Source organism: Streptomyces sp. NPDC001401 (assembly GCF_042895385.1).
Lineage (GTDB): Bacteria > Actinomycetota > Actinomycetes > Streptomycetales > Streptomycetaceae > Streptomyces.
Genome location: NZ_JBIAWI010000003.1, coordinates 566,948 through 682,290, shown reverse-complemented (window position 1 = coordinate 682,290; position 115,343 = coordinate 566,948). Strand labels below are relative to the sequence as shown.

The following is a 115,343-nucleotide window of genomic DNA, read 5'->3' as shown; positions in this document are numbered from 1 at the left end:
GTCCGGTCACCCAGCTTGAACGAGGCCGGTTGGGTGTTCGCCCCTGACCAGCTCCCCGTGAAGCCGAAGTCCACGGACGAACCGGCCGCCACCGTGCCGTTCCAGCTCACGTTCTTCGCCGTCACCGCCGTGCCCGACTGGGTGTAGTCGGCGTTCCACAGCTGGGTGACCTTCTGGCCGTCCGCGAAGGTCCAGCCGAGTGACCAGCTGCTCCAGGCGGTCGAGCCCGTATTGGTGAGCTGTACGTCGGCCTGGAAGCCGCCCGACCACTGGTTGGTGACCTTGTAGGTGACCGTGCAGGCACCGTTCGGCGTCGGGTCCGTGCCGCCGCCGCCGCCGTTGCCGCCACCTCCGCCAGTGTCGGAGGTGTCGCCGTAGACGACACCCCGGCCGTTGGTGGAGACGTACACCCGTCCGTAGACACGCGGGTCACCGGTGATCGCCCCGCCCGTCCAGCCCCACTGGTGGGCGTCGTCGTTGATGCGGGTCCAGGTCGCTCCCTTGTCGGTCGAGCGGAAGATGCCGCGTACGCCGCCGATCTTCGCGCTGGTGTAGAGGGTCTGGTAGGAGGCCCCCGTCGCCGCCTTGCCGAAGCCGATGGTGTCGGCCTGCTCGACGCCGGACAGCTTGGTGAAGCTCGCCCCGCTGTCGGTGGAGTGCCACAGGCCGTACGCTCCGTCGGAAGCGCCGCCCGCGAGCCAGACGTCACCCTTCGCGCCGGGCAGCGCCTTGAAGCGCACGCTGTCGCCGCCGGGGAGGCCGGTGGCCGAGGACGCGGTGAAGGTCGCGCCGCCGTCCGAACTGACGTAGAACTTCCCGGACTTGAAGCCGTAGAAGGTCTTCGCGTCGACGCGGTCGGCCTCGACCGTCGCGCCCGCCGGGATACCGCTCGACGCGGACCAGGAAGTCCCGAAGCCGGTCGTGTACTGCACGCCGGTGCCCGCCGGGCTCCACACGAACCGGCTGCCGTCCGAGGCCGCGGCCACCGTCCCGCCGCCCGACACACCCGAAGGGTCCGTCCCCGCGAACCAGTTGGCCCCGTTGTCCGTCGAGAACGCGATGTGCGGACCCGAGTCGAGGTTGCCGACCCGCACGACCGTGTTCGGGTCGGCCTCCGCGAAGTCCAGACCGGTCGTCGTGGTGAAGGTAGGCGAGGTGAACATCATCGAGGGGACCTTGGTCAGGTCCGTGTGCCGGAAGCCGCCGATGTCACCGAGGGCGCTGAACAGCTGGGCGCCGCCCGACGGGGGAGCGGCGAGGTCGTTGACGGCCGTCTCCTCCAGCCCCTGCACCATGGGCTTGACGGTGAACTGGCCTCCGCTGTCCCACTTGGTGAGGTCCTCGCTGCCGTAGAGCGTCGCCCCCGTCCCGTACATCATGCGGTCCGAGTTGAACGGGTCGATCTCCAGCGACTCCGTCATCCAGCCCAGTTTCGGGGCCTGTTCGGGCGGGGACGGGTTCGCGCCGAAGGTCAGCCAGGGAGAGGACGAGACGTCCATCGTGTAGCGGTTCGAGCGGTTGGGGTACGAGGTGTAGTCCCACGCCTTCGTCCAGCTGCCGCCGCTGTCCGTGGACCGGAAGATCTGCGTGTCCGGCCACCAGGAGCTGTAGGCGGTGGTCATGACCGTGCCGGGGTGCTGTCGGTCGACGGTCAGGCCGCTGAAGCCGTAGTACGTGTCGGCCTCCGTAACCGGGCTGATGTTCGTCCAGGTGCCGGTCGCCGTCGCATACCGCCACAGCTGCCCCTTGCCGCCGTCGTACGGGCCGCCCTTGTCGCTGTAGGCGAGGTAGAGGTAGCCGTTCTTGGCGTCGAGCACGCTCTGGTGGGCGAGGTAGCCGGTCGGTTGCCCGGCCAGGCGCGTCCAGGTGGCCCCCGCGTCCGTGGACCGATACACCGGGTTGTCCTTGTCGGCGACCCCGACGTAGATGGTCTTCGTGGCGCTCCCCGAGGTGCCGGTGGACTCGTCGAAGGTGACCCAGACGATCCCCTGGTTGTCGCTCGCGTACCCGCTCGTGTCGCTTGAATCCTGAACGTAGTTACCGGCGTTGGGGAAGTTCGTCACCTGCGACCAGGTCACGCCGGAGTCCGTCGACCGCCACAGCCCCTTGCCGCTCGGCGCACCCAGATACAGCACGCTGTCCTTGTTCGGGTCGATCGCGAGCCGCTCGCCCATGCCCCGCCCCGGCATGTTGCCGCCGAGCTTGAAGGGGAGATCCGCCTTCTGCCAGCCGGCGCCGCGGTCGGAGGACCGCAGCACGGCACCGTTCGTCGGGTCCCAGCTGTTGGTGTACGTCCCTACGGCCGCGTACACCTTGTTCGGATCCACGGAGTCGGAGGCCAGACTGACGACACCGGTGTGCCCCCACTCGTCCCAGCCGACCGAGTCCAGCAGCGGCGTCCAGGTCTTCGTCGCCTCCTGCCAGCGATAGGCGCCGCCGATGTCGGTGCGGGCGTAGGCCAGATTCTTCTCGCTCCGGTTGAAGACGATCCCGGGAACGAATCCACCGCCGTCGATCCGGGCGTTCTTCCAGGTGTACGTGTCCGCGGCGAGCGCGACCTTGGGTGCGCCCGCGGCGAGCGCGGGCGGACTGCCCACGAGCAGGCCGGCCGCGAGGGCCAGCACAGCCGTGAGAATGCGGGTTCTTCGCACGGTGGGGTCCTTCCTCGAGGGAAACGCGCGAGCACCGGGCGGCCCCCAGTGCGGGTGGGGACCGCCCGGCGGTCGGCCCCGACGTCAGGTGCCGGGACCTACGTACGCAGAGCCATCAAGCGGTTCCGAGGAGCCGGGCGGTGCGGTAGCGCCCCTTCAGGGGCGCGGGGAACTGCGCGAGCAACGACAACGGACCCGCAGCCAAACACCGCCCGACCCGCGGAGCGCTTCGCGGGGACTATTCGAGAAGCTCCGCATACGAGCCCATGGCCAAGGCAATGTCCGCCTGAGCCCAGAACCGGTGATACGTGAAGGACGGCGCCGCCCCACCCGCCAGATAGCTCTGGATCTTCGACCAGGCCGGATCGTTCTTGTAGAACGATCGCAGCGAGGCAAAGGTGGACGACGAGTTGATCACGTCACCGTTCGGCATCTTGCCGCTCCACCCGCTCGGGACGTACACACTGTCGCCGAAGCGGTTGTAGTCGGCGCGGGTCTCCGGCACGGCGATGCCCAGGCTGTCCTGGTAGTTGTTCCACATGCCGTCGAGGAGTGCCTTCGCCGTCGACTTGGCCGTCGAGTCACCGGACTTGGCGCCGTAGTACGTCAGCGTCTTGGCGAATGCGGCCGCCACTCCGACGTCGTTCGTGTAGTCGGCGACGGTGACGTGAAGTCCGCTGTTGGAGCCGGGACTTGAGGCGTTCCAGGTGTCGGGCTGCCCCGACCACTGGAGTGTCGACGGGATCAGATAGGTGCCGTCCGGGTTGATGGTGGTCTTGGACAGCGCCCACTTGACCCACTTGTCGAGGATCGCCTTGGCGGTCGTGTTCCCCGTCTGCTGGTAGTACTCGGCGACCCGCTCCATCGACCACGCCTGGAAGCCGAACCACTGGTTGGACGGCGGGTCGTGGTAGACGGGCTGCTGGTCGTAGTACATGCCGTAGAAGGTGGAGGTCCCGGACGGCGGGGTGGCGTAGCGCCCCGCCCAGCTGTTCGTGGCACCGCCCGCGATGGCGCCCTCGTTGGACTGCAGCCAGCGGTAGAACTCCAGCTGCCGGGTGAGGGAGGTGCCCCAATCCGCCGCTCCCGTCGAGGACTTGGGCTTCAGGTCGGTGTACGAGCTGAGCGCGTACGCGGCCAGCGGGTTCTGGTAGCCGCCGTGTACGTGGCTCGAGCCGATCCGCCAGGCCCAGCCCGCGTTGGTGTCTGTCGCGCCGCCCCATGCGTAGTACCAGGACAGCAGATAGGACGAGGCGTCCTTGCCGGTGCCGGCCGCACACGTGGACGGCCCGACGCAGTTGCCGATCTTCTTGAAGTACTTGTCGTACATCGAGTAGCGCAGGTAGTCGCCCATCTTCGCGGCCTTGCCGACGGTCGCGGAGACGTCACTGCCCTTGCCCTGCTGCTTCGCCCACACGTCGGCCCAGTACGCGGCCTGCACCGCACGTGCGTCGGCGTCCGGGGCGTCCGTGTACTTCCACTGCTTGGCGTAGGACGAGTCACCGGTGAACAGGTCCAAGTACCCGTTCGTTCCACCGTACTTGAAGGCGTCGCAGGTCGGCTGTGGCACCGTCTCCCACACCGACTCCTGCGCGCCGCGCTGGAAGGTGTTGATGTACGACGGTCCGGTGGCCGTCGGTCCGGCCTCGCACTTGCCGGGCTCGTTGCCGTACCCGTAGACGTTGTCGACGTCCTGCAGCCAGTGCATGCCGTACACGTCGTCCGTGCCGTAGGCGCTCTTGAGCTCCGAAGCGATCGGATCGGACCCGACCGGGACCGACGTGTCGAGCTTCGCCGGGTACTCGTTCGGGGTGTCCAGCTCGGGCGCGTACGTCGCCGGCTTCGAGGCGTTGTAGAAGGAGTTGGTCGGCTGGTCGGCGTGGGCCGGGATCATGTACTTCTCCATGAGAGCCCAGGCGCCGTTGAACTTGGACCAGTCACCGGTGACCTTGCCGTACATCGCCTGCAGCCAGAGAAGGTAGCTGTAGGCCTCCGACGTGGTCTCATGGCCCTGGTCCGGGGCCTCGACGATCAGCGTCTCGACCGAGTGGTAGGGGATGCCCTCGGGTGAGAAGTAGCCGTTCGCCGGGTTGGTGATCTTGCCGTAGAGGTCCAGGAAGCGGGCGTCGTACGCCTTCGAGGCCGCCAGCTCGGTGACGGTGACCGCCGCCTTGGTGAAGCCCGTCGCCGTCGACTCGAAGGAGGCCGCGCCGGTCCCGGAGGAGTCGGCCGTGATGGTCACCGTCTGGGCCGTGCTCCAGTTGGACGGTGTGAAGGTGAGCGAGGCGCCGCCTGTCACCGACAGCCCGGAGTTGCCGCTCGCGCGGGCCGTCGTCACGGTCACGTTCGCCGAAGGCTGGGTGGACAGCTTCACCGCGTACGTGCCCGTCTTGCCCTGCTGGACGCCCAGTTGGGTTGGCGAGGCCACCACGGCGGGACCCGATGCGACCGTGATGCCGACGGGCGTCGACTCCGCGGACGCGCCCAGGCTGTCGTAGGCCTTCGCCACCAGCGAATGACTGCCCACGGTCAAACCGGAGGATGAGAGCGTGTAGGGCGCGCTGGTGTCCGTGCCCAGCAGGGTGGTGTCGTCGTAGAACTCGACCTTGCTGATCGTCGCGTTGTCGGCCGCGGCGGCGGTGGCCGCGAGCGGGACCGCGTCGCCCTGTGTGTAGACCGCGCCCGCGGTGGGGCTGGTCAGCACGGTGACCGGCGGCTGGTGGGCGCCGGCGCAGGTGGTGCCGTTGATCGCGAAGCCGGTGGGGGAGGCGTTGGTGCCGCTGTAGGTGAACTGCGCGCCGGTGGAGACCGCGGCGCCCGCGGCGATCTTCGCGTTGTAGCCGGCGTCCTTCACGGTGATCGCCGTGCCGGACTGCGACCAGGTACCGTTCCAGCCGTTCGTGAGCTTCTGGTTGCCGCTGTAGGCGTAGGTCAGGGTCCAGCCGTCGATGGCGTCCGTGCCGCGGTTGGTGAGGGTCAGGTCCGCGGTGAAGCCGGAGCCCCAGTCGTTCGTCTTGTAGTCGACGCTGCACTGAAGTGCCGCCGCATGGGCGGGAGTTGTGCCCGTGCCGAGCATGGTGAACGGGAGCGCGAGGGCCGCCACGACGGCGGTCCACAGTCGCCGCGTCCTACGGCGTCTGCGTCTTGGTTCCATGGTGCTGGTTCCTCCTTGCGGCTCGAGCGAAGGTGGGGGAGGAGCAACAAGCCTTGAACCAGTGGGAGCGCTCCCATAGTGGGGACGGGGGTGAGGGCGGTCAAGGTGCTTGAAGAGTCGAAAAGATTCGACGGGTTTTAGTTGAGGGAAAGTCAGCGAAACTCTGTGACTCCCCTGTCCTTTGCTGTCACTTGGCGCTAGCTTCGTTGACACCAGTGGGAGCGATTCCATCAGTCGACGCGTCCGTCACGACGCGCCTGAGCTGCAAGGAGTCGCTCATGCGACACCCCCCGCGTTCAGTACTTTTAGTTGTCGCCGGGGCGGTCGGCCTTGTCGGGGCCATGACCGTGCCGGTCTTCACGGCACAGGGAGCCGCGCCCGCCTGCTCGGTGGAGTACTCGGTCACCAGCCAGTGGGACACGGGCTTCCAGGGTGCCGTGAGGATCACCAACAACACGGCGGCCGTGAGCAGTTGGAGCATCAGCTTCGACTTCGGAGACGGCCAGAAGGTCAGTCAGGGCTGGAACGCCAAATGGTCCCAGTCCGGTACGACGGTGACCGCGGCCAACGAGAGCTACAACGGCTCGCTCGCCACCGGCGCGAGCGTCAGCGCCGGGTTCCTCGCGTCCTGGTCGGGGACCAATGCCGTACCGACGTCGTTCAAGCTCAACGGGACCACGTGCAACGTCGATTCGGAGCCGTCACCGACGCCGACCGAGCCGCCCGCCAGTAGTACGGCACCCGCCCTGCATGTCTCCGGGAACAAGCTCGTGGACGCCGACGGCAGGAACCGCCGGCTGCTCGGCGTCAACCGTTCCGGCGGCGAGTTCATGTGCGTGCAGGGCTACGGCATCTGGGACGGCCCGGTCGACGACACCGCGGTCAAGGCGATCGCCGACTGGAAGGCGAACGCCGTCCGCATCCCGCTCAACGAGGAGTGCTGGCTGGGCCTTTCCGACATCAAGCCCGAGTACGCGGGCGCCAACTACATAGCCGCCGTCAAGGACTTGGTGGCCAAGGTGGAGGCGCACGGCATGACGCCGATCGTCGAACTGCACTGGACCTACGGCCAGTACACCGGCAACTCGGCGGGCTGCTCCGACGTGCACGCCACCTGCCAGAAGCCGATGCCCGACATGCAGTACACGCCCTCGTTCTGGTCGTCGGTGGCCAGCACCTTCAAGGCCGACCCGGCGGTCGTGTTCGACCTGTTCAACGAGCCGTATCCGGACCGGGCGACCTCCACCTCCACCCAGGCGTGGCAGTGCTGGAAGGACGGCGGCAGTTGCCCCGGCATCGGCTACGAGGTCGCCGGGATGCAGGACATGGTCGACGCGGTACGCGGCACCGGCGCCAAGAACGTCGTCATGGCCGGCGGTCTGGCGTACTCCAACGACCTCGGCCAGTGGCTGACGTACAGGCCCACCGACCCGACGGGCAATCTCGTCGCCGCCTACCACGTCTACAACTTCAACACCTGCGCGAGCGAGAGCTGCTGGAACTCCACCCTCGCGCCGGTGGCGGCCCAAGTGCCGCTGGTGGCCGGGGAGATCGGCGAGAACACCTGCTCGCACTCCTTCGTCGACCAGGTCATGAAGTGGTTCGACGACCGGGGCCTGTCCTACCTCGGCTGGACCTGGAACACCTGGGACTGCTCCTCCGGCCCCTCGCTCATCTCCAACTACGACGGAACCCCCACGTCGTACGGCATCGGGCTGCGCGATCACCTGCGCGCCATCAACCCGTAATTCCCGCATCGGAGAAGGAAACCCGCACTCATGAGTCGTACCAGAACAGCGATACTCGCCGCCCTGGCGCTGGTCGCCTCGGCCGCCGGGACCGCGACCGCCGTCGTCCCCTCGGACGTCGCAGCGGCCGCCGTCCCCTGCACCGTCGACTACAAGGTGCAGAACGACTGGGGCTCCGGCTTCACCGCCGCCGTGACAGTCACCAACAACAGTGCTGCGAAAAGCAGTTGGTCGGTGAAGTGGTCGTACGCCGGAAACCAGAAGGTCACCAACTACTGGAACACCAAGCTCACCCAGAGCGGGACCGCCGTCACCGCCGGCAACGAGACGTACAACGGGAGCCTGGCGACCGGCGGTTCGGTCAGCTTCGGATTCCAGGCCTCCTACAGCGGCACCAATGCGATTCCGGCCGCGTTCACGCTCGACGGTGTGACCTGCAACGTCGATGACGGGAGCAGCGGTGGCGGCGGTGGGGGCGGCGGTGGCGGTACGGGCAGTCGCGTCGACAACCCGTACACCGGCGCCAAGGTGTATGTGAACCCCGAGTGGTCGGCGCATGCCGCCGCCGAGCCGGGCGGCAGCCGCGTCTCCAACCAGCCCACCGGCGTCTGGCTCGACCGTATCGCCGCGATCAACGGCGTGAACGGCGGGATGGGCCTGCGCGACCACCTCGACGCTGCCCTGCAGCAGAAGGGCAGCGGCGAGGAGGTCGTCCAGCTGGTGATCTACGACCTTCCCGGACGTGACTGCTCGGCCCTCGCCTCCAACGGCGAGCTCGGCCCGACGGAGATCGACAAGTACAAGACGCAGTTCATCGACCCGATCGCGGCGATCCTCGCCGACAGCAAGTACAGCTCGCTACGGATCGTCACCACCGTCGAGCTCGACTCGCTGCCCAACCTGGTCACCAACACCGGCAGCCGGGCCACCGCCACGGCCGCGTGCGACACCATGCTCGCCAACGGCAACTACGTGAAGGGCGTCGGCTACGCGTTGGCCAAGCTCGGCGCGATCCCCAACGTCTACAACTACATCGACGCCGGCCACCATGGCTGGCTCGGCTGGGACGACAACTTCGCGCCCTCGGCCAACGTGCTCAAGCAGGCGGCGACCAGTGAGGGCGCGACCGTCGACGACGTGCAGGGCTTCATCACCAACACGGCGAACTACAGCGCCCTGAAGGAGAACAACTTCACCATCAACGACACGGTGAACGGCACGTCCGTGCGCCAGTCCAAGTGGGTCGACTGGAACCGCTACGTCGACGAGCTGTCGTACGCCCAGGCCTTCCGCAACGAGCTGGTCTCGGTCGGTTTCAACTCCGGCATCGGCATGCTGATCGACACCTCCCGCAACGGCTGGGGCGGCACCGCCCGTCCCACCGGTCCGGGTGCCACCACCAGCGTGGACACCTACGTCGACGGCGGCCGCTACGACCGTCGTATCCACGTCGGCAACTGGTGCAACCAGTCCGGGGCCGGTCTCGGTGAGCGTCCGCAGGCCAGCCCGGCGACCGGGATCGACGCGTATGTGTGGATGAAGCCGCCGGGCGAATCCGACGGCTCGAGCTCTGCCATCCCGAACGACGAGAACAAGGGCTTCGACCGCATGTGCGACCCGACGTACACGGGCAACGCCCGCAACGGCAACAGCATGTCGGGCGCGCTGCCGAACGCTCCGCTGTCCGGGCACTGGTTCTCTGCGCAGTTCCAGCAGCTGATGCAGAATGCGTATCCGCCGCTCTAGGCTCCGCCGGTTGCGCTGAGATCTAAAACTGCCGGCCGTTTGTGGCTGGTCGCGCCCACGCGGCGGTAGCCGCAAATAGATACAGCCCCGCGCCCCTAAAAGAGGGGCGCGGGGGTCAGCCCTGGTTGGTCAGGGCCCGGCGGATTGCGAACTCCACCGCTGAGTAGTCGCCGTCCGGGCGGTTCAGTTCGTAGGGGACTGCCGGCATCAGGGGTGGCTGGGCCATGAAGCGGGGGCGGGTGCCGTGGTGGGGCTGGGCCGCGTGGACCAGGAACGGGTGGCATAGGTAGACGTCGCCGGGGCGGCCGGTGGCGTGCGCGAGTGGGCGGTGCGCGGAGGCTGCCGCGACCTTCGGGCCGAGCTCCATGAAGGAGGCGCCCTCGTCGCCGTACGGCTCCAGCACCGCAGGAACGTCGAGATGCGAGCCGACCCGGATGCGGGTCGGGGCGTCGGCCTCGGTGACCTCGCTGAACAGGAAGAGCATCAGCAGGGCGCGCTCGCGTGAGCGCAGGTTCGTATGCCACAGCGTGGCGCCCTCGGGGAGGTAGCTTCCCTCTATGTGCCAGCCCGCGTCGTCCGGTTCCTCCTCGTGCGGGAACCGCAGCGGGAAGGTGCCCAGTCCGTAGCGCGGCTGCCAGCGGCCCTCGCCCACCAGCAGGTCGAACGCCTCATGCAGGGCGGGGGAGTTGGCGGCCGCGGCGAACGGTCCCTGCCCCATGCCGGGTACCCAGACCACCGGGTCCTTCCAGGTGCCGGGGTCGTCGGGGTCGTAACCCGTCTCCTTCCACAGCAGCCGTGCGCAGTCCTCGGCGACCCGCGGCGGGAACGCCCCCTCGATCTTCACGAAGCCGTCCGTGAGGAAGCTCTCCACCAGTTCGCTGTCCATGGGGCCATCGTGGGTGACCCGGTCGGCGGCGCGCACCTGATTTTTGCCGCCGGTTTTTGCCATGACGGCAACAGTGCTGGCCCTCTCGCGGTGCGTCGTCGCACGCTGGCCGCACCCGGACGAGAGGCTGACCACCATGGCGCACGGACACCACCACGGACACCAGGACCACGGCCACGGACACCACGACCACACCGACATCGACTGGGCCGAGATGGCCCCGCTGCTGGAATCGCAGGCGGAGCTGTTCACGTCGCTGTACGAGCGGGCCATGTCCTGGCTGACCGACAAGCAGACCGAACCGGGGCTGATCGTCGACGCGGGCAGCGGGCCCGGCGTGGTCGCCTGTCTGCTCGCCGAGGCCTTTCCGGGGGCCCGGGTCGTCGCGGTCGACGGCTCGGAGCCGCTGCTGGAGCGGGCCCGTGCCCGGGCCGACCGCCTGGGTGTCGGCGATCGCTTCGGTACGCTCGCCGGTGAACTGCCCGGCGTACTGGACGAGTTGGACTACCCCGCCGATCTGCTGTGGGCCAGCCGCAGCCTGCACCACATCGGCGACCAGCGGGCCGCCCTCGCCGCCTTCGCCGCGCGGCTCGCACCTGGCGGCACACTCGCGATCATGGAGGGTGGTCTGCCCGCGCGTTTTCTGCCGCGCGACATCGGGATCGGCCGTCCCGGTCTGCAGGCGCGCCTCGATGTGCTGGAGGAGGAGTGGTTCGCCGAGATGCGGTCGAGCCTGCCCGGTGCGGTCGCCGAGGCCGAGGACTGGCCGGCGCTGATGGCCGCCGCGGGCCTGCGGCCCACCGGCACCCGCACCTTCCTGCTCGACCTGCCCGCCCCGGCCAAGGACCGCGCCCGCGCCTACGTCGCCGCCTCCCTCTCCCGCCTTCGCGACGCCCTCGGCGACCATCTCGACGCCACCGACCGCGCCACCCTGGACCGGCTGCTCGACCCCGACGACAAGGCGAGCGTCCATCACCGCCCGGACGTGTTCGTACTGGCGGCACACACGGTGCACACGGCTGTCCACGGGATGTGAGGGGCAGTCCAACTGGCCGCTGTCAAAGGCCAGTTGGGCTGTTCTGGAGCATGTTTCCCCCGGATCCTCAGTTGTTCTGCAGGAACTTCTTCGCCAGCTGATCCCCCAGCGAGACCGCCGCGCTGTGGCTCTCGATGGGGGATACCTGCGAGTTCTTGAACAGGATGTAGGTCACGCCGGAGTCGGTGCCGCCGGTCTCGGGGTTGGAATCGATGCCGAGGGCCTGGGCGGTGGCGTACGAGGCCTCGCCGATGATCTTCGTGGGGCCGGTGTCGCCGACGACGGCGTACTCGACCTTGTTGTTGTAGATCACGGCGACCACGCCGCCGCCCTTGATGCCGGCGCCGGAGTAGTTCCAGATGCTGCTGGAGCTGGGCACGACGACGTACGGCAGTGAATCGGCCTTGAGCGGCTTGCCGTTGGACTGGTGGAACGCCGTGTCGTCCTGGTACCAGGGGTCGGTGTTCTCGTTGCACTTCGAGGTGCGCTGTCCGTCGCAGTCGATGTCCATGTCGGCCTTCCAGAACACGGCACCGTTCTTGCCGCACACCGGGATCGTGGCCGAGGTCTCGTCGTCGGTCTTGTACTTGCCGTTGGAGATCTGGGAACAGGACGTCACCTTGGCGAGCAGGTCGGCCGCGCTGACCGAGCCCTCCCGGGTGGACGCCGGTCCTGCCGTGCCGGAGGCGTTCGCAGGGAGCACTCCGGCGGCGAGCAGTGCGGCCCCGGAGGCCGCGGCGAGGGTCAGTGTTCGTATGCGCACTGTGGGGGACCCTTCTGTTAGGAAAGTTTCCTTACTCGGGTGCCGTACAAGGTGGCCCCCTCTGCATGCTCCCGTCAACCCCTTGGTCTGGACTTCCGCGCTACGACGGCGTATACGGCCCTGATTGCAGCGGTTTGCCCGGAGGAGAAGACTGGAGAGACGGAATAGCCAGATATGCGCCCGACTTCTGGGAGGCGAGGCGTCATGTTCGTTCGCACGGTGTATGCGACCGGGGATCCGGCGAAGGTCGACACGGCCATCAGGGCACTGAACTCACAGGGGCGGGATCTGCTGGAGGAGCGTCCGGGCTACCGCGGGGCCGGCATCTTCGTGGACCGGGAACTCGGCAAGCTGCTGGCCGTGAGCTGGTGGGAGTCCGAGGAGGCCCGGCGCAACAGCGACGAGGTCATGCGCGAGCGGCGCGGCGCGCTGCTGGAACCGTTCGCAGCGACGACCGCGGTCGAGAACTACGAGGCGGTGGTCGTCCACCAGGTACGGCAGCCGGAGGCGGGCGGCGGACTGCGGCTCACCAGGCTGGAGTTCGACCCGATGGACGCGGATCTGCTCACCGAGACCTTCCGCGCGTCGGTGGTGCCCAGGCTCGAGACCCTGTCCGGGCTGGCCAGGACGTCCCTGCTCGTCGACCGGGAGCGCGGACGCGGTCTGGTCGGCGCGCTGTTCACGGACCACGGCTCCCTCGTCGCGTCCCGCGGGCCCCAGGCGGCGGCCCGGCACGAGGGTGTGGCCAAGGCGCATGTGACCGTGATCGGACTGGAGGAGTTCGAGGTCGTCTATGCGGAAGTGCGGGGCGACTGACGCGTCCCGTACGGGAGTTGGCCGGACTGCGGCTCCGGGCAGACGTCGGCCCCCGCTGTCCGGCGGGGGCCGACGTGGGTACCGGGGCGGCCGTCAGGCCATGTTGAACGTCGACGGGTCCGGCCCCAGGCGCCGGTCCTCGTTGAGCGCGCTGATCGCCGCAAGGTCCTCGGTGTCCAGACTGAAGTCGAAGACCTCGATGTTCTCCTTGATCCGGGACGGCGTCACGGACTTGGGGATCACGACGTTGCCCAGCTGCAGATGCCAGCGCAGCACGACCTGGGCCGGGGTGCGGCCGTGCTTCTGGGCGATGGCGACGATCGCCGGGACCTCCAGCAGGCCCTTGCCCGAACCGAGCGGCGACCAGGCCTCGGTGGCGATGCCCTGCTCCGCGTGGTATTCGCGGGCCGCGTGCTGCTGCAGGTGCGGGTGCAGCTCGATCTGGTCGACCGCCGGGATGACCGACGTCTCGGCGATCAGCCGCTGAAGGTGGTCGGGCTCGAAGTTGGAGACGCCGATCGCCCGGATACGGCCGTCGGCGTGCAGCTTCTCGAACGCCTTGTACGAGTCGACGTACTTGTCCCGGGCCGGGGTCGGCCAGTGGATCAGGTACAGGTCGACGTACTCCACGCCGAGCTTGTCCAGCGACGCGTCGAAGGCGCGCAGCGTGGAGTCGTAGCCCTGGTCGCGGTTCCAGAGCTTGGTGGTGAGGAAGATGTCCTCGCGGGGGATGCCGGAGGCGGCGATCGCCTTGCCGGTGCCCGCCTCGTTGCCGTAGATCGCCGCTGTGTCGATGCTGCGGTACCCGGCCTCCAACGCGGTGGCGACAGCCTGCTCCGCCTCGTCGTCCGGCACCTGCCAGACGCCGAAGCCCAGCTGGGGCATCTCGACGCCGTTGTTGAGGATGATCGGGGGGACCTTGCTGCTCACGAGCTCTTGATCCTTACGGTTGTCGTCAGGTGGCACTCCTATCGTCAACGATCACGGGCGGTCATGCATTCCTGACGGGATAATCCGTCCGAACTGACCGATGAGTCAGTTGATGGATCCGGGGATTGTCCGGAAATGCATCCGACGTCTTCGGTCCGGACCATTGACGGCGGCCCTTCCTCCCGCAACTCTGGATCGCGCCACCGAACGAGTTCATGAACTCGGTGCATGCATGTGAACACCTAGCGCCTGTCTGGGCCTCCCCTACCCCCCACCCCTCAGGAAAGCAGGTACAGCCGCATGAACGAGACGGTCCAGCACGCCCTCCGGACGGAACAGCCCCTCCAGGAGACGCGTGAGACATCCGATGAAAACGTCTGGCAAAGCCCTGGCTATGCGGTGGTGGAGACCGCTCTCGAAGTGACCGCCTACGCCCTCGGCGACCGCTGACCGGCCGCACGGCGACCGCACCGTGACCGCGACACCCCTTCGTGCCGACGGCGCCACCGTCTTGGGAACCGCCGAGTTCACCGAGCGGCTGCGCGCCGTCGCCGCGAAGCGCTACCACGACCGCCACCCCTTCAACCTGCGGATGCACCGCGGCGAACTGAGCCCGCCGGAGCTGCGCCGCTGGATCGCCAACCGCTTCCACTACCAGCGCCACATCCCCGTCAAGGACGCCCTGATCCTCGCCCAGCTGGACCGGCCCGAGCTGCGCAGGTCCTGGCTGCGCCGTATCCAGGACCACGACGGCACGGCCGACGGGGAGGGCGGGATCGAGCGCTGGCTGCGCCTCGGCGAGGCGGCCGGCCTGCACCGCGACGAACTGTGGGACGGCTCCCGGGTGCTGCCCGGCGTGCGCCTGGCGGTCGACGGATACGTCAACTTCTGCCGCCTGCACCCCGCGCTGGACGCGATCGCCGCATCGCTGACGGAGCTGTCCGCACCCGGCCTGATGCGCACCCGTATCGCCGCCTTCGAGCGGCACTACCCCTGGATCGACCCCGACGGCCTCGCCTACTTCCGCACCCGTATCGGCCAGGGCGGCCGGGACGGGGCCGAGGCTCTCACCCTGGTCCTCGACCTCGCCCGCACCCGCGAACAGCAGCAACGCGCGCTGGCCGCACTGGAGTTCAAGTGCGACGTGCTGTGGTCGCTGCTGGACGCGGTGGACGGGGCGGGCGCGGCGGACGGGAGCGGGACATGAGCTGGCGTCCGGCTCTCTCCCGCGGTGTCGTCCTGCGCCACGACCGGGTGCGGGACACCGATCTGCTGCTGCTCCCGGAGCGGGTGGTCGTGCTGCGGGGCAGCGCGGGCCCCGTCCTCCGCCTCTGCGACGGCACGCGCCCGGTGGACGACATCGTCGCCGAGCTCGGCGCACGGTATCCCGGCGCGCCCGTCGCCGACGAAGTCCCCGACTTCCTCGCCACGTTACGGAAGGAGGGCTGGCTCAGATGACCGTGGACGCCCCCTGGGCGCTGCTCGCCGAACTCACCCACGGCTGTCCGCTGCGCTGCGGATACTGCTCCAATCCCGTCGAACTGGTCGGTCGGTCAAGGGAGTTGGATGCCCAGCAGTGGTCCGATGTGTTCCGGCAGGCCGCCGACCTGGGTGTCGTGCAGACACACCTCTCCGGCGGCGAACCCCTGCTCAGACGCGATCTGCCCCGTATCGTCGAGGCCGCGGACACCGCAGGCCTCTACACCCAGCTGGTCACCAGCGGGGTGGGCCTGAGCGAGCGGCGCATGGCGGAACTCGCCGCGGCCGGGCTGCGCAGCGTGCAGCTCTCGGTGCAGCACGCCGATCCACGGGCCTCCGAGCGCATCGCGGGCGCCCGCTCCTTCGCGGCCAAGGAGCGCGCCGCCCGGCTGATCCGCGCCTCCGGTCTCCCCTTCGGCCTCAACATCGTGCTCCACCGCGCCAACCTCGGCGCCCTCGACGACCTGATCTCCCTCGGTCTGTCGTGGGGCGCCGACCGCATCGAACTCGCACACACGCAGTTCCACGGCTGGGCCCTGCACAACCGCGCGGCCCTGCTGCCCACCCGCGAACAGGTCGAACAGGCCCGCGCCTCGATCTCCCGCTGGCGTGAACTCCTCGATGGAGCAGTGGAGTTGGTGTGGGTCGCCCCGGACTGGGTGGACGCCACCGCGAAACCCTGCATGGGCGGGTGGGGTGCGCTCTCGCTCACCGTCGCCCCGGACGGCACGGTCCTGCCCTGCCCGGCCGCGGCCGCCCTCCCGGACCTCGACCCGCCGAACGTGCGCGAGCGTCGACTGGCCTGGATCTGGCGGGAGTCGAAGACCTTCAACGCCTACCGCGGCGAGTCCTGGATGCCCGAGCCCTGCCGCGGCTGCGCGCTGCGTGACACCGACCACGGCGGCTGCCGCTGCCAGGCGTACGCCCTCACCGGCGACGCCGGCCGCACCGACCCGGCCTGCCGGCACGCCCCCGACCACCACCTCGTACGCGATCTCGTGCAGGGGCCGCGCGGCGACCTCGCGTACGTCTACCGAAAGGGAGGAACATGAGCCCCAGACGTCTGCGGACGGCACTGACGACCCTCGCCCTCGTCACCGCCGGCCTGGTCACCCTGCCGGCGGCGACACCGCCTCCGACCGCCGCTCCCGCGTCCGCGCCCGCACACCGTCCGGCCGCCGCCCCCGACTGGTCCGTGGCCGTCGTCGACTCCACCACGGCCCGCTACACCCCGAGCACCATCGGCGGCTGGTCCTACCCGGTCGGCCTCTACCTCTACGGCCAGTACCTCACCTACAGGCGCACGCACGACGCCCGCTACCTCACGTACATCAAGAACTACGTCGACCGCTTCGTGAAGAGCGACGGCTCCATCGACCAGTCCTTCAACAACCTGGACAGCATGCAGGCCGGCCGGCTGCTGGTGATCCTGCACCACGAGACCGGCCAGGACCGCTACCGCAAGGCCGCGAAGAAGATCCTCGACCGTCTGGCCACCTACCCGCGCACCGCCGACGGCGGCTTCTGGCACGCGGACACCTCCAGCCGCGCCCACCAACTCTGGTCGGACGGCGTCTACATGGTGAACCCGTTCCTCGTCGAGTACGGCAAGGAGTTCGGCGACAGCGCGTACACCGACGACGAGGCGGCAAAGCAGCTCTACGTCTACGGCAGCCATCTCCAGGTGGCGAACGGTCTGCTCAGGCACGCCTACGACGAGTCGAAGAGCGCGAGCTGGGCCGACCCGCAGACCGGGCTCGCCCCGGAGCACTGGTGCCGCGCGGTCGGCTGGTACTCCATGGCGGTCGTCAACGTCCTGGACGCGATCCCCGCGAACCATCCGCGCCGGGCCCAACTCCTCGGCATCTTCCGGAAGTTGGCGGCGGGCCTGGAGAGGTACCAGGACCCGGCGACCGGACGCTGGTTCCAGGTGATCGACAAGGGCGGCCGGAGCGACAACTGGACCGAGACGTCCTGCTCCAGCATGTTCACCTACGCCCTGTCGCGCGGAGCCCAGCAGCACTACCTCGACCCGCACTACGCGGACGTCGCCCGCCGCGGCTACCAGGGCGTGCTGGCCAAGCTCTCGATCGGCCCGGACGGCCGCACGAACCTTGCCGACATCTCCATCGGCACGAACGTCGGCGACTACGCGTACTACGTCGCCCGCACCCGGGCCACCAACGACTTCCACGGCCTGGGCGCCTTCCTGATCATGAACGAACAACTGCGAGGTGATTAGTGTCATGAGCACATCCAGAAGGGTGGTGCTGGGCGCGGCTCTGGGCGGCGCAGCCACGGCCGCGGTCGGCCTCCCGGCCACCACCGCTCACGCCGCCTCCTGGCAGCAGAAGTGGGCACCGACCGCGAGCGGCGACGGCCTCGGCGCCTTCGAGACGGTCGAGGACGACCGCGCCGACTCGCACCCCGCCGGTCATCCGCACATCTTCGCCACCGGCAACAACTGGCGCTTCAACATGCACACGGTCGACCGCGACACTTCGACGGACCGCCAGCGCCAGGAGGTCACCGGCCTGCGCAACGGCAGCGGCAGCAACTACCTCAAGTGGACCGAGGGCCAGACCTGGCGGGTCACGTACTCGATGTACATTCCGAGCTCGCTGAAGGCGACCACCACCTTCACCCACATCATGCAGATGAAGCAGCCCGGCAACGGCACCTCGCCGATCGTCGTGCAGTCGCTGCGCCGGGTGAACGGCAAGCAGACCATCGAGCTCAAACTCGCCATCGACGACATCCTCGTCGGCCGCACCGACCTGGACCCGCTGCACGACAAATGGACGGACGTCGACTTCCAGATCAAGGTCGGCAACGGCTCGGCGGGCTCGGTCCGCTGGATCCTCAAGTCCGGCGGCTCGACCGTCGTCGACGCCTCGAAGACCGGCGTCGACACCTTCCTGGACGACCGCGTGCGCCCGAAGTGGGGCATCTACCGCTCCCTGGGCGACACCTCCGGGTCCCTGCAGGACACCTACCTGCTGCTCACCAACCTCCGCGGCTACCAACTCGTCTGAGAGAGCATCACATGAGACCCCCCACCGCACAGCGGCAGGGGGCGGCGGCGATCGTGTTCTTCGTCATCGCCGTCGTCCTCGGACTCGCCCACCCCGCCGCGCTCGCGGCCCCGAAGACCACCCCACGCGCCGCCGCCGTCTACGACGTCCGTGACTACGGAGCCAAGGCGGACGGCTCCGCCAACGACACCCCGGCCATCAACAAGGCCATCACGGCGGCGAGTTCGGCCAGTGGCGGCGGCATCGTCCGCTTCCCCGCCGGCGCCTACAAGTCCAAGAACACCATCCACATGAAGAGCCATGTGACGCTCCAGCTCGACAAGGGCGCCACGCTCCAGGGTTCCGGCGCGGACACCTACGACAAGGCTGAGTCCAACCCGTACGACGCCTACCAGGACTACGGGCACAGCCATTTCCGCGACGCGATGATCTACGGCGACAGGCTGACCGACATCGGCTTCGTCGGCCAGGGCGCCATCGACGGCATGGGCAACCTGATCACCGGCAACCCGAAGTCCGGCGAGGCCGACAAGATCATCTCGCTGACGCGCTGCGACGGACTCCGCATCGGTGACGGCCTCACGCTGCGCCGCGGCGGTCACTTCGCCGCGCTGATCAACGGCTGCAAGAACGTCACCTCGGACCATCTGACCATCGACACCGCGAGCGACCGCGACGGCTGGAACATCATCTCCACGACCGACGTCACGGTGACGAACGCGAACATCAAGGCCAACGACGACGCGCTCGTCTTCAAGAGCGACTACGCCCTCGGCGCCAAGCTCGCCAACGGCCACGTCCGCGTCAACGACTCCTCTCTGTCGGCCCGTTGCTGCAACGCCCTGATGTTCGGCTCCGAGACCTGCGGAGACTTCTCGGACTACCAGTTCGAGAAGATCCGGATCGACGGCGCCGACAAGTCCGGCCTAGGCATGGTGTCGATGGACGGCGCGAAGATCTCCGACGTCCACTACCGCGACATCACGATGGCGAACGTCCACTCGCCGATCATGGAGAAGCTCGGCACCCGGAAGCGATGCGGCAACAGTCCCGGTGTCGGATCGATCAGCGACGTCACGTACGACAACATCACGGCCACCGGCAACAGCCCGTCCTTCAGCCCGACCCTGTGGGGCGAGACCGGCCACCGGATCGAAGGCGTCACCTTCAACAACGTCAACATCACCGTGCCCGGCGGCAACGGCACCATGTCCACCGGAGTTCCGAGCAACGACCCCAAGGACTACAACCCGAAGGCCATCGGTACCCGGCCGGCCTACGGCTGGTACCTGCACAACGCCGACAACGTCCAATTCACCCACAGCTCGGTGAAGTTCGCCGCAGATGACGGCCGCCCCGCGGTCATCGCCAACGCGGCGAGCGGCCTCCGCTTCACCGACTTCACCGCCCAGCACGGCTCCGACTCGCCGTACGACATGGGCTTCCAGAACGTGGACGGGTACTGCCTGACCGGGGTGACGCTGCGCGTGTCGAGCAGTGGATCCACCGAGAACTGCGCGAGCGCCGTACGGCCCCTCGACCTGGAGAACCCCCGCCAGGACTTCCTCCGAGCCTCCGTCGGCGGGCTCTTCCTGCACTGGGGCCTGCGCACCGCACCCGCCCACACCAGCTGCACCGCCTGGGAGAACGACGTCACCAACGGCGGCTGGACACCGGACTACTGGGTGAAGGAGGCGCAGAAGCTGCACACCCAGTACCTCGTCCTCGCCACCTTCCACAGCCGCCTCGGCTACGCCCGCCCCTGGCCGTCCAAGATCCCCGGCTCCTGCTCCACCGAACGGGACTTCCTCGGCGAGCTGATCACCGCCGCCAAGGCCAAGGGCCTGAAGGTCATCCTCTACATGACCGACGACCCCAAGTGGCACGACGAGGGCGGCCACGAGTGGCTCGACTCGGCCGCCTACTCCGCCTACAAGGGCAAGAACGTCGACCTGACCACCCGCGACGGCTTCGGGCAGTTCAGCTACGACAACTTCTTCGAGGTCATGGACCGCTACCCCGACCTCGGCGGCTTCTGGATCGACAACGACAACGCGTACTGGGAGAGCCACGACCTCTACCGGCAGATCTACCAGAAGCGCCCCAACTACACGCTCAGCAACAACAACGAAGACACGCCGATCATGGACATGATCAGCAACGAGCAGAAGACGGGCATGACCCCGTCGTACGACTACCCGCAGGCGATCTACACCGCCCAACCCCGCCTGACCGAGGCCGACTTCAAACTGCCCTCGACCGGCGCCTGGTGGTACGACGGCTCCGACCCGGCCGTCGACAAGAAGCTCACCCTGGGCCGGCTGATCACCAACGCCGGCTCCTCGGTCAAGGCCCTGATGGCCGAAACCGCCCAGGTCAACGGCAAGTTCCCGGCCAACCAGGCAGCCTTCAACAACTTCGCCGACTCCTACCTCGCGCCCATCTGGGGGTCCCTGCACGGCACCGAGGGCGGCGGCTACATGTACGGCGGCCTCAAGCCCGGCTTCTGGAACGACGGGGCGCACGGTGTCACGACGGTCAGCAAGAGCGACCCGAACCTGCAGTACGTCCATGTCCTGACCCCGCCCAGCACCAGCACCCTGCGCATCCGCGACAACGGCTACCGCATCGCCTCCGTCACCAACCTCCGTACGGGAAAGGCGGTTTCGTGGTCGCAGTCCGGCGGAGTGCTGACCCTGACCGGGCTCGGCGACTGGGACCCGTACGACACCGTCTTCAAGGTCACCACCGCCGGCCGCCAGGGCATCCTCACCGGCGTCAAGGTGACCGCGAGTGCCTCCGCGAGCGAACATGCCGGGGCGGCCGCGGGCGACGGCGACTACCTCACCTACTGGGACAACAACAAGACCCTGCCCGTCAACCTCACCTTCGACCTCGGCTCGGCCAGGAAGGTCCAGTACATCGGGCTCAACCAGCGCGAGGACTCCGTCGCCTACGCCCGCTCGGACACCGAGCAGTCGGCGCGGATCAAGGACTACAAGGTGTATGTCAGCAACGACGGCTCGAACTGGGGGAGTGCGGTCAAGACCGGGCAGTTGCCAAGTCGCCGTGGAATCCAGGGCATTGACCTGACCGCGGCCAACGCCCGCTATGTGCGCCTAGAAGTCGACTCGACCTGGGCCGCCTCCACCGACACGACACGTTACAAGCGGCTGCGCGTCGACGAGGCGTGGATCGGCACGTCCTACGCGACGCCCGCGAACGGGGGACAGTCATGAACCGGTTCAGATCACTCACGGCCGCGGTGGCCGGCCTGCTCACCGCCGCGGCGGTGCCGCTCGTGGGCACCGCCCACCCCGCGGCCGCATCGGACAACGGCCAGTCCGTCCGGCCCGCCATGGGCTGGAGCAGTTGGAGCTTCGTGCGCCGGCAGCCGACCGAAGCGAAGATCAAGGCGCAGGCCGACGCGCTCGTCGCCGGCGGCCTGAAGGACCACGGCTTCGTCTACGTCAACCTCGACGACTTCTGGCAGAAGTGCGACTCCAACGGCTTCGCCGTCGACTCCTACGGGCGGTGGGCCGTCGACACGGCCAAATTCCCGTCCGGCATCAAGGCGCTCGCCGACTACGTCCACTCCAAGGGCCTGAAGTTCGGCTTCTACGTCACGCCGGGCATCGCGAAGAACGCGGTACTGAAGAACACGCCGATCGAAGGGACCTCGTATCACGCGAAGGACATCGCGGACACCTCGAAGACCGAGAAGAACTACAACTGCAAGAACATGTACTACATCGACTACTCCAAGCCGGGCGCGCAGGAGTTCGTGAACTCGTGGGCCAAGCAGTTCGCCTCCTGGGGAGTCGACTACCTGAAGATCGACGGTGTGGGCAGCCAGGACGTCCCCGACGTCCGGGCCTGGGACAAGGCGCTCCGGGCGAGCGGACGGCCCATCAACTTCGCGCTCTCCAACAACCTCCCGATCGCCGACGCGTCCACCTGGCGCAAGCTGGCGAACAGTTGGCGCACCCAGGGCGACGTCGAGTGCTACTGCGGGCCCGGCTCCAACGGCAGCGGCTATCCGCTCACCGACTGGTCGCACGTCTCGGCCCGCTTCAACACGGCCGCGTCCTGGCAGCCGTACGCAGGGCCCGGCGGCTGGAACGACCTGGACTCGCTGGAGATCGGCAACGGCGACCAGGCGGGCCTGACGGCCGACCAGCGGCGCTCGCACTTCACCCTGTGGGCGATGGCAGCCTCCCCGCTGCTGCTCGGCACCGACCTCACCCACCTCGACTCCGTCGACAAGGCGATGCTCACCAACGACCGGCTGATCGGCGTGGACCAGGACGGGGTCGCGGCGAAACGCGTTGTGAACAGTGGTGTCAAGCAGGTCTGGAGCAAACGCGAAAACAGCGGCGCCTATGTGGTCGCGCTGTTCAACACCGGTACGTCCGGCAGCACGTCGGTCGCTGTGAACTGGTCGCAGGTGGGTTTCACCGGCTCCGGTGATGTCACGGACCTCTGGTCCGGCTCGCACAAGGGCGTGATCGCGGACTCGTACAGCGCGACGCTGCGGCCGGGCGAAACACGGCTGATCCGTGTGAACCCTGTCAACGCCCTCAGGACGGCCGCCGCCTCACCCGGCTTCGCCGTCGCCCCCTACGAGTACCTCGGCTGGGGCAACCCGCCCAGCCCCACCTCGGTGATGTCGGCGACCGGCGTCAAGTGGTTCACGATGGCGTTCATCCTCTCCGACGGCACCTGCAACCCCAAGTGGGACGGCTCGCGCCCGCTGACCGGCGGCAACGACCAGTCCAAGATCAACGCGATCAGAGGGGCCGGCGGTGACGTGATCGTCTCCGTCGGCGGCTGGAGCGGGGCCAAGCTCGGCGAGAAGTGCACCAGCGCCTCCGCGCTGGCGGGGGCCTACCAGAAGGTGATCAACGCCTACAAGCTGAAGGCCCTCGACATCGACATCGAGAACACCGAGTGGTCGAACGCCACCGTGCGACAGCGCGTCGTCGACGCGCTGAAGAAGGTGAAGGCCGACAACCCCGGCCTCAAGACCGTCATCACCTTCGGCACGACGACGTCCGGCCCCGACTCCACCGGCGTCGACATGATCAAGCGGGCCGCGAACTCCGGCCTCGCGAACGACGTCTGGTGCATCATGCCGTTCGACTTCGGCGGCGGCTCCACCAACATGGGCACCCTGACCACCCAGGCCATGGAGGGCCTCAAGGCACGGGTCAAGTCCGCGTACGGCTACAACGACGCCACCGCGTACGCCCACATCGGCCTGTCGTCCATGAACGGCAAGACCGACGACTCCGGTGAGCGCGTCCGCGTCGCCGACTTCAAGACCATGCTCGCCTACGCCCAGCAGCACCACATCGGGCGCCTCACCTACTGGTCCGTGAACCGCGACCGGCCCTGCGGCTCAGGCACCGACGGCGACTCGTGCAGCGGTCTGTCGCAGCAGCCGTACGACTACCTCAAGGTCTTCGCCCAGTACACGGGCTGAGGGGAACATCCATGAATCTCAAGAGAGTTCTGCCGTACGGCCTCACCGTGGCCCTCGCGTTGCCCCTCGCCGGCCTGAGCCAGGGCACCGCGCTCGCCGCCACTGACTACCAGGCCGAGGACGCGACGGTCGCACAGGGCACCGTGGCCACCAACCACACCGGCTACACGGGCACCGGCTTCGTCGACTACACCAACGTCAAGGGCTCCTATGTGGAGTTCACGGTCAGCGCGGCCTCCGCGGGCACCGCCTCGGTCACCCTGCGGTACGCCAACGGCACCGCCACCGACCGCCCGATGGACATCTCCGTCGGCGGCACGGTGGTCGCCTCCGGCGTCTCCTTCCCGGCCACCGCCGACTGGAACACCTGGGCCACCAAGAGCGTCAACGTCCCGCTGGCCGCGGGCACCAACAAGATCCGCGCGACCGCCACGACTGCCAACGGCGGCCCGAACCTCGACCGCATCAGCATCGGCACGGCCGCCGACACCCAGGCCCCCACCCGTCCCGGACAGCCCAGTTGCTCCGACATCGGCGAGGACGGCCTCACCCTGGCCTGGGGCGCCTCCACCGACAACGTGAGCGTGACGGCGTACGACATCTACGAGCACGGCAACAAGATCGATGAGGCGCCCGGCAGTTCGACGAGCAAGGCACTCACCGGCCTTGCGCCCAACACCACTTACAACCTCACCGTCATCGCCCGCGACGCGGCAGGCAACACCTCGTCCGCCAGCCCCGTCGTCGACTGCACCACCAAGCCCAGCTCCGACACCACCCCGCCGACGAAGCCGGGCACGCTCTCGGCCGCCAACGTGACCGCGAACAGCGCCGAGTTGACCTGGGGCGCCTCGACGGACGACCGGGCGGTCGTCGCGTACGACGTGCGCAGTGACACCACCGTCTACAAGTCCGTCACGAGCGGTACGTCGACCACGCTCACCGGGCTCGCCTGCAACAGCCCGTACTCGCTGAACGTCGTCGCCCGTGACGCGGCCGGCAACGTCTCCCCGGAGAGCAACACCGTCACCTTCACCACCAAGGCCTGCGCCACCGACGGCGGCGTCCCGTCCTCCATCTCCACCCTGTCCTCGGGCTGGACGATCCCCTGGGGGACGTACTGGATGCCCGACGGCCAGACCGCACTGATCACCGAGCGGGACGACTTCCGCGTCTGGAAGGTCACGAAGGCAGGGGCGAGGACACAGGTCGGTACCGTGCCCAACGCGGTCACCACCAACGGCGAGGGCGGTCTCCTCGGCGTCGCCGTCGACCCCAAGTGGGAGACCAACCACTACGTCTACTTCATGCACACCGCGTCCGAGGGCAACCGCGTGGTGCGCATGACGTACGACGGCACCCAGCTCAGCGACTACAAGATCCTCCTCCAGGGCATCAAGAAGAACCGCTACCACAATGGCGGCCGCCTCGCCTTCGGTCCCGACGGCTACCTCTACGTCTCCACCGGCGAGGCCCAGACACCCGACCTCGCACAGGACAAGAACTCCCTCAACGGCAAGATCCTGCGCATGACGACGGACGGCAAGCCGGCCCCCGGCAACCCGTTCGGCAATTACGTCTACAGCCTCGGCCACCGCAATCCGCAGGGCCTCGCCTTCGACCGCAACGGCCGCCTGTGGGAAGCCGAGTTCGGCAACAGCTCCAAGGACGAACTCAACCTCATCAAGCCGGGCGCCAACTACGGCTGGCCGATCTGCGAGGGCAGCTGCAGCACCGCCGGCATGACCAACCCGAAGGCCACCTGGAACGTCTCCGAGGCCTCGCCCAGCGGCATCGCGATCGTCCGCAACGTCGTCTACATGGCGTCCCTGCGCGGCGAGCGGCTGTGGCGGATTCCGATCAACGGGGACAACGAGAGCGTCGGCACACCGACCGCGTACTACGTCGGCACCTACGGCCGCCTGCGTACGGTCACCAAGGTGCCGGGCGCCGACCAGCTGTGGCTGTCGACCACCAACTGCGACAACAACGGCAACCAGCCGGACGGATCGGACAAGCTCTTCCGCATCAACATCAGTTGACGGACCGTCAGGACCGGCTCAGGCCCGGTAGAGCGCCTCGACCTCGTTGGCGTAGGCGTTCTCGATGGCCTTCCGCTTCAGCTTGAGGGACGGGGTCAGCAGACCGTGTTCCTCGGTGAACGGCTGGGCCAGTATCCGGAAGGTGCGGATCGACTCGGCCTGCGAGACGAGGGTGTTGGCGGCGACGACCGAGCGCCGCACCTCCGTCTCCAGGTCGGCGTCCCGCACCAGCTCGGCCGGCGACATCTGCGGCTTGCCACGCATCGTCAGCCAGTGCTCGACGGCCTCCTGGTCGAGGGTGACCAGGGCGGCGATGTAGGGGCGGTCGTTGCCGACCACGATGCACTGGTTGACCAGCGGATGGTCGCGGACGCGCTCCTCCAGCAGGCCGGGGGAGACGCTCTTGCCGCCGGAGGTCACGAGGATCTCCTTCTTGCGGCCGGTGATGGTGAGGTAGCCGTCCTCGTCGAGGGAGCCCAGGTCGCCGGTGGCGAGCCAGCCGTCGTGCAGGGTCTCGTCGGTGGCCTTCTGGTTGTTGAGGTAGCCCTGGAAGATGTTCGGGCCGTTCAGCCAGATCTCGCCGTCGTCCGCGATGTGCACGGTCATGCCCGGGATGGGCTGGCCCACCGTGCCGTAGCGGGTGCGCCCGGGAGGGTTGGCGGTCGCGGCCGCCGTCGACTCGGTGAGGCCGTAACCCTCGTAGATCTGCACGCCCGCGCCCGCGAAGAACAGTCCGAGCCGCCGGTCCATGGCGGAGCCGCCCGTGATGGCGTTGCGGATGCGGCCGCCCATCGCGGCCCGCACTTTGGAGTAGACGAGCTTGTCGAACAGCTGGTGCTGTACGCGCAGCCCAGCCGAGGGGCCGGGACCGATGCCCCAGGCCTTCGCCTCGACGGCGTCCGCGTATTTCACGGCGATCTCGACGGCCTTTTCGAACGGCCCGGCCTTGCCTTCCTTCTCGGCCTTGCGGCGTGAGGCGTTGAAGACCTTCTCGAAGATGTACGGCACCCCGAGGATGAACGTCGGCTTGAACGCCTGCAGATCGGGCAGCAGGGCGGCCGCGTTCAGCTGCGGCTGGTGACCGAAGCGCACCCCGCCGCGGATGGCGGCGACCTCCACCATTCGCCCGAAGACGTGCGCGAGCGGCAGGAACAGCAGGGTCGACGCCTCGTCACCCTTCTTGGAGTGGAAGACCGGATCCCAGCGCTCGGCGACCGTGTCCGCCTCGTACATGAAGCTGCCGTGCGGGATGACGCAGCCCTTGGGGCGGCCCGTGGTGCCCGAGGTGTAGATGATCGTCGCGGTCGACTCGGGGGTGACCGCCTGGCGATGTCGGTGCACCACGTCGTCGTCGATGTACGCGCCCGCGTCGTACAGCTCCTGCACGGCGTTGTTGTCCAGCTGCCACAGCTGGTGCAGCTGCGGCAGCCGGTCGATGACGGTGGCGATCGTCATCGCGTGGTCCTCGTGCTCCACGATCGCCGCCGAACACTCGGCGTCGTAGAGCATCCAGAAGCACTGCTCCGCGGACGAGGTGGGGTAGATCGGCACCACCTGGGCGCCGATCGTCCACAACGCGAAGTCGAACAGCGTCCACTCGTAGCGGGTACGGGACATGATCGCGACGCGGTCGCCGAAGCGGATGCCCCGGGCCAGCAGCCCCTTGGCGAGGGCCAGCACCTCGTCCCGGAACTCCGCCGAGGTCACATCACGCCACTGCCCTTGGTCGTCCTTGCGGCCGAGGCTGATGTGCAACGGGTCTTCCTGGGCACGCTCGAAGACGACGTCGGCCAGGCCGCCCACCGGCGGTGACAACGTCAACGGAGGGTTGGTGAACTCGCGCAAACCCCGCTCCCCGCTCCTCAGTGCCCGATTTAGTGCTACTCCGCACAGGGCGTGAAAGCTACCCCACACGGCGACAGGGCGGGAGGGGGGCCGAATCCGAGCAGTGTTCAGGTACACGCTGGTCACGGCCGGAAAATGCGCTCACATCCGGAAGGGTCGGACAGAAAACTGACGGTTGAGTAAGTTTCGGTCCCGTAATCTCCACCGAATCTGTACGACCTGTTTCCCGGCCCAGACGCACGTCAGCGGCCTCGTCCGAGGGGCACCGTCCTCTCCTCTGTCAGCGTCGGAGCGGAGGATTCCGTTACTTCCGTCCGGTTCGGGCGCACCGTCCTGACCAGGACGATCACCAGCGCTCCGGCGGCCGTCGCGGTCAGCCCCGCCACCACCGCCGCCGTGTTGAGCCCCGAGGCGAACGCCGACCGCAGCGCATGCTCGGAGAAAGGCCTACGCAGGGCACCGGCCGCGCCGCCCGCCAGGGCGTGGGCCGCGTCGTGCGGCAGCGTGCTTTGCATGCCTGACGTCAGCACGGTGCCGTAGACGGCGATGCCCAGCGCGTACCCCAGCTGCCGGAAGGTGTTGACGGCGCCGCCCGCCATCCCGGCCCGCTCCGGCGGTACGGCGGCCAGCGCAGCGCCCGCGATACCGGGCGCCACCAGCCCCGTACCGACACCGATCAGCACCAGCCCCGGCATCAGCACGGACGCCGTCGACCCCGCGTCCAGCCCCGTCGTGCAGAACTGTCCCGAGCCGACCAGCAGCAGACCGCCCCCGACGGTGATCCGCGTCGGCACCCCGTGCAGCAGCCGCCCGCCGGCCGCCGCCACCACGAACGCCGACAGCGACATCCACAGGAACACCGCACCGCCGCGCACCGGGCTCATCCCGAGCAGCGACTGCATCCATATCGAGTCGTACGCCATGAGACTGAACGCCCCCGCGTTGAAGGCGAGCGCGCCCACCATCACGACGGAGAACCGGGGGTTCAGGAAGAGCCGCGGATCCAGCAGCGGGTCGGCGCCGCGCCGCTCCACGGCGACGAAGCAGACCAGCGCCACCACGGCCGCCGCGAACGTGGCGAGGGTGCCCGTCTCGCCCCAGCCGTGCTCCCCGGCCCGCACCGCGCCGTAAGTCAGCCCGCCCGCGAAGGCCGCGAACGTCACCGTGCCCGCCCAGTCGATGCGCCGATCACGCGAGCCGTGCGACTCCGGTACGACCTTCAGCGTCAGCCACACCGCGGCCACGCTCACCGGCAGATTGACGTAGAAGATCCACCGCCAGCCCGGCCCGTCCGTCAGCACCCCGCCGAGCACCGGTCCCACCGCGGCCGCCGCGCCGCTGACCGCGCCCCACACGCCGAGCGCCACCGAACGCTGTTTGCCCTGATAGACGGAGCCCAGCAGCGGCAGTGTGGTCGCGAGCATCGCGGCGCCGCCGAGGCCCTGCAGTGCGCGCGAGGCGACCAGCATCCCCGGCCCGCTCGCCAGCCCGCACAGCAGCGAGGCCGTCGCGAACACCACGACACCCACGACGTGCACCCGCCGCCGGCCCAGAACGTCGGCCGCGGCGCCCGTCCCCAGCAGCAGTGCGGCCAGCGCCAGCGCGTAGCCGTCCATCACCCACTGCAGATCGCTCAGCGACGCGTGCAGCGACCCGGCCATGTCCGGCAACGCGACCACCGCGATGGTCACGTCCAGCAACAACATGAACGTGCTCAGGCACACCGCCGTGAGCGGCCCCCATGTACGCATGTCCTCAACTCCCTGTGCTTCGTGTACGTCGGACGCGTATGTCTCCGTACGATGGGGGGTGCGCGGCAGATCGCAACGGAAGTCAGGCACCCTGCGACGGAATCCGACGGGAGTGGGCCGGATGGAGATGGAATCCGATGTCTTCGACAAGCTCGACCTACAGCTGCTGAGCGCGCTGGAGGTCAATGGCAGGGCCTCCTTCAGCCGGATCGGCGCCGTGCTCGGCGTCTCCGACCAGACCGTCGCGCGCCGCTACCGGCGGCTGTGCGCCGAGGGCGGCCTGCGGGTCGTCGCGGTCCTGGACAGCGACGCGCTCGCCCTGGACCACTGGACGCTGCGGCTGCGCTGCGTCCCGGACAGCGCCGAGACCATCGCGGAGGCGCTCGCCAAACGGCCCGACACCAGCTGGATCGGGCTGGCCTCCGGCGGCACCGAGATCGTGCTCGGCACCCGGCCGCGCAACGCGGGCGACCGCGACGACCTGCTGCTGGGCAAGCTCCCGCGCACCCCGCGGCTGCTGGAGATCCGCGCGTACCAGAAGCTGCACCGCTTCTTCGGCGGCCCGCAGGGCTGGTTGGCGAAGTTCTCGGCGCTCGCCCCGGACCAGATCGAGGCCCTCACCCCCGATCCCGTGCCCGACCCGGGTCCCGCCCGGATCGACCCGGAGGACGAGCCGCTGCTCGCCGTACTCGAGCGCGACGGGCGCGCCACCTACCCCGAGCTCCAGCGCGCCACCGGCCGCTCGGAGTCCGCCGTCAAGCGACGCCTGGCCACTCTGATCGCCTCCGGGGCGATCTACATCGACTGCGAGTACCACCCCGAGACCGTCGGCCACCCCTTGATGGCGGCCCTCTGGCTCACCGTCGCCCCCGCCGCTCTCCACTCCGTGGGCGAGGCCCTCGCCACCCACGCCCCGATCGCCCATGTCTCCGCGACCGCGGGCCCCACCAACGTCACGGCGACCGCGGTCGTCAGAAGCACCTCCGACCTGTACGCCTACCTCAGCGGCCCCCTCGGCCAGCTGGAAGGTGTCCAGCACGTCGAGGCGACGCCGTACCTGCGCAACGTCAAGCAGCTGACGTACCGGCCCAGGCCCCGCTAACCACTGCGCCTGCGCTGCAACCGGTCCCCGCCCGCCAGGATCGTCGCCGCCAGTGCGTCCGCCGCGGTCTGGGCCGAGGTGCGGCGGGTGCCGTGGACCAGGACGAAGTCGACGCGGCCGAGTTCGGGGAGGCCGAAGCGGTCGGGGACGCGGACCAGGCCCGGCGGGATCAGGCCGCGGGAGTGCGCCATGACGCCGAGGCCGGCCCGGGCCGCCGCGATCAGGGCGCTCAGGCTGCCGCTGGTGCAGGCGATGCGCCACGGCCGGCCCTGCCGCTCCAGCGACTCGAAGGCGAGGGCGCGTGTGATGCCCGGCGGCGGGAACACGATCAGCGGCACCGGCCGGTCGGCGTCCAGGCGCAGCCGCTCCGCACCGATCCACACCAGCTCGTCGTGCCAGACCAGCTCGCCCCGCGGGTCCTCCGGGCGCCGCTTGGCCAGCACCAGGTCCAGCTTCCCGGCGGCCAGTTGCTCGTGCAGGGTGCCCGACAGCTCGACCGTCAGCTCCAGGTCGACCTCGGGATGGTCGTGCCGGAAGCCCTCCAGGATCTCCGGCAGGCGGGTCAGCACGAAGTCCTCCGAGGCGCCGAAGCGCAGCCGGCCGCGCAGCCGTGTGCCGGTGAAGAACGCCGACGCCTGCTCCTGCACCTCCAGGATCCGTCGCGCGAACCCGAGCATCGCCTCTCCGTCCTCCGTCAGCTCCACGGAGTGGGTGTCCCGGGAGAACAGCTGGCGCCCGGTGGCGTCCTCCAGGCGGCGAACGTGCTGGCTGACGGTGGACTGCCGCAGCCCGAGCCGCCGGGCGGCCTGCGTGAAGCTCAAGGTCTGGGCGACCGCCAGGAAGGTGCGCAGGTGGGACGGGTCGTACATGGAGACAACGGTAGCTGCTTATCGCGGATCGCGATGGCAGTCAGAGCGGTATGACGGATTCCCGATCGACCTCCGGAGGAGGACAATGAACGGGGGCCCTCCGGCCCTCGACCGATACCGGGCAGACCCCGGACCGCCGACAGCGACAAGCAAGTGGAGCACCGTGAAACGCCTGCAATGGCCGAGTTGGATGCCGATCGACCCGTACATCCTGCTGCTGCTCGGGACGGTGGGCCTGGCGGCCCTCTTCCCGGCGCGCGGGGCGGCGGCCGATGTGGCCTCCGGTGCCTCCACGGCGGCGATCGCCTTCCTCTTCTTCCTGTACGGCGTCCGGCTGTCCACGCGTGAGGCGCTGGACGGTCTCAAGCACTGGCGGCTCCACGTCACGGTCCTGGCCTGTACGTTCGTCGTCTTCCCGCTGCTGGGCCTGGCCGCCCGCGGGCTCGTCCCGGTCCTCCTGACGCACCCGCTCTACCAGGGCCTGCTGTTCCTCACGCTCGTCCCGTCGACCATCCAGTCGTCGATAGCGTTCACGTCGATCGCCCGCGGCAATGTGCCCGCCGCGATCTGCGCGGGCTCCTTCTCCTCCCTGGTCGGCATCGTCATCACTCCGCTCCTCGCGGCCGCCGTCCTCGGCAGCAGCGCCGGGGGGTTCTCGGCCGACTCGCTCGTCCAGATCGTGCTGCAGCTGCTGGTGCCGTTCCTCGCCGGGCAGGTCCTGCGCCGCTGGATTGGGGGGTTCGTCACCCGGCACAAGAAGGTCCTCGGCCTGGTCGACCGCGGCTCGATACTCCTCGTCGTCTACACCGCGTTCAGCGAGGGCATGGTCCAGGGCATCTGGCACCAGGTGAGCCCGCTGCGGCTGGGCGGCCTGCTGGTCGTCGAGGCCGTGCTGCTCGCCGTGATGCTGGCCCTGACCTGGTACGGCGCCAAGGCGCTGCGCTTCGGCCGCGAGGACCGCATCGCCATCCAGTTCGCCGGCTCCAAGAAGTCCCTCGCCTCCGGACTGCCCATGGCGAGCGTCCTGTTCGGCGCACACGCCTCGCTGGCCGTACTGCCGCTGATGCTCTTCCACCAGATGCAGCTGATGGTGTGCGCGGTGATCGCCAAGCGCCGCTCGCACGACGCCCTGGCGGACGCCGGCGAGGTCACCGTGCCCGCACCAGCCGCACCGTCACGAACCGCGGTCGGTACAGGGTCACGTTCGCGTTGATGCTCGCCGAAGCGCCGGTCGTCTCCAGCCAGTTGACGTCGTAGCTCAGCACCAGCCGCCCGTCGCCGCTCAGTTCCGGATGCACCTGCGGGTTGTACGCGGCGACGCCTGCCGTCGGCAGGGAGGGGCTGAAGTTCCTCGTCGGGCCGTGCCACGGCCCGCTGGGGGAGCAGGCCCAGTACGAGGTCACGGTGGTCAGCCCCGCCGTCCCCGCGGCCATCGTGAACAGCACATACGTCCCGCCCACCCGCACCACCGAGAACGCGCTGCCCACCTTCGCCCCGCTCACCGGTCTCGGCCGGACACCCCACCCCGAGCCGTCCCAGTACCGCCAGGCGGCCGCGTCCACGAGCCGTCCCTCGGGCACCCGCGCCACATACGCCGACGAGGCCGGCCGGGACGCGGCCTGCCCGTCGTCGCCGCCGAAGACGTACGTCCAACCACCCCTGTCCACCAGCGTCGTACCGAACAGGATCCGACGCGACGGATCGGGCACCAGGCTCTGGTCGAGCACCTTCACGACCGACTCGACCCGCAGATCGGGCAGGGAGAGCGTGGCGACCTCGGTCGCGGTGGGCATCCCGTAGATCCACGGGGACTGCCCGGCCGCCCGCACCCACAGCAGCACCCGGACGACCTTTTCGGACGAGCCGGGGGAACGGGGCTCGACCCGGGCCGCGACCGGCCAGCGCCACTGGTTCGGGGCGGGGTCGGGGAAGAGCGGGGTGGGGAGAGTGCTCTGCAGGCGGCCCTTGCCGTCCATCACCACGGCCGAGTTGCGCACCAGCGGGGCCGTCGTGTCCCGCCAGGCGTACGACTCGCCGACCGGGTTGGGCGGACGGTGCACCTGCCCGAGATAGGTGTCCGAGAACAGCCACAGCACCCGCCCGTCCGGCAGCCGCACCGAATGGGTGCCGTCGCCGCCGGTCCAGTCGTCGGTACGGGTCGCGTCGTCGCCGTAGCGGGCGAACTCACCGGTCAGACGCTTGTCGGCCGACCACGAGGCGACCGTGTGCGGTGTACAGGCGCCGCCCTCCCGTTGACCGCGGTCCGGGAGGGCGGTGAGCAGCACGGCCCCGAGAACCAGGGCCAGCAGCAGGCCGAGGCCGGTTCCCGTCCGCTGTCGTGCTCGTGGGTCGTCGGGCACCCACGGGACGTTAGTGGCTGCCGCTCACATGGTCCATGGGCAGCCAGAGCACGGTGTCCTTCACGGAGGTGTCGCGGCCGGCGAGTTCCTCGTCGCTCAGCGCCCGGTCCCACACATGGACGTCGTCGATCGCGCCGGTGAAGAAGGCCCGGCTGTCCATGCGCTGCCCGATGTGTACACCGAACGGCGAGTTGCGGCTGACCGAACCGGGCACGTCTGCGGTGCTGAGCTCCGTACCGTCGATGAACAGCGTGAGCCGACCGCCGCCGCGCCGCAGCGCCAGATGGTGCCACTGCCCGTCGTTGTAGGCGCCGGTCGTGCGGACATACGCGGACTGCGGGGCAGCCGCGCCGTTGCGCACGGTGATCAGGCCCTGGATGCGGTTGCTCGCGGGCTCGCCCCGCAGCCAGACCTGGGGCTGGGTGGTGCCGATCCCGCCCATCCACAGCAGCGGCTGCTCCCCGGTCGTGGCCGTGTACCGGAACCAGAGCGAGGCCGTGAAGTCCTTTGTCCCGAGCGGGAGTTCGTCGCGATACGGCAGGCGTACGGCGTCGTCGGCGCCGTCGAACTCCAGCGCCCCGGCGAACACCCCGTCCGTCTCCTCGGCGCCGCCGAGCACGGCCGCGGGCCTGGCGTACGGGGCCCGGTCGACGGTGGTCGGGTCCGGGCCGCGGCGCGGCTGCAGCCAGTCCTCGGTGAAGCGGGCGAAGCGGATCTCGTCGCGTGCGTCGACGGCACCGCCCTCGTACATCAGCCCCACGGTGTCGTGGTCGATCCGCGCCATGTCGGAGTAGCCCGACCAGTCCGTCGTCACGACCGTGCCGCGGTCCACGCTGTCCCAGGTGCGGCCGCCGTCGTACGAGGAGCGGATCATCATGGTCCGGCGGCGGTCCGGATCACCCGGGCAGGCCAGCAGGATGCGGTCGCCAAGGCGCAGCATCGAGCCCTGGACCTGGGGCGTGTAGAGGTCGGGCAGGTCACGGAAGGGGGCGGTGAAGCTGTCGCCGCCGTCCCGGCTGACCGCCTGGGTGCGGTGGCCGAGGTCGGTGCCGTCCTGTTCGCGGCCGCTGACCAGGACCGAGCCGTCGGTGCGCTCGGTGAGCGTGACCTCGGAGGGCTTCTGCCGGAAGGTGCCGTCGTCGGCGATCGGCCAGGAGTCGGTGGCACCGATCCGCCAGTTCTCGCCGCCGTCGTCGCTCACGATCAGCGCCGCATGGTTGGCGGTGACCCGACTGCCCTTCCACGTCTCGGTGTTGACGCCGAAGACCAGCCGCCCGGCATGCCTGCCGCGGGTGAGCTGGATGCCGTGCACGGGCCCGGTGGCGTACCAGGAGTTCCAGTCCGCGGGCAGGATCTCGGAGCTGAGGTCACGCGGCTCGGACCACGTCAGCCCGTCGTCGTCGCTGTACTGCAGATGCGGGGTCCGGTCGCAGGGCACCGAACAACTGGAGCCGTCCGCACGGCCCGTGTTGTACGTCTCGGCCAGCAGGATGCGGCCCGTTGTGTGGTCCACGACCGGCGCCGGGTTGCCGTGCGTGTCGCCGCCGCCCTCGGTGACGACCTGGAGCGGGCCCCAGGTGCGGCCGCCGTCCGTGGAGCGCTTGAGGACGATGTCGATGTCGCCGGCGTCCCCGCAGTTGCGGACGCGCCCCTCGGCGAACGCCAGCAGTGTGCCGTCGGCGCTCTTCACGATCGCCGGTATGCGGAAGCAGGCGTAGCCGGGGTCCTGGGCGGCCTTGAAGATGACCTGCTGGTCGAACTCGGGGGTTGCGGTGGGGGGTTGGGCGTGCGCGGGATTCGGTGACACGGCCAGTGCGGCCGTGACGGCGACTGCTGCGATGACGGTTCTCAGACGTGCGCGAAGACGTGACGGCATGGTGCGAACCTGCCCTTCAGAGGTCTGGACATCTGGACATCCCACGTCCAATGTCCGTGCCACAGAGGCTAGTTGGGGCCTCCGGAGCCTCACAAGGACCGTGCAGCTACTCGCCGGGATCGCGGCGGCGCAGAACCGGGAGGACCGGGAGTACGGCCGCGGGACCGGGACTCGGCGCCGGAGCGGCCGCGCCCGCCTTGCGGCAGACCAGGGCGTCCGGGTCGGTGGCGGGGACCTGGAGGGTGTAGCCGTCGGGGCAGGCGGGGCCCGGCGGGCCCTGGGGGCCGGGGTCGCCCTTCTCGCCCTTCGGGCCCTGAATGCCCTGGGAGCCCTGGGTGCCGTCGACGCCCGAGCGGCCCTCGGGACCGGCGGCTCCGTCGGGCCCCGTGGCACCGGGATCGCCGGGCGGACCGGACGGACCCGGGGAGCCCTCCGGCCCCTCGGGTCCCGGTGGCCCCGACGGGCCGGGCTCGCCGCGCGGTCCGCTTGCGCCGGCCGCGCCGCCGGCACCCGTGGCTCCGCGCTCGCCCTTCGCGCCACGCGCGCCGGGCAGCGCCGCCGGCACCCGGATCCGGTCGAGCAGGTCGTGGACCGCCTCGGACGGGTCGGGTGCGGCCGGGGTGCCGCCACCGGCCCGGACCTGGGCGCGCAGGGCGCGGACATCCGCGGCGAGCGTGGACACGGCCTTGCCGCGGCGGTCGGCCTCGGCCTGCATCTGGTCGGCGCGGCGGTCCCCGGCGTCGATGCGCGCCCACAGGATCACGGCGACGCCGGACAGGGCGATCAGGACGCAGACGAGGAAGACGCTGCGCCAGCGGGGCGCGAGCAGCCGCTCGAAACGGGACTTCACGGCGCACCTCCGAGGCGGTGGATGTCGAGCCGTAGCCGTGCGATCTCCGACTGGTCGGCCGCGTGCATGGTGGACAACTCGCTGATGCGCGTGTCCCGTTCGGCGACCTGACGTTCCAGGCGGTCGCGCTCGGTCTGCAGCTTGTCGGTCAGGCTGGAGTAGCCGCTCAGCGCGTTCTCCCCGCGCTTGCCCAGATACGCCACGGCGGCTGCCCCGAGCACGCCCGTGGCCGCCAGTAACGAGCCGAGCAGGGTGGTGCCGGCATCCAAGTGACTGCCTCCTACTTGGATCTCCTACTTGCGGATCTCCTATTTGGACGACGGGCCGCACCGGCCGCGACCCTTTGAACTCACCGGACACAACGAGCCAGTCGCCGCCGGGGGTCTGCCATGGCCGCCGACTACGCCGGATGGGTGGTGACGGAGCGTCAGGGCTGACGCATAGATGCAGATTTCAGGGCGCAGCCGCAGATTTCAGGGGCGCAGGACCACCTTGCCCAGGTTGCTCCGCGACTCGATCACCGCATGCGCCTTCGCCGCGTCCTCCAGCGCGAACTCCCCGTGCACGGCAGGCTTCAACGCGCCCTCCGTGAACAGCTGCCACAGCTCCTGACGCAGGCGCTCGTACAATTCCGGCTTCCCGCGGGCGATCCGCGCCATCTGGAAGCCGATCACGGACTTGGCGCCGACGAGAAGGTCGTACGCCTGGATCGTCCCGCCGCCCGAGCTGTACGCCACCAGCCGCCCGCCCGGAGCGAGGGCGGCGACGGCCGGGGTGAGGAGTTCGCCGCCGACCGCGTCCAAGACGTAGTCGACGGGAGCTCCCCAGCTGTCGTCGTCGTACACGACGACGTCGTCGGCGCCGAGGGAACGCACGAAGTCGGCCTTGCCCGGATCGGACACCGCGCCCGCCACCCGGGCCGCACCCCGCACCCTCGCCAGCTGCACGGCCAGGTGGCCGACCCCGCTCGCGGCGGCCGTGACCAGCGCCGTCTCGCCCGGTTCGGGGCGCGCGGACTCCAGGGCGCCGAGGGCGACGAGGCCGCTGCGGACGAGGGCGACCGCGTCGACGGCCGACGCGGTGTCCGGCACGGGGGAGGCCATGGCCTCGTGCAGGAGCGCGAAATCGGCGTAGCCGTGCCCGAAGCACAGCCCGGTCACGCGGTCGCCCGCGCGGAATCGGGTGACGCCCTCGCCGACTGCCACGACCTCGCCCGCGATCTCACCGCCCAGCGGGATCGGCTCGGCGGCCTCGGTGACCTTGCGGACGACGGGGAGCGTGACGCCCACGGCCTCGCAGCGGACGAGGAGTTCGCCGGGGCCGGGCTCGGGGACCGGGGCTTCCTCCACAAGCAAAGGGCCGCCGGTGGACTCGTAGCGGACGCGGCGCATCACACCTCCAGGCATCGTTGGGACTCCCAACGGATTCATTGGGCGTCCCAACGGTAGCCCGAGAGTCATTGGGAAGTCCAATGATTCTTCGCTAGGGTGTCGGCATGCCCGAAGCCCCCCTCGCCGCGATCCGCTCCCTGCCCAGCTGGCTGCTCGGCCGTGCCGCCGCGCGCGGCCGGGCCCTGGTGGCCGAGGCGCTGGCCGCGGAAGGGCTGAAGATGTGGCACCACGTGGTGCTCTCCGCCGTCCGTGACCTCGGCCCCGTCGCCCAGGCCGACCTCGGGCGCAGCGTGCAGCTCGACCCGAAGGACCTGGTCGGTGTCCTCAACGACCTGCAGTCCGCGGGCCTCGTCGTACGGGAACCGGACCCCAAGGACCGGCGCAAGAACGCGGTGTCGCTCACCGGGCAGGGCGCACGGCTGCTGAAGCGCTGCGAGCGCGCGGCGCGCACGGCCAACGACGAGCTGCTCGCGCCGCTGTCGGCGGCCGAACGCGACCGGTTCATGGGCCTGTTGATCCGGATTTCCGGTACGGAGAGCTGACGGCGGATAACGTTCCGTCATGGCCGTATCCCTCGCCCTCGATCCCGCGCGCAGCGCCCTTGTCCTCGTCGATCTGATGGACCGGATCGTCGCGCTGCCCCTGGAGCCCCGCAAGGGCACCGAAGTCCTGTCCGCCGCCGAGGAGTTGGCGACCGCGTTCCGCTCGGCGGGCGCCACCGTCGTCCTCGTCCGCGTCGAACGCCCCGCCGTCGCCGAACAGCCGCCCGGCAGCGGGCTGGTGCCCGGCCTGGCCCGGGACGGCGACCTGGAGGTCGTGAAGCGGACCATCGGCGGCTTCCAGGGCACGGGACTGGACGATCTCCTGCGCGGCCGCGGCGTCAACACACTCGTCTTCGGCGGTATCGCCACCAACCTCGGCGTCGAGTCCACCGCCCGGGCCGCCGGAGACCTCGGCTACGACCTGGTCTTCGTCGAGGACGCCATGGCCGCACTCACGGCCGCCGAGCACGAGGCGTCGGTGCGGCTGGACTTCCCGCGGCTGGGCACCGTGGTGGCGGCGGCCGAGGTGCGGTTCGTGGCCTGAGCCGCACCCCTCGGCGCAGGCCTCAGACGAGCGTTCCGCCGCCGTCCACCGTGACGACCGAGCCGGTGCTGTAGCCGCCGCGCATCAGATAGAGGTACGCCTCGGCGACGTCGGCAGGCTCGCCGACCCGGCCCACGGGGAGCGAGCCGGCGGCGGACGCGTACAGGCCCTCGCGCTCCGCCTCGGGCAGGTCGCGCCACAGCTCGGTGCGGATCACGCCGGGCGAGACGACGTTGACCCGGACCGGGGCGAGCTCCAGGGCCAGTGCGCGGGTGAGCGACTCCATCGCCCCGCACAGGCTCGCCGCGACCGTCGTGCCCGGCATCGGACGCCGGCCGGCGGTGCCGGTCGTCAGGACCACGGAACCGCCGGGCCGGACGGACGCGGCGCCGTGCTTGACGGCCGTGTACGCGCCCCACAGCCGGGTGTCCAGGAAGCGCCGGGCCCGCCCCAGGTCGGACTCGGCGAGGCCCTCCATCAGGATGGAGTCACCGGCCGTGTAGACGAGGTGGTCGAAGTCGCCGACCCGGTCGAAGAAGGCGTGTACGGCCTCCTCGTCGGTCGCGTCCAGGGTGTGCCCCTCGGCGCCGGCCGGCAGCCGCTTCAGCGCGGCGTCCACGCTCTCCTGCCGGCGCGAGGCGACCACCACGTCCGCACCCTCCCGGGCGGCGCCCTTCGCGACCGCCAGTCCGATCCCCGCCGTACCGCCGATGACGACGATCCGCTGTCGTTGCAGGCTCATGCCGCTCCCCTTGTGTCGTGGGTTTCCGTCGTGGGTTCGCGATCCAGCATGCGACCGCCCCCGACCAGGCGTCCAAGACCTCTTCGAGCAGTGGCGATACCCTGAAGGCATCGCGGACGGAAGGGGCACTCATGGACCTCGACCTGCGGAAGGTCCGCTACTTCGTGGCGGTGGCCGAGCTGCTGCACTTCGGGCGGGCCGCCGAGGAGCTGCACATCGCGCAGCCTGTGCTGAGCCGTCAGATCAAGGCTCTGGAGAAGGACTTGGGCGCCGTGCTGTTCGAACGCAACAGCCACGGCGTGACCTTGACGGCTGCGGGGCGCCAACTCCTCGACGACGCAGTTCAGTTGCTCGCCGCCGCCGATGCGACCCGGCGCAGGGTGCGGCGGACCGCCCGGGGCCCGCGCCGGCTCGTCGTGGGGTTTCGCGCGGGCGTCGTCGTCACGCAGGCTCTGCGTGCCTTCGGTGCCGCGCACCCGGACGTCGACGTCCAGGCCCGCCGCGTCGAGTGGGACGATCAGGAGCGACTGATCCTCGACGGGACCGTCGACCTCGCGTATGTGCGCAGGCCCATCGACGAGCGCGGCCTCAGGCTGCTCCCGCTGTTCACCGAGGCCCGGGTGGCGATGCTGCCCGCGGACCACCGGCTCGCCGGAAAGCAGGAGCTGGCCCTGTCCGACCTGGACGGCGAGACCTGGCTGCGCTACTCCGACCCCGGGCCCGACGACGTGCCGATCCGCACGGTCGAGGAGAAGTTCGAGCGGGTGGCGGCGGGCACGGGCATCACGCTCGTACCGGTGTCGATCGCCGAGCAGTACTCCCGCCCCGACATCATCTACGTGCCCGTGCCGGACGCCGAAGCCGACCAGGTGTTCCTCGCCTGGGAGACGGACCGCCGCTCACCCCTGGTCGCGGCCTTCGTCGAAGCGGCACGGGCCCTGGGGCCTGCCTGACAATTCCCGCCTGTTGCGCGGCGTCCGGCACCATCCTCGCGGCGTTGCCGAACCGCCCACGCGGCTCTTCCCCCGCTCGCCTGGCGGACAACGGAAATTGTCAGGCAGGCCCTGGTCTGAGGCGGGGCCCCTCCGGCGCAGGGGGCGCTCCCCGCCGGGCGGGGCCCCGCCGCCGTGTCGCGGAGAGCCGGTCACCCCTGGGCGGCCGCGGTCCGCAAGGCGATGCGGTTCTCGCCCGCGTACACGTTCATGGAGCTGCCCCGCAGGAAGCCCACCAGGGTCAGACCCGTCTCCGCGGCCAGGTCGACGGCGAGGGAGGAGGGCGCCGAGACCGCCGCCAGGACCGGGATCCCGGCCATGACCGCCTTCTGCGCCAGCTCGAACGAGGCGCGGCCCGAGACCAGCAGGATCGTGCGGGACAGCGGCAGGTCGCCGTTCTGCAGGGCGCGCCCCACCAGCTTGTCGACCGCGTTGTGCCGGCCCACGTCCTCCCGTATGTCCAGCAGCTCGCCGTCCTCCGTGAACAGGGCCGCCGCGTGCAGACCCCCGGTCCGGTCGAAGACCCGCTGGGCCGCGCGCAGCCGGTCGGGGAGGCTCGCGAGCAGCTCGGGTTCGACGCGGACCGGGGGAGTGTCGGCTATCGGCCAGCGGGCCGTCGTACGGACCGCGTCCAGGCTCGCCTTGCCGCACAGCCCGCAGGACGAGGTGGTGTACACGTTCCGCTCGAGCGTGATGTCGGGGATCGCGACGCCCGGCGCGGTCCGCACGTCCACCACGTTGTACGTGTTCGAGCCGTCGACCGTGGCCCCCGCGCAGTACACGATGTTCTGCAGATCGTCCTGCTCCGCGAGCACGCCCTCGCTGACCAGGAAGCCCGCGGCCAGCGCGAAGTCGTCGCCCGGGGTGCGCATGGTGATCGCGAGCGGCTTGCCGTTCAGCCGGATCTCCAGCGGTTCCTCGGCGACGAGCGTGTCCGGGCGGGCGGAGACGGCCCCGTCCCGGATGCGGATCACCTTGCGTCGTTCCGTGACTCGTCCCATGTCGTGTCTCAGTCCCGGTTCTGTACGTGCTGGTAGCCGAAGCGGCCCTTGATGCAGAGGTTGCCGTGGGTCACCGGGTTGTCGTGCGGTGAGGTGACCTTCACGATTTCATTGTCCTGCACGTGGAGAGTGAGGTTGCAGCCCACTCCGCAGTACGCGCACACCGTCGTCGTCTCCGTCTGCGCCGACCGGTCCCACGTACCTGCCGCGCGCATGTCGAACTCCGACTTGAACGACAGCGCCCCCGTCGGGCACACCTCGATGCAGTTCCCGCAGTACACGCACGCCGAGTCGGTGAGCGGCGCGTCGTGCTCGACGGCGATCCGGGCGTCGAAGCCGCGGCCGGAGACCGAGATGGCGAAGGTGTTCTGCCACTGGTCGCCGCAGGCGTCCACGCACTTGTAGCAGAGGATGCACTTGTCGTAGTCGCGTACGTACAGATCGTTGTCGACCTTGGGCTCCTCGCCCAGGCGGGCCGCGTCCGGGCCGAAACGGTCCGGCTTCGCCTCGTACTCCTTGATCCAATCAGCGACTTGTGGCGTCGTCGACAAGTCGACCGACGAGGCGAGCAGTTCGAGGACGATCTTGCGGCTGTGGCGGGCCCGTTCCGTGTCGGTGCGGACCTCCATACCGGGCTCTGCCCGGCGGGAGCAGGCGGGGACCAGGGTGCGGGAGCCCTCGACCTCGACGACGCAGACGCGGCAGGCGTTCTTGGGCCGCAGCGTGTCGCCCTGGCAGAGGGTCGGGACGTCCTTCCCGGCCGCCCGGCAGGCGTCGAGGATCGTCGAGCCCTCGGGCGCCCGGACCGCCTGGCCGTCGATGGTGAACTCCAGCAGCCGACGCGGGATCCCCAGCGGTGTCACGGTCATTCGTACGCCCCCAGACGGTCGATGGCGGATTCCACGGCGTTCCACGCGGTCTGTCCCAGACCGCAGATCGAGGCGTCCCGCATCGCGCGGCCGACCTCCCTGAGCAGGGCGATGTCGTCGGCGGCCGCCGCCCCCGTGCGCTCGGCGATCCGGTGCAGCGCCTCCTCCTGGCGCACGGTCCCGACCCGGCAGGGCACGCACTGGCCGCAGGACTCGTCGCGGAAGAACTCGGCGATGCGCAGCAGTAGCCGGGGGAGCGGCACGGTGTCGTCGAAGGCCATGACGACCCCCGAGCCGAGTGTCGTGCCCGCCTCCCGCGTGCCTTCGAAGGTGAGCGGGATGTCCAGTTCGTCCGGCCTTACGAAGCCGCCCGCCGCGCCGCCGAGCAGCACCGCCCGCAGCCGCTCGCGCACACCTGCCCGCTCGAGCAGGTCGCCGAGGGTGGCGCCGAAGGGCAGCTCGTAGATGCCGGGCCGGTCCACGCTGCCTGAGACGCAGAACAGCTTCGGCCCGGTGGACCTCCCGGTGCCGATCGCCGCGTAGGCCGGGGCGCCCATCGTCAGGATCGGCAGCACGTTGATCAGCGTCTCGACATTGTTCTCCACGGTCGGTTTGCCGAACAGACCCTTCTCCACCGGGAAGGGCGGCTTCGAGCGCGGCTCGCCCCGGTAGCCCTCGATGGAGTTGAACAGGGCCGTCTCCTCGCCGCAGATGTAGGCGCCCGCGCCCCGCCGGATCTCGATGTCGAAGGCGTAGCCCTGGCCGAGGACGTCGTCGCCGAGGAAGCCACGCGCGCGTGCCTGCACGATGGCGTGCTCCAGGCGGTGCAGGGCGCGCGGGTACTCGCCGCGCAGGTAGAGGTGGCCCCGGTGGGCGCCGGTCGCGTACGCCGCGATCGTCATCGCTTCGACCAGTGCGTACGGGTCGCCCTCCATGATCACGCGGTCCTTGAAGGTGCCCGGCTCGGACTCGTCGGCATTGCACACCAGGTAGTGCGGGTGGTCGGGCTGCGACGCCGTGGCCTGCCATTTGCGGCCGGTGGGGAAGGCGGCGCCGCCGCGCCCGACCAGTCCGGAGTCGGTGACCTCGCGGATGACCCCGGCGGGGCCGAGCTCGAAGGCCCGGCGCAGGGCGGTGTAGCCGCCGTGGGAGCGATAGTCGTCGAGGCTTTCCGGGTCCACCACACCGACCCGCCGAAGGAGGACCAGGCCGTCCTGTCCCGCCTGGGGCACCGCCATCGCCGCCGGCGGTTCCTCCGGCGCCGAGTCGGGTGCACTCGCGGCGAGTACGGCCGCCTCGACCGTCGCCGGCGCCGACACGGCCGTACGCACCGGGTCCCCGGCCTTGACCGCGAGTGCCGCCGGGGCCCGCTCGCACAGGCCGAGGCAGGGGCTGCGCTCGACGTGGACGCCACTGCCGAGCCCGAGCCGTGCTTTGACTCCGGCGCACAGCTCGGACGCCCCGGCCGCCGCGCAGGCCAGGTCCGTGCACACGTGGAGCACGGTCGCGGGGCGGGGCCCGACCGAGAACATGGCGTAGAAGGTGGCGACGCCGTACGCCTCCGCCGGCGGCACGGTCAGCCGCCGGCACAGGTAGTCCAGGGCGCCCTCGCTGATCCAGCCGATCCGGTCGTTGATCGCATGCAGCCCCGGCAACAGCAGGTCGCGCCTCTCCCGGGCCTCGCGGCCGCCGCGGGCCCACCTCAGGTCGGCGTCGGAACGGTCCGCCCCCTCCCACGAGGACTCCGGAGGGCCCAACAGGGCGTCCACGGCGGCCCGTTCGTCGTCCGTCGGCTTGCTGTCGCCGAAGTGCAGGTCCACCACATCACCTCACGATGGTCGCAACCGGAAGCTTCTCGATCCGGATCGCCGACGCCTTGAACTCCGCCGTCCCCGCGATCGGGCAGTTCGCCTCGATCGTCAGCTGGTTGGTGTCCACCTCGTCGGGAAAGTGCATGGTCATGAAGGCGAGCCCGGGGCGAAGAGCCGTGTCGACCCATACGGGCGCCACGACCGAACCCCGCCGCGAGGACACCTGGACCTCCTCGCCGACCACGACCCCGTAGCGCTCGGCGTCCTCCGGGCACAGCTCGATGTACTCGCCGCGGCGCAGCGGGGAGGAGAAACCGCCGCTCTGCACACCGGTGTTGTAGGAGTCGAGGCGCCGCCCGGTCGTCAGCCGGACGGGGTAGTCCTCGTCGGTGAGGTCGACGGGCGGATCGTGCTGGACGATTCCGAAGGGCGCGGGCATCCCGCGCCTGGCCGGGTCCTTCTCCCACAACCGTCCGTGCAGATAGGTCGGTTCGAGCCCGTCGGTGCTCGGGCACGGCCACTGGATGCCCTGCTGCTCCTCCAGGCGCTCGTACGTCATCCCGTAGTGGTCCGGAGAGACCGAGCGCAGCTCGTTCCAGACGGCCTCGGCGTCGGCGTACTTCCAGTCGTGGCCGAGGCGTGCCGCCAGCTCGCACATGATGTCGATGTCCTCGCGGGCCTCGCCGGGCGGGGCGACCGCACGCCGCACCCGCTGAACTCGCCGCTCGCTGTTGGTGGTTGTGCCGTCGGTCTCGGCCCAGCCGGCGGTCGCGGGCAGGACAACGTCCGCCAGCTCGGCCGTCTTGGTGAGGAAGATGTCCTGCACGACGAGGAAGTCGAGCTGCCGCATCCGGCGTACGGCCTGCTCGCTGTCGGCCTCCGACTGTGCCGGGTTCTCACCGATGCAGTAGACGGCCCTGAGCGTGCCCTCCTCCATCGCCTCGAACATCTCCGTGAGATTCAGCCCGTAGTGGGGCTGGATGACGGTGTCCCAGGCCGACTCGAACTTCAGTCGGGAGTCCGGGTCGAGGATGTCCTGGAAGCCGGGCAGGCGGTTGGGGATGGCGCCCATGTCGCCGCCGCCCTGCACGTTGTTCTGGCCGCGCAGGGGCTGCAACCCGGCGCCGTACCGGCCCACTTGGCCGGTCAGCAGCGACAGGTTGATCAGCGCGCGGACGTTGTCCGTGCCGTTGTGGTGCTCTGTGATGCCGAGGGTCCAGCACAGCTGTGCACGCTCGGCGCGGGCGTAGGCATGCGCCAACTCCCTTATGGCGCGGGCCGGTACGCCCGTCACCTTCTCGGCGAGGGACAGCGTCCACGGTTCGACGAGCTTCCTGTACTCCTCGAAGCCGGAGGTGGCCCGCTCGATGAACGCCTCGTTCGCCAGCCCCGCGTGGATGATTTCGCGGCCGATCGCGTGCGCCATCGGGATGTCGGTGCCGACGTTGAGGCCGAGCCAGCTCTCAGCCCACTCGGCCGTCGACGTGCGGCGCGGGTCCACGGCGTACATCCGGGCGCCGTTCCTGATCCCCTTCAGGACGTGCTGGAAGAAGATCGGGTGCGCGAAGCGGGCGTTGGAGCCCCACATCACGATGACGTCGGTGTGCTCTATCTCCTCGTACGAGGAGGTGCCGCCGCCTGAGCCGAACGCGGCGGAGAGACCGGCGACGCTCGGGGCGTGGCACGTGCGGTTGCAGGAGTCGACGTTGTTGGTGCCCATGACGACCCGCGCGAACTTCTGGGCCACGTAGTTCATCTCGTTCGTGGCGCGGGCACAGGAGAACATCCCGAAGGCGCTTCGGTTGCGCTCCAGGCCGCGGGCCGCGCGGTCCAGGGCATCCTCCCAACTCGCCTGTCGGAACGGCTCGTTGCGGGAGTCGCGGACGAGGGGGTGGGTCAATCGGGTGTAGGTCTTCGGTTGCCGTTTCCTCATGCGGCGCTCCTCAGCGCGAGCAGGTCCGAGATGGCGTGCACGGTGCGCAGCGTGGGCACCTCCACGCCGGTGATCCCCGCCAACTCGACGACGGCCGCGAGGAGTACGTCGAGTTCGAGCGGTTTGCCGCGCTCCAGGTCCTGGAGCGTGGAGGTGCGGTGGTCGCCGACGCGTTCGGCGCCGGCCAGGCGGCGTTCGATGGAGACGCCGACCTCGCAGCCGAGCGCCTCGGCGACTGCAAGGGTCTCGGCCATCATGGTCTCGATGACCTTGCGGGTGCCGCCGTGCAGACACATCTGCCGCATGGTGGCGCGGGCCAGCGCGCTGATCGGGTTGAAGGAGATGTTGCCGAGCAGCTTGAGCCAGATGTCGTTGCGCAGATCGGGCTCGACGGGGCACTTCAGGCCACCGGCCTGCATTGCCTCGCTGAAGGCCAGACAGCGCTTGGACACGCTGCGGTCGGGCTCGCCGATGGAGAACCGGGTGCCTTCCAAGTGCCGTACGACACCTGGTCCTTCGAGCTCGGTGGCCGCGTAGACGACACACCCGACGGCCCGCTTTGGCGCGAGCACCGCACTGACCGCGCCGTCCGGGTCCACGCTCTCGACGCGGTGGCCGTCGTGGGGGCCGCCGTGCCGGTGGAAGTACCACCAGGGGATGCCGTTCTGGGCGGCCACGACCGCCGTGGTCCCGTGCAGAAGGGGCTCGATCAGCGGCCCGCACGCCGCGTACGAGTTGGCCTTCAGGCCCAGGAGGACGTAGTCGACCGGGCCGATCTCGGCCGGGTCGTCGGTGGCGTGGGCGTGCGCGGTGAAATCGCCGCGCGGGCTGAGCACCCGGACTCCGTGCTGCCTCATGGCCGCCAAGTGCGGTCCACGGGCGACGAGATGCACATCGGCGCCGGCGCGATGGAGCGCGGCACCGACGTAGGCGCCGATCGCACCGGCGCCCAGAACTGCGACTTTCATGACGAGGGAGCTCCGTTCGGTCGAGGGATACCGCGGAGATGGCCGCACTGCCGAACTCTGTCGACTGAATATTGTCTACAGTATGGGGGTGGGGGCGACAAGGGTTCGCGCACGGTTCGGAAAACCGGTCGGTACGACCGCTCGGCGCGTCCCGCATACCGTTCATCGCATACGGTCGACGTGCCGCCTTCTCAACTCCCTTGCTGTTCCCTTACGTTCGGGATCATGAGTCCCCCTGTCGCACCGGCCGGCTGGAGCCGCTGGCTGGTTCCCCCCGCCGCTCTCTCCGTCCATCTCTCCATCGGCCAGGCCTACGCCTGGAGCGTTTTCAAGCCGCCCCTGGAGTCCTCGCTCGGCCTCAGCGGCACGCAGAGCGCGCTGCCCTTCCAGCTCGCCATCGTCATGCTCGGCCTGTCCGCGGCGTTCGGCGGCACGCTGGTGGAGCGCAACGGGCCGCGCTGGGCGATGACCGTCGCCCTGGTCTGCTTCTCGTCCGGCTTCCTGATCTCCGCGCTCGGCGCGGCCACCGAGCAGTACTGGCTGATCGTCCTCGGCTACGGCTTCGTCGGTGGCATCGGCCTCGGCATCGGTTACATCTCGCCCGTCTCCACGCTGATCAAGTGGTTCCCGGACCGGCCCGGCATGGCCACCGGCATCGCCATCATGGGCTTCGGCGGCGGCGCGCTCATCGCCTCGCCTTGGTCCACGCAGATGCTGGAGTCGTTCGGCACCGACAGCTCGGGGATCGCGCTCGCGTTCCTCGTGCACGGGTTGTCGTACGCCGTGTTCATGGCGCTGGGCGTGCTGCTGGTGCGGGTGCCGCGGACCGAGACGCCGGTCGAGGGCGCACCGAGCGCCTTCCAGGGGCCGCAGGTCTCCGCCAAGACGGCCATCCGCACCCCGCAGTTCTGGTGTCTGTGGGTCGTGCTCTGCATGAACGTGACCGCCGGCATCGGCATCCTGGAGAAGGCCGCTCCGATGATCCAGGACTTCTTCAAGAACACGTCGACCCCGGTCTCCATCTCGGCCTCGGCCGGTTTCGTGGCGCTGCTCTCCGCCGCCAACATGGCGGGCCGCATCGGCTGGTCGTCCACCTCCGACCTGATCGGACGCAAGAACATCTACCGCGTCTATCTGGGCTTCGGCGCGGTGATGTACGGGCTGATCGCCCTGTTCGGCGACTCCTCGAAGCCGCTGTTCATCCTGTGCGCGATGGTGATCCTGTCCTTCTACGGCGGTGGGTTCGCGACCATTCCGGCCTATCTGAAGGATCTCTTTGGAACGTATCAAGTCGGTGCGATCCACGGCCGGTTGCTCACCGCCTGGTCCACGGCCGGCGTCCTCGGACCGCTGATCGTGAACTGGATCGCCGACCACCAGAAGAGCGCCGGCAAGAGCGGCGCGTCCCTGTACGAGCTCTCCTTCATCATCATGATCGGCCTGCTCGTCGTCGGCTTCGTCGCCAACGAACTCGTCCGGCCCGTCCACGCCCGCCACCACATTCCCGCTCCCAGGGAGGAGACCGTCGATGTCGAACGACAGCAGCCAGAGTCCGCCTGACCGGCGCCCGCTGATCGCCTTCGCCTGGCTGTGGGTGGGGGCACCGCTCGCCTACGGGGTGTACGAGCTCGTACAGAAGGCGACGAAGCTGTTCACCGGGTGACTGCGGGTAACTGTTTCGGGAAGTGTCGGGGCGTCCCCCTCTGCCCCTTGGGGGATGACAGAATCCGACAACCCGGGCGCCCGAATCCTGTCGTCTCGGCTGCCGTCGTACCCGTGAGTCACTGATCAGACTGGTGGATCCCGCTACCCAAGGCAACGAGGGGGACCACCCAATGAACGGCTCGCGCATCGCCGCCGTCGGCCACTACCAGCCCGCCAAGGTACTCACCAACGAGGACCTGGCGGGTCTGGTCGACACCAGTGACGAGTGGATCACGTCCCGGGTGGGCATCCGCACACGCCACATCGCCGGGCCCGACGAGCCGGTCGACGAGCTGGCCGCCCACGCCGCCGCCAAGGCGCTCGCGGCGGCGGGTCTCGGGCCCGGCGACATCGACCTGGTGCTGGTCGCCACGTCCACCGCGGTCGACCGTTCGCCCAACATGGCCGCCCGGGTCGCCGCCCGCCTCGGCATCCCCTCGCCCGCCGCGATGGACGTCAACGTCGTGTGCGCCGGGTTCACCCACGCCCTGGCCACCGCCGACCACGCGGTCCGGGCGGGCGCCTCGACCCGTGCGCTGGTCATCGGCGCCGACAAGATGTCCGACGTGACCGACTGGAGCGACCGCACCACCTGCGTGCTCGTCGGCGACGGAGCGGGGGCCGCCGTCGTGGAAGCCTCGGACGAGTCCCGCATCGGGCCCGTGCTGTGGGGCTCCGTGCCCGAAATGGGGCACGCGGTGCGCATCGAGGGCACGCCCGCGCGGTTCGCGCAGGAGGGGCAGAGCGTCTACCGCTGGGCCACCACGCAGCTGCCGCCCATCGCACGCAAGGCCTGCGAGCGCGCCGGGCTCGCGCCCGAGGACCTCGCCGGAGTCGTGCTGCACCAGGCGAACCTGCGCATCATCGAGCCCCTCGCCGAGAAACTGGGTGCAGTCAACGCCGTCGTCGCCCGGGATGTCGCCGAGTCCGGGAACACCTCGGCGGCGAGCATCCCGCTCGCGTTCTCCAAGCTCGTCGAGCAGGGCGCCGTCTCGACCGGGGATCCGGTGCTGCTGTTCGGCTTCGGCGGGAACCTGTCGTACGCCGGACAGGTCGTCCGCTGCCCGTGACCTGCGCGTACGGCCCGATGTGACGCACTCGACCCCCCGTACCACTGGCCACTGTGCGCCGTAGACTGTAGACGAAAGACAATCCATACTGGCTTTCCGGCTGCAGTTGCTCCGCGCTGCTCAGGAGGGGGACCGACCGATGTTGTCGACAGGACTGCCGCAGGGCGCGGTACCCAAGCTCGAACGGCCCGGCCCGCTGCGCGACCGCGTTTACGAGGCACTCCTCGAACTCATCACCACGCGCGCCCTGCAGCCGGGCCAGCACCTCGTCGAGAGCGAACTCGCAGGCCACCTCGGTGTGTCGCGCCAGCCGGTGCGCGAGGCGCTGCAGCGGCTGAACACCGAGGGGTGGGTCGATCTGCGGCCCGCCCAGGGCGCGTTCGTGCACGAGCCGACGGAGGAGGAGGCCGACCAGCTCCTGACGGTCCGTACGCTCCTGGAGGCCGAGGCGGCGAGACTGGCCGCGGCGAACGCGGGCAGCGCCGGGATCTCGGTGCTGGAGGAGCTGTGCGCCGAGGGCGAGAAGGCGGTCGCGGCGGACGACGTGGACGCGGCCGTCGCCATGAACGCCCGCTTCCACGCGAAGATCATGGAGCTGGCGGGGAACGCGGTCCTCGCGGAGCTGGCGGCCCAGGTGGACCGCCGGGTGCGCTGGTACTACACGCCCATCGCCCGGCAGCGGGGCCGGCAGTCCTGGATCGAGCATCGGGCGCTGATCGCCGCGATCTCGGACCGGGACGAACAGCGGGCCACCCAGCTGATGCGCGAACACACCGAGCACACACGGCGGTCGTATCACGAGCGGGCGAAGGACTGAGCTTCCCTCGCGCTGCCGCAGGAACGGGCTTCGACCATCAGCATGACCACCAACACCCCCACCAGGGCGAGGAGTTCGGCGACCGCTGAGACACGGACGCCGAGCAGTGTGGTGGCCAGGGCCACCGGCGCTGCGGTCGCCCGGAAGCGCACCGGGTACAGGCGCAGGACCGCACGGAACGCCGCGTCCCCCGCGAGGAACAGCGCGACACCGCCCGCCAGGGCCAGCGCCGGGGCCGTGTGCAGGTGTTCCGTGAGATGGCCCAGCGTCTTCTTCACGCCCGTCGCCAGGTAGGCGATGCCGAGCAGCATCGGCAGGAAGGCGTAGTAGTACGCGTTCATCGCCAGGCGCCAGCGGTCCGGCGCCGGCGTCGCATGGAACGCCGCCTCGGCGCCCTCCTCGTCGCGCACGAAGTACGTCCACCACAGCGCGACAGCGAGCGCCAACGAGAGGAACGCCCCGCCGAACAGGCCCGGTGTGAGCGGCAGTTGGCCGATGCCGGTGCCGATCGCGATGACGGACTCGCCGAACGCGACGATCAGCAGCAGGCCATGGCGCTCCACGAAGTGCGCCGGGTCCAGGCTGCCCAGCTGGACGCGCATGACGTCGGCCGACCGCTGTCCGTCGGCCCTGCCCGGCCCGTGCTCGGCGAGGAACGGCGTCACGAACTGGAGGAGGATCGCGAGCAGCCAGAGGCCGTCCGCCGCGAGCCCGTCGAAGAGGCCTGCCGCCGTGACGGACACGGCGGCCAGTGCGTTCGGGACGCCGTACCAGACGGAGTCCCGGCCGTGGCTGCGGGTGTAGAGCGCGGTGTGCACGACGACGACGGCCAGGAAGCCGAGTCCGAAGACCACGCCGGTGTCGTCGAAGACACGGGGGATGGCGAGGGCGCAGACCAGGAATGCACCCATGCCCAGCATCAGCAGCAGGCGGCGTGCGGGGCGGTCCGGCGGCACCTGGTTGGTGAGGTACGCGTAGGCGCCGTACATCCAGAACAGCACCACGAAGATCAGCGCGACCCGGCCCGCCGTGACGAACGTCAGGTCGCCGGCGAGCAGAACGGTGAGCTGGGTGAGGGTGAAGACGAAGACGAGGTCGAAGAAGAGCTCGAGAGTGGTGACCCTGCGACCCGGCACTTTCTCCGTCGCGCTGTTCATGTGTGTTCCCCCTGGACCGATGTTGACCAGATCGTATGGGGCGGCCGGGCACGGGGCGTGCGAGTTTCGTTTGTCCTGAGAGTGGAGAAAGTCGACGGCAATTCGTGCACAGCTTCTTCTCAGGTTCGCGGTTCGCTGCTACGTTCCCCTCGAAAGCCCGAACAACTGGTGGCCGATTGAGGCGGGGAGGGGCTCGTGAGACGCATGACGGCACGACCCGCGAACGCCCATCAGGCCAAGCTGCTCAAGCTGTTGCGCGACGGAGGCCCCAACTCCCGTGCGCAGCTGGGCGATCAGGTCGACCTCTCGCGGTCCAAGCTGGCCGTGGAGGTGGACCGGCTGCTGGAGACGGGCCTGGTCGTGGCCGACGGACTCGCCGCCTCGCGCGGCGGGCGCCGCTCGCACAACGTCCGGCTCAACCCGGAACTGCGCTTCCTCGGCGTGGACATCGGCGCGACCTCGGTCGACGTCGCCGTCACCAACGCCGAACTGGAGATCCTCGGCCACCTCAACCAGCCCATGGACGTACGCGAGGGCCCCGTCGCGGTCTTCGAGCAAGTCCTGTCCATGGCAGCGAAGTTGAAGGCCTCGGGGCTCGCGGAGGGTTTCGACGGCGCCGGCATCGGCGTCCCGGGGCCGGTCCGCTTCCCCGAGGGCGTACCGGTGGCTCCGCCGATCATGCCGGGCTGGGACGGCTTCCCCGTACGGGAGGCGCTCAGCCAGGAACTCGGCTGCCCGGTCATGGTCGACAACGACGTGAACCTGATGGCGATGGGGGAACAGCACGCGGGCGTCGCACGCTCCGTGGGTGACTTCCTCTGCGTCAAGATCGGCACCGGCATCGGATGCGGCATCGTCGCCGGCGGTGAGGTTCACCGCGGGGTGACGGGCAGCGCGGGCGACATCGGGCACATCCAGGCCGTGCCCGACGGACGACCGTGCGCCTGCGGCAACCGGGGCTGCCTGGAAGCCCACTTCAGCGGCGCGGCCCTCGCCCGGGACGCCGTGGAGGCGGCCCAGCAGGGGCGGTCGGAGGAACTCGCCTCGCGGCTGGAGGCGAACGGCACCCTCACCGCCGTCGACGTCGCCGCCGCGGCCGCCGCGGGCGACGCCACCGCCCTCGACCTGATCCGCGAGGGCGGCAACCGCACCGGCCAGGTCATCGCCGGACTGGTCTCCTTCTTCAACCCCGGCCTGGTGGTGATCGGCGGCGGGGTGACCGGCCTCGGCCACACCCTGCTCGCCGCCATCCGCACCCAGGTCTACCGTCAGTCGCTGCCCCTCGCGACGGGCAACCTGCCCATCGTGCTTGGGGAGTTGGGCCCCACCGCCGGAGTGATCGGCGCGGCCCGGCTCATCAGCGACCATCTCTTCTCGCCCGCGTAAACCGCACCCTCGCCCGCGCAACCGCACCTCGGAACACGAGATCACCCGTACCGCGCCCGGCTGCGCCCTGCCCTGAACACGCCTGCCCGAAAACGCCCTGAAACCGGCCCGCACGCCCGCCAAGGGGACCCTCATGGCACCAGAACCACCGCTGCTCAGCATGTCCGGCATCACCAAGTCGTTCCCCGGAGTCCGGGCCCTCGACGGCGTCGACCTCGACGTCCAGGCCGGTGAAGTGCACTGTCTGCTCGGTCAGAACGGGGCCGGGAAGTCCACCCTCATCAAGGTCCTGGCGGGCGCCCACCAGCCCGACACCGGCACCATCCGCTGGCGCGGCGACGAGGTCACTCTTCGCTCGCCGATCGTCGCCATGCGCCGCGGCATCGCCACCATCTACCAGGAACTCGACCTGGTGGAACACCTGTCAGTGGCGGAGAACGTCCACCTGGGCCACGAGCCGACGGCGGCTGGATTCGTCGTACGGAGAAAGTCCGCGCGAGCGTCAACAGCCCAACTTCTCAAGCGACTTGGGCACCCGGAGATCAGCCCGGCGCGGCTGGTCGGGGAGTTGTCCGCAGCCCAGCAGCAGATCGTGTCGATGGCCCGGGCGCTCTCCCACGACGTACGCCTCATCGTCATGGACGAGCCGTCCGCCGCCCTCGACCCGGACGAGGTCGACAACCTCTTCCGCATCGTCGGCGACCTGACCGCCGACGGGGTCGCCGTCGTCTACATCTCCCACCGCCTGGAGGAGATCCGGCGGATCGGCGACCGGGTGACCGTGCTGAAGGACGGGCGCGCGGTGGCCGGCGGACTGCCCGCGAAATCGACGCCGACGCGTGAGGTGGTCGCGCTGATGACCGGACGGAACGTCGAGTACGTCTTTCCGGAGCGGCCCGAGTCCGGGGCGGACGCAGCGCCCGTGCTGGAGGTGCAAGGGCTGTCCAGGGAGGGGGAGTTCGCACCCCTCGATCTGGAGGTACGGCCCGGCGAGATCGTCGGTCTGGCCGGACTCGTCGGCTCGGGGCGCTCCGAGATCCTGGAGACGATCTACGGCGCCCGCAAGCCCACCACCGGCCAGGTCCGGGTCGACGGGCGGGCGTTGCGGCCGGGGAGTGTGCGGGCCGCGGTCCGCGCCGGGCTCGGGCTGGCTCCCGAGGAACGCAAGGCGCAGGCCCTGCTGATGCTAGAGTCCGTCACCCGGAATGTCTCGGTCTCCTCCATGTCCCGCTTCGCACGCGGGGGTTGGATCGACCGGGGCGCCGAACTGGGCGCCGCACGGGCCGCCACCCGCGAGCTGTCGCTCCGCCCCGACAACCCCTCCGTGCCGGTCCGCACCCTCTCCGGCGGCAACCAGCAGAAGGCCGTCCTGGCCCGCTGGCTGCTGCGCGGCTGCCGCGTCCTGCTGCTCGACGAGCCGACCCGCGGTGTCGACGTCGGCGCCCGCGCCGAGCTGTACGCGGTCGTCCGCCGGCTCGCCGACGAGGGCCTCGCCGTCCTGCTGGTCTCCAGCGAAGTCCCCGAGGTGCTCGGCCTCGCCGACCGTGTGCTGGTGCTCCGCGAGGGCCGCGTCGTCCACACGGCGCCCGCCCGCGAACTCGACGAACACCGCGTACTCGACCTGGTCATGGAAGGAAGCCCGGCGTCATGACACAGCATGCCTCCCCGCCCCGGGACAACACCGACAAGGTGCCGTCGGTCGGCCAACCACCCATGTGGCGCGGCCTGTTGGCCCGAGCCGACGTCCGTACCCTCTCCCTGCTGGGCGTCCTCGCCGCGCTGATCCTCATCGGCGGGATCACCAAGCCCGACGAGTTCCTCGACACCCGCAACCTCCAACTCGTCCTCACCCAGGCCTCGGTCATCGGTGTCGTCACCGTCGGCATGACCTTCGTCATCACCTCCGGCGGCATCGACCTGTCGGTCGGCGCGATCGTCGCGCTCTCCTCCGTGTGGGCGACGACGGTCGCCACCCAGGATTACGGCTTCGCGGGCATCCTCTTCACCGCGGTGATCGTCGGCCTCGGGTGCGGCCTGGTCAACGGGGTGCTCATCGCATACGGCGGAATGGTCCCGTTCATCGCCACGCTCGCCATGCTGGCCTCGGCGCGTGGCCTGGCGCTGCAGATCACCGACGGCAAGACGCAGATCGTCACCGTCAGCAGCATCCTCGACCTGGGCGAGCGTGATGCCTATGTGCTGGGCGTCCCCCCGCTCGTCATCGTCTTCGCGGTCGTGACGATCATCGGCTGGCTGATCCTCAACCGCACCACCTTCGGCCGCCGCACGGTCGCCGTCGGCGGCAACGCCGAGGCGGCCCGGCTCGCCGGCATCGACGTACGCCGACAGCGGCTGTACCTGTACCTGCTGTCCGGGCTGTGCTGCGGCATCGCCGCCTTCCTGCTGATCATCCTGTCCGGCTCAGGCCAGAACACCAACGGCAACCTCTACGAGCTCGACGCCATCGCGGCCGCGATCATCGGCGGCACGCTGCTCAGCGGAGGGCGGGGGACGATCACCGGCTCCGTGCTCGGCGTCCTGATCTTCACGACGATCACCAACATCTTCGCCCTGAACAACCTGCAGAGCGACGTCCAGCAGATCGCCAAGGGCGCGATCATCGTGGCCGCCGTGCTGGTTCAGCGCCGTACCGCGAGCACGACCTGAGGAAAGGGTCAGTACTATGTCACATTCCACAAGTGCTGTGTCGCGCAGTGCTATGTCACATACCACCAGCCGCAGAGGACTCCTCTTCGGGACCGCAGCCGTATCCGCCACCGCCTTCCTCGCCGGTTGCACGAGTAACGAGACCAAGGACGAGAGCCCGGCCGCGTCGGGCCAGTCGGCCGCCGACGACAAGCCCGGCAAGCACGTCACCATCGGCTTCGCAGGACCGCAGGCCGACCACGGCTGGCTCAACGCCATCAATGACAATGCCAAGAACCGCGCCAAGAAGTACTCCGACGTCACCCTGGAGATCACCGAGGGCTCGAACGACACGGCCGCACAGATCGGCCAGATCGAGACCCTGATCAACAAGAAGGTCGACGTCCTGGTGGTGCTGCCCGCCGACGGCAAGGCGCTCACCCAGGTCGGGCTCAAGGCGATGCGCGCGGGCATCCCGGTGGTCAACCTCGACCGGGTCTTCAACTCCCCGCAGGCGTACCGCTGTTGGATCGGCGGCGACAACTACGGCATGGGCCTCAACGCAGGCACCTACATCGGCGAGAAGCTCAAGGGGAAGTCGAACGCCAAGGTCATCGAACTGGCCGGCCTGGACAACCTGGAGCTGACCAAGCAGCGCACCCAGGGCTTCGACGACGCACTGAAGAACTACCCCAATATCAAGAAGGTGGCCCGTCAGGCCGCCGAGTTCACGGTCGAGTCCGGGCAGGCCAAGATGGCCCAACTCCTGCAGGCTCAGCCCAAGTTCGACGCCCTGTGGAACCACGACGACGACCAGGGCGTGGGTGCCCTGCGCGCCATCGAGCAGGCCGGCCGCGAGGACTTCCTGATGGTCGGCGGCGCGGGCGCGCTGTCCGCCTTCCAGGCCATCAAGCAGGACAACGGCGTCCTGAAGGCGACCGTCCTGTACCCGCCGACGATGGCCGCGTCCGCGATCGACCTGGCCCGCGCGCTCGGCCAGGGCAAGGGGGTCGGCGGTCTCGCCGAGTTCGAGATCCCGGCCTCGCTGACGCTCTACTCGGCCGTCGTCGACAAGGACAACGTCGACCAGTACATGCCCACGGGCTTCCGCTGACCGCTCCGCCCCGCACCCCCCACGGCGCAATCACCACGAGGACGAGGAGGACATCCGTATGGGACAGCCCCAGCAGCCGGACGGACCGGAGGGCGCGAAGCCGCCGCTGCGCGTCGGTATGGTCGGCTACGCGTTCATGGGCGCCGCCCACTCCCAGGGCTGGCGCACCGTGGGCCGCGTCTTCGACCTGCCCCGCCGCCCGGTCCTGGCCGCGATCTGCGGACGCGACGCGGATGCCGTGCGCGCCGCGGCCGACCGGCACGGCTGGGCGTCGGCCGAGACCGACTGGCGGGCCCTGGTCGCCCGGGACGACATCGACCTCGTGGACATCTGCACCCCCGGCGACAGCCACGCCGAGATCGCCCTGGCCGCCCTCGCCGCCGGCAAACACGTGTTGTGCGAGAAGCCCCTCGCGAACACCGTCGAGGAGGCCGAGACGATGACGCAGGCGGCCGAAGTGGCTTACCAGCGCGGCCAGTTGGCGATGGTCGGCTTCAACTACCGCCGTGTGCCGGCCACCGCGCTCGCCCGGAGCATGGTCGCCGAGGGCCGGCTGGGCGCCCTGCGGCACCTGCGGGTGACGTACCTTCAGGACTGGCTCGTGGACCCGGAGTTCCCGCTCACCTGGCGGCTGCGCAAGGAACTGGCCGGCTCGGGCGCGCTCGGCGACCTGGGTGCGCACGTCGTCGACCTCGCGCAGTACCTGGCGGGGGAGCAGCTGGCGGGCGTCTCCGCTCTCACGGAGACCTTCGTGCGGGAGCGGCCGTTGCCCGCCGGTGCAAGCAGCGGCCTGTCCTCGGTCGCCTCCGCCGGCACGGGACAGGTCACCGTCGACGACGCCGCCCTGTTCACCGGCCGCTTCAACTCCGGAGCGCTCGCCTCCTTCGAGGCCACCCGGTACGCAACCGGCCGCAAGAACGCCCTGCGCATCGAACTCAACGGCGAGCGCGGCTCGTTGGCCTTCGACCTGGAGCGCCTCAACGAGCTGTCGTACCACGACGGTACGGAGCCCGCCGCGCACGCCGGCTTCCGCCGCATCCTCGTCACCGAACCCGACCACCCCTACCTGGACGCCTGGTGGCCGCCGGGCCACGGCCTCGGCTACGAGCACACCTTCGTCCACCAGGCCCGCGACCTCGTCCACGCGATCGCCGAGGGTCGGCAGCCCGAACCCTCCTTCGCCGACGGCCTGCAGGTGCAGCGCGTGCTGGCGGCGGTGGAGGAGAGCGCCGAGAAGAACTCCGTCTACACGCTCATAGCCGCCCGAGGCTGAGGAGGGTTCAGGGAAATGCCGCGTCAGTTCACGCTCTTCACCGGCCAGTGGGCCGACCTGCCGCTCGAGGAGGTCTGCCGCCTCGCCCGCGACTTCGGCTACGACGGCCTCGAACTCGCCTGCTGGGGCGACCACTTCGAGGTCGACAAAGCGCTGGCCGATCCGTCGTACGTCGACTCTCGCCACCAGCTGCTCGACAAGTACGGCCTCAAGTGCTGGGCCATCTCCAACCACCTGGTCGGCCAGGCCGTCTGCGACGCCATCATCGACGAACGCCACCAGGCCATCCTGCCGTCCGAGGTGTGGGGCGACGGGGACCCGGAAGGGGTACGGCGGCGCGCGGCCGACCGCATCAAGGACACCGCGCGGGCGGCGGCCGCCTTCGGTGTCGACACCGTCATCGGCTTCACCGGCTCCGCCATCTGGCACCTGGTCGCCATGTTCCCGCCCGCGCCGGAGTCGATGATCGAGCGCGGCTACGAGGACTTCGCCGAACGCTGGAACCCGATCCTCGACGTCTTCGACCAGGAGGGCGTGCGGTTCGCGCACGAGGTCCATCCGAGCGAGATCGCCTACGACTACTGGACAACTCGGCGCGCTCTGGAGGCAGTCGACGGCCGATCCGCCTTCGGCCTGAACTTCGACCCGTCGCACTTCGTCTGGCAGGACCTCGACCCGGTCGGCTTCCTGTGGGACTTCCGCGACCGGATATACCACGTCGACTGCAAGGAGGCCCGCAAACGCCTCGACGGCCGCAACGGACGCCTCGGCTCCCATCTGCCCTGGGGCGACCCGCGCCGCGGCTGGGACTTCGTGTCGGCCGGCCACGGCGACGTGCCCTGGGAGGACGTCTTCCGGATGCTGCGCTCCATCGACTACCAGGGACCGATCTCCGTCGAGTGGGAGGACGCCGGCATGGACCGGCTCCAGGGCGCACCCGAGGCGCTGAAGAGCCTCAAGGCCTACGACTTCGAGCCGCCGTCGGCCTCCTTCGACGCCGCGTTCGGCAACTGACCTCCACCCAGCAGAAACTGACAAACCATCAGCTCTCCGGGATGACGGCGCATCCCGGCGTTCGCACCCGCCCGTACAACCGGCCCCACTCTGGAGGCACCCGTGCACGGGAACGACCGCACCACCAGCACCGACAGAATCGAGACCCACAGACGACGCCCGTCCTTCCGCAAGGCAGCCGCCCTGCTCGGTGGGGTGCTGCTGGCGGGCGCGTCACTGACCCTCACCGCTCCCCGGGCCGGCGCAGCCGTCGCCGACCCGGGGGCGGCCCCCGCGGCGTCCGCCGCGGAGGACTTCCAGCAGGTCACCCTCGCCAAGGGCGAACCGGAGGTCGGCGAGCCCATGTCCCTCGCGGTCCTGCCGGACCGCTCGGTCGTGCACACCTCGCGCGACGGCGAACTCCGCATCACCGACGCGGCGGGCAACACCCACCTCGCAGGCAAACTCAACGTGTACTCGCACGACGAGGAAGGCCTCCAAGGCGTCGGCGTGGACCCGGACTTCACCACCAACCGCTTCATCTACCTCTACTACGCACCCCCGTTGAACACGCCGACGGGCGACGCCCCCGAAACCGGCACCGCCGCGGACTTCGCGCCCTTCGACGGCGTCAACCGCCTCTCCCGCTTCGTCCTGAAGACCGACGGCACCCTCGACACGGCCAGCGAGACGAAGATCCTCGACATCCCGGCCTCCCGCGGCCTGTGCTGCCACGTCGGCGGCGACATCGACTTCGACGCGGCCGGCAACCTGTACCTGTCGACGGGCGACGACACCAACCCCTTCCAGTCCGACGGCTACACCCCCATCGACGAGCGCGCCGACCGCAACCCGGCCTTCGACGCCCAGCGTTCGGCCGGGAACACCAACGACCTGCGCGGCAAGATCCTGCGCATCAAGGTCAACGCCGACGGCTCGTACTCGGTCCCGAACGGCAACCTCTTCGCTCCCGGCACGGACAAGACGCGCCCCGAGATCTACGCCATGGGCTTCCGCAACCCGTTCCGCTTCAGCGTCGACAAGAAGACCGGCATCCTCTACGTCGGCGACTACGGCCCCGACGCGGGCGCAGCAGACCCGGCCCGCGGCCCCGCCGGCCAGGTCGAGTTCGCGCGGGTGACCGGCCCCGGCAACTTCGGCTGGCCGTACTGCACCGGCGCCAACGACGCCTACGTGGACTACGACTTCGCGACCAAGACGTCCGGCGCGTCCTTCGACTGCAGCGCCCCCAAGAACAACTCCCCGCACAACACCGGCCTCACCGACCTGCCCCCGGCCCAGCCCGCCTGGATCCCGTACAACGGCCCGTCCGTGCCGGAGTTCGGCGACGGCTCCGAGTCCCCGATGGGCGGCCCGGTCTACCACTACGACGCCTCGCTCGACTCGCCCGTGAAGTTCCCTCAGGCGTACGACGGGAACTTCTTCGCCGGGGAGTTCGGCCGCCGCTGGATCAAGCGGATCGTCAGCGACGGCAGCGGAACCGTGCAGTCGATCAACGCCTTCCCGTGGACCGGAACCCAGGTGATGGACATGGCGTTCGGCCCCGACGGCGCGCTCTACGTCCTCGACTACGGCACCGCCTGGTTCGGCGGCGACGAGAACTCGGCCCTGTACCGCATCGAGAACGCGACGGGCGGCCACTCGCCGGTTCCGCAGGCGGCGGCGAGCAGGACCTCCGGACAGGCGCCGCTGAAGGTGCAGTTCTCCTCCGCGGGCACGTCCGACCAGGACGGCGACGCCCTCACGTACAGCTGGGACTTCGGCGACGGCGGCACGTCGACGGCGGCGAACCCGGCGTACAAGTACAAGAAGAACGGCACCTACACCGCGACCCTGACCGCCAAGGACCCGACCGGCCGCACCGGCAGCGCGAGCGTGCAGATCGTCGTCGGCAACACCGCGCCCAAGGTGACGCTCGAACTCCCCCAGGACGGGCAGCTGTTCAGCTTCGGTGACGCGATCCCGTTCAAGGTGAAGGTCACCGACCCGGAGGACGGGACCGCCGTCGACTGCTCGAAGGTCAAGGTCAACTTCATCCTCGGTCACGACACCCACGGCCACCCGCAGACCTCTGCCAACGGGTGCACCGGCACCATCCGGACCAGCGCCGACGGCGGCCACGACGAGGACGCCAACATCTTCGGGGTCCTCGACGCCGAGTACACCGACGGCGGAGGCGGCGGCCAGGCCCCGCTCACCTCGCACGACCAGAGCGTCCTGCAGCCCCGGCACCGCCAGGCCGAGCACTTCGGCAACGCCTCCGGCGTCTCCGTCATCACCAAGGACACCGCGCACGGCGGCAAGACGGTCGGCGACATCGACAACGGCGACTGGATCTCGTTCAAGCCGTACGTCCTGAGCAACGCCAAGAAGATCACGGCGCGGATCGCGTCAGGAGGTGCCGGCGGAACGCTGGAGGTCCGCGCGGGCTCTTCGACCGGCACGCTGCTCGGCCGGGCGACCGTGCCGGTGACCGGCGGCTGGGAGACCTTCCAGGACGTCAGCGCCGACCTGTCCCGTGCACCCAGGGGCACGACCACGCTCTACCTGGTCTTCAAGGGCGGATCGGGTGCTCTGTTCGACGTCGACGACTTCACCTTCACGACCGGCTGAGAGGAGGACACGTGATGCGCTCAACAGGCCGACTGGCAACCGCTGTTGTGGGTGCCGCACTGCTCCTCGGCTGCGTCTCGGGTCCGGCCGCCTCGCACTCCGGGCAGGACGCGAAGCGGGTGCTGGTCTTCTCCAAGACGGCCGGCTTCCGGCACGACTCCATCCCCGACGGCGTGGCGGCGGTGAAGCAGCTCGGCGAGAGCGGCGGCTTCACGGTCGACGCGACCGAGGACGCGGGGGCGTTCACCGCGCAGAACCTGGGGCGCTACGACGCGGTCGTGTTCCTGTCGACGACCGGGGACGTGCTCGACGGGGCTCAGCAGAGCGCCTTCGAGGGCTACATCCGGCACGGCGGGGGCTACGTCGGCATCCACGCCGCCGCCGACACCGAGTACGACTGGGCGTTCTACGGCGGCCTGGTCGGCGCCTACTTCCAGTCCCACCCGGCGATCCAGCCCGCAACGGTGAACGTCGAGGACCGCGCCCACCCGGCCACTTCGGGACTGGCGCAGACCTGGGACCGTAGGGACGAGTGGTACAACTACCGCTCCAATCCCCGGGACCGCGTCCATGTCCTGGCCTCGCTCGACGAGTCCTCGTACACCGGCGGCACCATGAACGGCGACCATCCGATCGCCTGGTGCCAGAACTACCGGGGCGGCCGCGCCTTCTACACGGGCGGCGGCCACACCAAGGAGTCGTACACCGAACCCGCATTCCGACAGCACCTGCTCGGCGGCATCCGCTGGGCCATCGGCGACGCACAGGCCGACTGCCGCACGGAGAACGGCTACCGCCCGCTCTTCGACGGTACGGCCGCGTCGCTGGAGAACTGGAAACAGGCAGGCCCGGGCACCTTCGCCCGCGACGACGACGGCACGCTGACGTCGTCGGGCGGCATGGGCCTGCTCTGGTACGCCACGTCGGGCTTCTCCTCGTACTCACTGAAGCTCGACTGGAAGATGGCCGGTGCGGACGGTGACGACAACTCCGGTGTGTTCGTGGGCTTCCCGCCCTCGGACGACCCGTGGTCGGCCGTGAACAACGGCTACGAGATCCAGATCGACGCCACGGACGTGCCCGAGAAGACGACGGGGTCCGTCTACGGCTTCCAGTCCGCCGACCTGAAGAAGCGCGACCGCGCGCTGAATCCGCCGGGGGAGTGGAACACGTACGAGATCCGCGTGGAGGGCGAACACCTCCGTGTCTGGCTCAACGGCGTGAAGATCAACGATTTCACCAACACCGATCCGGCTCGGAGCCTCGTCGACGGACACATCGGCATCCAGAACCACGGAGCCGACGACCAGGTGTCCTTCCGCGACATCCGGATCAAGGAACTGCCCGTCAAGGGCAGCAAGGAACTGCCCGTCAAGGGCAATTGAGCGGCGGCGGGCGGGGGACGCCGGACCTCCGCCCGCCGTCTTCCGACACCTCGTACCGGGGGTCGCGCACGACGCGTTCGACAAGGAGGCTGCCCATGTCCGCGTCCGATTCCGTTTCTCTCTCCCAACAGCGCGTCGGCGTATGGCTGATCGGCGCCCGCGGCTCCGTCGCCACCACCGTCGTCGCGGGCTGCGCCGCCGTGACCGCGGGCCTGCACGCTCCGACGGGCCTGGTCACCGAGACCCCTGTGTTCGCGGACAGCGGCCTGCCGGCGCTGTCCTCCCTCGTCTTCGGCGGACACGACACCCTGGACTGCCCGCTGCCCAAACGCGCCGAGGCCCTCGCGGCCGGAGGCGTCCTCCCACCAGGCCTCCCCACAGCAGTTGCCGCCGAACTGGCGGCCGCCGACCGGGAGATCAGACCGGGCGGCCCGGTGCCGGGTGACGCAAGGACCGAGGAGGAGCTGATCGCCTCCTTCGCCGAGGACATGCGCGACTTCGTACGGCGAAAGCGCCTCGACCGGGCGGTGGTGGTCAGCGTGGCCTCCACCGAGCCTCCCGCGACGGGCCGGTCCCTCCCACCCAGCTCCCTCTACGCCGCGGCGGCCCTGCGCGCGGGCTGCCCGTACGTCAACTTCACCCCCTCTACGGGCCTGCATCACCCGGAACTTGCGGCAGCGGCGGCATCCAGCGGACTGCCGTACGCGGGCCGCGACGGCAAGACCGGCCAGACGCTGCTGCGCTCCGTCCTCGGCCCGATGTTCACGCAGCGCGCCCTGGCGGTGCGTGCCTGGTCCGGCACCAATCTGCTCGGCGGAGGCGACGGCGCCGCCCTCGCCGACCCGGCCGCCGCCGCGGCGAAGAACGCAGGCAAGGAGAGGGTGTTGGCCGACACCCTCGGCACGACCCCCGAGGGCGAGGTCCACATCGACGACGTCCCCGCGCTCGGCGACTGGAAGACCGCCTGGGACCACATCGCCTTCGACGGCTTCCTCGGCACCCGCATGATCCTCCAGACCATCTGGCAGGGCTGCGACTCGGCGCTGGCCGCCCCCCTGGTACTCGACCTGACGCGGCTGGTCGCACGCGCTCACGAGGCGGGTCTGTCCGGTCCGCTCGGGGAACTCGGCTTCTACTTCAAGGATCCGGTGGGGGAAGGGCCTTCAGCGCTGGCGGAGCAGTACGCGGCGCTGACGGGGCTTGCGGAGCGGTTGGCGGGCGCGCGGGCCGGCGAGTCCGCGGGGGACCGGGGCGGGACGGGTGACGGCTCCGGCCGTTCCGGTCGTGCCGATGGTTCCGGCCGACTGGGGGAGTTGCGGTGAGCGGGGGCGCTGTGACGACGCGGCGGGTCTCCGAAGCAGACATGGCAACCCCGGCGGGCGGGGCACCGAGCCCGCAGCGGAGAAGCACCCACCCCCCGAACCGCAGGCTCGCCTGGGCCGAACTGCTGCGCCTCCCCGCCCTGTTCACGGTTCCGGGCGACGCCCTCGCCGGCGCGGCAGCGGTCGCCGCGGCCCCGAACTCCCGCACCCTGCTCGCCATCGGTTCCTCCCTCTGCCTCTACGAAGCCGGCATGGCCCTCAACGACTGGGCGGACCGCGAGGAGGACGCCGCCGAACGCCCCCACCGCCCCCTCCCCTCCGGCCGCATCCACCCGACCGCCGCCCTGTCCACGGCCTGCGCCCTCACCGGGGCCGGCCTCGCCCTCGCCGCCCGCGCAGGCCGCCCCGCCCTCGCGGTCGCCGCGCCCCTCGCGGCCACGGTCTGGGCATACGACCTCGCCCTGAAGCACACCCCGGCAGGACCGGTCGCCATGGCCGCGGCCCGCGGACTGGACCTGCTCCTCGGCGCCGCTGCCACAACCGGCCGCACCCGTCAGGCGTTGGGTTCCGCGGCGCTGCTCGGCACACACACCCTCGCGGTGACAGCCGTGTCCCGCCAGGAGACGAGAGGCGGCTCACCCCTGGCCCCCTTGGCCGCCCTTGCCGCCACCGGCCTGCTGACCCGGCTGCTCACCCCCCGACCCCCGGCAGGCCGACGGGAAGCAGCCGCCCGCGGCCTGCCGGGCACCCACGCGGACGGCATCGCAACCGGCACGCCTCGACACCGGCGGAGCGGGCGCGGCTGCGTGGAGTTGGACGCAGCGGCGCCTGGTGTGCCGGGCACTCCGGTCGTGCCTGGCGGCGCTGATCGCGGCCCCGTGGCGCCGCGGGCAACTGCGCACCCTGTGCCGGGCACTCCGGGCACTCCGGGCACTCCGGGCACTCCGGCCGTGCCCGGCGCCACCGATGCCCTGGCGGCCGTGGCCACTTGGCGTCGGCCGACGGCGCAGTTCGTCTTCGGGGCACGCGAAGCCGCCTCGGCTCCGCCCGGCGCCCCAGCCACGCGCCGCGCAGGTCGCCTCGCATCCGCTGTCGGCCCACGGAGTCGGTCAGCGTATGGCTCCGCGCCGCAACCGACCGCCGCAGCTCTGGGCCTGGCCCTTGCCGCAGCCTACGCAGCCACCGCCGCCCGCCCCTACTTCCACGCCGCTCTCAACCCGTCACCCCCACTCACCCAACGAGCCGTCGCCGGCGGCATCCGCGCCACGATTCCCCTCCAGGCCTCGCTCACCGCACGCTCCGGCTCCTGCGCCACCGCCCTGCTCGTCGCCGCTCTCGCCCCGCTCGCCAGGAGGTTCGGGAGGAAGGTGAGCGTCACATGACCCCCGGAACCCGGCGCTCTGGAGGCAGCGGGGCACATGACCGACCCCGACGCACCCACCCCGCCTCCTCCCTCCGCTTCGGCTACGGCACCAACGGGCTCGCCGACCTCCGTCTCGACGACGCCCTCGCCCTGCTCTCCGACCTCGGCTACGACGGCGTCGGGCTGACCCTCGACCACATGCACCTCGATCCGCTGGCGCCCGACCTCGCCGCCCGCACCCACCGGCTCGCCGGGCGGCTGGACGAGCTCGGGCTGGACGTCACCGTGGAGACGGGCGCCCGCTATGTGCTCGACCCGCGGCGCAAGCACGGCCCTTCGCTGCTCGACCCGGATCCCGACGACCGGGCCCGACGCATCGGCCTGCTGATCCGCGCGGTCCAGGTCGCCGCCGATCTCGGTGCCCACGCCGTGCACTGCTTCAGCGGGCTCACACCGACGGGGACGGACACCGACACGGCGTGGAAACGCCTGGCCGAGGCGCTCACCCCCGTCCTTGACGCCGCCACCACCGCCGGCGTGCCCCTCGCCGTCGAGCCCGAACCGGGCCACCTCCTGGCCACCCTCGCCGACTTCCACCGGCTCCGCCGCATCCTCGGCGACCCGGAAGGCCTCGGTCTGACCCTCGACATCGGTCACTGCCAGTGCCTCGAACCCCTCTCTCCAGCCGACTGCGTACGCGCCGCCGCCCCCTGGCTGCGGCACGTCCAGATCGAGGACATGCGCCGCGGCATCCACGAACACCTCCCCTTCGGAGACGGGGAGATCGACTTCCCGCCCGTCCTCGCGGCCCTGGCCGCGACCGGCTACCAGGGTCTGACCGTCGTCGAACTGCCCCGCCACTCCCACGCGGGCCCCCATTTCGCCGGGCACTCCCTCCCGTTCCTCCGCCGCGCGGCCGAAACGGCCGTCGCCCCGTCCCACCCCGCCCCACCGCACGGCGATCCCTCCGCCACCCCCGAAGGGAGCAGCACCTCATGACACACCCGCACACCGCCTGGGACACCCCCGCGGCAGACCTCAGGGGCACCACCCCCGCCCTCGCCTCGCCGGCCGAGCTGCACGGCCACCTCACCACCCACCTCGGCGGAGCCGCCCGCGCCTGGCTGGACCAGGCCCTCAACGAGGCCGCCGCCCAGCCCGGCATCCACGGGCCCATCTCCGTATGGGAGTTGCGCCTCGCCGAAGCCGGACGCCGATGCGGTCCTGAACACGCCGACGCCGCCCGCGTGCTGATCCTGCACACCGCCCGCGCCGGCACGGACGCCCTCACCCGCGTCTACTTCCAGGCACCGCCGCCGAACGCCGCGCCGTCCTCCACGCCCTGCCCCACCTCGTCACAGGCCCCGAAGCCCTCCCGCTCGTCGAGGACGCCCTGCGCACCAACGACACCAGGCTCCTCGCCGCCGCCGTCGGCCCGTACGCCGCCCGGCACCTCGCCCCCCACCCCTGGCGCCATGCCGTCCTGAAATGCCTGTTCACCGGCGTGTCCGTCGACGAGGTCACCGACCTGCACCGGCGCGCCCACGCCGACTCGGAACTCGCCCGCATGCTGGGCGACTACGCCGCCGAACGCACCGCCGCGGGCCGTCCCGTGCCCGAAGACCTGTACCGCGTCCTGACCCTGACCGACCCCACGGCCACCCCACCCGCGCAGACCGCCCCACAAGGCGCACGCGGCAGCGACGGCAAGGAGTCCTGATGCGAATCTTCGACCCCCACATCCACATGACGTCACGGACCACCGACGACTACCAGGCCATGCACGCCGCCGGCGTCCGCGCCGTCGTCGAACCCGCCTTCTGGCTCGGCCAGCCCCGTACCTCACCCGCCTCCTTCTTCGACTACTTCGACTCCCTTCTGGGCTGGGAACCCTTCCGCGCCGCCCAGTACGGCATCGCCCACCACTGCACGCTCGCCCTCAACCCCAAGGAGGCGAACGACCCGCGCTGCGTGCCCGTCCTCGACGAACTGCCCCGCTATCTCGTCAAGGACCAGGTCGTCGCCGTCGGCGAGATCGGCTACGACTCGATGACCCCCGCCGAGGACACCGCCCTCACCGCCCAGCTCCAGCTCGCCGCCGACCACGAACTGCCCGCGCTCGTCCACACCCCGCACCGCGACAAGCTCGCCGGCCTGCGCCGCACCCTCGACGTCGTACGGGAGTCCGCACTGGCCACTGACCGCGTGCTGGTCGACCACCTCAACGAGACCACCGTCAAGGAGGCCAAGGACAGCGGCTGCTGGCTCGGCTTCTCCGTCTATCCCGACACCAAGATGGACGAGGAGCGGATGGTCGCGATCCTGCGCGCGTACGGGACCGAGCAGGTGCTGGTGAACTCCGCGGCCGACTGGGGCCGCAGCGATCCCCTCAAGACCCGCAGGGTCGGCGACCTGATGCTGGCCGAGGGTTTCACCGAGGACGAGGTCGACCGGGTGCTGTGGCGCAACCCCGTCGCTTTCTACGGGCTCAGCGGCCGCCTGAACCTCGACATCACGGCCACGGAAGCCACCCACGAGGGCAACTCGATCCTGCGCGGCGGGGCGTGAGCCATGCGCTTCCGCCACCCCGACGGCTCCACCGTCCACCTCGCCTACTGCACCAACGTCCACCCGGCCGAAACCCTCGACGGCGTCCTCGCACAGCTCCGCGAGCACTGCGAACCCGTCCGTCGCCGCCTCGGCCGCGACCGTCTCGGCATCGGCCTGTGGCTCGCCAAGGACGCCGCGCACGCCCTCGTCACCGACCCGTCCGCGCTGCGCGGCCTGCGCAACGAGCTCGACCGGCGCGGCCTCGAAGTCGTCACCCTCAACGGCTTCCCCTATGAGGGCTTCGGCGCCGAGGAGGTCAAGTACCGCGTGTACAGGCCGGACTGGGCCGACCCGGAACGCCTCGACCACACCACCGCCCTGGCCCGAGTCCTCGCCGGGCTCCTCCCCGACGACATCACCGAGGGCACCATCTCGACGCTGCCGCTCGCCTGGCGCACCGTCTATGACGACGCGCGCGCAGAGAAGGCCCATGCCGCCCTCCTCACTCTCGGCGAACGCCTCGACGCCCTCGCCGAGCTGACCGGCCGCTCCATCCGCGTCGGCCTCGAGCCCGAACCCGGCTGCGTCGTCGAGACCACCGGCGACGCCCTCGCCCCGCTCACCGCGATCGCCCACCACCGCATCGGCATCTGCGTCGACACCTGCCACCTCGCCACCTCCTTCGAAGACCCGCACACCGCCCTGGACGCGCTCGCCACGGCCCGCGTCCCCATCGTCAAGTCCCAGCTCTCAGCCGCCCTGCACGCCGAGCACCCCCACCGACCCGAGGTCCGCGCAGCCCTCGCCGCCTTCGACGAACCCCGTTTCCTGCACCAGACCCGCACCACCACTCCCGCCGACCTGCGCGGCACCGACGACCTCGGCGAGGCCCTCGAAGCCGGCACCCTGCCCGACGCGGCACCCTGGCGCGCCCACTTCCACGTCCCGCTGCACGCGGCCCCCGCCGCGCCCCTCACCTCCACGCTCCCTGTGCTGAAGGCCGCGCTGGCCCGGCTTGTCGGCGGCCCGCACCCGCTCACCCGCCACCTCGAGGTGGAGACCTACACCTGGCAGGCCCTGCCCCCCGACCTGCGGCCCCGCGGCCGAGCCCAGCTCGCCGACGGCATCGCCGCCGAACTCACCCTGGCGCGCGACCTGTTGACCGACCTCGGCCTGAAGGAACTCCCATGAGCACCCATCGGGCCGGTCCGGACCCCACTCCCCTCCTCGTCCTCGACGTCGTCGGCCTCACCCCGCGTCTCCTCGACCACATGCCCCATCTCAAGGCGCTCGCCCGGTCCGGTTCCCGGGCGGCGCTCGGCACCGTCCTGCCCGCCGTCACCTGCGCCGCTCAGTCCACCTTCCTCACCGGCACCCACCCGTCCGAGCACGGCATCGTCGGCAACGGCTGGTACTTCCGCGAGCTCGGCGACGTACTCCTGTGGCGGCAGCACAACGGACTCGTCGCCGGAGACAAACTCTGGGACGCCGCCCGCCGCGCGCACCCCGGCTACACGGTCGCCAATATCTGCTGGTGGTACGCCATGGGCGCCGACACCGACATCACCGTCACCCCCCGTCCGGTCTACTACGCCGACGGCCGCAAGGAACCCGACTGCTACACCCGGCCCCCGGCCCTGCACGACGAACTCACCGACAGACTCGGCACCTTCCCCCTCTTCCACTTCTGGGGCCCCGGCGCGGACCTGGTCTCCAGCCAGTGGATCATCGACGCCACCCGCCACATCATGGACACCCGGCACCCCGACCTGACGCTCTGCTACCTCCCTCACCTCGACTACGACCTGCAGCGCTTCGGCCCCGACGACCCGCGCTCCTTGAAAGCGGCCGCCGACCTGGACGCCGCCATGGCCCCGCTCCTGGACGACGCGCGCGCCGAGGGCCGTACCGTCGTGGCGCTGTCCGAGTACGGCATCACCCGCGCGGACCACCCCGTCGACATCAACCGGGCCCTGCGCCGCGCCGGACTGCTGGAAGTGCACACGCAGGACGGCATGGAGTACCTCGACCCGATGGCGTCCCGCGCGTTCGCGGTCGCCGACCACCAGATCGCCCACGTCTATGTGCGCCGGCCCGAGGACCTCGACGCCACCCGCGCGGCACTGGCCGACCTGCCCGGCATCGAGCAACTCCTCGACGACGAGGGCAAGAAGACCCACCACCTCGACCATCCGCGCTCGGGCGAACTGGTCGCCGTCGCGGAGCCGGACGCCTGGTTCACGTACTACTACTGGCTCGACGACGACCGCGCGCCCGACTTCGCACAGCTCGTCGAGATCCACCGCAAACCCGGCTACGACCCGGTCGAGTTGTTCATGGATCCGCTCGACCCCTACGTCAAGGTCAAGGCGGCAACGGCGCTTGCCCGCAAGAAGCTGGGCCTGCGCTACCGGATGGCGGTCGTACCCCTCGACCCGTCACCTATTCGAGGCAGCCACGGCCGCCTTCCTGCGAGCGACGACGACGGTCCGCTCCTCATCTGCTCCACCCCCCGCGCTGTCGGCGACCGCGTCGCGGCCACCGATGTGAAGTCACTGCTGCTCCAACTCGCCGGTCTCGCCCGACCGGTCCCGCAGGACCCGTCTTTTCCGACTGGTCACAAGTGAAGCACTCACCACTGACAACGCCCTCCGACACCGAGGAGTTCCAGGCATGAGCCGCACCTCCCAGACCGATCCCGAACTCACCCACCGCCTCAGCAGACGAGGCATGCTCGGCGTGGCCGCGGGCGCCACGGCCGCCGCGCTGCTGGGCGCCGCCACGGCCCCCGCCACCGCCGCCGAAGCCCCTGCCGCCGGCCGCGGACGTCCCGTCCTGCCGCCCGGGCGGCTCGGCATCCAGCTGTACAGCCTGCGCGACAAGGTCTCCACGCTGGGCTTCGCGCCCGTCTTCGCCGAACTGGAGAAGTACGGGTACGACGAGGTCGAGTTCGCCGGTTACACCCAGGGCTCCGCGGGCCCCATCACCCTCGCCCAGCTCAGGCGGCTGGCGCAGGACCACGGTCTGAACCCGATCGGCAGCCACGTCGGCTACTACTCCAGCGACCCGAGCGCCTACACCTTCGCCCAGAACCTCACCAAGGTCCTCGACGACGCCGAGGCCCTGGGCCTCAAGCACATCGGCACCGCCTCGGGCCCGGGCCGCTACGGAAACACCGTCGACGGATGGAAACGGGCCGCCGAGGAGTTCAACGCGTACGGTGCGGCGGCCAAGGCGCGCGGCATGAAGTTCTACCAGCACAACCACTCCGACGAGTTCGCGTTCGCCACCGACAATCCCAAGGTCCGTCTCTACGACGTGCTGCTCGCCGAGACCGATCCCGGCCTCGTATACCTGGAGATGGACATCTTCTGGGCCTACGCCGGTCAGTTCCGTTTCTCGAAGCGGCCCGACGGCAGCCCCGCTCCCTTCGAACCCCTCGACTACGTGCTCAGGCAGCCCCACCGCTACCCGCTCTTCCACGTCAAGGACGGAGTGAGCGACCCGTCGAACCAGTTCGGCTACCGCATGGTCGACGTCGGCGACGGCGACATCGACTACCAGCGCTTCATCTCCGCCGTGACCCGGCTGCGCGGCGAGCGCCTCGCCCACCACTGGCAGACCGAACACGACCAGCCGACCGAGTCGTTCACGTTCGCGCGCCGCTCCAGCGCATACCTGCACTCACTGCGTGAGAAGTGCTGACGGCCACACAGGGGTCGCACACATGAGGGGGCCCTCCCCGCAATCCCGGGGAGGGCCTCCTCACGCGCGCGTGCCGTCAACCGTCAACCGGTGGGCTGCGGTTGCGGAGTCAGCGCATCCGAACTGCTGCGCCCGGGCTGCCGCAGCAGCAGCGCGATCGCCGCCGCGACCATCGAGACGCCGCCGGCCAGCGCGTACGCCCCGTTGTAGCCCCAGGCCGCGACCACCATGGAGCCGAGGCCGCCGCCGAACAGGCCGCTGACCAGCTTTCCGCTGTACACCAGGCCGTAGTTGGTGGCGTTGTAGTTCTCCCCGAAGTAGTCCGGGGTGAGCGCCGCGAACATCGGGTAGAACGCCCCGCCGCCGAAGCCGGAGAGGAAGGCGAAGAACAGGAAGAGCCACTCGCTCTTCATCTCGCCCGCCAGGATCACACCGAACTGGGCGAGCCCCAGGACGACAATGACGAACACCAGGGTCGACTTGCGGCCCCACTTGTCGGACAGCCAGCCCACCACACCCCGGCCGACGCCGTTGATGACCGCCATGACGCCCATGGAGGACGCCGCCACCAGGGGGCCGAAGCCGACGTCCTTGGCGTAGTCGACCTGGAAGGAGATCCCGAAGATCGACACACCGGCGGTCATCACGATGGAGATCCACATCAGGGGCAGCATGCCCGTCCTGATGGCCTCCTTGGGCGTGTACTGCTTCGTCGCGGGCGGGTTCTTGGCGAGGCTGTCCGCGCTCTTCGGGGCACCCGAGAACGTCAGCGGATCGATGTCCGCGGGCCACCAGTTCTTCGGCGGGTCCTTGAAGAAGAACGCGCACCCGAACACCACGATCATGATGTAGCAGCCGATCAGGTCCAGGACGCGGTGGTAGTTCCCGGTGTCGAAGGCGTAGTTGAAGATGAAGATGAACGGCAGCGACCCGTAGGCGAAGCCGCCGTTGACGAAGCCGGTGCGCGCGCCGCGGCGCTCGGGGAACCACTTGCCGACCATGTTGATGCAGGTCGCGTAGACCAGGCCGGCACCGAGCCCGCCGATGACACCGAAGCCCAGGATCGCCAGCCACACGTTGCTCAGGTGCGACAGGGCGAGGAATCCGACCAGGCACATCCCGGAGCCGACGTACATGGCCTTGCGGGCCGTCAGGATGCCCTTCTCGCGCAGCCAGCCCGCCGGGAAGGCGATGCCGGCCTGGAAGAACACCCAGACGCTGAGGATCCAGAAGGTGTTGGACTGCGTCCAGCCGTGCGCGTGGGACAGCGTGTCCTCCGCGGAGCCGTACGCGTATTCGAAGACGCTGATGGCCATCATGGCGATCCATGGGAGGTACACCATGAACTTGCGGGAGTGGCCGAGGATGTCCCGGTCGGTCTCGCCGATGCGGTAGACACGGCCGCGCGAGTCGGTCACTTCACGGTAGGGACGGTGTGCGGCGTCGGGGTCTGCCGACGAACTGCCGGCTGCGATGGGGTCCGCGGTCATGTCAGGCCATCTCCTCGCCGAGCGGGTGCGGGTTGGGGACGATGCGCCGGGCCTTCGGCCTGCCCGGGGACTTCAGGAAGAGAGCCAGCACCGCGGAGGCCAGGCCGATGGAACCCGCCAGCACGAACGCGCCGTGGTAGTCCCAGGCGCCGACGACGACCGCGCCGAGGCCGGAGCCGACGAGCCCGGAGATCAGCTTCGAGCTGTAGACCATTCCGTAGTTGGTGGCGTTGTTGTTCTCGCCGAAGTAGTCCGCCGTCATGGCCGCGAACAGCGGGAAGATCGCGCCGCCGCCGAAACCGGAGACCATGGAGCAGAACAGGAAGAACGGCATGCTGCCCATCTGGCCCGAGACCAGCACGCCGAACTGCGCCGTGCCGAGCACGATGCAGACGATGATCAGGGTGTTGCGGCGGCCGTAGCGGTCGGAGATCCAGCCGATGACACCGCGCCCGGTGCCGTTGACGACGGCTTTCAGGGACATCGCCGTGGCCACGATCCCGCCCGCGAATCCCATGTCCTTGCCGAACGGCACCTGGAAGGCGATGCCGAAGATGTTGATGCCGGCCGTGCACAGCAGACAGAACCACATCATCCACAGGACGGGCGTACGGGCAGCCTCCTTGGGTGTGTACTGCTTGACCGCCGGCGGGTTCTTCTCCAGCGCCCGGCGGATCTTCGGGTCGTCGGTCAGCCTCAGTGGGTCGACGCGCGCGGGCCACCAGTTCTTCGGCGGGTCCTTGAAGAACCAGCCGGCCCCGGCCACCACCAGGCACAGCCCGATGCCCACACAGGCGAGCACGGTCCGGTAGTTGCCCAGGTCCATGTAGGAGGTGAACAGGAAGACGAACGGCACGGACCCGTAGGCGAAGCCGCCGTTGACGAAGCCCGTCTTGCCGCCCTTGCGCTCCGGATACCACTTGCCGACCATGTTCACGCAGGTCGCGTAGACGAGGCCGGCACCGATGCCACTGCACATGCCGAAGCCGAAATACGCCACGGCCACGGTCGGCGCGTACGCCAGCGACAGATAGCCGAGCATCGTGCCGACGGCGCCGATCAGCATCGCCGTACGGGCGGGCAGTCTGCCGCTCTCCCGCAGCCGGCCCGCGGGGAAGGCCACGGCCGCCTGGAAGAACACCCAGACGCCCATCAGCCAGAAGATGTGTCCGCTGCTCCACAGATGCGCCTCGTGCAGCGTGTCCTCCGCCGACGTGAACGCGTACTCGGCGGAGCTGATGCCCATCATGCCCACCCAGGGCAGGATGACCATCCATTTGCGTGTCCGTCCCATGATGTCGACGTCTGTTTCGCCGATCCGGTACACGCGGCCGTTGCGGTCCGTCACCTCTCTGTAGGGGACGGACGCCGAATAGTCGGTCGTTGTCATCGCTCAGTGCCCCTTGCGTCGAAAGCTCTGGCCAGCGCCCCCTGTCCAATGCGTTTCGCGTGCGCACGGGTCCCGGGGCCGGCCGACCGCACTGTCGGCCGACCCCGCGCTCCACTCACCTCATGAACCGCCCCCCAACAGGCCCGCCGCCCGCGCCCACCGGTACTTCGCGCCGAGCACGGCCACCGGCTTCTCGGTCGTGTACGGGTACGCCACGACCCCTCGCTCGTAGAGGTACTGGCAGGCCTCCTCGACCTCGACGTCGCCCGCGAGCGAGGCCACCACGGGCTTCTCGATGCCGCGCTCCCGGAACTCGGCCACCACGCGCGCGGTGAGCTCCGCGAAGACCATCGGGGGAGTGACGATGGTGTGCCAGTAGCCCAGCACGAGCGCGTGGATGCGCGGGTCCTCCAGGCCCAGCCGGATCGTCGCCTCGTACGTGGACGGCGGCTCGCCCCCGGTGATGTCGACCGGGTTGCCCGCGGCCCCGAAGGGCGGGATGAACTTCCGGAAGGCCTCGTCCAGGTCCGGCGGGATCTCCATCAGGGACAGGCCGTTGTCGGTCACCGCGTCGGACAGCAGTACGCCGCTGCCGCCGGCCCCGGTGATGATCACGACGTTGTCGCCCTGAGGAGCGGGAAGCACCGGCAACGCGCGCGCGTACTCGAGCATTTCGTTCAGCCCGGGCGCCCTGATGACACCCGCCTGCCTGAGGATGTCGTCGTACACGGCATCGTCGCCCGCGAGCGCCCCGGTGTGCGAACCGGCGGCCTTCGCGCCCGCCGCCGTACGGCCCGCCTTGAGTACGACGACCGGCTTCTTCGGCACGGTCGCGCGCGCGGCCTCCACGAAGGCGCGGCCGTCCTTGAGGTCCTCCAGGTGCATCGCGATGCACTCGGTGTGCGGGTCCTCGCCGAACCAGGTCAGCAGGTCGTCCTCGTCCAGGTCCGACTTGTTGCCCAGGCCCACGATCGCCGACACGCCCGTCTTCGTGGTGCGAGCGAAGCCCAGGATGGCCATCCCGATGCCACCGGACTGCGAGGTCAGCGCCACCCCGCCCTTGACGTCGTACGGCGTGCAGAAGGTGGCGCACAGGTCCTGCCACGTCGAGTAGTAGCCGTAGATGTTCGGACCGAGCAGGCGGACGCCGTGCCGCTCGGCGATCGCGACGATCTCCTCCTGGAGTTCGTGCTCACCGGTCTCCGCGAATCCGGAGGGGATCAGCACCGCGTTCGGGATCTTCTTGCGTCCAACCTCCTCCAGGGCCGAGGCCACGAACTTGGCGGGGATCGCGAAGACCGCCACATCCACCTCACCTGGAACGTCCGTGACACTCTTGTACGCCTTGCGGCCCAGAATGTCATCGGCCTTGGGGTTCACCGGATGGATCTCTCCGGCGAAGCCGCCGTCGATGAGGTTGCGCATGACCGAATTGCCGATCTTGCCCTGCTCGTTGGAGGCACCGATGACGGCGACCGACGCGGGCTGCATCAGGCGGCGCATGGAGGTGAGGATCTCCTCGCGCGTGTACGTGCGTCGAGGCCTCGGCACCGACTCGGCGAGGATCACGCGGATGTCCGCCGCGACCGCGCCCTCAGGGGTGGCGATCACCGGGTTGAGGTCGACCTCCGCGATCTCCGGGAAGTCCGCGACCAGTTGCGACACCCGGCGGATCTGCTCGGCGATCGCCCACCGGTCCACGCCCGCCCGGCCGCGCACCCCGTGCAGGATCTCCGCCGACCTGATCGAGTCCAGCATGGACAGCGCCTCGTCGGCGCTCACGGGCGCCAGCCGGAACGTGACGTCCTTGAGGACCTCGACGAGAACCCCGCCGAGCCCGAAGGCGACGACCTTCCCGAACGTCGGGTCCGTCACCGCGCCGACGATGACCTCCTGGCCCTGCGGCAGCAACTCCTGGACCTGCACGCCCTCGATACGCGCGGACGCGTTGTACGCGCGCGCGTTGTCGATGATCTTGTGGAACGCGGCCCGCACGTCCGCGGCGCCCTCGACGCCGACGATCACACCGCCGGCGTCGGTCTTGTGCAGGATGTCCGGGGAGACGATCTTCATCACGACGGGCCCGCCGAAGCGCGCGGCGTACGAGACGGCCGCGTCGACGTCGGCCGCCAGTTCTTCGCCGGGTACGGCGATCCCGTACGCGTCGGCGATCACCTTGCCCTCGGGCGCGGTGAGCGCGGTCCGCCCCTCGGCCCGCACAGTGTCGAGGAGCGACCGCACCCTCAGCTCCCGGTCTTCGGCCATCACGTCAGATCACTCCGTTCGACTTGAGCAGGCGCAGTTCCTCGTCGCCGAGGCCGAGTTCGCCGATGTAGACCTCTTCGTTGTGCTCGCCGAGCAGGGGTGAACTGGTCACGTCCACCGGCGAGTCGGAGAGCTTGAGCGGGCTGCCCACCGTCGTGAACTCGCCTCGCTCGGGGTGCGGGACGGTGACGACCATCTCGTTGGCGACCAGCGAGTCGTCCTCGATGATCTCCTTGGTGGACAGGATCGGCCCGCACGGGATGTTGTGGGCGTTGAGCCGCTCCAGCACCTCCCACTTGGGAAGCGTCGAGGACCATTCCTCGATCAGCTGGAACATCTTGTTGAGCTTGGGCAGCCGGGCCTGAGGCGTCGCCCACTCGGGGTCCTCGGCCAGCTCCGGCCGGCCGATGAGCTCGCTGAGCGGCTGCCAGCCGACGGGCTGCACGATGACGTACACGTAGTCGTTGGGGCCGCCCGGCGCGCACTTGACCGCCCAGCCGGGCTGGCCGCCGCCGGACGCGTTTCCGGACCTGGGAACTTCCGTGCCGAAGTCCTCGTTGGGATATTCAGCGAGCGGGCCGTGGGCCAGGCGCTGCTGATCGCGCAGCTTCACCCGGCAGAGGTTGAGCACAGCGTGCTGCATGGCCACGTTCACCCGCTGACCGCGCCCGGTGTGCTCCCGCTGGAACAGCGCCGCGAGTATCCCCGCCACGGCGTGGACGCCCGTCCCCGAGTCTCCGATCTGGGCCCCCGTCGCCAGCGGCGGCCCGTCCTCGAAACCTGTCGTCGACATCGACCCGCCCATGGCCTGCGCGACGACCTCGTACGCCTTGAAGTTGGTGTATGGGCCGTCCCCGAACCCCTTGATGGAGGCATAGACGATTCGCGGATTGATCTCCTGGATGCGGTCCCAGGTGAAGCCCATGCGGTCGACCGCGCCCGGTCCGAAGTTCTCGACCATGACGTCGGAGCGCCGGATCAGCTCGGTGAGGATCTCCTTGCCGCGCTCGGTTTTGGTGTTGAGGGTGATGCTCCGCTTGTTGCAGTTGAGCATCGTGAAGTAGAGGGAGTCGACGTCCGGGAGATCGCGCAGCTGCCCCCGCGTGATGTCACCGGTCGGTGCCTCCAGCTTGACCACGTCCGCCCCGAGCCAGGCGAGCAGCTGGGTGGCGGAGGGCCCGGACTGGACGTGCGTCATGTCGAGGACACGGATGCCTTCGAGAGCCTTGGTCATGGCCGGCTCACCTCACTTGTACATCGTCTGGTTCATGGTTCCGGGGGCGTACGCGTCCGGGTCGACCCAGACGTTGATCAGCGACGGCTTGCCCGACTCACGGGCACGCTGCAGCGCCGGGCCGATGTCGGCGGGATCGCGGACCTCCTCGCCGTAACCGCCCAGCATCTGCGCGAACTTGTCGTAGTGGACGTCGCCGAGGGTGTTGCCGACCCGCTCTCGTTCCAGGCCGTACTTGGCGGCCTGGCCGTAGCGGATCTGGTTCATGGAGGAGTTGTTGCCGACGATGCCGACGAAGGGGAGGTCGTAGCGGACGAGGGTCTCGAAGTCCCAGCCGGTGAGGGAGAAGGCGCCGTCGCCGAAGAGGGCGACGACCTCCTTGTCGGGCCGTGCCTGCTTGGCCGCGAGCACGAAGGGGACGCCGACGCCGAGGGTGCCGAGCGGGCCCGGGTCCATCCAGTGCCCGGGTGACTTGGGCTGGACGACCTGCCCGGAGAAGGTGACGATGTCGCCGCCGTCGCCGATGTAGATGGAGTCCTCGGTGAGGAAGTCGTTGATCTCGCTGACCAGGCGGTACGGGTGGATCGGTGAGGCGTTCGACTTCAGGCTCGGCAGCCGCTTCTCGATGGCGGTCTGCTCGGCGGCACGCAGCTCGTCGAGCCACTCCTTGCGCTTCGACGCGCCTCCATTGATGCGGCCAGACGCGGCCTCGGTGACCGACTTCAGGACGAGGCCCGCGTCTCCGACGATCCCGAGATCGATGTCCCGGTTCTTGCCGACGGTGCGGTAGTCGAGATCGATCTGCACGACGGTCGCGTCCGGCGACAGCCGCTTGCCGTAGCCCATGCGGAAGTCGAAAGGCGTACCGACGACGACGATGACGTCCGCGTTGGAGAAGGCGTACCGGCGCGACAGCTGGAAGTGGTGCGGGTCGCCGGGTGGGAGGGTGCCGCGGCCTGCCCCGTTCATGTAGGCGGGGATGTTCAGCGTGCGGACGAGGTCGATCGCCGCCTCGGTGCCGCGGGTCGTCCACACCTGGCTGCCGAGCAGGATGGCCGGCTTCTCGGCGTGTACGAGCAGGTCGGCGAGGTTCTCGACGGCCTCGGGGTCGCCGGCCGAGCGGGTCGAGGCGCGGTAGGCGCCCGCCTTCGGCACGCGGGCCTTGCTGACCGGGACCTTGGCGTCGAGGACGTCGCGCGGGATCTCCAGGAAGGAGGGGCCGGGCGCGCCGTGGTAGCACTCGCGGAACGCCATGGACACCATGTCGGCGGCCCGGGCCGTGTCCGGCACGGCCGCCGCGAACTTCGTGATCGGCGTCATCATGTCGACGTGCGGCAGGTCCTGCAGGGACCCCATCTTGTGCTGGGTGAGGGCCCCCTGGCCGCCGATCAGCAGCATCGGGGACTCCGCGCGGAAGGCGTTGGCGACACCGGTGACGGCGTCCGTCGTCCCCGGACCCGCGGTGACGACCGCGCAGCCGGGTTTGCCGGTGAGGCGGGCGTAACCGTCGGCGGCATGGGCGGCGACCTGCTCATGGCGGACGTCGACGACCTCTATGCCCTCGTCGACGCAGCCGTCGTAGATGTCGATGATGTGGCCGCCGCACAGCGTGTAGATGCGGTCGACCCCCTCGGCCTTGAGTGCCTTGGCAACGAGATGACCACCGGAAATCACGTCCTGGGTGTCGTCGGGCATGGCGAAGTCCTGTCCCTTCGTAGGGGGTTCGAACTGCTCTCGCGGTACATTGCATACAGTCGACGAATACTGTATGAAGCTTGTTATCCCGCATCCGGTGGGTGGTGTCCAGGGGGCGTGCGGCACTTTTAAGACAGGAGCCGAAATGGACCTGTACGAGCACCAGGCAAGGGAACTCTTCGAGGAACACGGCATCGTGGTGCCGAGGGCGGAGGTCACCGATTCACCCAAGGAGGCACGCGAGATCGCCCGCAGGCTCGGTGGGCGAGTGGTGGTGAAAGCCCAGGTCAAGACCGGTGGGCGCGGTAAGGCAGGTGGGGTGAAACTCGCCGCGGACCCGGCCGCCGCGGAGCTCACCGCACGGCAGATCCTCGGCATGGACATCAAGGGCCACACGGTCGGCAAGGTGATGCTGGCCCAACCTGTGGACATCCAGAACGAATTCTATGTCTCCTATGTGCTCGACCGCGCGGCGGGCCGTTTCCTCGCCATCGCCTCCGCCGAGGGCGGCATGGAGATCGAGGAGGTCGCCGCAAGCCGGCCGGAGGCAGTGGCCCGCATCCACATCGACCCGGCCGAGGGCGTCACCTCGGCGAAGGCGGGCGAGATCGCCGAGGCGGCCGGACTGCCGGCGCAGACCGTCGACGTCCTCGTACGGCTCTGGCAGGTCCTGGTCCGTGAGGACGCCGTCCTGGTCGAGGTCAATCCACTTGTGCGGACGAAACACGGGCAGATCCTCGCCCTCGACGGCAAGGTCACTCTCGACGGCAACGCCCGCTTCCGGCAGGCACGTTGGGGCGCGGAGAACGCCGGGATCACTGAGCACGACGACGCACTGGAGGCGGCGGCCGCCGCCAAGGGCCTCAACTACGTCAAGCTGGACGGCGAGGTCGGCATCATCGGCAACGGCGCGGGCCTGGTCATGTCGACCCTCGACGTGGTCGCGGGCTGCGGCGCACGCCCCGCCAACTTCCTCGACATCGGCGGGGGAGCCTCCGCCCGGGTCATGGCCGACGGCCTCTCGGTCATCCTGTCCGACCCGGCCGTGAAGTCGGTCTTCGTCAACGTCTTCGGCGGGATCACCGCCTGCGACGCGGTCGCCGACGGCATCGTGCAGGCCCTGGACACCGTCCAGTTGACCAGGCCGCTGGTCGTGCGCCTCGACGGCAACAACGCGGCCCGCGGCCGCGCCATCCTCGACGGGCGCGCGCACCCTCTGGTCCAGCAGGCCACCACCATGGACGGCGCCGCAAGCCGTGCCGCCCGACTCGCCACCGCCAACTGAGGAGACGGGACGACATGGCGATCTATCTCACCAAGGAGAGCAAGGTTCTCGTCCAGGGCATGACCGGCGGCGAGGGCATGAAGCACACCCGGCGCATGCTCGCGGCCGGTACGAATGTCGTCGGGGGCGTCAACCCGCGCAAGGCGGGCCGCAGCGTCGACTTCGACGACCGTACGGTCCCCGTCTTCGGGACGGTCGCCGACGGCATACGGGCGACCGGCGCCGACGTCACCGTCGTCTTCGTGCCGCCCGCCTTCGCGAAGGCTGCCGTCATCGAGGCCGCCGACGCCCGCATCGGCCTCGCGGTCGTCATCACCGAGGGCATCCCCGTCCACGACTCCGTCGCCTTCCACGCCCACGCGAAGGCGAAGGGCACGCGTGTCATCGGCCCCAACTGCCCCGGTCTGATCACCCCCGGCCAGTCCAACGCGGGCATCATCCCGTCCGGCATCACCAAGCCGGGACGCATCGGCCTGGTGTCCAAGTCCGGCACGCTCACCTACCAACTCATGTACGAACTCCGCGACATCGGCTTCTCGACATGCGTCGGAATCGGCGGCGACCCGGTCGTCGGCACCACCCACATCGACTGCCTGGCCGCCTTCGAGGACGACCCCGACACCGAACTGATCGTCCTCATCGGCGAGATCGGCGGCGACGCCGAGGAACGCGCGGCCGCCTACGTCCGCGAGCACGTCACCAAGCCCGTCGTCGGCTACATCGCCGGTTTCACCGCCCCCGAGGGCAGGACGATGGGGCACGCCGGCGCGATCGTGTCCGGCTCCTCCGGCACCGCACAGGCGAAGAAAGAGGCCCTGGAGGCGGCCGGGGTGAGTGTGGGAAACACACCGACCGAGACGGCGAAACTTGTGCTCGCCTGTCTCGAACGCGGGCCCGCGGCCGCTCATAGTTGATGTGAGGCGACGGTGACGCACCACAGCGTGCGTCACGGCGCCCTTCGTACGACGTCCGCGCACGGCAGTGCGAGCCTGCGCGCGACGAGCCATGCACCCCCCGCCCCCGACTGTGCACCGAGAGCGGAGAAACTCCTATGGCAACAACACTCACCCTCAAGTCGGGCACGTCCTGGGCCGACGCCTGGCAGCGCTGCCTGTCCGTCGCCCCGGAGGCCTTCCAGGACGACCGCGTCCTCAACCTCTGGAACTCCGCCTGGCAGGCCGACGGCCGGGCCCTGCCCGCCACCAGCCCCGTCGACGGCAGCCCCATCGCCGGCCCGCCCCGCCTCGACCGCGACACCGCGCACCAGGCCGTGCGCGCGTCGCTCGACCAGCACCGCGCCTGGCGGCACGTCCCCCTCGACGAGCGCCGCGCCCGCGTCGCGGCCACCCTCGACGCCCTCACCGAGCACCGCGAACTGCTGGCCCTGCTGCTGGTGTGGGAGATCGGCAAACCCTGGCGGCTCGCGCAGGCGGACGTCGACCGGGCCATCGACGGCGTGCGCTGGTACGTCGACGGCATCGAACCGATGCTCGACGGGCGGGCCCCGCTGGACGGCCCGGTGTCCAACATCGCGAGCTGGAACTATCCGATGAGCGTGCTCGTTCACGCAATGCTGGTCCAGGCACTGGCAGGCAACGCGGTGATCGCCAAGACCCCGACCGACGGCGGCGTCGCGTGTCTGACCCTGGCCTGTGCGCTCGCCGCCCGCGAGGGGATTCCCGCCACCCTCGTCAGCGGCAGCGGAGGCGAGCTGTCCCAGGCGCTGGTGCGGGCGCCCGAGATCGGCTGCGTCTCCTTCGTCGGCGGGCGCGACACCGGCGCAGCGGTCGCCACGGCCGTCGCCGACCTCGGCAAGCGCCACGTACTCGAACAGGAAGGACTCAACACCTGGGGCATCTGGAACCACTCGGACTGGGACGCATTGACGGCGGTCGTTCCCAAGCTCTTCGACTACGGCAAGCAGCGCTGCACGGCGTACCCGCGCTTCGTCGTCCAACGGCAGCTGTTCGACGAGTTCCTGGCGGCGTACCTCCCGGCGGTGCGCACGCTCAAGGTCGGGCACCCGCTGGCGGTCGAGAACAGTGACGACCCGTATCCGCAGCTGGACTTCGGGCCGGTCATCAACGCGGCCAAGGCCAAGGATCTGCGCGACCAGGTCGCCGAGGCCATCGACCGGGGCGCCGTCCCGCTGCACCGCAGCAGCGAGACCGAGGGCCGGTTCCTGCCCGGCCAGGACACCTCGGCGTACGTCCAACCGGTCACGCTGCTCAACCCGCCGCCGTCCTCACCCCTGCACCACGCGGAGCCCTTCGGCCCGGTCGACACCATCGTCCTGGTCGACACGGAGGCGGAGCTGCTGGCCGCGATGAACGCGTCCAACGGCGCGCTGGTGGCCACCCTGTCCACGGACGACCGGGCGACCTTCGACCGACTGGCCCCGCAGATCCGGGCGTTCAAGGTCGGCCACGGCAAGCCGCGCTCGCGCGGCGACCGCGACGAACTGTTCGGCGGCTTCGGCGCGTCCTGGCGCGGCGCGTTCGTCGGCGGCGAGCTGCTCGTGCGCGCCGTGACGCAGGGCCCGGCGGGAGAGCGGTTGCCGGGGAACTTCCCGGACTACCACCTCATGCCGTGACCGCAGGCCGGGTGGCGTCCCTGTCCGGGGGCGCCACCCGGGGACGAAGGCGTCACGGAGTGACCGGGTAGGTCTGGACGTCGAAGGTCTGCCCGAGCGAGTTCGTCGGCGCGACCGTCACGGAGGTGCCGTCGACGGTCACCTTCAGGAAGTGATACACCTGCGCGTCGTCCGTGGGCACCGTCGCGGCACCGCAGGCCGAACCCCGGTTGCGGCTGTAGGACCAGCCGATGCCGTAGGCGTCGGTGCCCGAGCAGCCGTTCTCGCCGACGGAGTGCACATCGGCGCCACCACCGCCGGTGACATACGACGGGATCCGGCCGGGGCCCGCCGTGTTGCGCTGGTAGAGGTGCGAGTGGCCGTTGAAGACCAGGTCCACGCCGCCGTCCAGGAGGGTCTGCTCGACGTCCGCGAGGAAGGTGTCGCTCGGCTCGCTCGCGCTGTCCGAGCGCAGCGGGAAGTGGAAGAAGGCGAACTTCGGCACGCCGGGATGGGCGGCGAGGTCGGCCTTCAGCCACTCGTACTCGGCGGATCCGTCCTGCCAGTGGGCGTGCGCGTCCTGCTCGTAGATCGCGCAGTGCGAGCCGCACGAACCGCCCGTGGCGCCACCGGTGTTGGAGTTCCCCCACGCGGTGTCGAGCAGGTAGAAGCGGACACCGCCGGTGCTGAAGGCGTAGTACGTCGTCGGATAGCTGATCGCGCTCGAGCCCAGATACGGCGGATAGTCGACCAGCGCCCACACACCGCCGGAGGACGCCGCCAGCGCGGACTGCTTCCACACCGCCAGATAGGTGTTGGTCATGCTGTGGTTGCCGACGGTGCCGATGAGCGGGATGCGCATGCCCGGCTGGGTCCAGTACGACGGCCCGAACCACGAACTGACGTCCACGCCCGTCTGGTTGAGGTCGCCGTACTGGGTCTGCGAGGTGCCCGGATGCGTGTTGTCGCCGGTCTGGACGACGAACCGGGCACCGCTCGAGGCGATCTGGCTCATCACGTTCGCCTGGTTCACATTCAGCGAGCCGTCGTCGACGCCGGAGTTCGTTGTCTCACCGGTGTCGCCGAGGACGTCGAAGCTGAACGGCGTGGTGGAGCCCGCGGATTCGGGGGTGGTGAAGCTCGGCGTCGGCAGTGTGCCCAGCAGGTCGGTGCCGGATGCCGTGTAGACGCGGTAACAGTAGGCGGTGCTTGCGCTCAGGCCCGTCACCGTCACCGAGTTGGCGTACTCCCGGGTCGAGCCGACGGTGATCGGGCTGCCCAGGGTCGGTGAAGTGGCCGTGTTCGCCGTGCAGTTGCCCAGTGGGCCGTAGCGGACCGAGCCGCGGCTCTGTGTCGTGGTCGCCCAGCTCACCTGGACGGACGTCGTCGTGGCGTCCGAGAGATAGGGGGCGCGGGTCAACTGTGCGTCGGCACCCGGTAGTTCGGCGTGCGCCGGCGGGGCGAACGACAGCGCCGTGCCCGCCCCCAGGACGAGGGCGAACACGGCGCTGCGAGCGTGCCTCAAGGAGAGTCTGCTGTGCTGGGAAGAGAGTCTTCTGGTCATGTTCTTCCTTCCTTTCTCATCCTGATCCCGCGCAGCCATGCCATGGCCGCGACGGCGCCCACCACCAGCGCCGCGCAGCCGGTGATCCGCAACAGGCCCTGCCAGTAGCCGAGCGGGTCGTGACGGGCGGCCGAGGAGGAGGGCGCCGACGGAGAGGCCGACACGGGCAGGCCCCGCAACTCCCGTAGGACGTCGAGGGATTGGGTGCCGTGCCGGACCGACGGCTCCACGTGCGAGTTCTCGCTGAACTCGTTCCAGCTGATCAGCCCGAGCACATCCGGGGCCGAGGCCATGGCGGCCGCGTACTCGGTGCGCAACGTCCGGCCGCCGTCCCGTGGCACCGACTTCGTGCCGCCCACCAGGCGGGCGTCGAAGCCGGGGGCGAACGGCGCCATCCAGTAGCCGTGCCCCGCGTGCGCGGCGGCGGCCATCTCGCGCAGCTTGGCCGCGTGCCGGTCGTTGGTGTCCGGGTTGACCGACGACCAGTAGTAGGCGTCCCCGTCGGTGACGTGCGCCAGCCTGCGGATGCCCTGCGGGCTCTTCTCGGTGCCGAGCACCAGCATCCCCTTGCGCACCGGCCCGGTGATGCGCGCGATGTCCGCGGTCGGGTACTGCCATGTGCCACTGAACACCGTCAGCGGCTTGCCGTCGAGACGGAAGAAGGCCGGGTCGCGGGCATAACGGCCGTACAGCAGACGGAAGTCGGCGGCGACGCGGTCCGTCGCGAGAGGACGTCGGTGGAAGTCGAGCCCCTGATAGATGACCGCCACCTTGAAGTCACGTGTCCGCGCCACGTCCAGCAGCATGCGCAGCCGGCGGTTGTTGACGGGTGAGGACTTCCAGCTCACCACGAAGCCGTCGATGCCGGCGGACTTCGCCCAGTCGACATGGGTGCGGATCACGGAGGCGTCGTCGCTGGAGTAGTGGCCCAGACGCGGGTAGTCGGTCTTCGCGCGCTGCCACGACGACGGGGCGAACCACTGGTAGTAGTACGCCAGCAGCGGCACCCGGCGCCCCTCGGCCGAACTCGCGGACGCCGGGAACAGCCCCGCCAGCACCAGCACCAGCACGGCCAGCAGCCCCGGTCTCCTCATCCGCGCTCACCACCCCGCCGTCGCCGCAGCCGCCGCCCGACCAGCAGCAGCCCGGCCGCCAGCACCCCCACCGCGCCCGCCGCCAGCGCCAGATCGTCCCGGCTGACCACCCGCACCTGCATGCTCTGCGTCCGCGACAGCCGGACCTGCTGCACGGCCCGCAGCCCCTGGCCACCGGTCACCTCCACCTCGTACTGCCCGTGCGGCAGATCCCGCAGAGTCGCCGCCCGGTCCGTGCCGAACGGCACCTCGCGCACCGACCCGTCCGGCAGCGTGACCCGCGCCGCCCGCCCGGCCGCCGACCCGAACACCGCGTCCCGCGCCGAGACCGTCAGATCGTGGAACGGCGTCGTGAAGACGACCTCCTGATCCGACGCCGGTTCGAACCGCTGCCGCCCGGCGTCCACCGTGTTCGTGCCGTACGCGTCCGCCGACAGCAGCGCGTATCCGACCTTGCGCGAGGTCAGTACACTCTTGCGGTACACGGGCAGCAGCCCGTCCAGCCACACGGGCTGCCCCACGGGCAGCCGCTGGGTGTGCCCGGTGTCGCTGCGCACGGTTACATACGGCACCCGTCCACGGGGCACGGCGCGACCGCCCTGGTCGCTGCACCGCACCGTCACCCGGAAGCGCGCCGTGAACGCCGCCGTCACCGTGTAGTCCCGGCGCAGCGGCAGCCCCTGCACCGTGCGCCGGAACGCCTGGTCGGGGTCTCGCTGCCCGGCCCACCGGGAGAACGTGAACTGCCGTCCCGCCGAAGCCAGTCCATGGTCGTCGACGGCCAGCGCGTGTTTCGCGAAGTCGTGCGCACCGGTGAAGTACACGCTCCCGTCCGCCCCTGTGACCGCCGTCTGCCCGTCGAACGTGAACGGCACGCCGGCGAGTCGGGGCGTCGTCCGCACCGTGATCGTGACCGCGGTGACAGCCGCCACCGGACTCGGCGCCAGCCCCACCAGCACGACCCCGACCAGCACTAACCACCTCACGATGTACGCCATTTCGGCCGCACCGCCCCCCACAGCAACCCCGCCACCAGCAACGAGGCCGCGCCGTAGACCCCGTACACGGGCACCGGTGACGGCCGCCGCGCCACCGGAAGCGCGGCCTCCCGCACCTGGGCCGGAATCAGCTCGGCCCGCCGCGGCCGAGCCGAGAAGTCGAAGGCGTCGGCGAGACTCCGCGCCTGCGTCGTACGGCCGCCCAGTGACCGCAGCCGCCAGTTGTCCACCACGAACCGCAGCGCACTCGCGGCCTCGAACTGCCCGTGCTGCACCCTCCCCCGCGCCACATACGGGCTGACCAGCAGCGCCGGTACTCGCAGTCCCCGCCCGGCCGGCGGCTTCACATGGTCGTACCAGCCCCCGGAACCGTCGTACGACCACAACAGCGCCGACGAGGACCAGTACTGGCTGACCATCAGCTGTGAGGTGAGCTGCCGCACCAGCCGCTGCCCGGCCGGCACGGAGCGGGCCGACCGCTCGCCCGCGCCCGACGACGCGACGAACGCCACCGCGGGCAGCGTCCCGCGGTCCAAGTCCCGGTAGTACTCGCCGAGGTCGACGATGTGCGCGTTCAGCTTCCGGTTGTCGACGAAGCGCGGCATGTCGAGGAGCGGGACGCGGACGGTCTGGGTGGTCAGGTCGTGGGAGGAGCGGTAGGTCTGCTTCGGGTCGTAGTTCTGGACGTAGAACTTCCAGCTCACGCCCGCCTCTTCGAGCCGGTCGAAGACGGTGGGACCCGTCAGGTCCGGTGTGCCCGCGACCCAGTGGGCGCGGGCTGCGCGGGTGCCGTCGAGCGTGGACGCGAAGAAGTGGTCGAACAGCTCGTAGTGGTCGGCGGCGTTCCAGTAGAAGGGCAGGTCACGGCGGTCGTAGTGGCCCATCGCCACGCGTCCGTCCCGGCCCTGCCGCTCGAAGGCGGCGACGAAGGCGTCCATCCGCCCGTCGTCGTACTGCTGCTGCACCAGGCGCGGCCCGGCACCGGGGGACAGGGGTGGTGAGCCGTGCAGTGCGTACGGCGCCACGGTGCCCGCGTTCGGATGCGCGGGGTCGCGCGGCTGCCTGGTCCCTGCGGTCAGGCCGTCGGCTCCGGGATATGTGCCGAAGTAGTGGTCGAAGGTGCGGTCACCCTGCATGAGATAGACGAAGTGCTGAATGGGCGTGCGTGGGCGGGGAGTTGATGACGCCGTCGCCGTCCCGCTGCCCGTCAGCAGCAGGACCAGTGCCACCAGCAGCACCCTCATGACACCCTCACCCGGTAGATCACGACCACTTTCACCCCGTCCCCGTTGCGTGCCGTGAACACCGCCGTCCCGTGGTAACGCCCCACCAGACCCTCCAGCTTGGCGGTGAAAAATTGCGTACGACGGGCCGTGTACGCGTCCCACACCAGGTACTGGAAGTCGCCGTCCCTCAGGGCCCGGTCCGGGTTCGGGACCGCCCGGTAGCTGGGGTTGCGGCGCGCCGGGTCGGGCGAGACGGAGAGCGCGGAGACCGGACAGAAGCCGTAGTACTGCACCACGTTGGCCATGGACGGCCCGATGGCCAGGAGTCGCGAGCCCTCCGGCGCATGCGCGCGCACCCACAGCCCCGCCTCCCGGCCGCCCGGGAGCCCGCCCGTCCCGGCCAGGAAGCGGGTGCTGGTCTGCGGCTGGATCCGCATCCAGCACGGCACCGCCAGCGACGCCACGACCAGCCAGATCGCCGCGGCCGCAGCGACCCGCTGCACGCGCACCACCCGCGGGAACGAGGTCAGCGTCCGCCCCGCCAGCACCGCGAACACCGGGGCCACGGGCAGCAGATACTGGAAACCCTTCACCGGCCACACCGTGAAGAACAGCGCGGGCACCACGACCCAGCACACCAGCAGCCGCTCCCGCCAGGTGTTCTCCCGCCGCAGCCACACCAAACCCGCCACGGCCGCCACGACCACCAACGGGCCCACGGCCCACGGCACTTCACGGCCGTAGAAGGAATAGGGGTGGTTGGCGCGGCGGAACATCTGCCACAGCAGATAGTTGCCGCCCGCCCGTGCGTGCCCCGCCAGCAGCTGGGACAGCGGATGGGCCACCGCCACCACCCCGATCACGCCCAGCGCGGGCAGCAGATGCCGCCAGCGGGTGCGCACGGCCGGGGTCAGCGCGAAGAACGCGTACAGCGAACCCAGGAAGACGATCGACGTCTCCTTCGCCAGCACCGTGAACCCGAGCATGCCGCCGGCCGCCAACAGCCAGCGCGGGGACGGCGATTCGGCGTACCGCACGACGCAGTACAGCGCACCGGTCGCGCACAGCGTCATCGGCGCGTCCAGGAGCACCTGGCGGCTGACCACCACGTGGTACGGCATCACCGCCAGCAGCAGCGCCCCGACGAGCGCGGCCCGCCGCCCGTACAGCCTTCGCCCGAGCCCGTACGTCACCGTCACCGTCGCCACACCCAGCAGCGCCGGCACGGCACGCGCCGCCCAGTCGCTCTCGTGGACGCGCAGCGCCAGCGACACGAGCGACTGGAACAGCACCGGATGCGCCCGGAACACCGGGAAGAGCGAGCCGAGCCGATCATCCCCCGCGAGTGAGGCCGCCGTTCCCGTGTACACCGCCTCGTCGCTGTTGAACCCGGTCGCGGTGAGCTGCCACAGCCGCAGGAAAGCAGCCAGCAGCAGTACGGCGGTCAGGGGCGCGGCAGCCCGCACCCCGGCGCCGGAGGGGGCCGGCGCCGGGGCGGTGCGGGATGCTCCCCTGGGGAGCACGAACCGGTCGGTCATGCGGCCGAGCCGGCCTGCAGTCCCCAGCGGGGCCAGGCCTCGGCGGCGGCACTCACCGTCGGACGGTGCTCCTCGCCCGCCAGCAGCCGCGGTATCTCGTCGGCCCACCCGAAACAGTCCGAGGCGAGCACGCGGGTACGGACACCGGACAGGAATCCGGCGAGGATCTCCCGCTCCCGGGCGCGCAGTTCGGCATGGTCGAGACCGTCGATGCGCAGCGCCGGCGCGAGATAACGGTAGGGCGGGAAGCCGTACGCGTCCTCGGTGTTGACCAGCATCCGCTCCAGCGCCACGTCGTCGTCGAGGTCGTACAGGTCGGGCGCTCCGCGCTCGATGACGAACAGGTCCCGAACCTCGGTGCTCGATCCCAGCCGGCAGGGCACCAGCCGGTCGACGCTGTATTTCGGCGGCGGCACCAGGATCTGCGTGATGGCGTTGATGCCCATGATCGGCAGGTTGAAGCGGGACAGCATCAGCGCGATCGAACGACCGCCCTTGGAGTGCAGCCGCGACTGCAGATTCAGCCGGCGCCACTCCTTCTTCGTCAGGTCCTCGGCCTGCACGGCCCGCAGCGTGTGCGCGCTGATGGTCAGCGGCTTCGGGAAGCACACGGCCCGCCCGGTCGCGTCCACGACCGTCATGTCGTCCGACAGGAACCGCCCGCCGTGCTCGCGCAGCAGCCTGAGGACGGTCGCGGTCTTGCCGGTGTCGGTCAGCGCCGACAGCATCACCCCGCGCCCGTCGAGCTCCACGCACGCGGAGTGCAGCAGCATCCGCCCGCGCGAGATCAGCACGAACCGCAGCAGCGCCTCGACGACGTTCGTGTACACGACATGCGGTGAACGGGCCAGGAGCGGTCCGACCTCGACCGTGATCGGCGGACCCAGCCGCACCCGGAAGTTCGCGCCGAAGCGCCCCAGGTGTTCCTCGTAGCGCAGCGCGGCCGTGTCGCTGTGGTCCTCGGTCAGCGCGGCCCGCCCGCGCGGCCTGCGCCGCCCGACGTCCCCGACGCGCACCGCGATGTCGACGTCCGCGTCCGGGACCCACTGGGCCCGGAAGAACTCCAGCTCGGGCAGCCGTATCTGGGAGCCGATGGTGACGGTCCCGGCGACGTCGTAGCGGTAAGGCAGGTACACGGACCGCTTCTTGCTGACCGGTGCGCTCGGAGCATCGGCGTCGACGAGCATCTTCACGGGATCACGCCGCCGGACCTTCTTCTCGCCGCCGCTGTAGATCATGCGGTCGCTGATCAGGAACCGCAGGACGAAGAGCAGGACGAGGGTGAGCGCGTTGGCCGTGAGGACGCCCACGCCGGCGACGACGAGCCACTGCAGCAGTGGGAGCCGGGCGATCAGGAGCAGGTTGTTCATCGCGAAGAAGCGGCCGGCCCGACCGGGCCAGGTGCCCTTGCGCTGCCCGTTGCGGTAGACGGCCGCATCGGTGAGCAGGAAGTTCCAGGCGGTGGAGAACTGGGTCGCGAGCGCCGCCCCCACCAGGTGGTGCACCCCGAGCACGTCGAAGAACAGCCACAGTGCCGCCGTGTTGACGGCGATCCCGGACACACCCACCAGTCCGAACGCGACCATCCGCATCAACTGCTGCTGCCCGCCCGCCACCGAGCGCCGCAGCCGCACGACATGCCGCACGAAGGCCAGCCCCTCCCTGACGGAGGCCTTGGACCGGCCGGCCTCGCGGGGTGCGAAGGTGTACGCCACCTCGGCGACCCGGGCGGCCGGATGCCGTACCAGGATCTCCAGCAGGATCTTGAAGCCGACCGGTCGCAGCCGCCCGGTGTCGATCGCGTCCCGGCGGAACGCGAACAGTCCGCTGAGCGGGTCGCTGACGGTGGCGAGTCGACGCGGGAAGGCCGTCTTGACCAGGCGGGTCGCGGACGACGAGGTCGCCTGCCGCCCCGGGCCCGCGAGCCCCTCGGACTGTCCGGTGCCGGCGTACCGGGTGCCGACGGCGATGTCCACGCCCTCCCGCATCGCGGTCCTGGCCAGCAGCGCGGCGGCCTGCGGCGGATGCTGCAGGTCCGCGTCCATGACCAGCACCCAGGCGCCGCGCGCGGCACGGATGCCGGCGACGACGGCCCCCGACAGACCGCCGGCGCGCAGGCCGGCCGGCCGGTGCAGGGCGCGGACCGGGACGGGACAGCCCGGCGCGAGCGCGGCGATCTCATCGACCGTCCCGTCGTCACTGTCGTCCACGAAGAGGATCTCGGCCCCGAGCGGGGCGAGGGCCGGCCCGAGCCGGTCGAGAAGCAGCGGAACGCTCTCCTGCTCGTCACGGGTGGGTACGAGGACGGTCAGCCGGGGCGCGGCACCGCTGCCGTCGCCTCCGCCGCCGAGTTCCCGGACACCCGTCGGCACCCCGTCATGGGCAGCCGAAAGGGAATCGATCACGTGCGCCATGGAGTCCCCCCAGAACGCGTGCCGTCGGCCGAGCGGCGCGACGGACACCGACGACCGCCCGCAGACGCGGGCGGAGGAATGAGCGGTGACCCTCGCGGGCGTACGGTCTCGACGCGGCGCGGGGAGGTACGGGACGTGCCAGAGGTGCGGAACGGAAATCCGAACGCGCACCGGGCTCCACGGTCAGGAGCGGATGCCAGAGGCTAGCAGCGGACTTGGCACGTTCGCCGGGTATTCGGCCTGTATCCGCTGGTAATTAGCGTGCTGTTTACCTGATTCGATCGCATTGCGCCTCATCCGTGCACTGCCGCCCCGTCCGGCACGGTCAAACGCAGCCAGATCTACGCCTTGATTACGCGGAGGTGAAAGTCCCCGCATTCTTCACAGAAGGGCTGCTGAACCTGTGATTCCGCGACAAGCATGGCCCTCATGTCTTCCGACGGACCACCGGGTCCCGAGCCCCGAGAGGACCGGGACCACACGGCCACCCTCATGGATGCCATGCGGGCGGCACTCGCCCTGATCGACGACGTGGAGGCGCTCAGACTCGAAAACCGCCAGCTCAGAGAGGCCCTGGAGGGACGCGCCCTGATCGAGCGCGCCAAGGGCATGCTCATGGCCCGCCGTGGCTGCGACGAGGCCACCGCCTTCGAGATACTCGTCGGCCTCTCCCGCAAACAGCGGCGCAAGGTGCGGGCGGTGGCGGCGGACGTCGCGGACAACGCCGGGATCCAGCCGCTCATGTGAAGCGCCCGAGGCGGCACGATCCGGCCGATCCGCCGTAGTCGTGCCGTCACCTCCGGTGACGCCTCCCGCGCCCGCGCCCGGCCGTCCACAGCCGGTGCCCGAGGGGCGGATATGCAGGTGAAAGGCACTCCGAAACCTTGGTATTGTTGTCCATGTCGCCGCGGGGAACAGCCCCGGTCAGGCGGCAGACACCTAGTCCGGGTGGCGGAATGGCAGACGCGCTAGCTTGAGGTGCTAGTGCCCTTTATCGGGCGTGGGGGTTCAAGTCCCCCCTCGGACACTCGCTATAGCGATACGCGGACAAGGGCCTCGACCTAACGGTCGCGGCCCTACCTGCGTGTTCGTAACTGATCGTGATCCCGAGGGCTTCGTAGAGTGGGCTCTTCTTCTCTGTGTCGACGGCCTGCACGCGTTGTGCGATGTCTCCGAGTCTCTCAGTGATCTCCCGGATCTGGTCGGCGGTGAGGGGAGTTTCTTTCTTTCGAGTGGCGGCAGGTGCCGTGTCGAGCTTCTTGCGTGCTGCTTCCTTGTCTGCCTGCGCTTCGTTGATCCATTGAGTGACGACGGCGGGGTCGGCGCCAGCTTCGAGGGTGGCCTGGTAGCGGGCGAGACGCCGCTCGCACTCCTTGACCATTTTGCGGGCCTGGGTCTGCTGCGGTGTGGGCGTCTCGGCCGCGTTTGCTGCCGCGCTGGCTTGGGCGAGAGCGGTGAGGGTGGCGGTGAGCCGGCCGGGAGCGAAGGCTTTCGCGATCCACCGGTCCAGAGCCCGGCACACCACGTCCTCCCGGAGGTAGACGGTCCGGGGGTGATCCAGCCCGGGGTGGAGGGACTGTTCCTGTTCCTTGAACTCGCATCGGTAGTAGACGGTGTTGCGGATTGTCGCGGGCTGCATCTTGCGCCCGCACGTTGCACATCGCATCCGTCCGCGCAGTGCGTACGTCCGTTGCCCCTGCGGTTGTCGTCCGGGGCGTTCGAGGCGCTGCGGCATGCGGGAGCGCTGCTGGCGGATCTTCTTGACGGTGTTGAAGAGCTGGGTGGTGACGATGGCCTCGTGAGCGGCGTCGTTGGACCACACCCACTGTTCAGCCGGGTTGTGTGTCATGCGGGTGCGGTGGCCGAGGGTGACGTCGTCGATGTCGTAGAGGTGCTCCTCCTTGCGCTGCTTGTTCCAGATCTCGTAGCCGGTGTAGCGGGGGTTGATGAGGATCGCTCTGACGGCTCCGGCTTGCCAGGCGGTCTTCTTGCGGTGGGGGTTGCGGGTGGCGTCGTGGGCGGAGGGACAGGGGAGGCCTTCCTGGGTGAGCTGGGAGGCGATGGCCTTGTCGCTCATGCCGTCGACGTACATCTGGAAGATCCGGGCCACGATGGGGGCCGCGGCGGGGTCGGGTTCCAGGCGGTGGATCCGCTGTCCCGTCGCTGCTTTGGCCGGGTTCGGGTGCGGCCCCGCGTCGCCGATCAGGTACCCGTACGGGGGGCGTCCGCCGAGGTAGCGGCCTTGGAGCTGGGCCTGGGAACTCATGGCGGTCCGGACTCGGATCTTGATGCGGTTGCGTTCGCCTTTGCTCATGCCGCCGAAGACGGACATGACGAGGTCGTGGGCCTCGTTGTCGGGGTCGATGGGCCCGCCGATCTCCGGGACCCACAGGGGGATGCGGAAGTGGACGAAGACGGGGAAGGTGTTGCCGAACTGGTTGCCGTAGAAGGTGCGTTGCGGCTCGCCGATCACGACGGCGTCGAAGCCGCGGTTGGGGTTGCGGAGGGCCTGGAGGAGGTCGTTGGCGCGTGGGCGGCGCTGCCAGGGCAGCGAGCGGCTGTGGCCGACGTCGAAGTACTCGGTGACGATGTGGCCGCCGGCGGGTTCGATCAGGGCTCGGGCGCGGGTGAGCTGCCAGTTTCTGGAGGCCTCCGGGTCTTGGAGGTCCTCGGTCGAACAGCGTCCGGCGAAGGCGAAACGGATCACGTGCGGTGAGACTCCCGGTGCGGGCGCGCGGCATGGACGCGCTGCGGGTGTTATGTGGCGTTCTGTCGTACCTCGAATGGGGGAGAAGAGCCAGCGGCGGCCGGCGTCTCTCGGTTAGCCGTTGCCGGGCGCAGGGCGCTGCTGGCTCGAATCGGCGATCAGGGTGCGAAGGAGCTCCAGGAGGGCGGCAGCGACCGGCTCGGTCACGTCAGGTGGCTCCCCGGGGAGTGCCACCTGGGTCTGACACGGGGTGCCTGGGCGTGGGCGCTGCCCGGATAGGGGCTTGGGGTGTGTGCAGTTGGGCACCGGGGGCGGAGAACTGGTTTGTGCTCGCATGTCCCCTATAGGGATGTCGCACGGCAGATTTGCCGTTCTGTGTCGGCCAAGGACTTGGAGGCCGGCTCCGGCGGTCGAGGACGGCGTCAAGGGCGGGGCGTCGATGGAAGGTCGGGTAGGACTGCGTGATGCAGGACGGAACGTGGTGGAGTTCCGCTTCAATGTATGGGCCACGCATTACCGTGGATCCGGCGAACTAGCAAACCGCCAGGTCGAACGGGGGTGGGGCTTCCCCCTTTGTCGTGGACACCGTTTGCTATGCGGCAGCGGTCAGCGTAACCGTTCGCTGTTCGAAGGCGATCGGGCTGACCTGGCCGATCGCTGAATGTCTTCTCCTGGTGTTGTAGCGGGTGATCCAGCGGAAGACTGCGAGGCGGGCCTCGTGTACTCCTGGCCAGTGTTTCCGGCCCTGCAGGGTCTCCCGTTTCAGGGCCGCGTTGAAGCTCTCCGCGGCGGCGTTGTCCGCGCTTGTCCCGACCGCTCCGCGAGAACGGATCACGCGGAGTTTGCGGCATGCCTTCGCGAAATCCTTCGAGGCGTACTGGGCTCCGTTGTCGCTGTGGAAGACCGCCCCGGCCAGGTCACCGCCGCGGGTGCGGGCGGCGGCTTCGAGGGCGTCGGTGACCAGCTCGGTGCGCATATGATCGGCGATCGCCCAGCCCGCCAGGCGCTTCGAGCAGAGGTCCAACACCGTGGCCAGGTAAAGGAATTGGCCGTCGCCGACGGGCAGGTAGGTGATGTCGCCGACGTACTTGGCGTTCGGTTCGCTCGCGGTGAAGTCGCGTTGCAGGAGGTCGGGGATCTTGGCCGCGTCCGGGGCGGGCACCGTGGTGGTGACCTTCTTGCGCAGGTGCACGCCGACGATACCGGCCTCGCGCATCACCCGCTCGACGCGTTTGTGGTTGACCCGCCGGCCCTCGGCCCGTAGCTCGGCGGTGATGCGCGGGGAGCCGTAGACGCCGTCCCATTCGGTGTGGATCTCGCGGATCTTCCCGGTCAGCTCGGCATCGGAGAGGGCCCGCTCGACACGGGCGCAGGCGGCGGACCGCCACCGGTAGTAGCCGGAGCGGGAGACTTCCACGACCCGGCATAGCCGCTTCACCCCGAAGGCGTCGCGATGATCATCAACGAACTGGAAGCGGCTCACCAGTTGGTCTCGCCCGCGAAATACTTGGCCGCCCGGCGCAGGATCTCGCGCTCAAGCTCCAGCTCCCGCACCTGACGACGCAGGGCGGCGATCTCGGCGTCCTTGTCCGCCTCCGCCCGCACGGACGGCGTTCGGACTCCTCGGCAGCCTTGATCCACAGGCGAAGCGTCTCGTGATTCACGCCCAGATCCTTGGCCACGGCTGCCACCGGACGCCCCTGACTGGCGCGATACAGCGCGACGGCGTCGGCCCGGAACTCAGCCGAGTACTTGTAGGTCCCCAACGGGAACTCCTGATCTCTGGAACTTCATAGATCCAGTGTCCAGGGTGTCCACGACCAGGGGGAAAGCCCCGGTGACCCGATTCCGGTCACCCCCGTTTGCGAACCCGTGGCTGGAGTTTGGCTGGATGACCTGGCGCTTTGTCACCTGTCGTCACGCGTCGTTCTCCACACGCTGGTTGGATCGCGGCTGGATGTAGCTGAACGGCGAGTCAGTTCGGCAGGTCATAGCCCTGGTGGCGAGGTATGCGTGGCCTTGTGTGTTGCGACTGTCTCGGGGGAGCAGTACCCGGCGTACAGCCCGACTCGTCTGCCGCCACCTGCGGCTTTGCCTGGGAAAGGGCATCTGATCTGGGACGGAGGCCCTTTCCGGTCTTTCAGGGGCTTGCCGCGTTACGCGGCTGAAAGTCCCTCGGAAGTCCCTCAGACAGGGCTGAAAGTCCCTGAAAAGTCCCTGGGGCGGAGGGGGCGGCGGATGCCGTCGCGGCCGACGTCATCCGTTCACCCCCGTGTAGTGGTTGAGGCTCCAGCGCCAGAGCAGCCGTGCCCCGAGGCCGCTCCACAGGGACGCCACCAGGACCACTTGGACGACCAGCCGGACCAGGACGGCCGTCATCCGGGGCGGGGCGTGCAGCTCGCCGAGCGGGGTGACGCGGGCGGCCCGCCACCCGTGCAGGACGGCCATGTCAGACCCCTTCTGCCGCGGGCTGCGCATGCGCGTACGCGACCCGGATCACGTCCTCCAGGTCCGCCTCGTCGATGGCGATGCCGGTCACCTCGTACCGTTCGATGACCGCCTTGAGTGCCTGGTTGACGGTCGGGGCGTCGACCCCATCAGGCCCGAACACCACTTGCCTGCCGTCCTGCCGCAGCAGTGCTATGCCCGGTGGTGGCGGTACGACGTCGGTGCGCGCGTCGGCGAGTGTCGCCCGCACCTGCCAGGTCGAGCCGAACTTGCGGCGGATCTCGTCGAGGGTGCCGTCGAGGACCAGCCGCCCGTGGTTGATCAGGACGACCCGCTCGGCGAGCCGCTCGACCTCCGTCATGTCGTGCGTGGTCAGCAGGACCGTACGGCCGCGCTCCTCCACCTGGTGGCGCAGGAACTCGCGGACCTGCTCCTTGACCACCACGTCCATGCCGATGGTCGGCTCGTCGAGGAAGACGACCGGCGGGTCGTGCAGCAGCGCGGCGGCCAGGTCGCAGCGCACCCGCTGGCCGAGGGACAGGTGGCGCACGCGCGTGTCCCAGAAGGCGGACAGTACAGCGCCTGGAGCATGCCGATGAGGACGAAGCCGAGGCAGGACGCGACTGCGGCCGGCCGGCTGAAGAGCCGGCCGGCCGCGGGGGACGGTATGTCCGTGTCCGTCAACTGATCTCCGAGAAGATGAAGGAGAACTCGGCTGGTTCGGCCGGCAGTTGGTACTGCGGGAGCACGCCCGGGCCGCAGGACCCGGTGCCGATGCCGTGCACGGCGTGGTCGAGGTTCACCCACACCGTCTCGCCGGGGGTGAGGCCGGTGAGGTGGGTGGCCGCCTCCAGCTGCTCGGTGGTCCAGCGCCGGGCGGTGAGGAAGAACTCCGGGTCGCCCTCGATGTGCAGACCGCCGAGCTCGGCCCAGCGGACGTCGGCGCGTGCGCCGTTCTCCTGCGGGCGGAGGTACGGGGTCTGCAGTCCGTCGACCGTGGACTCCCAACGACCGAGCTTGGAGGCCGCCTTGGTGTCCGGGTAGCCCTCGCCGGGCCCGCCGCCGTACCACTTGACGGTGTCGGCTCGGGTGAGGCCGAACCGCACGCCGAGGCGGGGCAGCGGCACCGGCCACTCACCCTCGGGCCCCACGGACACGGTCAGCCTGAGGCGGCTGCCGTCCGAGGTCCAGCGGTACACCGCGGCGAGCCCGAACTCCCAGGCGGCGGGCGCCACCCGGGTCCGTACGGTCAGCGCGTCGTCACCGAGCTCCACGGAGTCGAGGCGGTGCCGCATGCGGTGCAGGCCGTACTTGCGCCACAGCTCGGCGGAGCGGATGCCGGTCAGCCACTCGGCACCCTCGTCGTTGTCGGTGGTCGCCCGCCACACGTCCAGCCGCGGACCGCCGCTCACCTCGACTCCGCCGATGGTCTTCAGCGCACCGGTGCGGGCGTCGAAGGAGGCCGGGCCGAGCGTGATCACGCCGTCGCCCGCCACCGGACCGTCGGTGGCCGCAACCGACGGCGACGTCCGTGCGGTGACCGGGACCTGCCCCCAGGCCACCTCGTGGCCCTTGGGCCCCCAGTTGGTGTCGGCGGCCAGCAGCGCCCGTACCGTCCACTGCGTCTCGCCGCCACCGTGTTCGGCGGTCGGCTCGGGCAGCTTGACGTCGGCGGACTCGCCCGGAGCGAGTGCGGGCACGGACAGGGCGCCCGACTCGACGCTCTCGCCGTCCACTTGGTAGGACCACTCGAAGGCGAACGCGGAGAGGTCGGCGAAGTCCTGCTTGTTGGTCACCCGCAGGGTGCCGTCCAAGCCGTCGCCCTCGATGCCGACCGGCTCGATGACCTTCTTGAACTCCAGCAGGCCCGGGGAGGGCTGCCGGTCGGGGAAGATCAGGCCGTCGCAGACGAAGTTGCCGTCGTGCAGCTCCTCGCCGAAGTCGCCGCCGTAGGCGTAGCCCAGCTCGGGGTGGGTGATGCCGTGGTCGATCCACTCCCAGATGAAGCCGCCCTGGAGCCGGTCGTACTTCTCGAACAGCTCCTGGTAGTCGGCGATGCCGCCCGGGCCGTTGCCCATGGCGTGCCCGTACTCGCAGAGGATGAAGGGGAGGTCGCGGCGTTTGTGCGTGCCGCCGTCCAGCTCCTTGCCGATTTTCTCGATCTCGCCGTGGCTGGCGTACATCCGCGAGTACATGTCCGTGTCGCGGCTGTTCCAGTCGCCTTCGTAGTGCACGAGGCGCGAGGAGTCGCGGCCGTGGATCCACTCGGCCATGGCGGTGAGGCCGCGTCCGGTGCCGGCCTCGTTGCCCAGCGACCAGATGACGACCGACGGGTGGTTCTTGTCGCGCTCGACCATGCGGGCGGCGCGGTCGAGGAGGGCGGGGGTCCAGCGGTCGTCGTCGACGGGGTTGTCCCGCCAGGCCTGCTCGGTGAAGCCGTGGGTCTCCAGATCGCACTCGTCGATGACCCACAGGCCGTACTCGTCGCACAGGTCGAGGAAGGCCGGGTGCGGCGGGTAGTGCGAGGTGCGCACGGCGTTGAGGTTGTGCCGCTTCATCAGCAGCACGTCCTCGCGCATGGTCTCCAGGTCGAGGGCGCGGCCCTTCTCGGGGTGCCATTCGTGGCGGTTGACGCCCTTGAAGAGGACCGCCTTGCCGTTGACCTTGATGAGGCCGTCGGCCAGCTCCACGGTACGGAAACCGATGCGCAGCGGGACCCGCTCGCCCTCGGTGACCAGCTCGCCGTCGTACAGCTTCGGCACTTCGGCCGACCACGGCTGGACCGGTACCGTAACCGTTTCCCCGGTGGCGACATCGATGTCCAGGGCGGGCACGGACACCCGCCCGTCGACGTCGGAGTCGACGCGCAGGCTGCCCTCGCCCGTGACGTGGTCGTAGGAAGCGTTTACGAAGAAGTCGAGCACGCTGCCCGCCGGGCGGTGCAGCAGCGTCACATCACGGAAGATGCCGGGCAGCCACCACTGGTCCTGGTCCTCCAGGTACGAGCCGGCCGACCACTGGTGCACCCGGACGGCGAGTACGTTACCGGTGGGCTTCAGCAGGTGGCCGACGGCGAACTCGTGCGGCAGCCGGGAGCCCTTGAACTCGCCGATGTCCGTGCCGTTGAGCCAGACCCGGGCGCAGGACTCGACACCGTCGAAGCGGAGGACGGCACCGCCCTCGGACAGGTCCGGCCAGTCCTCGGGCAGGTCGAAGACGCGCAGATGGTCGCCGGTCGGGTTCTCCGTCGGGACGTGCGGCGGGTCGACCGGGAAGGGGTAGAGGTGGTTGGTGTAGATGGGCAGGCCGAAGGCGCCGTCGCCCTGGAGGACCCAGTGGCCGGGGACCGTGACCTCAGGCCAGCCGTCGGCGTCGTACCCCTCCGCGGCGAAGGAGTCGTCCTCGGCGTCGGCGGTCGGGGAGACGCGGAGGCGCCAACTGCCGTTCAGTGAAAGCGACTTGGCATCGGAGGACGGGTACCAGGCGCGGGGCGGGAGGGCCCCGCTGCCCGGTGAGACGTCCTCGACGTAGTCGGTGGCCGTGGTGGTGCGGAAAGACATCGGTCTCCAGGTCGTGAGTGGAGGGCGTCAGCCCTTGATGCCGGTCTGTGCGATTCCCTGGACCAGCCAGCGCTGGAGGAAGAGGAACACGAACACCAGGGGCAGGATAGAAACGGCGGTGGCCATGAAGATGGTGTGGAAGACGACCGTCTGGTTGGTCATGTACGACGAGAGCGCGACCTGGACGGTCCACGACCCCGGGTCCTGGCCGATGACCAGGGGCCAGAGGAAGGCGTTCCAGCCGTTGATGAAGGTGATGGTCGCCATCGCTGCGAAGAAGTTCAGCGAGTTGGGTACGACGACGCGCCAGTACGCGCCCCAGTAGCCGAGCCCGTCCACGCGTGCCGCCTCCTCCAGCTCCTTCGGGAATCCGAGGAAGTACTGCCGGAAAAGGAAGCAGGTGAAACCACTGAACAGGCCCGGAATGATGAGACCGCGGTAGGTGTCCACCCATCCGAGTGATGAGACCAGCACGAAGCTGGGCACGAAGGTCACCGAGCTCGGGACCATCAGGGTGCCCAGGACGACGTAGAAGATCTTGTTTGCGTGCCGGTACGGGATACGGGCCAGGGCGTAGCCGGCCAGGGAGCACACCAGCAGGATGCCGACGGTCATGGAGACGGCGACGACCAGCGAGTTCCACATCGACTGGGCGAAGTCCACCGACGGGTCGTCGAACAGGTCGGTGATGTTGCCCCACTGGATGTTGGTGGGGAAGAGTTCCCAGTGCTCACCCGTGATTGCGGTGTCCGTGGAGAGGGCGTTACGGATCAGGATGTAGAACGGGACGAGGAAGAGGAAAGCAGCGATTCCGGTGGCGATGGAGAGGCCGGTGTTGCCCATCACTCCGCGGCGTCGGCGGGAGCGCCTGGCCTTCGGGGCGGCGGTTTCGCGTATGTCGGGCGTGGTGGTGGTCACTTGGACTCGTCCCCCCTTCCGAAGCCCATGATCTTCCCCTGGAACAGGCTGACGACGATGATCAGCAGGGTCAGGATGACGGCGCCCGCGCTGCCGGCGCCGTAGTCCTGTTCCGTGCCCAGGGCGGTGGTGTAGAGCTCGACCAGCGGCGGCCGGCCCCAGGTGGTCTTGTCGAGCAGGTTGAAGAACTCGTCGAAGGCCTGGTAGGCGGCGATGAGCAGCAGCAGGATCACCGCGGTGGAGGTGGCCCGCAGCTGAGGCAAGGTGATGTAACGGAAGGTCTGCCAGCCCGGCTTGGCGCCGTCGATGGAGGCGGCCTCGTACAGCTCGGCCGGGATGTTCTGCAGCGCCGCCAGGAAGAGAATCATGTAGAAACCGGACTGCAGCCACAGCCGGAGCGTGACGATGACCAGCCAGTACCAGGGCGGGCTGGGGGTGATCAGCCAGGCGATGTTGTCGATCCCGAACCAACCGAGGATCGTGTTCATCAGGCCGAAGCGGACGCCGCTGAAGATGGACATCTTCCAGATCAGCGACGCCGCGACGTAGCTGCACGCGGTCGGCAGGAAGAACACCGACCGGAAGAACGCCCGCATGAACCTGAGCCGGTTCACGAGCAGGGCGATGCCCAGCGACATCGCCCAGGTGGTGGGCACGATGAACGCGGCGAAGACGGTGAAGGTGACGAGGGAGCCCGTGAACTTGGGGTCCGTCAGCATGTACGTGTAGTTGTCGAAGCCGATGAACTTCGACGGTGTGACGGTGAACCGTGCGTCGAAGAAGCTGAGGTAGATGCTCCAGCCGATCGGCACGTAGATGAAGATGATCAGCCCGATGAGGAACGGGCTGGCGAAGAGCCAGAAGTTGAAGGTGCGGCTGGCCCGCAGACCCCGCCGCGGCTTGGCCGGTGAGGGCTTCGCCGGGGCGGGGCTCGCGAGGTCGCGAGCAGTGGTCGTTGACATGTCGTGGTCCGTCCGGCGTCCTATCCGAAGAGCTTCTTCAGCTCACGGTTGACGGCCTTGTCGCACTGGTCGAGGGCCTTCTCCGGGTCACCGCCCTTGCGGACGCAGTTGGCCATGACATCCCATGTCGCCTGGATCATCGCCTGGGTCCACCCGATGTTGTCGAAGTGCCCGTACTGGTTGAAGAGTTTGACGCCCTCGGCCGGCAGACCCGACTTGAGCTTGGTGGCGGACGCGGCGATCGAGGTGCGCGGCGGGATGTGGAAGCCGTACGAGGTCGCCCAGTCTTCCTGGTACTGCTTCTGGTCGATCCACAGCCACTTCACGTACTCCTTGGCCGCGTCCACGTTGTCGCCCTTGGCGTTGACGAACATCGACCAACCGCCGTTGTACACCGAGGGCTTGCCGGCGTCCGTGACCTTCGGGAACGGGAAGATGCCGATGTCGTCGCCGAGTGCCTTCTGGAACTGCGGCATGGCCCACATACCGCAGAACTGGATGGCACACAGGCCCTGGCTGAGCGAGGACGGGTCCCAGAAGTCGGTTGGGGCGCCGAGGAGCAGGTGGCCGCTGGTGAACAGCTGGCGCATCTTCTTCAGGCCCTCGATGACGCCCGGCGTGTGGTAGGCGATCTCGTTCTTGTCGTTGAGGGTGTCGGCGCCCGCCGACCAGATCAGCGGGTTGATAACCGCGTGCATGTCGTTGCCGATGTACAGGCCCTTGACCTTGCCGGTGGTGAGCTTGGCAGCGGCCTCCATCAGCTCGTCGAAGGTCTCCGGGACCTTGACGCCGGCCTTCTTGAACAGCGAGGGACGGTAGAAGAAGAACTGCGGATCGTCGATCATCCGGACGCCGTATATCTTCCCGTCGACCGTGTGCGACTTGATGTCGGCCTGGTTGAAGTCGCTCTTGACCGGGTCGATGATGTCGGTCAGGTCCGCCACCTGGCCGCTCTTGACCATCTGGATCTGCGGGTGGAACTCGAACAGATCCGGCGCGCTCTTGGTGAGCAGCGTCGCGAAGAGCTTGCTCTCGTAGTCGGCGCTCGTGATCCACTGGGTGTTCACGCTGGCCTTCTTGTACGCGGCGGCGTACCGCTTGATCGCCTGCTCCGTCCCCGCCTCGCCGTAGGCGTGGAACATCTGGTTGAGCTGCTTGCCTGACCCCCCGCTCCCGCCCCGGCCGTTGTTGCTGCCGCACGCGGCCAGCGTGCCGGCGGCGGCCATGCCCGCGGCGGCCCGGAATATGGACCGGCGGGAGAAGTTGCTGTTGCTCATTGCCGACATGCTGACGTCCTTGTCTCGATTGCGGCTGCGGCTCCACGGCTCCAGCACACCTGGCTGCGACGTGGCTCGAATTGCGTTGTGGTGCGGGGACGTTAACCTTCGGCTAAGGCTTCGGCAAGAGGTTGGACGAAGCCTGTTCGAAGCGTTAAATCCGGTTCGGAATCCCGAACATGGGGGTGGTGCGGCGGGGTGAGGGCCGCCGGGTCAGGGTGTGGCCGGCGGCCCTCGGTGCAGGGGACTAGGCTTTGTTCCAGACCTCGTTGGTGCCACCGTTGCAGCTGTACAGGATGACTTTGCTGCCGTCGGTGGTCGCCTGTCCGCTGACGTCCAGGCACTTGCCGGACGCCTCGCTGAGGATCTGGCCGTTGGCGTTCAGCAGCCAGTGCTGGCTTGCGTCACCGGTGAAGTCGGCGGTCGTCGTCAGGCCCGAACTCCCGGCGGTGAGGTAGCCGTTGACGCCTTTCAGGGCGCCCTTGCCGTCGTACGACCAGGACTGCTCGGTCCCGCCCGTGCACGTGCTGATGGCGGCCCCGGACGCGTCCGCGGTCAGGCACTTGCCGGACTGCCTGCCCTGCAGCGCGCCCGTGATCGCCGAACTGCCGTGGCCCTTCTGGTCGAAGACGTACGTCGTGATGGAGCGGGCCGCGAGAGTCGTGGACGCCGTGCCGCCGCTCACCGTCGGCCTGGCGACGTTCGCCCAGTCCTCGGTGGCCGAGGTCCGCACGGCCTGCGCGGCCCGCACCGGTGTCTTGTTATTGAAGTGCAAACTCAGCGGTGTGTCGGTGGAGTTGTGGTTGTTGACCACGACCACCCACTTGCCGTTCCGGTCGTACGACGACACCTCGACGCCGTCCGGCGCCCCGGTCACGTTGTGCGCGACCGAGCCCGGCCTCACGAACCGGCTGTACTGGCCAAGGGCGTAGTACCGCTTGGTGAAGTACAGCTTCTGGTTGCCGTTCGTCGCGTAGTCGGGGTCGTAGTAGATCAGGCCGTCGTTCCAGCCCGTGTCGTTGCGCTCGGTGGGGGAGGTGCCGTACCCGCTGGCCAGGGCCACCCACCACTGGAACGCCGAGTCGTGCGAGCTCGCGAAGTCCTTGTAGATGATCCGCGACATCAACAGGGCGTTGTCGATGGTCGGGTCGTACTCCTGGTTCCAGCCCGTGCCGCCCTTGCCGAAGCAGCAGATCTCCGTGGCCCAGGACTTCTTGCCGACCGTCCTCGACGTCTCGTAGACGTTGGCCAGTTGGCCGTCGTCGGGGTTGTTGTACGTGTGGTGGGCGAGCGCCGACACGTACTGCCCGGTGCCCGGCTGCGAGATCCACTGCGGGAGTTCGGAGGTGAACTGAGTGGTCTTGCTGGACTCGTCCGCGATGATGCTCGTGCGCTGATGCCGGGCCTGCTGCTCGGCGCCCAACGCCCGTACGATGTCGTCGCGTTGGTCGACCGTGACCTGCATGCCCTCCTGGCCACAGTCCCCGAAGTCGTTGTCCGGCTCGTTGAACGGGCTGATGTAGTCCAGCTTCACGCCCTGCTTGGCGAAGTGGTCGGTCACATCGGCCACGTACTTGGCGTAGTCGGACTCGTTCTCCGCCTTCAACTGGCCGCCGCAGGACTGCCCGTTGGTCGTCCACCGTGCCGGTGCGCTGTTGACGAAGCCGATCAGGTCCTTGACGCCGTACCGGGCGGCGTACCTGAGGAACGTCTGTCCGCCGTTGTCCCTGCTCCAGTCGTACGAGCCGTCGGGGTTCAGGAAGTCCTGGGCGGCGCGGGCCGGCGTGGTCACCGCGGTGCCGCCACCGCCGATGTTGTAGCGGTACGAGCTCAGGGCCAACCCCTGCTGGGAGAAGAGCAGTTGGGCGACCCGGGCCTGCACCTCGGGCTTGAAGTGCTGCAGGTCGTTGACCCACCAGGCGCCCGACGCACCGATGTCGTCGATGGTCTGGGCTGCATGGGGGGAGACTTCGGCCGCCGTGGGGGTGGCGGCCGACGAGGGCGGGGCGGATATCAGGGGACCCGCGACGGCTAGCGCGGCTGCGGCCGTCAACAGGGCGGATCTACGGGGGTGGGGGTGAGACACGTGCATCCCTTCCGTCGTCATGAAGGTGGTGCGGTACGGCTCCTTGCGGGGGTGTGTTTTGCATTCCTCTGCCCGACCGACTGCAGCGCGCCCTCCAGCGCGAACGTCGCCGCGCCCAGGCACACCGGGTCGGTGGGGATCGGGGAGAGGACGATCTCGGTGGCGGCCATCGGCCGTGGCAGCGCGTGCCGGGCGACGGCCTCGCGTACCTCCGCGACCAGGGGCTCGCCGAGGGCGGCCGCGACCCAGCTGCTGAGCACGACCACTTCGGGGTTGAACAGGTTGACCAGGTCGGCGATGCCGGCGCCGAGGTAACGGGCGGTGTCCCGGACCACCTTGACCGCTATCGGATTGTTCGACGTGACCCCGTGGGCCAGCGCGGCGATGGTGGCGGTCTGGTCCTCGGGGTGCAGGAGCGGGCTGCCGGGGCTGAGCTCGCGCAGGTTCAGCATGATCCCGGGCGCTCCGACATACGTCTCCACACAGCCGTGATTGCCGCAGTGGCACAGGCGCCCGTCCAGGACAAGAGTGGTGTGACCCCACTCGCCGGCGCTGTTGCTCACCCCCCGGTGCAGTCCGCCGTCCAGGATCAGCCCCGCGCCCACGCCGGTACCGAGGTTGACCACGACCGCATCCCCGCGCCCGCGCGCCGCGCCGAACCACAGCTCGGCCACCGCGGAGGCACGCAGCGGGTTGTCCAGGTACAGGGGGTAGGCGATGTGCTCTGTGAGCAGGTCGAGCAGCGGCACGTCGTGCCAGTCCCAGTTCGGCGCGTACTCCGCGATACCGGTGGCCCGGTCCACCTGCCCCGGCACGCTCACCCCGACACCCAACACCCGCGCGCCTTCCACGCCGGCCTGCATGACCACCGAGCCGACGGCGGCGGCCACATGGCCGACCACCTGCTCCGGCCGGCTCTCGCCGGGACGCATATCTTCGTCGGCGCGGGCCAACACGTTCAGCCCGAGATCGAACAACTCGACACGCACGTACGTCTCCGCGATGTCGACGCCGATCAACGCGCCCCCCGACGCGTTGACCGCCACGAGACCCCGGGGGCGGCCGCCCGCCGAGTCCTCGAACCCGACCTCGGTGATCATCCGCAGGTCGAGCAGCTCGCCGACGAGCGTGGCGACCGTGGCGAGGCTCAGACCGGTGGCGGCCGCCAACACAGGCCGGGAGGTGGGAGACGCGGCGATGATCTGGCGCAGCACCTCGTAGCGGTTCGCCGTGCGGATGTCACGTGACGTGCGCTTCACTGGAGTCTTCACTGACGTTCGTCCCGATCCTTTCCAAGGCCAGCTAAGGCCGGGTCGGAACCGGCGCGGCGCAAGGCTATGGCCTGTGAGGGACTTTCTACAATGGTTTAGCGAAGACTTGCAAAAGTGGCCTTCCAGGTTCGGCGAGGGCGTAAGGGCTGCGTCCGTATATAGCCAGGTTCAGCAGGTGCCTACTGATCTCTTCGGGTTGTTCTCGGGGCTGATCCCTGCGGTAGGCCGGTTGCATGCGGTACGCGCAGGGCGGCGGGTTGACCGCCGAGCGGCGAGAGCTTCGCGAGCGCATCCGTTATGAGGCAGGCGAGCGGTTCACACGCGGCGAGGAGACCGCGCTGATCGCAAAGAATCTGCGGGTAAACGGGCGGTCGGTGAAACGCTGGCGGCGTGCCTGGCGGGAGGGCGGGATGGACGCCCTGGCCTCCGCTGGGCTGGCGAAACTGCCCAAGCAGTCCGACGGCCAGTTTGCCGAGTTGGAGGAGGAGTTGGCCTAGGGCCCGCCGTGCACGCTGGGAGGACCAGTGGTGGACCGTGGCGTGGATCAGAGCAGTGATCGCCGTCAGGTTCGAGCTCGACTGCCGGATGGCGGCGGTCTGGCGCCAGCCGCCTACGGTGCGAGGCCTCGATCCGGCTAGTGGAGATAGGTTGGTTGCCCGCCGGGTCTACTGCGGTGACGGTGTGGGTGGACATGTGCGGGTCGACGCCGAGCAGGATTATGGGCCGCGGCTCCTCAGAACGGGATGGCAGGAGAACCACAGCCGACCACCACGCCAACTTCCGGAACCGGCCAAGCCCGGATCACGCCACTGTTGAGTCAGGCCGTGATGAAGCGGCCCTTGGACATGGGTGAGAGCCCGCCGAAGGCAGCGGGCTCTCACCTCACGGTCATTCCTCACACCTCGTCCGGCGTGAGTACGGACAGGTCGTCCAGGTCGAAAAGCGACAACGAGTCGAGGCGGCGGTCCGCTGCGGTGAAATCGTGTGACCGCGACAATATGTGCGGTACGGCCACACAGAAGGCACCGGCGGCCTTGGCCGCCTGCACTCCTCGGTTGGAGTCTTCGAAGGCCACGACAGCCGAGGGATCCAAGCCGAGCTGCCGTGCCGCGAGGAGGTAGAGGTCGGGGGCCGGCTTAGTGCGGGTTACGTCTTCCATGGTGACGACCACGTCGAACGCGTCGCGCAGCCCGAATCGCTCAAGGTGGGGCAGCACGGAGGTCCGCCGGGAACTGGATGCGACCCCGAGTGGCAGGCCCCGCCGCTTGGCGTCCGTCACCAGCCGTCGGACGCCCGGCAGTGGCGCTTCGTACGCCATCCAGTTCCCGAACAGGCTCTCCCCGCGCTGTTCCAGTTCCGCCGCACCGATCGTGCCGCACCGGGCAGCGAGGTCCTCGAACGGGTCGAAGTCGTGCAGCGTGCCCCCGATGGACTCGACGTACCGGGTGTGCGGAAGCTCCTGAGAGAACGACCTGTACAGCTCTCTGAGTACCGCCAACCACAGCACCTCGGTATCGGCGATCAACCCGTCGAAGTCGAAGACCAGCGCCCGGTCCCGTCCGCTCACGTCGTCGCCACCGTGTCCGGTCGGCCCCGCTGCGGAATGAGCCGGACGTCCGCCTGGTAGGACAGGTGCCTGCCGAACGTGCACATTGCGGCGACGGCGTAGAGCGTGGCGATCGCACCGAACAACATCAGGGGTCGTGATTGGAAGATCACTGCCGCCAAGTACCCGGTCGGGATGGACACCACCGCGGTGAAGGTCTGTATGGCGGCGAAGAACGTGGCTCGTTCTTCAGGGTGCACACAGCCCACCACGATGGCATCGCGGTAGGACTCCACGAGGAACGGGCCCGCGGAGGTGAGCACCGTGCAGACGAAGAGCAGTGCGGGGTTGTCCGGTCCGAGTGCCAGAAACAGGAGCCAGCCGGCGCAGCTCGCCACGAGCGACCATCGGGCCATGGAGCCCTCTGGGACCCGGCCGCTCGCCCAGGGCATGATGACGGCGTACGAGAACAGCGCGGTGACCGCTCCGACGGCAGGCACCGTGCCCACCACGACGGCGCTGTAGTCGAGGCTCTTCGTCAGATACACGGCCAGGAAGATGTTGAGTTGGAAAGCGACGAAACTCAGCATGTACATGAAAATCAGGCGGCGAAGTGCGGTGTGCCGCCCGGCTGCCCACAGCAGCCTCCCGCTGTCGAGCACGCTGCGCAACATGTGAGTGCCTGCATGGCGGTCCATGGCTTCGACGCCTGCCTGCGTCTCCACGGTGTAGCGGTGGCGGAGACAGTTGTGCAGCAGCATGGCGAGCCCGCCGACGAAGAACAGGGTGCGCAGCGTCGGCACCGTTCCGTACTCGTCCATGAAGAACCCGACAATCGGCACCAGAAGGCCCGCGAACATGATCACCACCTTGATGGCCGCGAAGATGCGTGGACGATCCTTCTCGGGGCTGTCTTCCGTGGCGAGCAGCCAGAACGAGACGTTGACGATCTTTGACGAGGCGTTGAGCAGGTAGCCCAGGAGGAACATCCAGAAGTTGTTGCTGAACGCCCACACGAACATCGGGATGACCCAGGAGGTTACGTCGAACCAGAAGGTGGCCCGGCGTCTGCCCATCCGGTCGGTCACCGCGCCCGCGACGAGCTGGAACATGAACGCGACGTAGAGGTTGGCCGAGACGATGGCGCCGATGGCCACCGTGCTCAGGCCGACGCTCTGCATGTACAGCGTCGCGTAGTACAGCGCGGCCGTACCGAAGATCGCCCAGAATGGTTCGGTGTAGATGCAGTACCGGGCGTTGCGATGCAGGTTCGCCACGAAGCTTCTGCGCTTCATGAGCGGATCACGGCCTTGATGGCCTTGACATCGACCTTCTGCCCGGTCGTCAGGTCGACGCCCATGGTCGCCTCGAAGGCGTCACGGAAGTCGCCCATTTCGACTTCGGTAGTCACCAGCTTCGCCAGCTCCGGCATGTCGGAGGCGAAGTCGATGGCCGGACCGATGGCATCGTGCAGCGGTACGGCCGCGACGATGCTCAGTCCGTCATCGATGAGAGTGGTGGGTGCTACCTCCACCCGGTACGTGTCGTCATAGCCCATCGGCACCACCCGGCCGCCCTTGGCGACGATCTCCAGCGCGGTGGCCAGTTGGTTACCGACCGCGTCGATCACCACGTCGAACTTCTTGCCTCCCGTCAGGTCCGCGATGGTCTGGGGCGTGAGTTCGTCAGGGTGCAGTGCGTAGTTGGCGACGCCGGTGGCGAACTCACGGCGGTACGCGTTCGGTTCCGTGGCGACGGTGAGTCGGCTGAGCCGGCGCGTGATGCTCTGGCACAGCAGGCCGATGGCACCGGAGCCGATCACCAGAACCGACTCGTGCGGTTGCACGCCCGCCTTGAGAACGCTGTTCAGCGAGCAGCCCAGCGGCTCGATCAGGCTCGCGACCTGCCAACTCATGCCATCCGGTATCCGGTAGAGGTACTGCGACCTTCCCACGTAGTACTCGGCGAACGTGCCTGCGAGGGTGAAGCCCACCTGATGGTCGTCGAAATCGAAGCAGTAGCAGTACGCCCCCAGCCGACAGTTGCGACATGTGCCGCACGACTGGGTGGGGTTGATGATGACACGGTCGCCGACCGCGAGATGCGTCACGGCGTCGCCGACCTCGACCACCGTGCCAACGCCCTCGTGCCCCAGCACGGTGCCCTCTTCGGCCACCGCCAGTTTGCCCGCGATGATTTTGTGGTCCGTGCCGCATATCCCGGTCATCTCCACCCGGACCTTCACGTCGTTCGACGTCCGCAGCACGGGTTCCGCGACATCGACGAGGTCCATCCGGCCCTTGCCGGCGTAAACGAGTGCTCGCATTCTTGGCCTCCGCTGGATCGTGGGTCAGAAACTGGTCAGGGCGGCGTCGATCGCACACTCCACCCTGTCCAACTGGGCCGGCGTGTGCCGGTCGGAGAAGACGAAGTAGCCCTTGGTGAAGATCTGCCGATTTGCGAGAACCGCCAGCACGTGCGCGCGGAGCGGGTCGGACCAGAAGTCCCGCGCTCCGGGGGATCCGAGGGAGAAGCTCGAGTAGTCGCCCCGTACTTCGACGCGGCCTGACAGGCCCAGTTCTGCAATGCGGGAGCGCAGGGCGGTCATCATCGAGAGGGTCCGCTCGCGCCACGAAGGCCACACCGGTGCGGCGTCCAGTAGCTCCTCGCAGGCCAGAGCGGCGGCAATGGCCAGTGACTCGCTGGAGTGGGCGTTGCTCATGCGTACGCCTTCACCGCGCATCACCAGCCGACGGTCGCCGAGGACCGCCGCGAGCGGGAGGCCGTTGGCCATGCCTTTCGAGATGCACAGCAGGTCCGGCCACACGTCCAGCTCGCCACAGGTGGCCCGTCTGCCCATGCGTATGCCGGAGGTGACCTCGTCGAAGACCACCACCGCGCCGTGCGAGCGGGCCTCCGCCGCGACTGCGCGGAGATGGTCGGCCGACCAGTGGTTCGGACACAGCACCACCGCTGCGATCGCCCCGGGGTGCTTGCGCAGCAAGCCGACGAGTTGTTCCGGATCGTCAGGTGGGCAGGTCAGCGTCAGGGCCGCCACCGCTCGCGGGATGCCGAGCTCCTTGGGATGCGCCGAGTAGTGCGACGGTGCGGCCCAGTCGTGCCACCCGTGGTACTCGGTCGCCACCACGAGATCGTGTCCGGTGGCAGCACGGGCGATGCGCACTGCTCCACTCACTGCGTCGGCGCCGCTTTTGGCGAACTTTACGGACTCGTAGACCCCGAACCGGGACAGGAGCCGTTGCGCCAGTTCCAGTTCGAGGGGATCCGCGACGGAGAAGGAGGTGCCACGCTTCAGCTGCGCGACGACGGCTTCCTCGACCTCGGGCCGGCCATGACCCCAGGTCGCCGTCCCCATGGCCATCTCACAGTCCAGCCAGGTACGGCCGTCGACGTCGATGAATTCGGCATCCTTGGCACACGACGCGGCGATCGCGCCGCGGCCCGGCAGCAGTCGTTGCGGCGTCTTGGCCAGGGTGCTGCAACCTGCCGGGATGACCTCACCGACCTTGGCGAGCCAAGTGAGGCTCGGTGCTTCAGTTATGGTGTCCGTCCGCACGTCCGTCACCGGACCCTGACCCCGGGCCAGCAGCTCGCGTGTAGGTCCCCGAGTCCCATGGCGTTGCCGTGCAGGTCGACGACGACGTCCTCCGACTGCGTCTGCAGGCGTTGCGCCAGCCACATCCGGTTGTCCAGAAGACGAACGAAATTCTCGACCAGGATCAACAAGGGGCGGGGCTCGGTGAGCAGTTGGGCTGGCAGGATCTGGGGCAGCAGGATGGGTTGCTCACCGTCCACCGAGGTCGAGTAGTCGAGCACGTTGCGCCGGTCGATCGCCGAAGTGTCGGAGAGGGCCTGCCAGAAGGCCGCCGACTCGATGCGTGTCTCCGCCAGGTCCAGCGGCAGGTAGTGGCTGAGGTCGACGGCGCGGCTACGCAACCCGTCGAGCAACCGGGGCGTGATGTCGTTCTCGATGTGGGCGCCCCAGGTCTTCCAGAACCGCGCCAGGTTGGTCTTGCGGTTGCCCGCCCGGTGCACACCATTGCGCCGTTCCCAGTGGTACGACGTGACCTTCGGGTCGACGACCGTGCGGTAGCCGAGCATCCTGGCCCGCATCTGGTAGTCGAAGTCCTCGTACCCGTTGAAGTACCGCTCGTCCAGCAGCCCGACCGAGTCCTTGACCTTCCTGGTCATCGCGAACAGCGCGAAGGCGGCCAGTTGCACCGTGTACGGGGAATCGGGCAGGTCCGATGTCCTTGCGTTCAGGTACAGGTGTCTGCCGAGCGTCTCGCTGAACGAGATGCCGCAGTGCTGGACACCACCGGTCTGCGGGTACAGCAGGACCCCGGCGGTCATCCCCGCGTCCGGGTGGTCGCTCAGGGTCTGAAGCATTCCGGATTGCCAGCCGGACTCGAGGATCAGGTCGGAGTCGACGAAGAAGATGTGGTCCCCGTCGGCGATGGCCAGACCCTGGTTGAGGGCTTGGCCGCAACCATGGGGCTTCTGGTTGTGCACGGTCGTCACGGTGACGCTGGCGGACCGATCCGTCTTGATCTTCCGGGCGAACTCCTCGACCAGCTCGCTCACCTCGTTCCCGGAACCGTCATTGACCAGGATCAACTGTGTGTCCGCCTCGACGGTCAGCCTCAACGACCTCAGGAAGAGCGATAACACGCTCTGAGTCTGAAATATGGGAACGATGACAGTGCTGCGCACGAAGACCCCCATTTCTTGGCACAGCGCGGTGCCAGGGTGTGGCATGAGCCACGCCCCGGCCTACGCGACTGTGAGTGCGGTGCAGATATTGGATCAAACGTTCTCGGAACGCTCCCGTACCGTAAGGCCGTGTTTCCTGCCAGAAGGGACGCATGGGCGACACCGACACGAAGGACAGAAGGAATCGGGAGTTGGAGAGGCGTGAGAAGAAAGGTTTCATCCGGAAGGCCAACCGAGTTGGTCGGCCGGAGTCCGATCAAGCGAGCCGGGCGACTCTCGACGGCGCCACGTTTAGCTACCGGATTTGTCGGCGACAGGCTTGTCAGCTGCCGTCGCGAAGCTGAGTGAGGGTCTCCGGACGGAAGCCGATGTGGTCGAAGACGGCTGTGCATCCCGCGCCGAACGGCGACTGGGCGAGAAATCCGACTTTCAGCGCCGCAGAGTCGGGCAATGAACCGAAAGAGAAGTATCGGATGAGCCGCCACCATTCGCCGTCGTGAGAGGCGTGAAAGGCGAAGGCGCGCCCCATCCGGGATATGCGCAGCCAGGTGCAGTTTCCGCTCACCTCGTCAGCATTGGCGTCGTCCGAGTCTCCGCGGGTGACCACCGATACGACACTTGGCCGACCCTGCGGAGTGTACTCGAAACACAATTTTGCCCAGGTCTGCTCGGCCGCGCAAACGAACAGGACGCCGGCATCGAAGGTGTCCTTGAAGTCCACCTTGACGTGGGC

At 69.4% G+C, this 115,343-nt stretch carries 87 protein-coding genes, 1 tRNA gene and 3 pseudogenes (2 of these 91 running past the window's edge); 44 read left to right on the top strand and 47 right to left on the bottom strand.

The features are described 5' to 3' along the window. Positions 1 to 2,651, bottom strand: partial view of a cellulose binding domain-containing protein gene (locus tag ACFY10_RS15030; RefSeq protein ID WP_390665505.1) — the 5' portion only. 16 nt of this gene lie to the left of the window's left edge; 2,651 of the gene's 2,667 nt are visible here — the first part of the coding sequence; its start codon is at positions 2,649 to 2,651; its stop codon lies beyond the left edge, outside the window. A 238-nt stretch (positions 2,652 to 2,889) separates the two neighbouring features. After that, positions 2,890 to 5,805, bottom strand: a complete 2,916-nt coding sequence (locus ACFY10_RS15025) for a glycoside hydrolase family 48 protein (protein ID WP_390665504.1) — start codon at positions 5,803 to 5,805, stop codon at positions 2,890 to 2,892. Between the two features lie 341 nt (positions 5,806 to 6,146). Between ACFY10_RS15025 and ACFY10_RS15020 the strand changes: the two genes are divergently transcribed. Next, positions 6,147 to 7,553, top strand: a complete 1,407-nt coding sequence (locus ACFY10_RS15020) for a cellulase family glycosylhydrolase (RefSeq protein WP_390665503.1) — start codon at positions 6,147 to 6,149, stop codon at positions 7,551 to 7,553. A gap of 30 nt (positions 7,554 to 7,583) precedes the next feature. After that, positions 7,584 to 9,299 (top strand): glycoside hydrolase family 6 protein, encoded by a 1,716-nt coding sequence (locus ACFY10_RS15015; RefSeq protein ID WP_390665502.1) that lies wholly within the window; start codon positions 7,584 to 7,586, stop codon positions 9,297 to 9,299. 115 nt (positions 9,300 to 9,414) lie between these two features. On the opposite strand, the gene ACFY10_RS15010 is transcribed toward ACFY10_RS15015, so the two are convergent. Further along, on the bottom strand, positions 9,415 to 10,185 hold the full coding sequence (locus ACFY10_RS15010; protein WP_390665582.1) for a phytanoyl-CoA dioxygenase family protein: 771 nt from the start codon (positions 10,183 to 10,185) through the stop codon (positions 9,415 to 9,417). 136 nt (positions 10,186 to 10,321) lie between these two features. Between ACFY10_RS15010 and ACFY10_RS15005 the strand changes: the two genes are divergently transcribed. Beyond that, positions 10,322 to 11,221 carry a class I SAM-dependent methyltransferase gene (locus ACFY10_RS15005; protein WP_390665581.1) on the top strand — a complete coding sequence of 300 codons (900 nt, stop codon included), beginning with the start codon at positions 10,322 to 10,324 and terminating at the stop codon, positions 11,219 to 11,221. Positions 11,222 to 11,288: 67 nt separating this feature from the next. Here the strand turns inward: ACFY10_RS15005 and ACFY10_RS15000 are convergent, their stop codons facing one another. Further along, positions 11,289 to 11,984 carry a glycoside hydrolase family 75 protein gene (locus ACFY10_RS15000; protein ID WP_390665501.1) on the bottom strand — a complete coding sequence of 232 codons (696 nt, stop codon included), beginning with the start codon at positions 11,982 to 11,984 and terminating at the stop codon, positions 11,289 to 11,291. Between the two features lie 204 nt (positions 11,985 to 12,188). Between ACFY10_RS15000 and ACFY10_RS14995 the strand changes: the two genes are divergently transcribed. Next, on the top strand, positions 12,189 to 12,800 hold the full coding sequence (locus ACFY10_RS14995) for a hypothetical protein (protein WP_390665500.1): 612 nt from the start codon (positions 12,189 to 12,191) through the stop codon (positions 12,798 to 12,800). A gap of 93 nt (positions 12,801 to 12,893) precedes the next feature. Here the strand turns inward: ACFY10_RS14995 and ACFY10_RS14990 are convergent, their stop codons facing one another. Next, on the bottom strand, positions 12,894 to 13,730 hold the full coding sequence (locus ACFY10_RS14990) for an aldo/keto reductase (RefSeq protein WP_390665499.1): 837 nt from the start codon (positions 13,728 to 13,730) through the stop codon (positions 12,894 to 12,896). Positions 13,731 to 14,030: 300 nt separating this feature from the next. Between ACFY10_RS14990 and ACFY10_RS14985 the strand changes: the two genes are divergently transcribed. The 9 genes from ACFY10_RS14985 to ACFY10_RS14945 are packed head-to-tail and all read left to right on the top strand — an operon-like array spanning position 14,031 to position 25,771. Further along, positions 14,031 to 14,180 (top strand): pyrroloquinoline quinone precursor peptide PqqA, encoded by a 150-nt coding sequence (locus ACFY10_RS14985; protein WP_390665498.1) that lies wholly within the window; start codon positions 14,031 to 14,033, stop codon positions 14,178 to 14,180. Between the two features lie 22 nt (positions 14,181 to 14,202). Next, positions 14,203 to 14,937: a pyrroloquinoline-quinone synthase PqqC gene (gene pqqC / locus ACFY10_RS14980; protein WP_390665497.1), complete on the top strand. Its 735-nt coding sequence runs from the start codon at positions 14,203 to 14,205 to the stop codon at positions 14,935 to 14,937. Next, positions 14,934 to 15,188: a pyrroloquinoline quinone biosynthesis peptide chaperone PqqD gene (pqqD, locus tag ACFY10_RS14975; protein ID WP_390665496.1), complete on the top strand. Its 255-nt coding sequence runs from the start codon at positions 14,934 to 14,936 to the stop codon at positions 15,186 to 15,188. Before pqqC ends, pqqD begins: the two co-directional genes overlap by 4 nt. After that, positions 15,185 to 16,261, top strand: a complete 1,077-nt coding sequence (gene pqqE / locus ACFY10_RS14970; protein ID WP_390665495.1) for a pyrroloquinoline quinone biosynthesis protein PqqE — start codon at positions 15,185 to 15,187, stop codon at positions 16,259 to 16,261. Before pqqD ends, pqqE begins: the two co-directional genes overlap by 4 nt. After that, positions 16,258 to 17,451 carry a glycoside hydrolase family 105 protein gene (locus ACFY10_RS14965; RefSeq protein WP_390665494.1) on the top strand — a complete coding sequence of 398 codons (1,194 nt, stop codon included), beginning with the start codon at positions 16,258 to 16,260 and terminating at the stop codon, positions 17,449 to 17,451. Before pqqE ends, ACFY10_RS14965 begins: the two co-directional genes overlap by 4 nt. Positions 17,452 to 17,455: 4 nt before the next feature. Next, positions 17,456 to 18,244, top strand: a complete 789-nt coding sequence (locus tag ACFY10_RS14960) for a heparin lyase I family protein (RefSeq protein WP_390665493.1) — start codon at positions 17,456 to 17,458, stop codon at positions 18,242 to 18,244. Between the two features lie 11 nt (positions 18,245 to 18,255). Continuing rightward, a complete protein-coding gene (locus ACFY10_RS14955) occupies positions 18,256 to 21,483 on the top strand; it encodes a glycosyl hydrolase family 28 protein (RefSeq protein ID WP_390665492.1) in 3,228 nt (1,075 codons plus the stop codon). Continuing rightward, on the top strand, positions 21,480 to 23,729 hold the full coding sequence (locus tag ACFY10_RS14950) for an alpha-galactosidase (protein ID WP_390665491.1): 2,250 nt from the start codon (positions 21,480 to 21,482) through the stop codon (positions 23,727 to 23,729). Before ACFY10_RS14955 ends, ACFY10_RS14950 begins: the two co-directional genes overlap by 4 nt. Positions 23,730 to 23,740: 11 nt before the next feature. Further along, the gene (locus tag ACFY10_RS14945) at positions 23,741 to 25,771 is read left to right on the top strand and encodes a PQQ-dependent sugar dehydrogenase (protein ID WP_390665490.1); all 2,031 of its coding nucleotides are present in this window, start codon (positions 23,741 to 23,743) and stop codon (positions 25,769 to 25,771) included. A gap of 18 nt (positions 25,772 to 25,789) precedes the next feature. On the opposite strand, the gene ACFY10_RS14940 is transcribed toward ACFY10_RS14945, so the two are convergent. Together ACFY10_RS14940 and ACFY10_RS14935 are read right to left on the bottom strand one after the other, a co-directional pair. Further along, complete coding sequence (locus tag ACFY10_RS14940) at positions 25,790 to 27,616, bottom strand: AMP-dependent synthetase/ligase (RefSeq protein WP_390665489.1); 1,827 nt, start codon at positions 27,614 to 27,616, stop codon at positions 25,790 to 25,792. A 242-nt stretch (positions 27,617 to 27,858) separates the two neighbouring features. Then, complete coding sequence (locus tag ACFY10_RS14935) at positions 27,859 to 29,367, bottom strand: MFS transporter (protein ID WP_390665488.1); 1,509 nt, start codon at positions 29,365 to 29,367, stop codon at positions 27,859 to 27,861. Between the two features lie 121 nt (positions 29,368 to 29,488). Here ACFY10_RS14935 and ACFY10_RS14930 point away from each other — a divergent pair, with 121 nt between their 5' ends. Beyond that, positions 29,489 to 30,469: an Lrp/AsnC family transcriptional regulator gene (locus ACFY10_RS14930; protein ID WP_390665487.1), complete on the top strand. Its 981-nt coding sequence runs from the start codon at positions 29,489 to 29,491 to the stop codon at positions 30,467 to 30,469. Here ACFY10_RS14930 and ACFY10_RS14925 read toward each other — a convergent pair. Then, entirely contained in the window at positions 30,466 to 31,338 is an 873-nt protein-coding gene (locus tag ACFY10_RS14925; protein WP_390665486.1) for a LysR substrate-binding domain-containing protein, read from the bottom strand. The two genes, ACFY10_RS14930 and ACFY10_RS14925, sit on opposite strands and share 4 nt — an antisense overlap. A 190-nt stretch (positions 31,339 to 31,528) precedes the next feature. Between ACFY10_RS14925 and ACFY10_RS14920 the strand changes: the two genes are divergently transcribed. Then, positions 31,529 to 32,551 carry a bile acid:sodium symporter family protein gene (locus tag ACFY10_RS14920; RefSeq protein WP_390665580.1) on the top strand — a complete coding sequence of 341 codons (1,023 nt, stop codon included), beginning with the start codon at positions 31,529 to 31,531 and terminating at the stop codon, positions 32,549 to 32,551. Here ACFY10_RS14920 and ACFY10_RS14915 read toward each other — a convergent pair. The 5 genes from ACFY10_RS14915 to ACFY10_RS14895 all read right to left on the bottom strand — a co-directional run bounded on the left by ACFY10_RS14915 (position 32,487) and on the right by ACFY10_RS14895 (position 37,815). Continuing rightward, entirely contained in the window at positions 32,487 to 33,698 is a 1,212-nt protein-coding gene (locus ACFY10_RS14915; RefSeq protein ID WP_390665485.1) for a DUF4185 domain-containing protein, read from the bottom strand. The genes ACFY10_RS14920 and ACFY10_RS14915 overlap by 65 nt on opposite strands. 10 nt (positions 33,699 to 33,708) lie before the next feature. Continuing rightward, the gene (locus ACFY10_RS14910) at positions 33,709 to 35,574 is read right to left on the bottom strand and encodes an exo-alpha-sialidase (protein ID WP_390665484.1); all 1,866 of its coding nucleotides are present in this window, start codon (positions 35,572 to 35,574) and stop codon (positions 33,709 to 33,711) included. A 106-nt stretch (positions 35,575 to 35,680) separates the two neighbouring features. Beyond that, entirely contained in the window at positions 35,681 to 36,424 is a 744-nt protein-coding gene (locus ACFY10_RS14905) for a collagen-like protein (RefSeq protein WP_390665483.1), read from the bottom strand. After that, entirely contained in the window at positions 36,421 to 36,693 is a 273-nt protein-coding gene (locus tag ACFY10_RS14900) for a hypothetical protein (RefSeq protein ID WP_390665482.1), read from the bottom strand. The genes ACFY10_RS14905 and ACFY10_RS14900 overlap by 4 nt, the downstream gene beginning before the upstream one ends. Positions 36,694 to 36,897: 204 nt before the next feature. Further along, the gene (locus ACFY10_RS14895) at positions 36,898 to 37,815 is read right to left on the bottom strand and encodes a zinc-binding alcohol dehydrogenase family protein (RefSeq protein WP_390665579.1); all 918 of its coding nucleotides are present in this window, start codon (positions 37,813 to 37,815) and stop codon (positions 36,898 to 36,900) included. Between the two features lie 104 nt (positions 37,816 to 37,919). Between ACFY10_RS14895 and ACFY10_RS14890 the strand changes: the two genes are divergently transcribed. Then, a complete protein-coding gene (locus ACFY10_RS14890; RefSeq protein WP_266962818.1) occupies positions 37,920 to 38,357 on the top strand; it encodes a MarR family transcriptional regulator in 438 nt (145 codons plus the stop codon). A gap of 19 nt (positions 38,358 to 38,376) precedes the next feature. Continuing rightward, complete coding sequence (locus ACFY10_RS14885) at positions 38,377 to 38,901, top strand: isochorismatase family protein (RefSeq protein ID WP_390665481.1); 525 nt, start codon at positions 38,377 to 38,379, stop codon at positions 38,899 to 38,901. Positions 38,902 to 38,923: 22 nt separating this feature from the next. Here ACFY10_RS14885 and ACFY10_RS14880 read toward each other — a convergent pair whose 3' ends face one another. Continuing rightward, positions 38,924 to 39,643 carry an SDR family oxidoreductase gene (locus ACFY10_RS14880; RefSeq protein ID WP_390665480.1) on the bottom strand — a complete coding sequence of 240 codons (720 nt, stop codon included), beginning with the start codon at positions 39,641 to 39,643 and terminating at the stop codon, positions 38,924 to 38,926. A gap of 131 nt (positions 39,644 to 39,774) precedes the next feature. Between ACFY10_RS14880 and ACFY10_RS14875 the strand changes: the two genes are divergently transcribed. Beyond that, complete coding sequence (locus tag ACFY10_RS14875; protein WP_390665479.1) at positions 39,775 to 40,596, top strand: LysR family transcriptional regulator; 822 nt, start codon at positions 39,775 to 39,777, stop codon at positions 40,594 to 40,596. Positions 40,597 to 40,787: 191 nt separating this feature from the next. Here the strand turns inward: ACFY10_RS14875 and fdhD are convergent, their stop codons facing one another. The 5 genes from fdhD to ACFY10_RS14850 are packed head-to-tail and all read right to left on the bottom strand — an operon-like array spanning position 40,788 to position 47,217. Further along, positions 40,788 to 41,636: a formate dehydrogenase accessory sulfurtransferase FdhD gene (gene fdhD, locus ACFY10_RS14870; protein ID WP_390665478.1), complete on the bottom strand. Its 849-nt coding sequence runs from the start codon at positions 41,634 to 41,636 to the stop codon at positions 40,788 to 40,790. 8 nt (positions 41,637 to 41,644) lie between these two features. Then, the gene (locus ACFY10_RS14865) at positions 41,645 to 42,505 is read right to left on the bottom strand and encodes a 2Fe-2S iron-sulfur cluster-binding protein (protein WP_390665477.1); all 861 of its coding nucleotides are present in this window, start codon (positions 42,503 to 42,505) and stop codon (positions 41,645 to 41,647) included. Further along, positions 42,502 to 44,325, bottom strand: coding sequence for an NADH-ubiquinone oxidoreductase-F iron-sulfur binding region domain-containing protein (locus ACFY10_RS14860; RefSeq protein WP_390665476.1), 1,824 nt, complete (start codon positions 44,323 to 44,325; stop codon positions 42,502 to 42,504). Before ACFY10_RS14860 ends, ACFY10_RS14865 begins: the two co-directional genes overlap by 4 nt. Before the next feature lie 4 nt (positions 44,326 to 44,329). Further along, positions 44,330 to 46,249, bottom strand: coding sequence for a molybdopterin oxidoreductase family protein (locus ACFY10_RS14855; RefSeq protein WP_390665475.1), 1,920 nt, complete (start codon positions 46,247 to 46,249; stop codon positions 44,330 to 44,332). Then, positions 46,246 to 47,217, bottom strand: coding sequence for a 2-dehydropantoate 2-reductase (locus ACFY10_RS14850; protein WP_390665474.1), 972 nt, complete (start codon positions 47,215 to 47,217; stop codon positions 46,246 to 46,248). Before ACFY10_RS14850 ends, ACFY10_RS14855 begins: the two co-directional genes overlap by 4 nt. A 225-nt stretch (positions 47,218 to 47,442) precedes the next feature. On the opposite strand from ACFY10_RS14850, the gene ACFY10_RS14845 reads away from it, so the two are divergent. From ACFY10_RS14845 to ACFY10_RS14830, 4 genes are all read left to right on the top strand, one after another. Then, on the top strand, positions 47,443 to 48,777 hold the full coding sequence (locus tag ACFY10_RS14845) for an OFA family MFS transporter (RefSeq protein WP_390665473.1): 1,335 nt from the start codon (positions 47,443 to 47,445) through the stop codon (positions 48,775 to 48,777). Next, positions 48,746 to 48,880 (top strand): hypothetical protein, encoded by a 135-nt coding sequence (locus ACFY10_RS14840; RefSeq protein ID WP_266962832.1) that lies wholly within the window; start codon positions 48,746 to 48,748, stop codon positions 48,878 to 48,880. Before ACFY10_RS14845 ends, ACFY10_RS14840 begins: the two co-directional genes overlap by 32 nt. Before the next feature lie 172 nt (positions 48,881 to 49,052). Continuing rightward, a complete protein-coding gene (locus ACFY10_RS14835) occupies positions 49,053 to 49,991 on the top strand; it encodes a beta-ketoacyl-ACP synthase III (RefSeq protein ID WP_390665472.1) in 939 nt (312 codons plus the stop codon). A 139-nt stretch (positions 49,992 to 50,130) separates the two neighbouring features. Next, a complete protein-coding gene (locus tag ACFY10_RS14830) occupies positions 50,131 to 50,808 on the top strand; it encodes a GntR family transcriptional regulator (protein ID WP_390665471.1) in 678 nt (225 codons plus the stop codon). On the opposite strand, the gene ACFY10_RS14825 is transcribed toward ACFY10_RS14830, so the two are convergent. Further along, positions 50,787 to 51,965 carry a low temperature requirement protein A gene (locus ACFY10_RS14825; protein ID WP_390665470.1) on the bottom strand — a complete coding sequence of 393 codons (1,179 nt, stop codon included), beginning with the start codon at positions 51,963 to 51,965 and terminating at the stop codon, positions 50,787 to 50,789. The two genes, ACFY10_RS14830 and ACFY10_RS14825, sit on opposite strands and share 22 nt — an antisense overlap. Before the next feature lie 204 nt (positions 51,966 to 52,169). Here ACFY10_RS14825 and ACFY10_RS14820 point away from each other — a divergent pair, with 204 nt between their 5' ends. The 16 genes and pseudogenes from ACFY10_RS14820 to ACFY10_RS14745 all read left to right on the top strand — a co-directional run bounded on the left by ACFY10_RS14820 (position 52,170) and on the right by ACFY10_RS14745 (position 72,336). Continuing rightward, positions 52,170 to 53,351 carry an ROK family protein gene (locus ACFY10_RS14820; protein WP_390665469.1) on the top strand — a complete coding sequence of 394 codons (1,182 nt, stop codon included), beginning with the start codon at positions 52,170 to 52,172 and terminating at the stop codon, positions 53,349 to 53,351. Positions 53,352 to 53,484: 133 nt separating this feature from the next. Beyond that, positions 53,485 to 55,002: a sugar ABC transporter ATP-binding protein gene (locus ACFY10_RS14815; RefSeq protein ID WP_390665468.1), complete on the top strand. Its 1,518-nt coding sequence runs from the start codon at positions 53,485 to 53,487 to the stop codon at positions 55,000 to 55,002. Then, the gene (locus tag ACFY10_RS14810; RefSeq protein ID WP_390665467.1) at positions 54,999 to 56,018 is read left to right on the top strand and encodes an ABC transporter permease; all 1,020 of its coding nucleotides are present in this window, start codon (positions 54,999 to 55,001) and stop codon (positions 56,016 to 56,018) included. Before ACFY10_RS14815 ends, ACFY10_RS14810 begins: the two co-directional genes overlap by 4 nt. Before the next feature lie 52 nt (positions 56,019 to 56,070). Beyond that, positions 56,071 to 57,111 (top strand): substrate-binding domain-containing protein, encoded by a 1,041-nt coding sequence (locus tag ACFY10_RS14805; protein WP_390665466.1) that lies wholly within the window; start codon positions 56,071 to 56,073, stop codon positions 57,109 to 57,111. Between the two features lie 58 nt (positions 57,112 to 57,169). Further along, positions 57,170 to 58,384, top strand: coding sequence for a Gfo/Idh/MocA family protein (locus tag ACFY10_RS14800; protein ID WP_390665465.1), 1,215 nt, complete (start codon positions 57,170 to 57,172; stop codon positions 58,382 to 58,384). A gap of 15 nt (positions 58,385 to 58,399) precedes the next feature. Continuing rightward, positions 58,400 to 59,398: a sugar phosphate isomerase/epimerase family protein gene (locus ACFY10_RS14795; RefSeq protein ID WP_390665464.1), complete on the top strand. Its 999-nt coding sequence runs from the start codon at positions 58,400 to 58,402 to the stop codon at positions 59,396 to 59,398. Positions 59,399 to 59,500: 102 nt separating this feature from the next. After that, the gene (locus tag ACFY10_RS14790) at positions 59,501 to 62,011 is read left to right on the top strand and encodes a PQQ-dependent sugar dehydrogenase (RefSeq protein ID WP_390665463.1); all 2,511 of its coding nucleotides are present in this window, start codon (positions 59,501 to 59,503) and stop codon (positions 62,009 to 62,011) included. A gap of 14 nt (positions 62,012 to 62,025) precedes the next feature. Further along, on the top strand, positions 62,026 to 63,396 hold the full coding sequence (locus ACFY10_RS14785; RefSeq protein WP_390665578.1) for a ThuA domain-containing protein: 1,371 nt from the start codon (positions 62,026 to 62,028) through the stop codon (positions 63,394 to 63,396). 95 nt (positions 63,397 to 63,491) lie between these two features. After that, positions 63,492 to 64,718 carry an inositol-3-phosphate synthase gene (locus ACFY10_RS14780; protein ID WP_390665462.1) on the top strand — a complete coding sequence of 409 codons (1,227 nt, stop codon included), beginning with the start codon at positions 63,492 to 63,494 and terminating at the stop codon, positions 64,716 to 64,718. Positions 64,719 to 64,759: 41 nt separating this feature from the next. Continuing rightward, positions 64,760 to 66,100, top strand: a complete 1,341-nt coding sequence (locus ACFY10_RS14775; RefSeq protein ID WP_390665461.1) for an SCO3242 family prenyltransferase — start codon at positions 64,760 to 64,762, stop codon at positions 66,098 to 66,100. Continuing rightward, positions 66,097 to 67,080: a sugar phosphate isomerase/epimerase family protein gene (locus ACFY10_RS14770; RefSeq protein ID WP_390665460.1), complete on the top strand. Its 984-nt coding sequence runs from the start codon at positions 66,097 to 66,099 to the stop codon at positions 67,078 to 67,080. The genes ACFY10_RS14775 and ACFY10_RS14770 overlap by 4 nt, the downstream gene beginning before the upstream one ends. Further along, a pseudogene (locus ACFY10_RS14765) lies at positions 67,077 to 67,801 on the top strand (EboA domain-containing protein). The gene ACFY10_RS14770 and the pseudogene ACFY10_RS14765 overlap by 4 nt, the downstream one beginning before the upstream one ends. After that, positions 67,801 to 68,649, top strand: a complete 849-nt coding sequence (locus ACFY10_RS14760) for a TatD family hydrolase (protein ID WP_390665459.1) — start codon at positions 67,801 to 67,803, stop codon at positions 68,647 to 68,649. The pseudogene ACFY10_RS14765 and the gene ACFY10_RS14760 overlap by 1 nt, the downstream one beginning before the upstream one ends. A gap of 3 nt (positions 68,650 to 68,652) precedes the next feature. Next, positions 68,653 to 69,822, top strand: a complete 1,170-nt coding sequence (eboE, locus tag ACFY10_RS14755) for a metabolite traffic protein EboE (RefSeq protein ID WP_390665458.1) — start codon at positions 68,653 to 68,655, stop codon at positions 69,820 to 69,822. Beyond that, positions 69,819 to 71,258, top strand: a complete 1,440-nt coding sequence (locus ACFY10_RS14750; RefSeq protein ID WP_390665457.1) for an alkaline phosphatase family protein — start codon at positions 69,819 to 69,821, stop codon at positions 71,256 to 71,258. The genes eboE and ACFY10_RS14750 overlap by 4 nt, the downstream gene beginning before the upstream one ends. A 46-nt stretch (positions 71,259 to 71,304) precedes the next feature. Then, the gene (locus tag ACFY10_RS14745; RefSeq protein ID WP_390665456.1) at positions 71,305 to 72,336 is read left to right on the top strand and encodes a sugar phosphate isomerase/epimerase family protein; all 1,032 of its coding nucleotides are present in this window, start codon (positions 71,305 to 71,307) and stop codon (positions 72,334 to 72,336) included. A gap of 83 nt (positions 72,337 to 72,419) precedes the next feature. On the opposite strand, the gene ACFY10_RS14740 is transcribed toward ACFY10_RS14745, so the two are convergent. From ACFY10_RS14740 to ACFY10_RS14720, 5 genes are all read right to left on the bottom strand, one after another. After that, positions 72,420 to 73,826, bottom strand: coding sequence for an OFA family MFS transporter (locus ACFY10_RS14740; protein ID WP_390665455.1), 1,407 nt, complete (start codon positions 73,824 to 73,826; stop codon positions 72,420 to 72,422). Position 73,827: 1 nt separating this feature from the next. Next, positions 73,828 to 75,216, bottom strand: a complete 1,389-nt coding sequence (locus ACFY10_RS14735) for an OFA family MFS transporter (protein ID WP_390665454.1) — start codon at positions 75,214 to 75,216, stop codon at positions 73,828 to 73,830. Positions 75,217 to 75,336: 120 nt separating this feature from the next. Further along, entirely contained in the window at positions 75,337 to 77,481 is a 2,145-nt protein-coding gene (locus ACFY10_RS14730; protein ID WP_390665577.1) for an acetate--CoA ligase family protein, read from the bottom strand. 4 nt (positions 77,482 to 77,485) lie between these two features. Continuing rightward, positions 77,486 to 78,715 carry a formyl-CoA transferase gene (gene frc / locus ACFY10_RS14725; RefSeq protein WP_390665453.1) on the bottom strand — a complete coding sequence of 410 codons (1,230 nt, stop codon included), beginning with the start codon at positions 78,713 to 78,715 and terminating at the stop codon, positions 77,486 to 77,488. Between the two features lie 12 nt (positions 78,716 to 78,727). Next, on the bottom strand, positions 78,728 to 80,410 hold the full coding sequence (locus tag ACFY10_RS14720) for a thiamine pyrophosphate-binding protein (RefSeq protein WP_390665452.1): 1,683 nt from the start codon (positions 80,408 to 80,410) through the stop codon (positions 78,728 to 78,730). A gap of 145 nt (positions 80,411 to 80,555) precedes the next feature. On the opposite strand from ACFY10_RS14720, the gene sucC reads away from it, so the two are divergent. The 3 genes from sucC (at position 80,556) to ACFY10_RS14705 (ending at position 84,288) form a co-directional block, all read left to right on the top strand. Next, the gene (gene sucC / locus ACFY10_RS14715) at positions 80,556 to 81,695 is read left to right on the top strand and encodes an ADP-forming succinate--CoA ligase subunit beta (protein WP_390665451.1); all 1,140 of its coding nucleotides are present in this window, start codon (positions 80,556 to 80,558) and stop codon (positions 81,693 to 81,695) included. 14 nt (positions 81,696 to 81,709) lie between these two features. Next, a complete protein-coding gene (sucD, locus tag ACFY10_RS14710; RefSeq protein ID WP_390665450.1) occupies positions 81,710 to 82,609 on the top strand; it encodes a succinate--CoA ligase subunit alpha in 900 nt (299 codons plus the stop codon). A gap of 137 nt (positions 82,610 to 82,746) precedes the next feature. Beyond that, entirely contained in the window at positions 82,747 to 84,288 is a 1,542-nt protein-coding gene (locus tag ACFY10_RS14705; protein WP_390665449.1) for an aldehyde dehydrogenase family protein, read from the top strand. Positions 84,289 to 84,340: 52 nt separating this feature from the next. Here ACFY10_RS14705 and ACFY10_RS14700 read toward each other — a convergent pair whose 3' ends face one another. The 6 genes from ACFY10_RS14700 to ACFY10_RS14675 are packed head-to-tail and all read right to left on the bottom strand — an operon-like array spanning position 84,341 to position 93,092. Then, positions 84,341 to 85,831 (bottom strand): fibronectin type III domain-containing protein, encoded by a 1,491-nt coding sequence (locus ACFY10_RS14700; protein WP_390665448.1) that lies wholly within the window; start codon positions 85,829 to 85,831, stop codon positions 84,341 to 84,343. Then, positions 85,828 to 86,925 carry an endo-1,3-alpha-glucanase family glycosylhydrolase gene (locus tag ACFY10_RS14695; protein ID WP_390665447.1) on the bottom strand — a complete coding sequence of 366 codons (1,098 nt, stop codon included), beginning with the start codon at positions 86,923 to 86,925 and terminating at the stop codon, positions 85,828 to 85,830. Before ACFY10_RS14695 ends, ACFY10_RS14700 begins: the two co-directional genes overlap by 4 nt. Continuing rightward, positions 86,922 to 87,923, bottom strand: a complete 1,002-nt coding sequence (locus tag ACFY10_RS14690; protein WP_390665446.1) for a hypothetical protein — start codon at positions 87,921 to 87,923, stop codon at positions 86,922 to 86,924. Before ACFY10_RS14690 ends, ACFY10_RS14695 begins: the two co-directional genes overlap by 4 nt. After that, a complete protein-coding gene (locus ACFY10_RS14685; RefSeq protein WP_390665445.1) occupies positions 87,908 to 89,167 on the bottom strand; it encodes an alkaline phosphatase family protein in 1,260 nt (419 codons plus the stop codon). Before ACFY10_RS14685 ends, ACFY10_RS14690 begins: the two co-directional genes overlap by 16 nt. Next, on the bottom strand, positions 89,164 to 90,687 hold the full coding sequence (locus ACFY10_RS14680) for an ArnT family glycosyltransferase (RefSeq protein ID WP_390665444.1): 1,524 nt from the start codon (positions 90,685 to 90,687) through the stop codon (positions 89,164 to 89,166). The genes ACFY10_RS14685 and ACFY10_RS14680 overlap by 4 nt, the downstream gene beginning before the upstream one ends. Then, positions 90,684 to 93,092: a glycosyltransferase gene (locus ACFY10_RS14675; RefSeq protein WP_390665443.1), complete on the bottom strand. Its 2,409-nt coding sequence runs from the start codon at positions 93,090 to 93,092 to the stop codon at positions 90,684 to 90,686. The genes ACFY10_RS14680 and ACFY10_RS14675 overlap by 4 nt, the downstream gene beginning before the upstream one ends. Before the next feature lie 438 nt (positions 93,093 to 93,530). On the opposite strand from ACFY10_RS14675, the gene ACFY10_RS14670 reads away from it, so the two are divergent. Together ACFY10_RS14670 and ACFY10_RS14665 are read left to right on the top strand one after the other, a co-directional pair. Then, complete coding sequence (locus tag ACFY10_RS14670) at positions 93,531 to 93,848, top strand: ANTAR domain-containing protein (RefSeq protein WP_390665442.1); 318 nt, start codon at positions 93,531 to 93,533, stop codon at positions 93,846 to 93,848. 195 nt (positions 93,849 to 94,043) lie between these two features. Beyond that, positions 94,044 to 94,128, top strand: a tRNA-Leu gene (locus ACFY10_RS14665). On the opposite strand, the gene ACFY10_RS14660 is transcribed toward ACFY10_RS14665, so the two are convergent. The 10 genes and pseudogenes from ACFY10_RS14660 to ACFY10_RS14615 form a co-directional block, all read right to left on the bottom strand. Continuing rightward, positions 94,093 to 95,808 carry a recombinase family protein gene (locus tag ACFY10_RS14660; RefSeq protein WP_390665441.1) on the bottom strand — a complete coding sequence of 572 codons (1,716 nt, stop codon included), beginning with the start codon at positions 95,806 to 95,808 and terminating at the stop codon, positions 94,093 to 94,095. The genes ACFY10_RS14665 and ACFY10_RS14660 overlap by 36 nt on opposite strands. A 592-nt stretch (positions 95,809 to 96,400) precedes the next feature. Beyond that, a pseudogene (locus tag ACFY10_RS14655) lies at positions 96,401 to 97,574 on the bottom strand (IS3 family transposase). A gap of 490 nt (positions 97,575 to 98,064) precedes the next feature. Further along, the gene (locus ACFY10_RS14650) at positions 98,065 to 98,256 is read right to left on the bottom strand and encodes a hypothetical protein (protein WP_390665587.1); all 192 of its coding nucleotides are present in this window, start codon (positions 98,254 to 98,256) and stop codon (positions 98,065 to 98,067) included. A gap of 1 nt (position 98,257) precedes the next feature. Continuing rightward, positions 98,258 to 98,830, bottom strand: a pseudogene (locus tag ACFY10_RS14645) (AAA family ATPase); the annotation flags it as partial. A gap of 106 nt (positions 98,831 to 98,936) precedes the next feature. Next, entirely contained in the window at positions 98,937 to 101,816 is a 2,880-nt protein-coding gene (locus tag ACFY10_RS14640; protein ID WP_390665440.1) for a glycoside hydrolase family 2 TIM barrel-domain containing protein, read from the bottom strand. A gap of 27 nt (positions 101,817 to 101,843) precedes the next feature. Continuing rightward, complete coding sequence (locus ACFY10_RS14635; RefSeq protein ID WP_390665439.1) at positions 101,844 to 102,734, bottom strand: carbohydrate ABC transporter permease; 891 nt, start codon at positions 102,732 to 102,734, stop codon at positions 101,844 to 101,846. Further along, entirely contained in the window at positions 102,731 to 103,696 is a 966-nt protein-coding gene (locus tag ACFY10_RS14630) for a carbohydrate ABC transporter permease (protein ID WP_390665438.1), read from the bottom strand. The genes ACFY10_RS14635 and ACFY10_RS14630 overlap by 4 nt, the downstream gene beginning before the upstream one ends. 20 nt (positions 103,697 to 103,716) lie before the next feature. Next, positions 103,717 to 104,982: an ABC transporter substrate-binding protein gene (locus ACFY10_RS14625; protein ID WP_390665437.1), complete on the bottom strand. Its 1,266-nt coding sequence runs from the start codon at positions 104,980 to 104,982 to the stop codon at positions 103,717 to 103,719. Positions 104,983 to 105,220: 238 nt separating this feature from the next. Further along, entirely contained in the window at positions 105,221 to 107,065 is a 1,845-nt protein-coding gene (locus ACFY10_RS14620; RefSeq protein WP_390665576.1) for a glycoside hydrolase, read from the bottom strand. An 11-nt stretch (positions 107,066 to 107,076) separates the two neighbouring features. Further along, positions 107,077 to 108,318: an ROK family protein gene (locus ACFY10_RS14615; RefSeq protein WP_390665575.1), complete on the bottom strand. Its 1,242-nt coding sequence runs from the start codon at positions 108,316 to 108,318 to the stop codon at positions 107,077 to 107,079. A gap of 245 nt (positions 108,319 to 108,563) precedes the next feature. On the opposite strand from ACFY10_RS14615, the gene ACFY10_RS14610 reads away from it, so the two are divergent. Continuing rightward, on the top strand, positions 108,564 to 108,827 hold the full coding sequence (locus ACFY10_RS14610; protein ID WP_390665436.1) for a helix-turn-helix domain-containing protein: 264 nt from the start codon (positions 108,564 to 108,566) through the stop codon (positions 108,825 to 108,827). Positions 108,828 to 109,225: 398 nt separating this feature from the next. Here the strand turns inward: ACFY10_RS14610 and ACFY10_RS14605 are convergent, their stop codons facing one another. From ACFY10_RS14605 to ACFY10_RS14580, 6 genes are all read right to left on the bottom strand, one after another. Then, entirely contained in the window at positions 109,226 to 109,897 is a 672-nt protein-coding gene (locus ACFY10_RS14605; protein WP_390665435.1) for an HAD family hydrolase, read from the bottom strand. Continuing rightward, positions 109,894 to 111,171 (bottom strand): MFS transporter, encoded by a 1,278-nt coding sequence (locus ACFY10_RS14600; protein WP_390665434.1) that lies wholly within the window; start codon positions 111,169 to 111,171, stop codon positions 109,894 to 109,896. Before ACFY10_RS14600 ends, ACFY10_RS14605 begins: the two co-directional genes overlap by 4 nt. Beyond that, positions 111,168 to 112,202, bottom strand: a complete 1,035-nt coding sequence (locus ACFY10_RS14595; protein ID WP_390665433.1) for a zinc-binding dehydrogenase — start codon at positions 112,200 to 112,202, stop codon at positions 111,168 to 111,170. Before ACFY10_RS14595 ends, ACFY10_RS14600 begins: the two co-directional genes overlap by 4 nt. Before the next feature lie 24 nt (positions 112,203 to 112,226). Continuing rightward, positions 112,227 to 113,453 carry an aminotransferase class III-fold pyridoxal phosphate-dependent enzyme gene (locus ACFY10_RS14590; RefSeq protein WP_390665432.1) on the bottom strand — a complete coding sequence of 409 codons (1,227 nt, stop codon included), beginning with the start codon at positions 113,451 to 113,453 and terminating at the stop codon, positions 112,227 to 112,229. 5 nt (positions 113,454 to 113,458) lie between these two features. Beyond that, the gene (locus ACFY10_RS14585; protein WP_390665431.1) at positions 113,459 to 114,622 is read right to left on the bottom strand and encodes a glycosyltransferase family 2 protein; all 1,164 of its coding nucleotides are present in this window, start codon (positions 114,620 to 114,622) and stop codon (positions 113,459 to 113,461) included. Between the two features lie 310 nt (positions 114,623 to 114,932). After that, positions 114,933 to 115,343, bottom strand: partial view of a DUF1349 domain-containing protein gene (locus tag ACFY10_RS14580; protein ID WP_390665430.1) — the 3' portion only. 213 nt of this gene lie beyond the right edge of the window; the window shows 411 of its 624 coding nt (coding positions 214-624); its start codon lies beyond the right edge, outside the window; the stop codon is at positions 114,933 to 114,935.

Coding starts and splice junctions, on each gene's coding strand:
- ACFY10_RS14760 (WP_390665459.1), top strand. CDS start 67,801: ATGCGAATCTTCGACCCCCACATCCACATGACGTCACGGACCACCGAC.
- ACFY10_RS15025 (WP_390665504.1), bottom strand. CDS start 5,805: ATGGAACCAAGACGCAGACGCCGTAGGACGCGGCGACTGTGGACCGCC.
- ACFY10_RS15010 (WP_390665582.1), bottom strand. CDS start 10,185: ATGGACAGCGAACTGGTGGAGAGCTTCCTCACGGACGGCTTCGTGAAG.
- ACFY10_RS14885 (WP_390665481.1), top strand. CDS start 38,377: ATGGCCGTATCCCTCGCCCTCGATCCCGCGCGCAGCGCCCTTGTCCTC.
- ACFY10_RS14630 (WP_390665438.1), bottom strand. CDS start 103,696: ATGTCAACGACCACTGCTCGCGACCTCGCGAGCCCCGCCCCGGCGAAG.
- ACFY10_RS14730 (WP_390665577.1), bottom strand. CDS start 77,481: ATGGCCGAAGACCGGGAGCTGAGGGTGCGGTCGCTCCTCGACACTGTG.
- pqqE (WP_390665495.1), top strand. CDS start 15,185: ATGACCGTGGACGCCCCCTGGGCGCTGCTCGCCGAACTCACCCACGGC.
- ACFY10_RS14955 (WP_390665492.1), top strand. CDS start 18,256: ATGAGACCCCCCACCGCACAGCGGCAGGGGGCGGCGGCGATCGTGTTC.
- ACFY10_RS14855 (WP_390665475.1), bottom strand. CDS start 46,249: ATGAGGAAACGGCAACCGAAGACCTACACCCGATTGACCCACCCCCTC.
- ACFY10_RS14895 (WP_390665579.1), bottom strand. CDS start 37,815: ATGCGCCGCGTCCGCTACGAGTCCACCGGCGGCCCTTTGCTTGTGGAG.
- ACFY10_RS14820 (WP_390665469.1), top strand. CDS start 52,170: ATGACGGCACGACCCGCGAACGCCCATCAGGCCAAGCTGCTCAAGCTG.
- ACFY10_RS14865 (WP_390665477.1), bottom strand. CDS start 42,505: ATGACCGTGACACCGCTGGGGATCCCGCGTCGGCTGCTGGAGTTCACC.
- ACFY10_RS14920 (WP_390665580.1), top strand. CDS start 31,529: ATGCCGATCGACCCGTACATCCTGCTGCTGCTCGGGACGGTGGGCCTG.
- sucC (WP_390665451.1), top strand. CDS start 80,556: ATGGACCTGTACGAGCACCAGGCAAGGGAACTCTTCGAGGAACACGGC.
- ACFY10_RS14840 (WP_266962832.1), top strand. CDS start 48,746: ATGTCGAACGACAGCAGCCAGAGTCCGCCTGACCGGCGCCCGCTGATC.
- ACFY10_RS14890 (WP_266962818.1), top strand. CDS start 37,920: ATGCCCGAAGCCCCCCTCGCCGCGATCCGCTCCCTGCCCAGCTGGCTG.
- ACFY10_RS14740 (WP_390665455.1), bottom strand. CDS start 73,826: ATGACCGCGGACCCCATCGCAGCCGGCAGTTCGTCGGCAGACCCCGAC.
- ACFY10_RS14985 (WP_390665498.1), top strand. CDS start 14,031: ATGAACGAGACGGTCCAGCACGCCCTCCGGACGGAACAGCCCCTCCAG.
- ACFY10_RS14805 (WP_390665466.1), top strand. CDS start 56,071: ATGTCACATACCACCAGCCGCAGAGGACTCCTCTTCGGGACCGCAGCC.
- ACFY10_RS14835 (WP_390665472.1), top strand. CDS start 49,053: ATGAACGGCTCGCGCATCGCCGCCGTCGGCCACTACCAGCCCGCCAAG.
- ACFY10_RS14595 (WP_390665433.1), bottom strand. CDS start 112,202: ATGCGAGCACTCGTTTACGCCGGCAAGGGCCGGATGGACCTCGTCGAT.
- ACFY10_RS14650 (WP_390665587.1), bottom strand. CDS start 98,256: ATGGCCGTCCTGCACGGGTGGCGGGCCGCCCGCGTCACCCCGCTCGGC.
- ACFY10_RS14735 (WP_390665454.1), bottom strand. CDS start 75,216: ATGACAACGACCGACTATTCGGCGTCCGTCCCCTACAGAGAGGTGACG.
- ACFY10_RS14695 (WP_390665447.1), bottom strand. CDS start 86,925: ATGAGGAGACCGGGGCTGCTGGCCGTGCTGGTGCTGGTGCTGGCGGGG.
- eboE (WP_390665458.1), top strand. CDS start 68,653: ATGCGCTTCCGCCACCCCGACGGCTCCACCGTCCACCTCGCCTACTGC.
- ACFY10_RS14720 (WP_390665452.1), bottom strand. CDS start 80,410: ATGCCCGACGACACCCAGGACGTGATTTCCGGTGGTCATCTCGTTGCC.
- ACFY10_RS14880 (WP_390665480.1), bottom strand. CDS start 39,643: ATGAGCCTGCAACGACAGCGGATCGTCGTCATCGGCGGTACGGCGGGG.
- ACFY10_RS14610 (WP_390665436.1), top strand. CDS start 108,564: ATGCGGTACGCGCAGGGCGGCGGGTTGACCGCCGAGCGGCGAGAGCTT.
- ACFY10_RS14775 (WP_390665461.1), top strand. CDS start 64,760: ATGGCAACCCCGGCGGGCGGGGCACCGAGCCCGCAGCGGAGAAGCACC.
- ACFY10_RS14875 (WP_390665479.1), top strand. CDS start 39,775: ATGGACCTCGACCTGCGGAAGGTCCGCTACTTCGTGGCGGTGGCCGAG.
- ACFY10_RS14705 (WP_390665449.1), top strand. CDS start 82,747: ATGGCAACAACACTCACCCTCAAGTCGGGCACGTCCTGGGCCGACGCC.
- ACFY10_RS14670 (WP_390665442.1), top strand. CDS start 93,531: ATGTCTTCCGACGGACCACCGGGTCCCGAGCCCCGAGAGGACCGGGAC.
- ACFY10_RS14925 (WP_390665486.1), bottom strand. CDS start 31,338: ATGTACGACCCGTCCCACCTGCGCACCTTCCTGGCGGTCGCCCAGACC.
- ACFY10_RS14910 (WP_390665484.1), bottom strand. CDS start 35,574: ATGCCGTCACGTCTTCGCGCACGTCTGAGAACCGTCATCGCAGCAGTC.
- ACFY10_RS14640 (WP_390665440.1), bottom strand. CDS start 101,816: ATGTCTTTCCGCACCACCACGGCCACCGACTACGTCGAGGACGTCTCA.
- ACFY10_RS15005 (WP_390665581.1), top strand. CDS start 10,322: ATGGCGCACGGACACCACCACGGACACCAGGACCACGGCCACGGACAC.
- ACFY10_RS14830 (WP_390665471.1), top strand. CDS start 50,131: ATGTTGTCGACAGGACTGCCGCAGGGCGCGGTACCCAAGCTCGAACGG.
- ACFY10_RS14935 (WP_390665488.1), bottom strand. CDS start 29,367: ATGCGTACATGGGGGCCGCTCACGGCGGTGTGCCTGAGCACGTTCATG.
- ACFY10_RS14945 (WP_390665490.1), top strand. CDS start 23,741: ATGAATCTCAAGAGAGTTCTGCCGTACGGCCTCACCGTGGCCCTCGCG.
- ACFY10_RS14850 (WP_390665474.1), bottom strand. CDS start 47,217: ATGAAAGTCGCAGTTCTGGGCGCCGGTGCGATCGGCGCCTACGTCGGT.
- ACFY10_RS14600 (WP_390665434.1), bottom strand. CDS start 111,171: ATGAAGCGCAGAAGCTTCGTGGCGAACCTGCATCGCAACGCCCGGTAC.
- ACFY10_RS14620 (WP_390665576.1), bottom strand. CDS start 107,065: ATGCACGTGTCTCACCCCCACCCCCGTAGATCCGCCCTGTTGACGGCC.
- ACFY10_RS14800 (WP_390665465.1), top strand. CDS start 57,170: ATGGGACAGCCCCAGCAGCCGGACGGACCGGAGGGCGCGAAGCCGCCG.
- ACFY10_RS14745 (WP_390665456.1), top strand. CDS start 71,305: ATGAGCCGCACCTCCCAGACCGATCCCGAACTCACCCACCGCCTCAGC.
- ACFY10_RS14930 (WP_390665487.1), top strand. CDS start 29,489: ATGGAGATGGAATCCGATGTCTTCGACAAGCTCGACCTACAGCTGCTG.
- ACFY10_RS14815 (WP_390665468.1), top strand. CDS start 53,485: ATGGCACCAGAACCACCGCTGCTCAGCATGTCCGGCATCACCAAGTCG.
- fdhD (WP_390665478.1), bottom strand. CDS start 41,636: ATGGGACGAGTCACGGAACGACGCAAGGTGATCCGCATCCGGGACGGG.
- ACFY10_RS14810 (WP_390665467.1), top strand. CDS start 54,999: ATGACACAGCATGCCTCCCCGCCCCGGGACAACACCGACAAGGTGCCG.
- ACFY10_RS14700 (WP_390665448.1), bottom strand. CDS start 85,831: ATGACCAGAAGACTCTCTTCCCAGCACAGCAGACTCTCCTTGAGGCAC.
- ACFY10_RS15020 (WP_390665503.1), top strand. CDS start 6,147: ATGACCGTGCCGGTCTTCACGGCACAGGGAGCCGCGCCCGCCTGCTCG.
- ACFY10_RS14825 (WP_390665470.1), bottom strand. CDS start 51,965: ATGAACAGCGCGACGGAGAAAGTGCCGGGTCGCAGGGTCACCACTCTC.
- ACFY10_RS14795 (WP_390665464.1), top strand. CDS start 58,400: ATGCCGCGTCAGTTCACGCTCTTCACCGGCCAGTGGGCCGACCTGCCG.
- sucD (WP_390665450.1), top strand. CDS start 81,710: ATGGCGATCTATCTCACCAAGGAGAGCAAGGTTCTCGTCCAGGGCATG.
- ACFY10_RS14625 (WP_390665437.1), bottom strand. CDS start 104,982: ATGTCGGCAATGAGCAACAGCAACTTCTCCCGCCGGTCCATATTCCGG.
- pqqD (WP_390665496.1), top strand. CDS start 14,934: ATGAGCTGGCGTCCGGCTCTCTCCCGCGGTGTCGTCCTGCGCCACGAC.
- ACFY10_RS14965 (WP_390665494.1), top strand. CDS start 16,258: ATGAGCCCCAGACGTCTGCGGACGGCACTGACGACCCTCGCCCTCGTC.
- ACFY10_RS14950 (WP_390665491.1), top strand. CDS start 21,480: ATGAACCGGTTCAGATCACTCACGGCCGCGGTGGCCGGCCTGCTCACC.
- ACFY10_RS15015 (WP_390665502.1), top strand. CDS start 7,584: ATGAGTCGTACCAGAACAGCGATACTCGCCGCCCTGGCGCTGGTCGCC.
- frc (WP_390665453.1), bottom strand. CDS start 78,715: ATGACCAAGGCTCTCGAAGGCATCCGTGTCCTCGACATGACGCACGTC.
- ACFY10_RS14780 (WP_390665462.1), top strand. CDS start 63,492: ATGTCCGCGTCCGATTCCGTTTCTCTCTCCCAACAGCGCGTCGGCGTA.
- ACFY10_RS14770 (WP_390665460.1), top strand. CDS start 66,097: ATGACCCCCGGAACCCGGCGCTCTGGAGGCAGCGGGGCACATGACCGA.
- ACFY10_RS14585 (WP_390665431.1), bottom strand. CDS start 114,622: ATGGGGGTCTTCGTGCGCAGCACTGTCATCGTTCCCATATTTCAGACT.
- ACFY10_RS14785 (WP_390665578.1), top strand. CDS start 62,026: ATGCGCTCAACAGGCCGACTGGCAACCGCTGTTGTGGGTGCCGCACTG.
- ACFY10_RS14960 (WP_390665493.1), top strand. CDS start 17,456: ATGAGCACATCCAGAAGGGTGGTGCTGGGCGCGGCTCTGGGCGGCGCA.
- ACFY10_RS14750 (WP_390665457.1), top strand. CDS start 69,819: ATGAGCACCCATCGGGCCGGTCCGGACCCCACTCCCCTCCTCGTCCTC.
- ACFY10_RS14845 (WP_390665473.1), top strand. CDS start 47,443: ATGAGTCCCCCTGTCGCACCGGCCGGCTGGAGCCGCTGGCTGGTTCCC.
- ACFY10_RS14680 (WP_390665444.1), bottom strand. CDS start 90,687: ATGACCGACCGGTTCGTGCTCCCCAGGGGAGCATCCCGCACCGCCCCG.
- ACFY10_RS14995 (WP_390665500.1), top strand. CDS start 12,189: ATGTTCGTTCGCACGGTGTATGCGACCGGGGATCCGGCGAAGGTCGAC.
- ACFY10_RS14690 (WP_390665446.1), bottom strand. CDS start 87,923: ATGGCGTACATCGTGAGGTGGTTAGTGCTGGTCGGGGTCGTGCTGGTG.
- ACFY10_RS14685 (WP_390665445.1), bottom strand. CDS start 89,167: ATGAGGGTGCTGCTGGTGGCACTGGTCCTGCTGCTGACGGGCAGCGGG.